Below are 115,343 nucleotides of genomic sequence, written 5' to 3' on the forward strand. Positions count from 1 at the left end.
CGTTTTTTAAACATCCACGCAACAACACCCATTTCGCCCATGTTTCCGCCGTTTTTTTGAAAGATACGGCGTAACTCGGGATGTGTCCGATTTCTATTATCAGTCAAAACTTCTACCATAATGGCTGAGCCAGCTGGACCGTAGCCTTCGTAAGTAATTTCTTCAAAGCTCATACCGGTCATTTCACCTGAGCCTTTTTTAATAGCGCGCTCTATATTATCTTTAGGCATGCTATTATCTTTTGCTTTATTGACTGCAGCGCGCAGAGCCGAATTAGAGTTGATATCGCTTCCGGCACGTGCAGAAACCATGATTTCACGGGCAAGTTTGGTAAAAAGTCTCGCTTTAGCAGCTGCACTTGAAGCCATTCTGCCAGCAATAGTATTGTGTCGACCCATAAAAATATCCTTATATATATAGAATTTAATCTTTGCACAAAACTTCTTCAAGAAATGTGCATTAAAATACATTAAGTGATTTACCATTAAGACTTAAGATTGAAAAGGGCTTAGTGATTTGCTAAATAAGAAATTAATTAAGCTAAAATTATTTTTTAAATAAAATGTTAATTAATGAAAGAATTTAAATTTTAACCTTCAATCAATAGGTAATAATCTAATTTAATATTAAAAAAAAGTATTTTTATTTAGCAGGTCTAAAAATTTGGGTGTTAACTAAATATCTGATAGTGTTACGTCTATAATTTTAGAGGTATTGGATTAACTAGTGTGAGGTGATTGAATGGAAATGAATGATGGAAAAGAAAATACAACAAAAAAAAGCAGCAACTCAAAAAAAGAAAAAGTTGCAGTAATTAGTACAGTACGTACTCCATTTGTAAAATCTTTTGGTGTTTTTGAGCAAGAAACTGCTTTATCATTAAGTTTAAGGGTTGCTAATGAAATTATTTCACGTACTGGTGTACAAGCCTCAGATATTGATGAATGTATATGGGGTGTTGTAATACCCCAAACAAAAAATGCAAATTTAGCAAGAGAAATAGTTTTATTTTCAGGATTACCAACTAGCATTTCTGGGTTTACTTTGAATAAAGCTTGTGATTCTTCATTACAAACAGCTGAAATTGCGGCTGATAGAATTTTATTAGGAAAAAACAAATTAGTTTTAGCTGGTGGGGTTGAAGTATTGTCAGATGTACCTATTCCTTTTTCAGATGATGCAAGAAGATTTTTGACAAAAATGTCAAGAGCGCGTTCATTAAAAGAAAGACTTTCTTTAATTAGTAACGTTAATCCAAAATGGTTTTTACCAAAAGCTCCAGCAATAGCTGAACCATTTACTGGCTTAACGATGGGCGAACACGCAGAAATAATGACTGTTAAAAATAATATAGCAAGAGTTAAACAAGATGAATTTGCTTTAAAAAGTCATTTAAATGCAGCTCAAGCCCAAGAATCTGGTTACTTTAAAGATGAAATTGTACCAGTTTGGAGTGGAAAAGATAAAAATATTTTTGTAGACAAAGATAATATGGTTAGAGCAGATACATCTCTCGAATCTATGGCAAAATTAAAACCAGCATTTGATAAAAAAAATGGAACTATTACAGCTGCTAACTCTAGTCCTTTAACCGATGGTGCGGCGGCTACTTTGCTAGCCAGTGAAAGTTATGTAAAAGAAAAAAAACTTCCAATTTTAGGATATATTGTAGATACTGTAACTGTAGCAGTTGATCCTCATGATCAATTACTAATTGGACCTGCATATGCTATCCCTAAAATTTTAAAAAGAAATAATTTAACTAAAGATGATATTGATATTTATGAAATTCATGAAGCTTTTGCAGGGCAAGTATTGAGTTGTCTAGAATGTATGAATAACGAAACATTTTGTCGTGAAAAATTAGATTCTCCTTTATTTGGAGAAATTCCTTCCGGAAAAATAAATATCCAAGGTGGTGCAATAGCTATTGGGCATCCTTTTGGTGCTACTGGTGCAAGATTAATAGGAAATGCTTTGCGTATTTTAAAAAGAAAAGGTGGAAAATATGCAATTGTTGCTGTTTGTGCAGCTGGCGGAATAGGAATGGCAATGTTACTTGAGTCTAAGTAACAAAAAAAAATAAATAAAAAGAAAAATAAATAAACAAGGGAGTTGTTTATATGGAATTAAAACTGCATTCAAAATCAAAAATATTTCATTTTTCTATTCGAGACGGTATTTGCATTATAGATATGAATGATGAAAGCAAAGCTGTAAATAGTTTTACAATAGCTATGTTAGAAGACATCGATGAAAATATGCCTAAAATTTTAGCTAATGATAAAATTGAAGGAATAGTAATTACATCCTCGAAAAAAAATTGTTTTGCAGCTGGTGCTGATATTTCTATTTTTAATACATTCACTAGTAAAGAGGCTGGCGAACGTGGAAGTAAAGAATTGCATAGAATTGTGAATTATTTTGCTTCTGCAAAAATACCTACCGTAGCAGCAATACATGGAACTTGTTTGGGTGGTGGATTAGAACTTTCACTCGCTTGTCACTTTAGAATTTGTTCTGCAGACAAATCAACCCAATTAGGTTTACCTGAAGTCCAACTTGGAATTCTTCCAGGAGGTGGTGGAACTCAAAGATTACCTAGACTTATTGGTATAGCTCCCGCACTCGATTTAATTTTAACGGGAAAAAAAATTGATGGAAAAAAAGCTTTAAAACTAGGATTGGTTGATGATGTTGTGCCTGTCAATCAGTTATTAGAGAAAGCTGTTTCTTTGTGTAAGCAAAATAAATTCAAAAAACGTTTGTTACCTTCGTCTTTAGGAATTGTTTCTTCTATGCAAGGAAATTTTGACTTACAAAAATTAGCTTTAGAAGGTAATCCTTTAGGTAGATTATTGATAAGTAAACAAAGTCGTGGAATGGTTTTAAAAAGCACAAAAGGAAGATACCCAGCTCCCCTAAAAGCATTAGAAAGCGTAATGCGTGGAGTAGAATTACCTTTAGAAAAAGGTTTAGAAATTGAAGCTAAACTTTTTGGTGAATTAGTTATTAGTGAAGAAAGCCGTTCTTTAGTTCATATTTTTAACATCATGACAGCTGCAAAGAAAAATCCATTTTCCAAATCCATTCAAGAAGCAGCCGCACAAAGATATATTCAGAATTTAGAAAATGGGAATTCTGCAGTTGGAGTGTTAGGTGCTGGGCTTATGGGAAGTGGAATAGCAACAGTTTTAGCTGAAAAAGAAGTAAGAAGTACTTTAATCGATAAAGATTCTTTTGGATTGCAACGTGGATTAAAAGCAGTAGCCAGTTACTTTGATGAGCGTTTCAAAAAGAAAAGATTAAAATGGTTTGAACGTGATTCAAGAATTTATCGAGTCAGTCCAGCCTTAGAATTTTCTCCTTTACGTTCATCAGGAATTGTTATCGAGGCTGTGTTTGAAGATTTAAAAATTAAACATGATGTATTAAAGAAATGCGAAGAAAATATTCCGCAAAGTGATTTTATATTTGCAACAAATACAAGTAGTTTACCAATTACAAAGATAGCAGAACATGCAAAAAATCCTGCAAATGTTGTTGGAATGCACTTCTTTTCACCTGTACCAAAAATGCCTTTAGTAGAAATTATTACGACTGATAAAACCAATCCAGAAGCGACATCGGCTGTGTTTGATTTAGCATCAATTATGGGGAAACAAATTATTGTTGTAAATGATGGCCCAGGATTTTACACAACTCGAATCCTTGCATTTCAAATTGCTGAAGCTTTGAATATCATGGTTGAGGGAGGAAAAACCGAAGATATTGATGAAGCAATGGAAAAGTTTGGAATGCCTGTTGGGCCAATTACTTTATTAGATGAAGTTGGTATTGATGTTGGTGAACATATTATCAAAGTCCTAATGGAACCTTTTTCTGATCGCTTAATTGTTCCAAAAGAAATAGAAAGTATTTCTAAAGAAGGAAGAAAAGGCAGAAAAAATAATCATGGGTTTTACAAATATGAAAATGGTAAAAAAGATGCACCTGATGAAAGTGTTTACAAAAGTTTTTCAACAGCAAGGAAAAATTTAGATCAAAAAGAAATTGCAGATCGTTGTTTATATGTTTTTATGAATGAAGCTGCGCGTTGTTTTGATGAGAAAATAATAAAATCTGAAGATGATGGTGATTTAGGAGCTATTTTTGGTTTAGGCTTTCCTCCTTTTTTAGGAGGTCCATTCCATTATGCAAAGGTTTTAGGGAAAGATACAGTGAAACAAAAATTAAAAGAACTAGCTGCAAAATATGGAAAAAGGTTTGAACCAGCAAAGTATTGGGAAAGATAAGTTAACTGCAAATATATGAAGAGAAATTAAGAAATTCAAGAAATAAATATTATTCATCTTGCAGAAATTCATATTTTTCTTTTAGCAGAAAAGTTGCTTCTTGTTCCTCTTCATCTGTTATTACATTTAAATCTAATTTTAATTTTCCATGATGAAATGTTCTTAAAAATGCAAAATTAGCGGAAACACCTTCAGTGGTGCGACATCGACTATCTCCTGAGTCATTTGTTATTCCAATTGAATTTAGAGCGGCTACTAATTTATCACTTAAGTTCCCCTCTGCTGCAATAAATGCTTTTTCCATTATTTCAGGGGCCTCGGTATTAGTCATGTAGTTTCCAGCAGTAGCAATACTAAAACGATCGTTAATATGGAAACGAATTCTTCCAGTTTTGAAATTTGTTACATTTTCGCCATGGTATATATCGCCAGTGACGTTAAAATATTTGTCTTTTTTTAATATAAGCATTTGCCTATCTTTATATCTATAGTCTTGATTAGGATGAGTGAGAAAATTTCGAATAATAGTAGCTGAATAAAAAGGTTCATCTTGGGCTAATATACCTTTTGCTGTTGCTAGCCAGATTGGTGTTAAATCATTGATATCAGATTGAATATTCATTATTCCAAAACCATTATTTTCAAAAACAACATAGTCTGCAAGATTTATTTTTAGTTTACTTGAATACATTTTAAATTCTTTGGAATAACAAGTTCCCAATGCTGAACCAGACTCATTTGTTTTAAGATCCAAAGCTATGATTGAAAAAGTAGCTAAGGAACTATTGTTAAAAAAAATAGTGTTTATAAAAAATAGGAAAAAGGTTTTAAAATAATTATTCATTTTTTGTTCTCTTATATATTTATTTTATTGAAAAATTTATATTTCAAAAATTATATTAAATAATAATTTAGAATAATATACACTTAAATATATTATTTGTTGCATGCAATTTCATAATTATATTCGAATTACTTGAATAATAACTGGTAAAAATAAGTTTGTCTATAAAAATTACAGATAAAATAAAAAAAATTCTAATGAACTAGATCGTAGTAGGAAAAAAGTAGATATTTATTAATTTTTAGATTGGAAAGTTAATTTTATTTATTGAATGAAGAATAATTGCTCTTCTATTTAAACAACTAAAATTTAAGAACAGCTATAAATTTTAGTTGTTTAAAATTGTAAATCAAATTAAAAAGGCATTTTATTTTATTCTAAAATTAGAAAGAAAAGATTTTAGTTATAAATTTTATTGATACCTGTATAAGGCAAATATTTTTGATAAATATCAACTTAAATAAATTACCAAATAATATTCTAAGATTTCCATAAATATTAAGAATAAAAAATAAAAATTTTTAAATTAAAATAAAAACTTAATTTCTTGACAACAAAATGAATTTTATTTTTTAATGAAGTTTGATATTCCTGAATTTTTGATGAGATAGGAAAATTTTGTAAAATGGGAAAAATATTTATAAGAATTTTTTATAAGGTTAAGATAAAAATATTTGAATATACTATTATTAAATATGTCCCAAATTTTTTTGGATTAATTTTTCTTTTATTATTACTATGGTTTTGGGGTACAAATAAAATTAATAGAAAAAAGATTGAAATTTTTGAACACGATTTGCTTAACCAAATTTCAAATACAACTAATTTAAATCAATATGTTTACAATAAATGGCACCGTTGTGAATTTTCCACATTTAGCAAACTAGAAAAATGTATGAAAATTAAAGTTCCATTGAACTGGGAAGATAAAAACTCAGAAAAAATTGGATTTTTTATTCGTAGATATGGAGAAGAGAATCCTAAAAAAATTATTTTAATATTGAGTGGGGGCCCTGGTGGAATAGGCAATTCTTATATTTCTTTGGCGAAAGAATTTTATGAATACGATAAAACAGCATTAGTTCTTATGCCAGACCATAGAGGTACAGGATACTCTGAAAATTTGCACTGCCCAATAGATAAACGAACTTTAAGTATTCAAGATATTGATAATAATAAATTCGCTTCGTGTTTTGATTACTTAAAGAGCAAATGGCAAGATAAATTAAAACATTTTAACTCCTCTCAAGCAGGACAAGATATTCATGAATTGATTAAATTGTATCCAAATATTCCTATTTATATTTATGCTTCAAGTTATGGAACAATTTGGGCACAGCGTGTGCTGAATAAAAAAACCTTGAATATCAAAAAGGTTTACTTAGAATCTCCTTTTATAGCAGGGAAAAATAATTTCTTGGAAAGAAATTTAGAAACTGCAGTATTTAGTTTTTATGATAATTGTAAGCAAGCGAAATATTGTAGTGATAAAATTCAATTAAATAATATCGAGAATTTAAAAGAGCTTTTTAGAGATATTGCTCATAAAAAAAGATGCAGCCATGAGTTTAATGAGAATACAAGAGAATTAATTGCTAAAAAATCTTTATGGCTTCTGCAGTATAACTATACTGCACCATTATTTCCGCTTCTTATATCTGGAATTAAGCACTGTGATGAACATATAATAAACAATATTTTTAAATATAAAAGCGAAATAAATGTTACTGAAATTGGAAATTTTAAATATTCAGTGTATTTACATTACAATGTTTTTTGTAATGAGATAATAGGATCATACAAGAATAATAATATAACTATAAATGAATTTGGTTTTATTGAAAATTACATTAATAAATGTCAGTACGTTCCTTTTTACAGTAATGAAAATTCAGAACAAAATTACAAGAACTTGAATGTGAAAACTTTGATTGTAACTGGTGAAGCAGATGTTTCTGCAACTAAAGAGTTTGCTTTAGAATTAAAAGAAAAATTTATGACTGAAAAAGTTAGATTTGTAGGAGTTAAAAATTTAGCACATATTCCTTTAGCTTTTAGAATAAATTATGAAGATTTTTTTGAACAGAAATATTTAGGTGCTGAAAAGTGTAGATTAAACATATTATTTGAATTTTTTAATGAAAAAAATGAATGGCCGAATCTACAATGTTTGACAGAAATATATCCACCAATTTATTCTTCAGATAATGCTTTAAAATATTATGAAAGCATTTTTAATAACAGTTAACTTCTATATAATGAAAGTTTATTTTAATAATAGTTAGCTTTGTAAAATTAAATTATAGAAAGCTAATTATTTCTTTAATTTAAATATTATAAAGCTCTTTACTTTTTTTTGAATAGTTCTGGCGGTTCTGCGTTAATAGGATCATCGGGCCATGAATGCTTGGGATATCTTCTTGAAAGTTCTTTTTTTACTGAATGATAACTTTTTTGCCAAAAGCTAGACAGATCTTGTGTAACTTGTACAGATTGCATGTTTGGGGCAAGCAAGTGAACCACTAAAGGGATTGATTGATTGCAAATTTTTGGTGTTTCTTTAGTACCAAAAAAATCTTGCAAACGAGAGGCAATCCATGGGGGTTTATCATTTTCATAATGTATTTTTACTTTCCGACCTTTTCCAATTTTAATATAATTTGGAAATAACTTTTCTAGAATTTTAATTTCTTCTAAGTCAAAAATTTCTTTTAAATAATCTTCTAATGATTTTTCTAGAATTTCAGAAAAACTTTTTTTATTTTGCGCTATAAAGCTTTGAATGTAAGAAAGTTCTAATTTTTTTATATCAATATTTTTTATCGAAATATTATTTTGAGTTGCAAGATTAAGTTTATTTTTAAAATTAGAATACTCAAAATCATCTGGAAATGGTTTTGGCCATTGAGCTGAAAGCTCTTTGTATAGAATTTCACTAAATTTTTCTGAATTTTCAGTTATGTATTTCTCTTCAAGCAAAAGTTTTCCGTATAATGTTTTTTTGTTTCCTTTTACTCGTTGAGCTTCTTTATCCCATGTGTATTCTTCAATATCTTTCGTAAATTCATCTGGAGCATAAACAAGTAATTCTGCTTCAATGCCATGGGCAATTCTTATTTGTGTTGAATTTGCTTGTGATAAAGCCGTTGCAGATTCTTCTGCATCAATGGCAATAAGAAATTCAGAATCTTGAACTACGCTATTTTTAGCAAGAACCGCACCGCCTCCAAGGCATAAGTTTAATTCTTTTAAACTACTAGTATTGTTTTTTTGCTGTTTTCTTACTTGGCATATTCTATCGGGATAAGCAGAAATTAGTATTAAACTAATTTTTTCATCTGTAATTTCTGCAAAACATTTTTCATACTGAATATGTAAAATATGACAAAGTTGATGAACTAAATTATTTATTTTTTGGATAGCAATTTTGTCAATATTATTTTTTAATTCGTTTTCTAAAAATTCGTGTTGAAGGCTTTTTTTCAATAAATTTAATTGAAAAGTAATGTCAGAATTATGAATTTCTTGTGAGTTAAAGTTTTTCTTGAATAGAAACCCTTCATTTATCATTGATACTATTAAAATACTTTGAGGTAAGCAATGATTCGTTTTTGCTGTGGATAATATTTTACCTAATCTTGGATGAAGTGGGAAAAAACAAATTTCTTTACCTAATAAAGTAATATTAAAATTTTTATCAATAGCTTCTATTTGCCTTAGCAATTGTAAATTTGCTTGATAAATATTATTAGCTGGTTTTTCAAACCAAGGTAAGTCAACTAAGCTTTCATTTAATTTTAACTTTTCTTGAATCACTTTCAATTCAAGGATCATTTGTGTAAGATCTGCTCTTTGAATTTCAGGTTTTTGATATGCTTGTCTAGTTTGATAATCATTTAATGTAAATAATCGTTTCGCTATGCCGGGAGCCGTTCTTCCTGCTCTACCTGTTCTTTGAATGATTGAAGACTGACTGATAGGTAACAGATCTAACGTTGGCATTCCGCTCCAACTGGCATGTCCTGCTACTTTAGCAAGTCCACAATCAATGACATTTGTTACACCTTGAAGGGTAATAGAAGTTTCTGCCACATTAGTAGCAAGAATTATTTTTAATTTGTCAGATTTTGCAAATAATTTTTGGATTTCATTTTTAGGAGAATCGGCCTTTAAACGAATAATTTCTAAATTTCTTTTTAATGCAAGTTCATCAAGCACTTCTGCACAGCGTTGAATTTCACTACTTCCAGGTAGAAAAACAAGAAAGTCTCCTGGATATTTATTTTTATTTAGCAGGTCTATAACTGCATTATAAACTAAAATATGTAGTGGTTTTTTTAGCTCATAATCTAAAGAATGCTCAATTTCTACGAAGTAATTTTTACCTTCAGAAACAAATAATTTTGCTTCATTGAGATAGTTATTTAATTTTTCAGTGTCTAAAGTAGCAGACATGACAATTAGTTTTAAATCTGGTCGAAAGTTTTTTTGAATAAAATTAACTAACATTAAAGCAATATCAGTATGCAGATGTCTCTCATGAAATTCATCAATAATAACACAGGAAATATTTGTTAAATATGGATCCGAAAGAATTTGACGGGTAAATATTCCTTCTGTGATATATTTTATTTTTGTTTCTTCACCAGAAATATTTTCAAAACGAATTTGATATCCAACGGTTTTACCTATTTTTTCATTTAATTCAGCAGCAACTCTTTCGGCGGATAATTTAGCGGCCATTCTTCTAGGTTCTAAAACTAATATTTTACCCGGAAGAACATCTAATAGAGCAGGAGGAACTCGAGTCGTTTTACCTGCTCCAGGTGTTGCCTGAATGATAATTTGATTATTGGTAGTAATCGCTTTGAGGATATCAGGAAGACAGGCATCGATAGGTAATTTTAAATTTTGCAAGATCATTCTTTAAAGCCTTAGGATTTTTCTTTTAGTCGAAAAAATAATGTTTCAGCATTTTGTTTAGTTAAATTTGCTAAATCTTGGGAAGATATATTTCTTAGATTTGCGATAAAATCACAGGTATATTTTAAATTCCCAGGTTCATTAATTTTTCCCCGCATGGGTACTGGTGCTAAATAGGGGCTATCAGTTTCAATTAAAATTTTGTTTTCTGGAACAATTTTAGCTACTTCTTGCAGACTTGTTGAATTTTTAAAAGTAACAATACCCGAAAATGATAAGTAAAATCCACAATCTAAAAATTCTTTTGCTTCAGTTAAAGTACCTGTAAAGCAATGAATGACACCTGTAAGTCCTTTACTCAAAAATTGCTTTATTCGATCTAATACCAATGAATGAGTTTCACGTACATGCACGACAACTGGTAATTTTAATTCCGTTGCCATTGCTAAAAAATATTCAAAACATTCTATTTGTTTTTCCATTGGTGATAGTGTGTAGTAAGCATCAAGTCCAATTTCGCCAATGCCTACCACCCGTTTGTTACTTTTAGCATGGGAGCGAACTATTTCTGCGTCAGGAATAGTAAATTTTGCTGCATCATGGGGTTGAATTCCAAGAGTTAAGTAAATCATTTCAGAAAAATGCAGTTGTTCTAATCCTAATTGAATAGTTTCAGGATCATAAGCAATATTTATTATTTTTTCTAAGCCATTGTCTTTAGCTTGCTGCAAAATTTGATTTAAATTATCTTTTAATTTATTGGAAACTAAGTGACAATGAGTATCTATTAACATTTAATAGTGTTCCTTTATTCAAAGGCTGATAAACCAGTAAGCTTTTCTCCTACAATCAGCAAATGAATGTCATTTGTGCCTTCATAAGTAGAAACAGACTCTAAATTACACATATGGCGCATGGAACGATATTCTCCACTAATACCATTTGCACCTAAAATATCCCTTGCTGTTCTTGCACATTCAAGAGCTATTTGCACATTATTTTGTTTTCCCATGCTAATTTGTGCCGGATGAAGAGTTTTTGTATGCTTTAAATGAGCTAGTTGCATGGCAAGCAAGTTTCCTTTGGCAATTTCTGTTGCCATAATAGCTAATTTCCGTTGAATTAATTGATACCCAGCTAAAGGTTTTTTAAACATAATTCTATCTTTTGTATATTGAATGACTTCTTGCAAACAATCTTCAGCGGCTCCTAGTACTCCAAATACAATGCCAAAGCGGGCTTGATTTAAACACATCAAAGCATTTTTTAAGCCAACAGTTTTTTCTAAGATATTTCTTTGTGGAATGCGACATTGATCAAAAAATAAAGAACCTGTAATTGAAGCTCTTAAACTTAATTTATGTTTTATTTCAGGGGTAGAAAATCCTTTTGTTTCTTTTTCTACTAGAAAACCACGAATTCCATCATCTGTTTGAGCCCAAACAACAGCGATGTCAGCAATCGGGGCGTTTGTTATCCAGGTTTTTGAACCATTGATTATCCAATCCTCGCCATCTTTTTTAGCATAAGTTTTCATTCCAGCTGGGTTTGATCCAAAATCTGGTTCAGTTAGTCCAAAACAACCTATGCGTTCTCCTTTGGCCATCCTGGGCAGAAATGTATTTTTTTGTTCTTCACTTCCAAAAGCATGAATGGCATACATAGCTAAACTACTTTGAACACTCGCAAAGCTTCGTAAGCCACTATCTCCTCTTTCTAATTCCTTCATTATCAAGCCATAAGAAACTTCATCTAATCCTGCACATCCGTAGCCTGATAAATTACATCCTAGAAGGCCTAATTTTCCTAGTTCTGCTATCAATTCTTTAGGAAAGTGGCCCTGTTCAAAATTATTAGTTACATTTGGAAGAAATTTGTCCTGAACAAATTTTCTTACTGTTTCCTTAATTAATTTTTGTGATTCATCAATATTAGCAAAAGCATTGAGAAAATCACTAGCATTTAACTCCATACTATTTCCTTTATTTATTTCTCAGGTTTTCATATGCTTCGTTCACTTCATCTTCATTAAAAAGTTTTATTGTTGTTTTACCTAAATTTTTTGCAAGAGAGAGTAGATAAGTAACACCACTTTCAACGCCTTCTGGAAAGATAGCATCTTGTTCAATGCAATGTGCTAATATTGCCCAAAGGGAATTGATTTCATTTCTAGGATAAGTTTTTTGATTTCTAATTTCATCTCTTAGACGAGAGCCATGATGTTTTAAAAACTGATCAACATATTTCGATGTTTTTACCATAACGGAACGAGAGATACGAAGTATCCTGTAACTTAAGGCAGTAAATAGAAGTTGAAGACTTTCATTTAAATCGGTTTCAGTTAAATTGGAAGAGTCGATATCAAATCTATGAATGGAACATGTTTCTATGAGATCAAAAATTTGGCCTATTACTCTAACCCAATTTAGCATCAACGATTGAGCTATAAACTTAGCCCCCACAGAACGGACATGGGGTTTGCCAACAACGGTCTTAACATACGTTGAAGAGCAGTGCAGTAAATGATTGGGGCATAAAATAGCCCAGGTTTGTAGTTTGGGATTAATGGCTTGGTTGGAGAAATACAAATTAAATTCAGCTTCAAAGTCAGAAGTTGATCTTAAACCTCTTACTAAATGTGTAATATTGTTTTCTTTTGCATAGTCAGCAATAAGACCTTCTTGCGAAGTTACAATTACTTTTTCCCCAACACGAAAAGGCGGATCTAAAGCCCACCAATCTAGAAAGGGGTCTATGGAATGAGCTATAACTCGGGCACGAACCTCTGGTTTCAGCAAACTTTGTTTTGCGGGGTTGACAGCTGAGACAACATGAACAGTTTCAAAAACTTCTAATGCTGTTTCTAAAACAAATTGATGTCCTTGTGTCCAAGGATCAAAAGAACCTGCATATACTGATGACTGCATAACTATTCCTTAATTTAATTAAAACGATCATTTGCTTACTTTCATATGCCAAAGATGTGGCGAGTTAATCAGCTACAGAAATTTAGCTTAGGGCTATAATGAGGGCAAGGAGCCTACATAAAATAATAAAATAAAGTTATGAGGAAAATATGAAAAATATTCTCTTTTTAGAAAATAGTCTCGCATTACAAAAAGCATTAAAATTAATTTTAGCAAACGAAAAAATTTACAATATTAATGTAGTTAGTAATCCAAAAAATTTTGATTTAATAGTAAGTAAAGAAAAATTTGATTTATTAATTGTCAATTCAAAGTTTTACAATTTATTAGAGAAAAAAAAGATAGAAAATCAGACAGTATTACTAATTTATGAAAATAAACAAGAAATTGAACATATCACAAAAAAAAATAAATATTTTTTCCTGCAAAAACCATTTGCGAGTAGTGAATGGAAGAAAGTAATAGATGATATTTTAGATATCCATGAAATTAAAGAAACAGAAGCTATTCATATAGATATAAAATCTACAGAAATTGAAAATTATATGAAAGAAATTATTGACAAATGGGTGAAAGAACAAGCACCTAAATACGCAAAAGACGTTATTAGAGAAGAACTTTTGAAATTAATTAGTTAAGAAACTTTATAGTATGAAGTTAAGTTTCCTAATTTCTTTTCTTTTTCTTTTAGAGAAAGTGGTATTTTCTCTATACTAAATGCAACCCAAAGTTTTAAATGAATAGTTGACTCTGTTTTCGTATATTCAACACCTATTATTTTTTCAAATTTTTTATCTAAATTATTTATGTTAACACTATTTGGTAAAATAACTTCTATTGATATAATATCATCCCAAACTATAGTTAAACTTGGATAAACTTTGGATTCTGAAGATATATACAATGCTTCATCAAGGAAATTAAAGATAGCTGTTGTTGTATGGGTTTCATTTTGCAACCAGGTATAGAGATGTACGGAATCTTTGGGAACTCTGACTACTTTTATAGGATGTATTTTTTCAAATTTTAAACGATACTTTAAAAATATTTTTCTTAAAATTGGCGCCATAATTTTTTCAGTTGTAGATTGAGATTTAGAAAATTCAAACCAAGAAAAACCAGCAAAAGAAGAAAATTTTTTATCTTTTTTAATCATTCTAATAGAAAACATATTTATTTCCCAGATAACATGGGGCTCATCAAAAGTCAGAGAATAAAAGCTTGCAAATTGACCAAACCATTCAAGTTTGGAAAAATCGTAGTCATTGTTATCTTTATTCAGTTTTCCTAAATATTTAAAATGAAACCGTGATTCTTTAAAATGTACAATTAAAATATAGACCAAGCCAATGAGAGCGGCTATAAACAGTAACACATCTCTAATTAATACGTCTTGATCCAATGACTGCATTTTAAAAAAGCCCCCGTATTCTTTGTGTTCGGATAAAATAGGGGGTTTTTGAACAAATTTTTCTAGTTTTTTATTAAAAAAGATTGATAAAACGATGAACTTCTTTCGATAAAATATCAATTTTATTTAAAGTTTTTTGATATGCTACCTTAGTATCAGTTTCTTTAGTACAAACGGATAGATAAAATTTGAGTTTTGGCTCAGTCCCACTAGGACGCATAGATATTTTACTTCCATCAGCAAGTAAAAATTGCAAAACATTAGATTTAGCAATTTGGTATTTGTTTTGTACTTCTGGAGTTAAGTAATCAATAATATTAACTACTTTTTCGCCACACCATTCCTGAATAGGCTTTTCTCGCATTGTTTGCATCATTTGGGCAATTTTACGAGAACCTTCTTCTCCGTATAAATCAACATTGATTAGATGTTCTTGCCAAGCACCATATTTTGCAAAAATTTCAAATAGATACTCACATGGAGATTTGTTTTGTGCAGTAAGGAAGGCAAGCATTTCAGCGGCTTGGCACATTGCACCAATGGCATCTTTATCCCTTACATTGTTGTTGGGCATATACCCAAAACTTTCTTCTGTACCAAACAGATATTCAAACCCATTTTTTTCTTTTTCCCATTTTTGTACTAAGCCAGCTATCCACTTAAACCCTGTAAGAGTATTGAAACATTCAACTCCATAAGTAGAACAAATATTTGCAACTAAATCTGAAGTAACAATAGTTTTTACTATTTTATGTTGAGGTTTTAAAGTTCCACTATTTTTTCTAGTCTTTAATATAAAATCTATAAGTAAACTAGCTGTTTGGTTTCCATTTAAAATTATAAAGTCATCTTTAGCTTGAGATTTCAGTAAACCTTTTGCCATAATTGGATCATAAACAGCTATACCAAGTCTATCTGAATCGGGATCTGTTGCAAATACATATTGTGATTTTCTTGCAGTTGCATAAGAAATTGCAAGGGATAATGCATCAGCTTCTTCAGGATTAGGTTTTTTTACAGTTGGAAAATTACCATTTGGCTCTGCTTGCTCAGGAACAACAAAGACATTTTTAAAACCAAAATTATTTAACGCACGTAATGTTGGAATTTTACCAGTACCATGTAAAGGAGTATAAACAATTTCAAAATCTTTGTTAGAATTATTTTTTAATATACTTAAATTATTTAAATCATCAAAATAATTATTTAATATTTCATCACTAATATAATGGATTAAACCTTGATCAACACCTTGATTAAAAGAAATGCATTTCGCTTCAGAATAATTTTTTAATGCAAAAACGTGGGAAAGAATTTCTTCATCTTGAGGTGGAATAATTTGTGAACCATAATCCCAATAAACTTTAATTCCATTATATTGCGGAGGATTGTGGCTCGCTGTAATACAAAAACCACTGATACAATTCAATTTTCTTATTGCAAAAGATAAACAAGGAGTTGTTTGTAGAGTTGGAAATAAAAAAGCTTTAATGCCATTAGCAGCTAAAACACTAGCCGCTTCTTTTGCAAACTCATTGGAAAAATGTCTTGAATCATGGGCAATAGCAACTCCTCTTGAACATCCTTCAGAACCAAATTTTTTAATATAATTTGCAACACCTTGTACGGCTCGACGAATGACATATTTATTTAAACGATTTGCCCCCATCCCTATGACACCACGCATACCTCCGGTGCCAAATTCAAGATCACGATAAAATCTGTCACGTAATTCTTCCGTCTTTTTATTCTTAATTAATGTAAGAATTTCTTGTTTATCTTCTTCAGTTATTGAGGAGTCTTTTAGCCAAGTAGAAATTTTATCAAAACAATCATTTAGCATTGAAAAATTTGATGATGATAATTCATTTAATGTTTCTTGCAACATATTTTGTTTCCTTAAGGTTTTGCTAATTCACGTTGTACTTGTTTTAAATTATTTTGCACTGCTGCCATATCAGAATATTCAGGATAATTTTTTATAATTCCTTTCAGAATTTGCTCGCTTTGTTGCAGTGTTTCTTTTCGAGCAGTCCCTGTTTGTTGAGTTGAGCGAACAAATAAAGCGCGAACTTTATAACGTAAATTCATAACAAGTGTATTTATTGCATCAGAGCGAATTCTTTTTAAATTATCATTTCTTTGATTTGGAGGAATTGAATCAATTAAAGCAATTGCTTGTTCAGGAGAGTCATTATTTAGCATTTGTGAAGCAGAAGCTGCTATTTGATCTTGATTAAAATTACCACTTGTTTCGTTACTATTACTATTGTTTTGCGATAATCCTGGTTCGCTAGGATTAATTTGTAAAATTTGTGCATTTAAAGATGAAATATCTTGTTGTTGAGCTAAAATAAGATCCCTTGCAAGCCGCTTTTCTGCTAATGCATTTTGTTTATCACCTAATGCAAAATAAAAATCAGATAACATATTGTGTAACCAAGGTTCATGAATAACAGGATAATGGAGAGCCAAACCTTGAAGAACGGTAACAGCCTTTTGAACTCTCAAAGGGTTGTCCATTCCTGCTCGGGCATCACAAGAATAAATTGCAGCTTGAGCAAGTGGAGGTAATGAATTTAAATTAATATTCTTAATTAAATTTTCTAATTTTTTTACTTTATTTAAAACTTCTACACAGTTTTGAGATAAAAACTGTTCTTCAATGTCACTAATAACTTCTAGATATTCCTTAAACTCAACGCTTTTTACAGAGTTATTTTTTCCAGTTTGATTTGGAATAACACTTGGGCTTGGATTTACTATAGGAGGATTAACGATGCTAACATTTTCTTTTTTCCCATTCATACTCGTACAACTTGCTAATAAAAAAACGAAATTTATGCCAACAACGCATTTTATGGTATGATATTTTTTCAAGTAATAGTCCTTTAAATTTTATTTAAAAAGAAAGTTGAGCTAAAATAACTCAAGTTTTATGGGGCATGTTACCAGTGATAGGAGATACCTAGCAAGTGTCTTCTTTCAACAAATTTATTTGTTGTACCTGTTGTTGTTGGTAGAGTATCGGTAACTAAATACGAGGAATACTCAATAGAGAAGAAGGCGATGTCCATAGAAGCCCCCCATGTAGGTCCTCCTTCCATAAAGCCTCCGCGCAATGCAAAACCCTGTTGTAGCAGCACACTTCCAAAAAAGAGTTCAGCTCCTGCATGTAAAATTTGATTTAAATTCAAACCATCAACACCATAATTATTTTCTGAAATTTGCAAAGGAATCGGATACGCATCAACTGAAAGTCTTAAATTTACTTTTGATTTTCCTATTTTACCTCTTGGAGTTAGAGATAATCCGGCTCTGAGTTCTGTGGGATCAATTTTTGAAGTATTTGGTGCTGAGGTGCTAGCTCCATCTCGAAGAGTCCCGCACATCGTTTCTGTTTGTTGAGTCATTGGATTTGTATAATTGTTTATACATCCAGTAGGAATATTTCTGATTGCGAAAGCAAAAGTAGGAAACCAATAGTCAGCAGCCGTTACGGAGAAACCAGCATCGGTTGCGAAAGCTGTAGTTTGATACCCCAAATTATTGCTTACATTTACGAGATCGTTGGTTGAATTATATTTTGTTGTATCTAAATTTTGAGTTTGATAATCAACCCTATAATTTGGGCGCAGTGAAATTCCATATCTAAAAAATCCTCTTGCCGATGCTCCTGCTATACCAATTGCTCCTGTGGCTGTTGTGGTAGAAACAAAGTATGCTTTCGTCGGTGAACTAGGATCGATAAATGCCATTTTATTTTCGCTTCTCAATGGTACTCCAAGCAATATTGTAAGAGAATTTTTTGCACCCACAATCATTTCATTAAAACTTTGGAGCAAAAGGTAGGATTGATTCCCGGAATTTGCTTTTGCTGAACGATATAAATCGAAACCCCAATTTGTCGGATCATTGCTTAAATTTGATAACATTTGTGGATTTCCACCAACTTGCAGATCGGGAAGTTTTAATTCATGGAGAAATCTTTTTGCTAAGGGATTTCTTGTTTCACTAATTCCAGATGGATTAGCAAAAATTGCTGTTTCATCATTTGAATTAGCAGTAAATGAAGATCCCATTCCTGCTGATCGTGAACCATTCCAATCGGTTGGAATGGACTCAGCATATATTTGTGAAATAAATATTCCTAGAAAGTATAAGAAAGAGAGTAATTTTATTATATAGCTGCTGCTAAACATAAAAAAAACCAACCTTTTAAAAAGTAATAATATTACTTCTCGGTAGTTTATTTTAGTAATAATGGGTATTAGTTGCCTATGATAGATTAAAGTGGAGTGATAGAAAATCCAATCTTTGTTTTTTTTGATAGCTCTTGTTCATCGATATTTTTAGTTTCAAAAATATCGCTTGCTTGAAAATTATCGTGAAAATTCTTTATTCCTTTTTTCAAATATTTTTCTTCAATAGTAAAAATAGATTCAATTTCTTCCTTTGTAATATTATCAAAGTAAAATGCTATATTATCAAATGGGATAAGTCTTTTACCAAAGTAAAAGTTTGGGAGTAAAATTCCATCTTTTTTGTATTGAAAAAAACCTCCTAAGTAATTCTCTAATATATTGTTACTAATTTGTTGATTGCTTTTCTTTTGAAACCAATTTAGATAAATATATTTTCCTTTGATAGCGCAAGGAAATATTTCTAATTGATTATCTGATAGTAATTGATGGATAGGATAATTTGATTGGACATTAATTATTTGCTCTTGCAAAGAATTCCATATAAATGAAGAACAATTATTTTCATCTGGCTTTATAACTACTGAATATTTTAAGTAATTATTTGCTAGATTAATTTTTTTAGATTTATAAGATAAATACTCGCTATCTTTTAGATTTTCTAAAACTATTGATTCTTTATTTTCTAAGACTATTGAGTTATTTTTTTCTAAAGGTATGCCCACATTTGCTAAAATGTTTAATACAATATCTTCTATGTTTATTTTGCTAAACTCTATATTTTTTTTGGGAACCAGGCCAGGTATTTTGAAAATTCCAGTTGCTTTTTGTATTTTTTTATTTTCACTACTTGGAATTAATGCGAAAATAATTGTTCTATTTTCTATTTTTCTTGCTTTTATAGTGTCTAAAATTTGTCCAATAGCTTTATCTATAAAAGTAATGTTAGCGACATTATTTACTTCAAAAGGGTTTAAAATTGATGAAAATCCTAGAGTCGCTATAGCTTTTCCTAGTTCCTTTATGCTCGGATGAAAAATATTAGATTCTGAGTCTAAAAGAATGTGTGAAAGAAAACGAGATTGTTGATTTTCTTTAGACCAATTTTGAAAGGCTTCAACAACTCTAGGAATGTATAAGTTCTTATCGTTAACTAATATATATTCACTAGCTCCCCAATCTGGAATATTTCCTAAATTTTTAGAAGTTTGTGCGAGATAATTAGAAATGATAGAAAAATCTTTGGAGTTTAATGGTGGAGAAATTCCTTTTGAACCAGTTTTAAAAATTGCATCCAATCCGGTGACAGGTAAGTTACGATCATCTATTTTTATATTTTTGTTAGCGAAGATCCAATCATTTTTTTCTAACCATTTTCCATAAAGCGATGAAAATTCGCCAGTATCACTTATTCCTTTATTATAAAAATAAGATTCAGGATAAGATATACCTACTATATTATAACCATATTTTCTTAGAAGATAATATGTATTTTTATTTTTATTTTCATTTATTTCTTCTTTTATAACAGGTAAATTTTCTGAATTTAATTGAGGAGTATTGGAATAAATAAATTTTCTAAAATTTTCAGTTACATTACTTGATATTTCTATAGACTTATTAAAAACTACAGATTGTTCCATTAGTTTAAAAATATTTGGAGCTGATTTTGAAAATAGTTTTTTATTCTGAATGATATTGTCACTTAGTTTTGGTAATTGAAGAAAGACTATATTATACCCAAATGCTGTAGTATATAAATCATTCGTGACAATTTGTTGATTTGCAACTTGATTTAGTGGATCTTGAACAGGTTGGTCGTTTTTCTTAAGATCTTTTTTAGGTGGAATAGGCGATTTTTGTGGAGTAACGAGTTCTTCAAATTTTGCTTCTTCGGGTTTTACCTCTTCTAACAGTTTTTCCTCTTCTAAATCGTCTTGATCAGAATTTTCTGCAGTATTTTCTTCAACTGTTTTTTGATTTGATATTAAGTAATCTTTATTAGCTGTCCAAAAATTACTAGTTGCAGAAATATGAATACTTGATCTGCCTGTGTGTTCAATATGGTTTACATTTGCATTTAATAAATAAAAACTTGATGAAATACTTACAACTTTTATTGTAGTTGCGGTAGAATCATTTATTGGTATAGAAAAATGGAGCTTTTTTTGGACGTCATCATCTGTAAATGATTTAGACCATACATATTGTCCTAAATTAATTCTTATACTTCCTGGTGACAATAGAAATAAATTAAAAGCAAAAACTCTTCTTCCTTTTACGAGTGGGATAGTAGCCTTTACCTCTTCTCCACCTTGGAGAATTATTCCTTCAGAAAGTTGTGCCCAGTGATTGTATGGAAAAATTACATTAGATGATTTACGGTAAAAATTAGGATTATTTATATTAGAAAAGATTTTTTTGCCAGGTAAGATGGGCCATAAAAAAGAGGCAATATCTGGAGAATTTACAAATCTTGGAATTGATACTTCTGCATTTGCATCTAAAAATAAATCATAAATGGGAATATTTAGTAACTCCATCCGCTGTAATTGCTTTTCCATTCTTCTTAATTGTTCTCCTTTGGCATATCTTTTTAAACGTCTTCTTTCAATAAGTTCTTGATCAAGTGACGACATTGGCCAAGGAGAAATAAATCTTGAATATTGCGCATGTTGAAAGTTATTAGTCACAGCAGGAATTGGATAAAAGTATATAATAATTAGAAAAATAAGCAGTGAAAAAGCTACAAATATTGATGATAGAATTATATAAATTGACCACTTTGAAAGTCTTGATGAACGCAATGGCATAATTAAACCTACTTAGTAAAGTATTGAATATAAGATTGAAAATTATCTTTAACTTCATTTCCATATACTTTAATAAATTGTTCCTTTTCTATATCCGTTACTAAAGCATAGTTTAAGTAAGGATCCATATTTATTTTAAATATATCGAATTGTTTTAAAAAGTCAGCAATATTTATTTCTGATTTAATTGATTTATAATTATTAATATCATCCTTCTCAGATTTTTTATTCTTTTTTTCTTGCTCTTTAAAAATTTGTTGATAAATATTTTTATATCCAGTTCTCAAAGCAATTTTATCTTTAGCAAGATAATTTTCCTTACTAATTGTAATATAAGTTGATTTTTTTGGTGTTTGACAAATAACTCCATGGCGCATTTCTTCTTTAATAGCTAAAGTAAATTCAGATTTGATTGTAGGATAAGGGTCATTCTTAGGGTTTATTGTATCTAGTAAAAATGAGTTAACTACTTTTGTACTATTTTTATTACTATTTAAATTAAAATTGATGAGTAAAGGATGGCAATTTGCAGTACTATAACTATTAAATAATTCTTTATGAAGTATTTCTGTATTCATTAATTGATCTTTAAAATCAAAGTTGGAAAAACCTAAGCTACTTTCTAAATTACTGTTTCCTTGTTTATAGGGTGCAACCACAATGTTTTCAATTCCTGAATCTTTGAGTCCTTTTATTGCAATAGATAAATTCAAATCAATTTCTTTTAATATCTTTTCAAATTCTTCTTTTGAAATATTTTCTGGCCAATCTATAGCATTAAAAAAGTTACTAACTTTTTTCCCTTCTAGCTCAGTTAGAAATAAAAGAAAATTTTCTTTTTTAGAAGTTAAATTTCCAATTTTCATTCCATAGGAAAATAGTAGATAGTTATCTGAATTAATTAAATTTTCCCAATGCCAAGTATTAAAAATTGATGAAATAAATCCTAAACGGAAAAATAAATAGATTTGAGGTTGAGATAAAGCGAATCTATTTAAAAAAATATTAAACCATGTATTATTGATATTGCTTCCTAAATTATCTTTTTGAAATATGCTATTGAAATTTAATAAATTTCTTCCATTAATTCCAATAAAATTTAATTCACTATTTGTTTGTACTGGATTTTTATCTTCATTATTTTGAATTGGAGCTGGTAAGTAAAGTCTTTCGTCAGAAAAATAGGTTGTATTTAAAATTGATGCAGCAATTGATTCTTTAGTAGGCAAATATAAAAGCCATTGGTTTTCTTTTTCGAGAATTTTTTTTGTTTCACTAAATAGATCTTTATAAAGTAATAAGTTTTGTGGAATTAGAAAAATAAATTTTGAATTTTTATTTAACTCTTTTGTAGAATTTCTCCAAGTTTTATAAAGGTTATTTCTTTTAATTTCAAATATATTACTGTAAATTTTATTTTGTATTTTATAAAGTTTAAAATTAGGGTCAATCCAATGCCGTATTTGTTGAGGTGCGGAACTAGTACTAATTAACAAAACTATTAAATTTGAGGATATACATAGTAAAATTGGGACATAAATGGATAGATAAATTAAAATTATAGGTTTTTGGCCTTTAAGACTTTTTTTATCAACTCTTATTTTCATCAGTATTTTTAACAAAATTGCTGGGATTGAGATTACAGCACCAAGAAATGCTGAAAAAATTAAAATTCCAGCAATAACCATTAAAGAGAATGTCAGAAGGTGCCATGAAGATAACAAAGTGAGTTTAGATTTTTCACCATAATTTGGGTTATATAATAGAACAAAGCAAGCTAATGAAAATAAAACCCAAAATATGCTAGAAAAAAGGACATATCTGGATAAAACTGTCATGAAAGAAGTCATTTTATCTGTTTTTCTTACCATAGGACTTCTCGAGCGAAACATCTTCATTACCTCAGTCTGTGATTTTATCACTCTTTTGCATTTTGCTTTTAAATTTAGAATAGCATAGGTCTGAAAAAAATCTTAGAAAACTGCCATTCCTAACAAATCATCGTTGCTCTTCATTATGGAATATGTAAGAGCTTGTGAGTAGTCTGTTTGGGTTGAGCCAGTAAATTTTCTAACCTATTGATATCAGGAATTTTCTAAAAATGAAAGAACGCTTTAGTGAATCGAATTCATGGTTAGTCCATGTGGCAAAGAATTTTTTCCCTGTTTGGGAGAATCTCTTCAAAAAACAGTTAAAAAGTTCTGTTGAAATTAAAAAAATAAGTAATGATTTTTATTTTTTAAATGCAACTGATAGTTTACAAGCAGAAACTCTTCTAAATAGTATATTTGTCAAATTTGCTATGCCAGTAGATTATATGTGGCCTACTAAACTTGAACAAAAAGGTATGATTGAAAAGTGTGCTCAAGGTATATTTGCTAAATTTAAAGAGCAAAGTTTTTTAAATGCAGTTGTCTTTTCTGTGGAAAGAAAAAATCAGACATTAGCCTCAAATATTAGAGGTAGACTATTGCAAGTCTTAGATTCTCTAAATCAAGTCGACAGAAAAAAAGTGGAAAGGGCTCAATGGACTAAAAACCCTACTTCACAGCATCCTGAACAAAAAAATTTAATTGTTGCAATTTCAGAAAAGTGTATCTGGGCTGGAATTTTATCACCCAAGTTATCAGGCTCTTTTTTTGCAGGAGGGCGCAGATTCGTTAGTGTTGGTAGTGAAGATACAGCAAGTAGAGCTGCTGCTAAATTTGTTGAAGCAGCTGAATTAATGCTTCTAAATGGCTTTAAAATACCTGAGAAAGGAAACTATTTAGAATTAGGAGCTGCTCCGGGTGGTATTACAAGTGAATTGATAAAACGCCAGAATCATGTTTGGGCTGTGGATAAAGCATTGTTGGATAAAAAATTATTGCAAAATCCTTTGGTACATTTCATCAACAAAGATGCACGGGATTATAAACCTGATCAGCATTTTTCTTGCATTGTCTGTGATATGAATGGTCCAGCTTTAATAGCAGCCGAAATTTGTGCTGGTTTTATTCAAGCCTTAGAAAATAAAGGATTTGTAGTATTTACCTATAAAATTCATAATATTTCAGATTTTACTCATGAATATGAAAAAATAGTGAATATTTTTAAGAAGAAAAATGCTAAGCTTTTATTCACTAGACAGCTTTATAACAATAAACAAGAAGTAACTTTATTTTTAACGAAAAGTAACTGAAATGTTCAAAAATTATCGCACAATTGGAATCAATGTCAGTTGTGAAATTATTATTGAAAAATCAAAATTTATTGGCACAATAAAGAAAGTAACGTCAGAAGAGGAAGCTGTCTCATTTATAAATGAGATAAAACGTAAGTATTGGGATGCCACTCATAATTGTTCTGCTTTTTTAATTAATAATAATGAAATGCGTTCTAGTGATGATGGAGAACCAGCTGGAACAGCTGGAAAACCAATTCTTGAATGTGTAAAGAAAAATAATTTACAAAATGTCTCAGTAGTTGTTACCAGATATTTTGGTGGAATAAAGTTAGGAGCTGGGGGATTAATTCGAGCTTATACTGCTGCTACCCAAGAAGTTATTAAGCATGCAGGAATAGAAGAAAATATTTTCCACCAATCTTTTCAGTTAATATTAGATTATGAATATTGGAATAAAATAGAATATTTTTTTAAAAGCCATAAAATTTTTTATGAAAAGCCTATTTATCTTGATAAAATATCTGTTACTTTTTATACAACAGAAGCTTCTGGTATTTTAGAAGAAATAATAAATAGAGGAAATGGTTCTATTATAATCAATGAATTACCTAGTAAATATCTTCCTATTCAACTAGAAAAGCCTCTTTAATGATTGCTTCTTCTGGATAAAATGGGACATGATACATACCTTCTCTTTGGCCTATTTTTATTCTTGCTATTTTTTGAATAATTTCCATTCCAGAGAGGACCTTCCCAAAAACGGTGTAACCTTCTTCTGTTGTTGAAGAATCTAAATACGAATTATTTGATAAATTTATGAAAAATTGTGAAGTTGCTGAATTTGCGTCACTTTGTTTTCTTGCCATTACAATAGTTCCAACTAAATTTTTAAATCCATTTCTAGAATTATTTTTAATTGGAGGAAATAGCGGAGTTTTTTCATTAAAATGAATGTCATAACCGCCTCCTTGAATTAAAAAACCATCAACAATTCTATGAAAAATTGTATTATTATAGTAACCCGCTTTGACATATTCCAGAAAATTATTTACAGTTTCGGGATCCTTATCTTTAAAAAGATCTAGTCTTATTTTTCCGAAGTTGGTGACCATCACAACTTCGGCATGCCCCTTGGGAACTGGTAGTTCAGCAAGTGCTGTTTTTTGTTGGCTAGACGCTTTTTGTTGCTTATTTGATTTTTTTTTCACTCTCGGTGTTTTCTCTTTTTTAACCACTTCTCCTTTACTCGGAGCCGCGATGATACTTGGCGCACAAATTGTAAAAGAAAGGAGTAAAAAGACATGTAACATTTTAATTATTTTTAGCATTCATGAGCCTCCTTAATCAGTCTCTTATTACAGGTAAAGCAAGTCAAGATGATAACCAGATAAAAACGTACTATGATTTAAATTAATATTTGATGAATATCCATAGGAGAAGCAATGCGAATTCAAGGAAATGTATTTGCTATAATAACTTGTGTAAATTTTCTAAGTATGAATAAATCTTTTGCTTTTTGGGATCAATCACATCAATTGATTGCTGGAATAGCAGAACAAAAAATATCAGAAAAAACAAAAACAGAAGTCAACCGACTGCTAAAAATAGCTATTATTACACCCGGTAGCGAAGAATTAGCAAGAAATTCTTCTACAATGGATACTGCAGCCTCATGGGCGGATAATATAAAAAGTTATAAAGATTCAGAAAGCTACTCTACTTGTCACTATACTGATGTTCCACTCACAAAAGAAATGATTGGAAGAGATATCAATGAAGATGAGGCGATGGCTAAATTAAAAGAGGCCGTAGCAAAAAATAATTATAATTCTGTTAATTGTTTAAAAAGCTCAATTAAAACATTAATAACAAATTCAGAAAGTGATATAAAAAAGGCTATTGCGCTTAGAATGGTTCTTCATATTGTCGGTGATATTGGTCAACCATTACATAGTGCAGAACTTGTATCTGGTAATTTTGTTGATGCCGGTGGAAATAATATTAAATTGGATAAACCAGTAAGTATTACAAATATTGATGGGACATCTTCAACAGCAAATAATATGCATAAACTTTGGGATTCATCGTTAAATGTTTACTTGCAGTTTGCTTACGATCCTGAGCGGACGAAAAAAGGAATTTACACTGCTGAGGAAATGAACGCTACAAAAAATGACTCAATTTCTATTACTAAAAATAAAGAATTTTATTTCTTAACACATTGTCTAGAAAATAGTTTAGCAGAAAATTCTATAGAAGGATGGGTTTTAGATTCATATAAAACTGCAATTAAGAATGTTTATACTGATATAAAATTACCAACTTCAGATTTTAGTTCGCAAGCATCAATTACTGTTTCTTTTAATCGGAACTGGAAATATTATCATGATGATAAAGTAAGTGCCATATCAAATCAAATTAAAAAATCAGGCATTCGTTTGTACAAAATATTAAATGAAATATTTGATTCGGGAAAACTAGAGAGTCAATATAAAACATTAGTAGATAATATTAGAAATGATGCATCAATCCAACCTTTTGGGAAAAAGTAACTAGTTAAGTTAACTTGCTCTTATTTCACTAAATACTTTTGCAACAATATATAATCATTAATAAAATTTAAAATTTTAAACAAACTACCAAAAAAAGTCGATAGGTAGTCATAGTATTGAACTCTCTTTCCGGAATTGGCATGTGGTTAATTTTCCTGCTCTTTGGAGGAACCATGGAAATTGAAGAAAGTGAAGTAAAGAAGGAATCCGAAGTAAAACAAGGAGATGACTTACCAGAACAAGTCAGTAATAATGTCATTCCATTTCGTAATAATAAAAGTAACGAAAACAAAGACAATAAAACCGAAACTGCTAGCTTAAAAACAGATGCTGAGCTTAAAAATAGTATATTAGAGGTAGCAAAAAGTTTGATTAATGACTACGAAAAATTTACTTTACTCGACTACTCGAATTTAAAAGTTGCGGTTGATGAATATGCTAAAATACTTGTAGAAAACAAAAAATATTTAGATTCTTATAGGGTAATTCATTCTAAAATTCATATTGACGAAGGAATTAAACTTCGTTTTTTAGCTGACATGGGGAAAGCTACTGAGCAAGATTGTTCGCTTCAGATATTAGACTTTATTGAAATAATTGAAACAATCCAATAAATTAAACCGGATTAAATTTAGCTAAATTTAATTTTAACGCTGCTGATTCTTCAATTTCATTTGCTTTTTTGATGTAGATAGCAGTGGTTGAAATTTCTTTATGGTTTAATAAATATTGAATTTCTCCAATCGGTGTTCCTTGGTTATGTAAAAGAGTAGCTAAAGTAGCACGGCAACTGTGAGGAGTTATTTTTTTCTCTATACCTGCAGATTGAATGGCTATATTTAACATTTTATAAATTGCAGGTTGGGTTAATTTTGTTTGAGATTTAACATTTTGGCTACGAACAAATAGAAAATCATTTTCATTGGAATTAAATCGACATATTTTCCTATAATTTTCAATAATAGCTGCAGTTTTAGGGTGAATAATGGGAGAATGTTGTTCATTTCCTTTTACTTTTAAGTGCAGCCGCGTAAAATCAGAGTTACTTTCAATATCCTTTATTTTTAATTGACAAAGTTCATCAACTCGCATTCCAACTGATAATAAAGTTGCAATTACTGAATAAGCTAATAAAGCGCTTTTAGAAGAACGAGATAATTGACTTTCTTGCACAGATTTTATGTAATTATTTTCTAAATAAGTTAACAATACTTTTACTTCAGAAAAATTTAATGCATTTGTTTTGCTTTCGAATGTTAATTTAGGTTTCTGAATAAAATCCATGGGATTTTTATCAACTATTTTTCTCTTAATGCAAAACATAAATACAGAGGAAATTACTATTAATTTTCTCCTAATAGTTTTTTGACTTAAATTTTTATTATTACTTAATTCATTATTCCATGAAATTAATATTTTTTCATCTATATTATCTATAGAAAAAATGCCTTTATTTTCTAAAAATAAATTAAATTCTTTTAAATCATTTAAATAGCTACGTCTTGTATTAATACTTGAAAAACTAAAGACAAAATGTAAAATTATATCTTTAAAATTTGTTGTAAGTTCTCTTTGGGACCATTCTGAAAGAATTTTTCCATCAAAGAAAGAATTTTTTTTTACTTCTTTTTTAGTAGAAGAAGAAATATTCAGATTGTTAGTAATGTTCTTCATAAACAGGTACTTTAGTGATGTAAAGAATATCTTCACTAAATATAGTATATAAATGTTCAGGTTTTTTTTCAAATAGTGCCAAAACTAACCCCCCGCCTCCGGCTCCAGTTAATTTTGCAGCTAATGCTCCATTAGATTGTAAAGTTTTTATCAATTCGCTAATTTTCTTAGTGGATACTCCAAGTTTTTCTAAAAATAATTGCGCACAATTTAGATTGCTTGCGATTTCTAGTAAGCGCCCTTCTTTTAAGAAAATTAAGGTTGTATCTGTTAATTTACTTAGATTATCTAAATATTTTTTTCCTTTTTCTGGATTTATTTTTAGAAAATCAGCTACTTTTTTTACCATGGAAGCAGTATCACTTCGTTCTTTTGTATCAACCAAGGCAAGCCAAAATTCTTTTGCATTTTTAATATATTTAAAACCATTTTCTTTACTAAACTCAATAAGACCGTCGCAAGCAACTGTTGTTACGTCAAGGCCGCTTGCTTTCCCTGAATGAAACAAACAATCAACTTCATTTGAAAATTGAATTTGTTCTGCATTAGAAATATTTTGTCTAAGTAATTTCTTTTTCCTAGCGATTTCCATAGATAATTTAACTAAACATGTACTAATAGCAGCGCTTCCTCCCATTCCTCCACCTAATGGAATTTCTGACTGAATAATTATTTTTTGTGGGGAAAAAAGTTTTAATTCCAAAGTTGGATGGCAAAGCTTTAATGCTTTCTCGAATGCCATTGTTAAAAGTTTTTGAATATTTTTATCTGTATTATAGACGTTACCTTTTATTCTTGTTTCCCAAGAATTGTCCCATGTATCAGTAAATTTATCTGGGCAAATTTGCATTGTTAGTCTGATATCAGGAAGGGCTAATGAAATTGCTCTATGTCCATAAACTACTGAGTGTTCGCCAATTAATATAGCTTTTCCCCCAGCATTAGCAGAAAGGTTTATATCGGTTAATATTTGTTTATTTTTATCTAAGTCATTGCTCATGCTAAAGTACCAGTAAAATTTAATTTGTTTTTTATTTCATAAAAATTGCTTTTTCCAAGCATTAAACCACCCGAATAATTATTTTTTAAAATTTGGATATGACCAGATTTTTTTATTTTCCAATTATTGATAAAATCTTCTATAAAAGTAGTTGCTGAAGGCATATATAGAATATGCAGATTAGGCCCTGCATCTAAAGTCCAAAAGGCTTCAATCTGTAACCTATTTCTATCTTCCATGAATGCTTTAATAATTTCAGATGTATCATGATTAAAGTAGCAAGCCTTGGGGGAAGAAGTTTGCATAACGGCGTGCATTAAAATGGCATCTTCTTCAGAAATCTCTTGTACTTTTTTAAAGTCATATTTTGCAATAGCTTGTTCTAATATATCTAATTTAGAATTTAACCCAGCAAGTCTTATATTTTGGAAAGGAGATGTATGAACAAATTTATGCCCTTCAGAACTACTTAACATTTTTTCTGAGGAGTCCAAAACGATTACTAAATGCTTTAAATTTGACCATTTACTATCGTATTTTATTGGAAATGTATCACTATAAATTTTTTTAATTTCTGATGCGCTATTTTCAACATTCCATTTTACAAAATAATCTTCAATAGAAAATACGCTTCTAGTAGCTGAACCACTGCCAATCCTTGCCCATTGTGCTAACCAGTATTGTAACTCTTCTTTAGAAAAATGTTTCTCAAGTTGTAAAAGATCGGCAATAGAGCCAATAAGCGCTGCATATCCGGCTGCACTTGAGGCTATACCACAAGCTGTTGGGAAGTTATTTTCACTTGTTATTTCTAAGGCAACTGAATGAGTGCATGGAAACAAAATAGTATTTACTATTTTTTCCATTTTAGTTGGTATTTTAGTACCAGTTTTTTCATTGTTTAAGAATAATTTGTGCTTGAATAATGAAGGATGATTTTCAGATTTTTCAACGATTCGACCTTGTACTGTAACTTTAGTAAACGCCCTAAATCCACCAAGTGTAAAACTAATGCTAGAATTAAGAGGCAATTGAAGTTCATTATCTTTTTTTCCCCAATATTTAACTAAAGCAATGTTACTAGGTGCGGAAGCAAAGCCTAAGTCCCCATTTTGAAGAAATATTTTTTTTGAATCAAATAATTTATAAATTATTTGATTTAATTCAATTAATTTTGGAGGAAGGTCAGTATAAATTAGTTCATTATTCATTTAAATCTCCAACCTTACTAAAGGCAAACACAATATCATTTTTTAAAATATTACAATTTTTTATTAAATTTTCTGGGGAGGATAATACCCATAAGCAGTCACCATGCCCCGCCCCCATTGTTTTAAACTTTATATTGAATGCTTTTAATTGTTGAGTTAAATTATTAAAAGATTCTATATTTAATGGAAGTATGTTTTGTTTATTAGCTATTAAGAAAGATTCTTCCATTAAGTAGTTCAAATTTTTTAAGGTTGGTTCTGCAATAAAATGTTCAGCTAATTTTGTATGGGAAGCGGCATAATCTTCCTTTTTACTATTCTGAGAAAAAATATGGATAGCTTTTTTAGTATCAGAATAAATGTTTGTTTTCAAGAAACAACCATATAATTTTATATCATCAATTAGATTGAATTTTGTTACGTTTGGAATTTCAGAATTTATTTGGTTTTGAAAAGTCCAAAATTCAGTTCTATCTTTTTTTTCTTCAATTAAATAATGTGCTAGTTGAATAGCAACATCATACCCGCTTCCTTTTCCTTGAATATTCTTAATAGACTGGCGGATATTTTTCCATAAAATGGGATTAGAAAAAATAGGAGTATCATTTAAAAAAATAGTATTAAATGCAGCTGAAATTCCTGCTATAATAGCAGATGATGAACCAAACCCAAGACTTGGAGAAAAGCTATTCAAAATAGAAATTTCAATATTTCTATTTTGAATAAATTGTTTCCAAGGTTGTAGTAATTGAATAAAAAACAAAGTTTTTTTATCAGCAATAGTAGAATTTTGCTCAAGTTCTTTGCAAGAAAATTGAACAAAATTACTTGAGAAAAAACTACTTTCAATTTTAATAGAAGATGTGTGTTCAATATTTGAAGATACTTTAATTTTGAATTGAAAATAATATTGGTCGAAAGTAACAGCTACTGCTTTCCCAAAATTCAACACTCCATATTCCCCAAAAAGCATGGCTTTTGCAGGGATCTTTATATTTACGATATGCATTAATAAAACTTCTTTAATTTTTGTGCCGTTGGTTTTCAACTACAGATATACTTGGAAGATGATCATATTGTCGCATCATTTCTAAATTCTTTTCATGAAGAGCCATATGACCTTTTTGAATACCTTCACAGCCTAAAGCACGTATTGCTGATAAATTTTGCGCTAAACCAACACTGGCAATTATTGCAGATAATTCCGATGCCGTAGGTGAACCAAGCAATTTTAAACACGCAGTTGCTGCAGGGTGAAGCTTTGTTACTCCGCCTACCGTACCAACAGCAATTGGGAGTTCAATTTCACCTTGTAAGCGACGGGCTGAGTTTATAAACCATTTTGTCAGTGGTTTATAAACCCCTGTTAGGGATGCATAAGCATGACAACCAGCTTCCACTGCTCTCCAGTCATTTCCTGTTGCGATGACAACAGGATCTATTCCATTCATAATTCCCTTATTATGAGTAGCTGCTCTAAAAGGATCTAAATCAGCAAATTCCCATACTGAGCAAATTCTTTTTGCAGCTTCTTCACCAGAATATCCATCACGTTCTAAAGCTGAAAATTCAATTTCACATTTTACTTTTGTAATCCTGTGTGTAGTTAAGTTAGTTAAAATTTTGGATCCAACTGAGCAGGGAATAAGTTCTGGTAATTTTCTTCCTATTTCTTCGGCAATACTATTTACTATATTTGCGCCCATTGCTTCTTTAGTATCAACATTTACATGTAAAACAAAATAACCGAGTTTATTTAAACTTCTTAACTCTACACTTTTTACCCCACCACCTCTTTCTATTAATCTAGGATGGCATTTTTGAGCTATTTCTATAAGTTTATCTTTTAGAAATTCATGAAAAAGGACTGAAATATTTAAACTCGGGGCAACAATGAATTGAATTTGACAAGTTGCAATAGTTTCAGTGGGTCTTGACGAAAATCCACCACAGGTTCTAGCTAGTTTTGCTCCAAAACTAGCTGCCGCTACAACGCTGGATTCTTCTACTGCCATAGGGATAAAAATTTCTTTTCCATCAATTAAAAAATTTGTTGCAATTCCTAAAGGTAACGTAAAACCACCGATACAGTTTTCAATAAATTTTTCTGCTTGGTCTATATTTAAAGCGCCTGAATTGTTTAAAATAGAAGCGTCTTCGTGGCTTAAAATATTTCTTGTCGTTAAGGCAAGAGAGCGTTGTTTTGCAGTCATTTGTGCAAAGTTAGGAATTCTACTAGAAGCAAGTGGATGTTGTTGTTTTGAAGCTTGATGAACTGAATTTTCTGCAGTATCAGCTACTTGAGAATTTTTTCGGGAAAGAACCTGCTGTTTGTCTTTTCTCATTTTAGTGCCCTTAGCATGAAGTTATTCCTGCGATTCTTGAACTCAATTCTTTTAAAGTTCTTGCTCCTGAACAAAACATAGTAATTGAAAGAGCTTTTTGAAAAAACTGCAGTTCTTTTTCTACTGACTCTAACGGGGTGCAGCCATTTTCATTTGAAATAGCGGCCTTGAATAATGGCAAACCTACCCCCGCCATCGTTGCTCCCAGAGCTACAGCTTTTGCAACTTGCAGACCATTGCGAATACCACCAGTTGCCACTAAGGGGATATTGTATCCAAGATCTTTTTTGAGTCTAGAACATGCCAATAATGACTCATCTGTTCTTAACCCCCAGTTGCGAAATAATTCGCCAAGGCGTTGTCCATCCTGTTGGGATCTTAGACCTTCGATATATCCCCAACTTGTTCCGCCTTTACCTCCCACATCTACGCTAGCGACTCCAGCTGAAACAAGTTTCTTGAAAGTTTCAGGAGCTATTCCAGATCCAACTTCTTTAATAATGAGGGGGACGGAAATTACTTTTACAATATTTTCAATTTTATTTAATAAATTAGAAAAGTTTCGTTCACCTTCTGGTTGGATACATTCTTGCAAAGCATTCAAATGCAAAGCAAATGCATTTAATTGTAGTTTATCTATAAGTCTTTGAATGTCTTCAATTTTAATGCCGTAATTGAGACTTACCGCCCCTAAGTTTCCGATTAAAAATAAGTTTGGAGCGACTTTCCGCACATCAAACAATTTCTGAAATTTTGAATCAGATAGCATCATTTTTTGTGAACCTAGTCCCATAGGAATGTTATATTTTTGAGCAGCCAAAGCTAAAGCTTCATTTATTTCTTGCCCCTTTGCAACTCCCCCAGTCATTCCAGTAATAAGCATTGGTAAAGAGAACGTTTTCCCAAGGAAATTTTGTGATGTACTAACTTCATTGAAATGAAATTCAGGCAAAGCTTCAGGTGTGAAGAAGTATTGAGAAAAGTTTTCTCCAATAGACTCAACATCTTTTGTTTGACAGATCGTAATATGATCATTTTTTCGGCTGATCATTAACTCTGGTGTATCTTCAATTGTAGTTAAAACATGAGAACTGTTAGGTTTTTCTTCTTTAGACAAAATTTAGGGCTCCTCAGCTAGTTTTAATTGAGGGTTATTCATTCACCTTTCAATGGCTTACCAATATGAATAGTTACAATCAAGAGAAACAAAAGAAAAAGCTTTAATCATCAATTTTATCTGACGATATACAACAATGACGGGGTTTGACTATTTATTTCGGGTATTTTAAAATTAACTAAGTCATCTCGTTAAGTTAATTGGAGGCAAAAATGAGCTCCAAATTGGATCAAAATGCTCTTTGGATGACAGGTTTAAATCCAACACAATTTTTTCATGAAATGGTTGTTGAAGCACAGGAAAGACAAGGGCTTAAATTAACAGAGAATGTTGAGTTTTATATAGTCAATTTGTTGTGTGCTTACGTCCGAAGTACGGAGACAGATGATACTGAGGATTGTTTAGTTTTAATATTAAAAAAAGCACTTGAGAGTCCTCATAATGAAAAAATAGCATTATATAAAAAACTTGCTGATACAGCGTTATATTTCTCAGGTTTTTTTCAAGAATATTTTAATAGGAAAAGTTTTAATATTAAATACTATGTAAATATGGGTGAATCTGCTTATAGTGAGTTGTCTAATTTATTAAAAGGAAAAACTACATATCAAGAAACAATGTCCAAAATTTATTATGAAATGAGTTGTAGCTTTAATATCGCAGTAGATATTTTACTTGATATTTCAGAACAAACAACACAATCGGGACATGAAAGATCTTTGTTAAGCATTTACGATGCTTGGTTAAATACAAATAGTGCAAAACTAGAAAAAGAATTATATTTAAGAGGAGTAACTCCTATAAAAGTTTCAACTCGCAAGGTTTAGTAAATGAAAATAAGGGATAAATCTAAACTTTTCGCAAGTTGCAATCACTTAGTAAGTATACTGTCAGGTTATTATAATTTTTACAACAAAGAACCTATTGATGATTATTTAATTTCTTCTCCTTCAAATGATTTGCTTGCAAATTGTGGTCAGACACTATTTGAAGAAAATGCGGAAAGTAATGAATTATTTATTGGAATTCAATTTGGTAATTACATCATTGATGAAATTGAAAACAATGAGTTTATATCCTTAAATTCTTTAGCTGTTATTTCAGAAGAAATAAGCCACTTTAAAATAATTATTGATACTGTAGTTTTAAATTCAAATATATCTAAACTTGAGATAGAAATGTTAGGTGAAATTGATCGTTTTATTTGTTTAATGCATTGGAATCAATTGAAAATACATCCAAAATTAACAAACAATTGGAAAAATTTACATGACATTTGTGATTTAGTTTTTCAAGGTGATAGATTTATTAATGAAGATAATATATATAGAGAAGCTGAAGGTCTTGCTTTTAAACATTTAAAATCTGCTTTTACTAATAATTGGGATTCTAGTTACTTTGATTTTTCAAAAATAGACACGCAAGCAAAAGATTATTTATCAAAACTTAGAGAAAAGTTACTTAAAATAAAATTTTAATTTTTCGTTAATGCATATTTCTAGAAATATCTTCCTCAAGATCTTGTGTTTCAGGATATTTATTTTGTCTATGCATTTCTTTTTTCCAAGCAAACCAAGCAAGGGATTCTTCTTCTAACCAATTAAACTTTTCTTTGTATTCCAACGGAATTAAAAATTCACAGAATTTTTTGGCTTCTTCGCAAGAAGCATTAGGATTTTCTTCAGTCCATAAACGAAATTGTTCTTTAAATACATTTTTATCAAACATTTTATTCACGCCTTTTTAAGCTGAATCTATTAGATTCCTGTTTAGTTTTCAGGAATCAAGAGATCTTTCGGACAAAAGTCAGTATACTTAACTTAAAAATTAGCATTCCCAAGTTCTTCTCAAAATTCTTGATATTTGTTAAACTAATAGCACATTGATAGGAGGAATGATGAATCGTATATCAATAGAATCAAAGTTTGTTACTAACGACTTTCTTTTTGAATTAAAAAGAGCAAAAGAGCTAAATATACCAGAAGAACTCTATCGCTATTTGCTTGAAGTTGAATACCCTTGGCAAGCTCTAGGAAAACCTCTGACTAAATTTATTGAAAATTGTATTCAAAAAATACCACCGGAACAAAGAATTAAGGGGACGGTGAGTGAACATGCTTTTTTAGAAAAAAAAGAATTAATTGTAGTAGCTGAAGGGGCTGTTGTTGAAGCTGGGGCGTTCATTTCAGGCCCGACTTATATAGGCCCTGAAGCTATAATTCGGCATGGAGCATATGTCCGAGGTTCTGTTTATATAGCTCAATCTGCTATTGTAGGGCATACAACCGAATGTAAAGGAAGTATTTTAATGCCACATGCAAAAGCAGCTCATTTTAATTATGTAGGTGATTCTTTGCTTGGGGTTGATACAAATTTAGGAGCAGGCACTAAATTAGCAAATTTAAAAATGAATCATAAAAATATTATTTTAGCATTAGATAATAAAAAAATAGACTCTGGTTTAAAAAAATTTGGAGCTGTTCTTGGAAATAGAGCTCAAACTGGGTGTAATTCGGTAACAAACCCAGGTACAATTATGCTTCCAGAAACCGTTCTATTACCAAATCATACGGCCTTAGGGGTAATAAGGCGTTAAGAAGACTATGTTTTACTAAATTTACTATTCAATATACCGATCTGAAGGTTGCGCTTTTTGCAAGGAGCAACCATGCGAATTCTTGGTCAAATAATTCCTGTGCTATTTTTGGTTATTGCTTGTGCCAAAACTGGAGGAGTTCCTGACTCAGGAATGAATATTTCTAGAGACGTAGTAGCTTCTAGTTTTCCAAAAGAAATTATTGAATTAAATAAAACAATAGATATTCGTTATGATTCTGTTGGAAAAGGATTTAATAGTATAACGGGAACAACAACAGAACGATGTTTTGAAAATGATGTTGTGCAGTATATTGAAGCTCCTGTGTCGATTATTTCATATGAAGAAAATTTATCTTCTAGCCAAATTCTAAATAAAATTGGTACGGGTATAAATTTAAATATTCCACTTGAAATTTCTGGAGTTCCATTAACTCTTACGCCAGAAATAAATTATGCTAGAGACTCATCAATAACAGATTTATCAAAAACTTCTCACTTAATAATTGAAATAAAAAAAGGATACAATCAAATATCATTAAAAGATAATTCAAATTCTTATATAATTAAAGATAATTATTATAAATATTTGAAACAAAACTCGGGTGATTTTTTTAATTTTTGTGGTGATGAAATTATTGTTAAACAATATTTAAAAGCTCAACTATTCATAACTGCAAAATATACTTTTTCAGATATTAAAGTTAAACAAGAATTTGAGAGTGTTATTGGTGCTAGTTTACCTAATCCTTTTCTTTTTTTTGCAAAAAAAGAAATTACAGAAGAGCCTTTGCCATCTGCTAATACAAATAATGGTTCGCAAATTGAAGTTAAACAAAGCAAATTATCTTCATTTATTTCTTTTGCAAAAAATATGTATAATAGCTTTGTTGGCAGTAAGGGTGGAGGACTCTCTCCTGAAATTAAAACAAAATTAAGTAAAATAAATCAAAAAACACTAGAAAACATAAGTTTAAGTATAAAAGCAATACAGTTGGGAGGAAATCCTAAAAAATTGCCTACAATTCTTGTATCTGCATGTAATCTATCAGATATAAAAACATGTGATTCGATTTTTAAAACTATCCAAAATTATGCTGCGAATAACTTTCCCGATCAGCTTTTAGAGGATCAAAATTTAAACCAAAAAAATCTTGGTAGTAAATTTTATCCAAGTGAATTTGAAAAAGTTTTATATAGTGCATTACCTGTTTTTACTAAAGATAATCTTAGTGTAGGACAAGAAATCGCAAAATATTCAGATAGTAGTGTAGAGTTTTCAAAATTTAAATCAATTTTAAAAAATGATATTAATGAAAGCTTTTCTGGTTACTTAGCAGCTCAAGAGATTAAATCAGCAAAAAGCTTTAATATACTAGCAAAAGATGAAATAAATTTAGTGCATACAACAGCAACTTTAGCAGAAAATAATTTATTTAATTTATTGCGCTTTGTAAATCAATGTTATTTTGATAAAATAAAATGTCAAAATGAATATTTAAATAATAAGAGTGCTTATTACCAAAATATCGAGAAAAGTTTTAATGATATAAGAGCTTGGAAACTCCTTGCTTTTACTTCAGCAAATTGGCAACCGGTAAGATATATATTAGGAGCTTTTAATTCAGATAGAATTACACAAGATTTCTTTGTTAATTCTAGCTTTCAAGGATATTCTTTATTTTTTTTCAAATATTTAGACAAAGACAGAAATAAAATAACAATAGATAAATTACCAAATGTAAACTTAGCTACATCATTCCGCTGCCATGCTTGGTTAAGCGATGCGTTAGGACAAGTTTGGTTGCATGAAGTGAATCCTAATATTGTATTTCCAATTACTGAGCATTTAACAAATATATGTGGCACAAAAGCTTCTTTTTCAGGATCGTTTAATAGCGATTTAGGAAAATTAAGTCAATTTTTTCTTGAAATATGGGCTCAATAAAATTTCTGTTATTTTCTGTCACTGAAAAATAAAATTAAATGGGAAGTAAAGCAAAAAAAAATAAGAGTTTAATCAAGACAATAATAATTTATCTTTTTTTAATTACTTTAATTTATTAATAAGGAAAAATAATATAAGAATTTATTTAATATTTATATATTGAAAAATTTCTTTTTTTAGATTACTAAAATTTATCAAGGAATCATAAAGAAAAGCATCAGACCCGTACTAACAAGGAGTGTTAATGTATGAAAAATGCAAGGATATGCATTACGTCGAGTATTTTTTTATTATTTGGCTGCGGAAAGGAGCAAAAATATTTTCAAGAAGAAAAACAAAATTTTCTAAGTTCACATCGATCTTCTATTAAAAATAAATTTAGTGATCTTATGAACGATCTAAACGATAAAATTGATGATAGAACTGACTCAATAGGTCGAGGCTACAATAGTATTACTGGATTAGTAGCTGAAAGATGTTTTGAAAATGATACCTACAACTTCATTTATGAGCCATCATCAAAAATTGCTTACGAGGAAAATCTTACTAGTGAGCAGTTACTTGGAAAATTAGGTATTGGAGTAAATGCTACTATTCCTATCCAAGCTTCAGGTGTACCAATAACTCTTTCTCCAGAAGTAAAATATTCTATGGAATCAGCGGTTAATAGTTTATCAAGATCATCTAGTATTACAATCGAAGTCATCAGAGGACATAATAAACTTTCTATTAAAGACTCTTCTTTTTTAAAATTGAGGAATGAGCACTATACAATTTTAAGAAATAGTAAAACAGATTTTTTTAACTCTTGTGGTGATGAGTTTATAATTAAGCAAAATATCAAAGCTCAATTAATTATAACTGCTAAATTTATATTTTCTGATACTAAAACAAAATCAGAATTTGAATCTGTTATGGGAGCTTCAATGCCAGTGCCATTTAATTTAGGTGGTAAAAACACGGAAGCAAGTACCTCAGCTTATGGAAATGAATTAAGGGAACCAGTGGTCGAAGCAATTAAAAAAACTAAAATTAGAAATAGAATAGCAGATCCTTTATTAAATGATTTTAACGATGTAAGTGAATTATATTCAGAATTATCAAATTCAAATAACTTAAAAAATAATAAAATTAATTTGACAATAGATGAGTTAAAAGATGTTTTATCTAGCGCTGACAATGGTTCTAATATGAAAGGAATGTCTCCTGAATTAAAAATAAAAGTGAATCAAATGTCTGATGAATTAAAGAAAAATATCAGTATTTCAATTAAAGCAATTCAGTTAGGTGGAGATCCTGAAAAACTTCCAGTACTATTGTCTGCAAATTGCAAATTGAGTGATCCAGGTGCATGTGATTCTTTATTTACTACCATTCAAAATTATGCAGCCAAAGATTTTCCTGAACAATTAAAAAGTAGTACTACTGATCCTAGTGATAAAAATAATAATAAAAAATATTACTTAGCAGACACTGAAAAATCTTTATATGGAAATGTAACTATTACAGATCCCTCTGGAAGTAACATAAGTAAAGAAATTTTAAAGCTCACTAGTCAAACATTAGAAATTTCAAAATTTAAATTGCAAATTAGAAAAGACTTAAGGCAAAATTTTCAAAACTATATTCGAGCACAAGATATTCAAAATAGTATAGCATATAAGCATTTAGCAACGGATGAAATTGCGGCGGTTATCGAGACGAAAGAAAATTCTGAAAATTATTTATATACTTTATTTCGTTTTATGAATTCATGCTTTTTAGATATAGCGCACTGTCAAAAAAACTATTCTAGTAATAATTCATTAATTGTAAATAAGCAAAATCCTATTTTTGATGACATCAAAACTTGGAGTTTAGTTGCCTTGAGTCAGGCAGAATGGAAAAAACCAAGATATTTTGGACCTTTCTTTCGATCCGATAGAATAAGTAGCGATTTTTTTGAAACTTTTCAATTACGAGGCTATTCCAATTTTATGATTAAGTATTTGGATATGCACAGGAATAAAATAACTCCCGACAAATTTCCAGTCTTAAATCTAAGTTCAACATTAAGATGCACAACTTGGTTTTTTGATTCCTTTGGTAAAATATGGTTTCAAAATTTATTACCGAATAAAACTTATCCTGTGACTGATTCTATGATCAGTCAATGTAGAGGAAAGAAATTATTTGCAAGTACAAGAAATTCAGATTTAGAAAAATTAGGTGTATTTAATTATGAAATTTGGGCTGAATAATTACTTTGACGTTTTTTGAATTGACATCAATTTTTAATTTTTTTATAAATGTTATTAGTTATTTATAAAAAAATAAGGTCTCAAATGCAAATCTCTTTTTTTGTTAAGCTTAGTTTATTTGTGAGTTTGAATTGCTATGCTGATGTCTTCAAGGAAATGCAATTTGTAACTGAAAATAATCCTCCTTATGTGGTCGTAAATGAAGATCATTCCTTAAGTGGTGAAATTGGTTCAAAAGTTGTCAATGCATTTCAAAAATTAAAATTAGATCCTAAAAAAATTGAAGTTCTTCAATGGACAAGGGCTCTTTTAACAGCCAGAACCAATAAAAATGTAATGCTATTTCCAGTTGCGAAAACGTTTGAACGTTTGGAATATTTAGATTTTGCTATAAAGGTTTATGAGCAAAAATTGTATTTTTATAAATTGAAAAAAAACACAAATATAAAACTGACAAAATTTGATGACGCAAAAAAATACTCAATATGTGTAGTAAGGGATACAAATACACATGAGAGTTTGAAATATGAAAAATTTACTAATTTTGAAGAAACAACACATTACTCGAATAATATTGAGAAATTTTTAAACAATCGCTGTCAATTGATCATTTTAAGTGATCGAACAGTGAAAGAAAAGATTAAAGAATTTAATGCATCACTTGATGACCTAGAACAATTAATTGAAGCTGATAAAATAGATGGGAATATGTATGTCACATTTAGTAAAGGCACAAATCCCAGTGTTATCAAAAAGTTTAAAAAAGCATTTAATACAAATTGAAATATCATTTTCTAATCTGAAAATTATTCAATAGAAACTTAAAGATAAAATTGTTTTTATTTATTTTTAATAAAAACAATTATTTATATAATACCTTATAAACTATAAGAAAATTTTGTTAAAATTATTTATAAAATTTATTGATTTTTATAAAAAAATATTTATTATTTGGTTATGGAGACAAACCTATAAAATAGTTTGGGGTTTTTATGAAAAATATTCATAAATTTTTTTCTGTATTATGCTTTATACCTATCGTATTTTCTGGGTGCGGAAAGCAAAAAAAAGTTGAAGATGAAAAATTAAAGAATATCAATCAAAGTTACTTTAGCCTAGATAAAAATCAGGCAGGTATGATGCAAGGTATTCATTATATGGGAGTTACACTAGCAGAAAATTGCTTTTTAAAGAAAGACATAATCTATCCAAGTAATATTGAAAAAATATTAGTAAGTTATATTGATGATTTACGAGATGATGAAATAAGGCAAAAATTAAATATTGGTACAGACATAAAATTACCAGGAGAATTAATAGATATTGCTGCAGGAATGAATTATTCAAAAAATGCAGCTGTAAATAAATTAAGTCGTTCTACTACTTATCATGCTTACGTTAGATTAGGTGAAAGCAAGATAGACACATCGCATGAAAATAATTTTACTTTAAAACCTAGCTACGATCATTTTTTTAATAATGAAGGAGATTTAATTAATCCTTATAATTTTATTAAAAAATGTGGGGATGAATTAGTCACTTCGCAAGTTTATTCTTCAAAGCTCATGATTACTATTAAACTTAATTTTGATTCGGTAAAAGCATTAAAGGAGTTTAATGCAAATATTGGCGGTGTATTAAATGCTTTTATTTTAGAAGGGGTAGAAGTTGGGCCAACAGTTAAACTTAATCAATTGAAAGAAAGTACCAGAAAACAAATTAAGTTAGAATTGCACGGAATTCAAATTGGTGGGCAACCTGAGGATATGATGAAAGTCATTTCAACTCATAATTCTTGTCGCCTTGATAACTTAAAAGAATGTAATTTAATTTTTCAAAGATTAAATAAATATATTTCAGAGGATTATAAACAACAACTTGATGAAGATGATATGTCAACATGGGCAATAGAAAGTTCAAAAACAACTTCCTATGATAAAATGAGTATTTTAAATAGTAAATCTAAATATTTAAAGTTTAATTGGACAAGTGATATCAAAGATTCAATTAATCTTAGTATTTTGAAATCCGATTTATCTACTAGAATAGCAAAAGAATTTGCTAATTATTCAATAGCTACTTCTATAATTAATAATAGCAATTTAGCAACTGATGAAAAAAATGAATTAGAAGAGATTATTAGAAAAACCAAGAAAAATATATCTGTTTTAAGAAATTACTCAGCTTTATGCTATTCAGATTTAAAAAGTTGCTTATTAAATAAAGAATCTGGTTTTCAAGAATATTTAGAAAGTTATGATGAATATTATCTTAAGCCAAATATTGGTAGATTAATTAGTAAAATACGTTCTGATAGCCTCCCTTCTGAGGGGCAAAAAAATAGATCTTCCAGTGACTTTATAAATTTAAAGGCTGTAATAGAAGATAGAAAATTTAATAGTGTTTATTTTAAAATTAAAACAATTGATAACATGTTAATTCGTGATAAATCTGTACGGTTTAATTTAATGTGTAATAAGCCATGGTACCGTGGTGATGATCCTATAATTGTAGCAAGCGCTTTTAATGACTATGAAGTTACTATTGATACTTTAGAGCTAAATTATAGTAGAATTTGTGGAAATGATGAAATGGTATATGTGGCAAGTCCAAAAAATATGAATCATTCTGATTTCATGGTTGAATTTTGGGGGAAAGAATAAATTTTTAAAGAAAAATATTTAAATTTATTCTTTCGATTTTTCTTCCATTCTAATTATAAATATTTTTTTCATAATAAAACACTATTTATTTAATAGTTATTTCTCAATAATAGTAACTTTATATGCTTACCAAAAATAATCCTAAAATTTATTAACTAAAGTTAGAATATTTTTCTTGCAATTTGTAGAATTAAATTTATTATCCTCAAAATACTTGTTGGTCAGTTAACAAAATGATTATTAGAGGTCTTTTATGCAAAAACGTTATACTATTTTGCCAATTTGTTCTTTTATTGCTATTTCATTTTATTCTTGTGGAAAAAAAGAAAATTTTTCAAGTGCCCCTAAAAATCAATTAGCGGTTACACAAAACCTTTCAAACAGCAGTATGCAAGAAAAAGATTTTTTAGATTATGAAAATGGAAAAGATGACGATGCTACAGTAGACGAGCAAAGTTTTATTCCTACAACAGGAGCAACTGCAAACTCAATATTGCAAGGTTTTAATAAAATGGGATATTCATTTACTGACACCTGTGTAGAAAGTGATGCTATCTTATTTCCTAAATCTATTGAAAAAACTGCAATTAGTTTGTCAGATAATATGAAAGAAGAAGATTTCAGAACAGCTTTAAATGTAGGTGTTTCAGCTACTGTACCAGTAAAAGGAATAGAATTATCACCAGAAATAAAATATTCCCGTGAAGCAGCAAGCTCTAGACTCAGCCGCACTACCACATATTCTGTTTATGTTAGATTAGGAGAAGCAAAAGTTTCTAACACGAAGGAAAGTAAATTAACTTTGAAACCTTTTGCATATAGTTACTTTAACAATGACAGTAAATTAAACGATCCCTTCAATTTTATTAAAAAATGTGGAGATGAAGTAGTAGTTTCACAAAAATTGTCAGCTAAACTTCTTATAACTTTAAAATTAAATTTTGATTCACAGAAAACTTTAAACACTGTTGAAGGAAAATTAGGGTTAGCACAAAATATTCTATCGGTAGCGGGAAAGATAGGTATTAATACAAATGTTAAATATTTAGATGATGAAACTAAAAAAGGCATGCATCTAAATTTATATGCTGTTCAGCTAGGTGGAAATCCTGTTAATTTAACTGAAATTTTGAGTATGAAGACATCTTGTGAGATTTCCAAAATTGAAGAGTGTCAAAATACAATTAATCAATTGAATAAATATATTTCTGAAGATTTTAGTAAACAACTTAGTCCAAATAATCCAGACTCTTGGGTAGTAGAGTCTTCTCAAACAATGCCTTATGATGAATTAAATATATTAGACCCAAGTGGTAAATTCTTTAATTTTAATTGGATAGAAAATTATAATGATTCTTTAAATTACTCAAAGTTAAAAAATATTATTCATCAAGCTATTTCAAGAGAAGTAAATAATTACTCAATTGCGAATTCTATATTAGAATCCACAAATTTAGCAATTGATGAGAGAAATAATTTGAAAGAAATTTTAGATAAGTCTGAAATAAATATTGATTCTTTAAGAAATTTCTCAAAAGAATGTCATAAAAATTTAATTGAATGTTTAAGTAACTATAAAGAAAAAATAAGTCATATACTACTTGATTATGATGAAAGTTTTTTAAAGCCAAACATAGGTTCTTTAATAGCTAAAACAAAATCAGGAAGATATCCTTTGCCTGGACAACAAAAAAGATCTTCTGTAGACTTTCTTGACTTTAAAAGTATTGTTGATAGCGGAAAGTATTCTAGCGTTTATTTTCGCTTAAAAACATTAGATAATAAGTTAGTTTTAAATCAAAATATTAGATTCGATTTAATGTGTAATAAACCTTGGTATCGTGGCTTTGATCCAGTTATTTTTGCTGGCGTATATGCTGGTTATGAAATTCTTACAAATACGATACAAGCTAATCATTCTTCCTTATGTTCAGGTATTGAATTAGGTTACGTAGCAAGCCCCAGAAATGTTCCTTATTCTGATTTTATTGTTGAAGTTTGGGGACGAGATTAAAACTTTTTCAATAATTAGAAGTGAAAGGTTAATATAAAATGAATTTAGAATTATACTCTAAAAAATTGGATAGTGACGGTGTTGTAGTTATTCCTAATGTTTTTTCTTCAAATCTTCTTAAATTATTTGAAAGTGCTGCTTTAGAAAGATTTGCTGATGTAAAAAATATCGTTCAAAATTCAAATCCACAAATACGTGAATATATTACAGCATTTGATAAAATATATTACAACAAAAAAAAATATTACAATGACCTAAATAATGAAAAAATTATCGAACTTGCCAAAGGTAGATATGATTATTCATTAAATACTTCTGAGGGAATATTTGCAACAGAAGAATTTTTAAATCCAGAACCTATTCATAGTTTAATGGAAATGAAATTAAAAACACAGTACAGCCAACATGCAGGAGTCGTGCCGGCAATCCCTAATTCTGATAATGGCCCATGGCACAGAGATATTTATCCTTTTTTTGACAAGGGAGAAGGAAGCGAAGATAATTATGATGACTCTATTGAAGTAAAATTAATGCCGCCATTTTATTATACTTTGCTTATACCATTAGAAAATATAAATGTGCAAAATGGTTCGACTGAATTTATTTTATCTTCACATAAAAAATCTTTTAATGAATGTGTTGATTTACCAAAATTTCAGACGGAAGTACAAGCGGGATCTGTCTTGTTGTTTGATGGAAGAATATTTCATCGCGGAAGAGAAAATAAATCAATAGATCCTCGCATGGTGATTTATAAAGTGTATCACAAAAACTGGTATAATGATTACTAAGAAAAACTAAAAAATAAAAAAATTAAATACGGAAGTCTGGAGATATATGCCTCAGTCATTTAAGATTATGATTGTTGTTACATTAGCTTTGTTTACTGATGGCCTATTTTATGGGCTGTTAATTCCCTTGCTCCCTTTTTCACCCGCACAGCTTTCTGCTGATTGGATGTATGAAATATTAAGTGCAAGCTATGCTTTAGGCGTTATCATGTTTACATTTTTAATTGGTTTTTTGTCTGATAGATTTGGCAGACGGGTACCAATGTTATTAAGCGTGATAATTCAATTTGTTGCGTTAGGTATTTTTGCATTCTCGCATCATTTTGTTTACTTAGTGATTGCCAAATTTGCCCAAGGAATTGCAGCTTCTACTACTTGGACTTCCGGTTTGGCATTTATAACTGATCATTTTTCAATGAAAAGAGCACAAATGCTTGGTTATGCATTACTCGGTAACACAATTGGTTTACTTATTGGTCCTTTGTTAGGCGGTTTTTTCTTTGAAAAGTTTAATTATCAATTTCCTTTTTTAATTTTAGCTGGGTTTATGGTTTGTGATTTGTTCTGTAGATTTCATTGGATTAAAAATACTCAGATAAAAGAAACAATTCCAATAAAAGAAATTATTTCGCTCTCAAAGGACAAAACCATATTACTTTCATCAGCCGTGATTGGCATGGTCGCATGGTGCTGGTGTGTTTTAGAACCCCTATATCCTATTTTTTTGAAAAACACTGCTTCTGCAAATCCCACTCAAATTGGAGCTTTATTTTCAATTAGCTGTTTAATTTATGGAATAAGTTGTCCTTTCATTGGTGCAATTACAGATAAGTTTCATCCCATAAAAGTAATGTTTGTTGGACTATTTCTTTTAGCGCTATCTATACCTATTCTGTGTCTTTCAAAAAATTTGTTAAATGCAGGTATTGCTTTATCATTTGCAAATATAGCGTATGGATTTGCGTTGAATCCTACTCTTTCTGAGCTTAGTTCTGTTGCAGATAGAAGAAATACGGGGGCGTATGCTGTTACCTATGCGATTTATAACATAGCATACTCTTTTGGAATGTTTGGGAGCAATTTAACGAACGGATTGTTAGCGCATTATTTTTCAATTCCTACAACATTTTTCTTTGTTGGAGGATTCATCATCTTTTGTCTGTTGATGTATTTAATTTGGTTAAATAAACCAAAAATATTAGAATTTTATGTGCGTCGGGGGGCTTCTAGCAATTAGGTAAAAATAAAACAGGGGATGATATTGGAACCATCCCCTGTTTTTATTTTGGAAAACTTACAATTAGCGCAATACAGCCAATAGGTCAGCTTTAAGGATGTTTTTAGCTACAAAACGACCCTTGTAGAAACCGCAAGACTCACATACTGAGTGAGGAAGTCTTGGTGCTGAACAGTTAGAACATTTAGAAAAGTTGATAGCTGTTAGAGAGTCGTGAGCACGGCGTGAGTTACGGCGAGCGCGGGAAACTTTCATCTTTGGAGTTGGCATACGAGGGTATCCTTTTATAGTAATTTCAGAAGGTTATCCCCTTTGAAATACAGTACAAAAATTTTCAAGAATAAACGGGTGTGATATTCCTGAGAAAATTTCTCCACATCACACATCACGCAAATAAAACGTCCCATCTTCATAATGGACTCAATTAGCTATGTCAATAGCTATCCTGTCTGCTTCAAATTCTCTTGCTCATTTTGTTTTGATTTTTCTTCTTCTTGGGAGTTTTGTTGTTCCTTTGCGGGGGCTGATTCTGGGTGTTTATCCTTTAATATCATTCTCTTAGCCGAGGCTTTCAATGCTCCAGCTAAAGTTGATTCAATAATATCACTATCCTTTGGTATGGAGCGACGGATCATGTTGGCAAGAAGAAAGAGCTCTTCTTCAGATAGTTTTGAGTTTTGAATGTTATTTTGAAAATTATGCAAAAACTCTAGAACATAGTTTATTGCAACCCCTTGTTCAGGATATGCTTCTGAATTAACGTATGTTCTTTCTTTTAGTTCGTCATATCTTCCCTGGTTTTCACTCATTCGGGTTAAATTTTGCGAAATAAGTTCCGTAGAACTTGTTTGGTCTTTCCGAATAGAAGCATGTCCTTTTACAGTATTTTCAATGTCTTTTAAATCATCAATAATGACAATAATATCAGTTCTTGCTTTTAATGCTAAGCGATATGCTGTCCAGTGAAAGCCTGATAAAATCGCAGTTTGGGATAAAAAATGTAATCTTTCTGTATCTTGTGTATTTGCCTTTTCAATTTTATTTCCAGTAAGTATTGCTCTGTCTTCTCCCCAATATTTTAAGGAATTTTGTTTGGTAAAGGTCATAAATTTTTTTAATGTTTTTATTTGATTTAAAAATCTATTTGCTTTGCTTTGAGGTGCTGAGGCAAATACTTTTTTCTTTAAAGTCGATAATTCATACATTTTGTTGGCAAATAATTCAGGGACAAATTCGATATGCGTTGATGGATCAACAAACCATTGTCTTATGCCAACTTCTTTAGCTTCTTGGGTAATAATGGCTGCAGCATGTGCATGACCTTTTTCGAATAAAAGATGAGTTAAAAGAAGTAATTGATCTGTTTTTTCATCGAGAATGTTTCCAATAAATAATTCATCACCAGGCGTTCTTTTTAATTTATAATGAGATTGTTGAACTGAAAATATAACATTCCCTATATACCATTCTGTTAGGTTGTAATCTTGAAATTTTTTTAAATACTTTTGTGGATTATTTTTATGATTCTTAATTGTATCAAAACTCATCGATTCAAATTCTATTAAGATCTGTAATTTTCTTGTGCATTGGCGTAAAGAAAAGGGAAGATCGTTTGACATTGATGAATTAATTTTATCTATATTTTTTTTACCTTCTAGTAAATTGCCGTCATAAAAAATAGAAGACCAAGCTTTTAATAGATAAGCTTCAAAAATATTTAAATCATTTCCTAATCTTCCGGACAGCTCAAGAATAGTTTCTATGATTAATGCTCTCAAGCGACTGGGAATATTTCTTTCAGCACAAATGAGTAAAGAAAATAATAAATGGACAATACTTTCGCCATCATTGCTTTCAATAGTAAAATTCAATACTCTAACTATTTGTGGGATCAATATATTGTTATCTATCCACCCTATGCACGATCTAAAAAAACGCGACATTACTGCGCTGCGCACAGGACGCATTTTTGGGAAAAGTTTTGTTTTATCTTGTTTAGCGTTTTCTTGAAACTCTATTGGATTCGTTATGCTTTCCATCAAAATCTTTAAATTATTCGAATCTACTTTACTTAAAAATTCAGTTTGTTCTTGTAATTTTTTTTGTATTTTATATATTTCGCTCTCAATAATTCCGATATAAGAACTTTTTGTTTCAAATAATGATTTTTCTATTATGCCAGCAGCTTCTGATAAGTGAATTAGTTTATAAAATTCATCAGTTCTTTTTTCTCTTTTTTTAATTTGTGATGGGAAAAAACTTTTTATAGTTAAAATAGCTTTTCTTTTTAAATTAACAGTATTCCAACTCACTGCTTGATAATATTTTTCAGCTTGCTCGTATTTTCCTAAAGAAAGGGAAAGATCGGCAATATGTTCTCTTATTTTAGGAATTAGAACAGGAGCTTCATCGGGAGATTCTTTTTCAATATTTTCACTTAACATTTGTAATTTAGAAATAATAAATTCAGTAGAAGTGTAATCACATAAGTCTTCTGTCGCTATTAATAGAGCTGAGTATGCACTATAAGCACATTTTTTAAGATCCGATCTCGACAAATATTCTGATATTTGAATAATTTCAGATAATGTGGTTTTTTCGTTTAATTTATTGCATAAATGTTCTGATAATAAATAGTATATTTTTGATTTAATATCTTTATTTAGTAATAAGGATAAGCTTAACCAAATAAATTGGTGCTCCCAATAGTAACTTATTAAGTGCCCTGTTAAAATATCTCTATTTTCAGAAACAAGACCTACTTTAATAGCAACATTTAGAGTTTCGTATGCTAAATGAAGAGGATCTTTTTTTCTTTTTTCTAATTTTTCTTCTGAATCTTCATCTACTTCAGTAGGTTTAGCTTGATCACTAATTACTTCTTTTGATTCTTCTTGAATCAAATCATTTATTTCAGAATTTACTGTATTTATATCTTCTTTTCCTTCATGATATTTTTCTGAAAAAATTTCTTTTAAATTTATTACTTTACTACTAAGAAGTTCTATAATGTCAGTATCAATTTTTAAGTCAGCCATGGCCCATGTTGCCAGAAAACGTGCTTGTTGACTTGTTAAATGATTGAGTTTTGAAACCCAATAAGTCCTTGTTCTATCATCTTTTAAATTCGAAAAAATAACATCTTGACTTTTTAGTAATTGGATAGTTTTTTTAATTTCTTCATCAAAAATATCTTCTTCTGATCTAATACCTAAAATCCATCTGTTATTTATTGAATTTTTTTTGATTATATTTAGGAGAACTGGTAGTGATGAAAAGTCAGAACGATTAATGTCATCTATTATAATAAAAGATATTTCTGATGAAGAAATTATCCTTTCAAAAATTTTCTCTATGTTACTATACAACCATTCATGAGTAATTTGAATGAGCGAATTTGTTGTTGATTTTTTCAAAACATTTTTATTTTCTGCATACTTTTTTAAGGAAGGTAAAATATAAAATAAAATTTCAACTTGATTACCCAAATTAAAGAATATTGATTTCATTTCTTGGAGAAATTTAGGATTTAAAAATATCGCATAATTAAGTAAACTTTCACATAAATCATTTAAGGTTGAAAAAGGTATTTTTAACGAGCTAAATTTTACTGGATAGAAAAAAGTATGTTTATTTATAATATTTAATCCAACACATAAATTTCGCATTAAAAGGTGTTTGTTAGCACCGATTGTTTTTGCATCGATCCATAATCTATTTTTGTCTTTATTGCTTTTTTGTAAAATGAAATCACTAACTTGTTCAGGAATATCAAAGTTTTTATTTAGTAACAATTGATTGTGTTTATCAGAATGAGAAAAAGAATAATTGGAAAAAATATTATTAATATTTTGTACATCAATATTATCTGTAAGCTTATTTGATAGCATAATAAGCTCAAATGCTATTTCTCTTGCATTCGATATTCTTTTTTCCGGTAGAGGTTCTAAGGCTTTTAAGAGGATAGTTCTTAATCTTTTTAAGGTTTCAAAGATAGGATGGCGAGTTGTCCATTTATACCAATCATTTCCTAAAATAAATGTATTAGATTCTGGAATTAAAAATGCTGACCAAATTTGTTCTAACACGCTTAAACCCGAATCTTTTATCAATCCTAAGTCCCAAGCCATAATTGCAGCAAGACTAAAAATGTCCGAACTTTCACGATATGATCCTTCTATTAATCCTCTTGCTTCAGGTGCTAACCAGTAATTTTTTTCAACTATTTTTTGAAAAATTGAAATTCTTTCTTCGTTGTTTTGTTGTTCATAAGAACTAGGCAAAAAGTGGGCATATCCGCCATCTAGAAAAATAATATGGGGAATTTCTTCTTTTCTTTCAAAAAATTCTGATTCGTACGTTACTTTAATGTCAACAGTAGCTCTATCCCGAATAAGAATATTTTGCGGTTTTAAATTTCCATGAATAATACCTTTTGCATGATAAAAGGACAAATATTCAAAAATACGTACCCAAAATCTAATTCTATTTCTCAAACGAATAAAATCGTTAACCTTTAAAGGAGAATCTTTTTTGTTCGCATCGGATAAGGTGGTTCCTTCCACCCAGCGAGAGAAAACTTCAAATTCATTAGTTTTTAAAAAGATTTCAAGATTTTCACCATATTCAAACGGAAGGGCTTTTTGTAAAAGATCAAAGCTTTCTTGCAGTTTTAATTTACAAAAGCGAGACTTGTTTAGTCCCTCTACTTTAATTGTCTTTCTTCTTAGCTCATCAGCTCTTTGCATGCGTGTAATGATAGGGCTGCTTTTAATTTTAAGACTAGCAACCTTGTCAACACTCGCATCTTCTCTTTGAGATATTTGTGCTATGAGCCTTTCATTATCCATATCGCCCCGATTCTACAACTTCTAACAACCCCGTTAGTTATCGGTGTAAACTTTTTGTTCCGTAGGATTGTTACGAATAATTAAAAAATATTATAATTGTGAAAACAGCTCACTTTTCTTTCTAATGCCTGAGTTTTTCACAGGGAGGTTGGTTCATGGCAGAGTCAGTTCAAATTATAGATCACGAGGATTGCGCTTCATGGATCGAGCTAAGCAAATCAGCAATTATAAAAAATATCAATACTTACAGGTCTCAGATAGACTCTCACATTGTGTTGGGTGGTGTTATCAAAGGGAATGCTTATGGGCATGGATTTCAAGAAATACTTGAATGTATGCACAGTTACGTGGACATTTTATTTGTCATTTCTCCTTCGGATGCTTTTAAAATTCGGAAGTATGAAAAAGAGAATGAGTTAATCCAAAAAAGAGTGATAGTTTTAGGTGCTATATCTCCAGCTGAAGCAGTGTTGTGTGCAAGGAAAGTGATTGAAGTTGCTATAACGGGTCCATTTTGGGAAAATTTTATTCCTGAACTAAGACAGTGCGAAAAAGAAAAAGGAAATAGTTATAGACCTTTAAAAGCCCATTTGCATGTAGATACTGGTCTTTCTCGAGAAGGGTTTATGTTAGAAGAAATTCAAACAAAATTAAATTTTTTAAAGGAAAACAATGATTTAATTTATGTGCAAGGTGTGATGTCCCATTTTGCTAACACGGAAGATGTAACTGAACAATCTTATGCATTTGAACAGCTCACAAAATTAGATAAAGCATATGATTTAATCACCGCCGAACTTAACATAGGTTATAAGCTAGAAAAACATATTGCCCAAAGCGCCTCAACGCTCATAATACCAGATTCCCATTATGATATAGCTAGGATTGGCATTTCTCTGTATGGATTATGGCCTTCAAACGAAACAAAGTTATCAGCTAAAGTAGTAAAAAGTGAACTGCCGAGTTTAAAACCAGTTTTAACTTGGAAATGTCGAAGCCAAAGTATTAAAAAAATCTCCGCTGGGACTTACATAGGCTATGGATGCTCTTGTAGGGCAGATAGGGATTTAAGAGTAGCTTTATTTCCTGTGGGATATTTTGATGGATACCCAAGACTTTTATCCAATAAAGGATATGCTCTTGTAAACGGAATTCGTTGTAAAATACTTGGAAGAGTGATGATGAATCATATAATTGTTGACGTAACGGAAGCAACAAGAGAAAACACTTCTGAAGTTGTTGCGACACTCTTAGGGAAAGATGGCAATGAGTCTGTTTCTGCTGAACAAATTGCAGACTGGGCACAAACCATTAACTATGAAGTAGTGACGCGAATTGCCCCCCACTTAAAAAGAATGGTTGTAGATTAGTGAAAAAAGAATTTTTTAACTATGAGTTGCCTGAAGATCTCATTGCTCAAGTTCCATTATCACAAAGAAGTGCGAGTAAACTTCTTGTTTGTAGTTCCAATGAAAAATCTATTCTTGATTATAATTTTGAAGAATTACCAAAGATATTGAATAATTTATTTTCCTTATCAGAGAAACAAAAAAAACTTTTGCTAATTGCAAATAATTCCAAGGTATATCCCGCACGCGTGCGGATTCAACGCATTTCTGGTGGTCGAGGAGAAGTTTTCTTTTTAGAAAGAGGTATAAAAGATGTTTATTCTTGTTTACTTAGACCAAAAAGCAAATTAAAAGTTGGAGAAATTCTATATTCCGATGATGATAGAAAAATTCCTCTTTTTAAAGTAATAAATCTTGAAAATCCTTCTGTTTCTTTAGTGCAAAACGAATTGCTTGATACTATTTTAGATAAATTTGGTGAAATGCCATTACCTCCTTATATTCAAAGAGATCCTAATAAAGTCAAAAATTATAATTCGATGGATAAAGAGCGTTATCAAACGGTTTATGCTAATTCAAATGAACAAGGAAGCAGTGCAGCACCTACAGCAGGACTGCATTTTACAGAAGAAATAATTAAGCAATGTAAAGAACAAAATATAACATTTTCTTCCGCTACTTTGCATGTTGGTCTTGGTACTTTTTTACCTGTTCAAAGTGAAAATATTGAAGAACATGATATGCATGAAGAAATATATATGCTTTCACAAGAACTTGTAAAAAAAATTATTGAACATTTAGAAAATAAATGGCCAATTGTATTTGTCGGAACTACTTCTTTACGTGCGGTGGAAAGCTTCTTTCGCCATGTATTTCAAAATTTAAATTATGAAGAGTTTAATAAAAATCTTGTAAATAAAAATTTAACACAAGTATTAATGCCATATGCAGATAGATGGTTTCAAACAAAATTATTTATTTATCCAAAAAATAAATTTGCGACTGTTAAACCATTTATTGGAAATGGAATTATAACTAATTTTCATCAACCATGTAGCACTTTAGCAATGTTAATAGCCGCATTAATGGGGTATGATTTTTGGCAAAAATTTTATGCACATGCTATAGAAAAACGCTATCGTTTTTTAAGTTATGGAGATTCCAGTCTTCTTATATTTGGAGAAAGAAATTAAAAATGTTTTCAGAAAGAAATCTTATAGAATTTAATTTGCTTCAATCTTTGCCATTACCTGAAAATTATAAATGCGGGGATTTTGATACCAATGATTTAAAAGCTCAAGATCTTTACACAGAGTTTGAACAAGTTCAGCAAAAAGGAATTGCGCAAGCTTCTGACTTATCACTATTAGATAAGGTAGGCCCAAGAATAACAAAGCTAAAATTTGGAGCGGTAGAACTAGAAACCCCAATTTTTATGCCTGTTGGGACTGTAGGAAGTGTAAAATCTCTTTCTCCTGAAGATGTGTACTCTATTGGTTATAGACTTATTCTTGGTAATACTTATCATTTAAATCTTCGTCCTGGTATGGAATTGATGCATGAGTTTGGCGGTCTGCACGAGTTTATGCGTTGGCCAGGTGCAATTTTAACGGATAGTGGCGGCTTTCAAGTAATGAGTTTAGCTAAAATTCGTAAGTTAACAGAAGAAGGAGCTACTTTTGCAAATCATATCAACGGCGCTAAAATAACTTTAACACCTGAAAATGTGGTAAAAATTCAAGAAGATATTGATTCTGATATTCAAATGGTTCTTGATGAATGCACTCCTTACCCTGCTACACATGCTGAAGCTCTTTCCAGTATGGAAAGATCAATGCGGTGGGCAAAAAGAGCAAGAGCTGCTCGGAATAAGTTGAATAGAGCGCAATTTGGAATTGTGCAGGGCGGCATGTATGGTGATTTAAGGGTACAAAGTATTAAACAATTGGTTGAAAATGATTTTGAAGGATATGCTATTGGTGGTTTGTCAGTAGGAGAATCTAAACGTGAAATGCGTAGGTTATTATCCGCTACTATACCTTGGATGCCACATTTCAAGCCGCGTTATCTGATGGGAGTAGGAGCTCCTGATGATTTAATAGACGCAATTCTTCTTGGAATAGATATGTTCGATTGCGTAATGCCTACTCGCAATGCAAGAAATGGCAGCGTTTTTGTGCGATCGACTGCATCTGCAAATGGAAAAATGCAAATCAAGAATTCTATCCACAAAAGTTCAAAACTCCCATTGGATACAGAATGTAATTGTTACACTTGTAAAAATTATTCCCGCGCCTATCTACGTCATCTTTTTGTTGCAGAAGAATTACTAGTCTTTAGATTGTTGTCGATACATAACTTGCAATTTTTATATGATCTAACTTTTGAAATGCGTGAGTCGATAAGAGCAGGAACAATATTTTCTTCCCTATCTTCTATTAGAAGGAAATATGCCCCTGGGAGTGTCTAGCCCATGAAGAGCCAAAATAAGAATTCTTTTGTTTTTGATAATTCAGACAAAGCTATTCCTGTTATTATTGGCGCTCAAGAAACACAAAGCTTTTTAAATGATGTGATAAAAAATTCAAAAGAAAAAAATCAACATTCAAATCAAATAAAAAAATGGTGGTTTTGGCTAGGCTTTTTAGGCGGTGTTTTTATTGCAAGTTTAGGTATTTTTTTTACATTCACAACAGTTTTTTTTATCCAAAATTCAATTCTAGATAAACCCCATTTTATTTATGAAAAAGTTATTTGCGAAAAGCACTAAACACATATAATATTATCTGTGTTTTGCAAACTCTTTTATTTGAGGTTAGTTATGTTTTCAAAATCTAAGACATTAAAAACAAGTTTAATTATAATTTCTTCTATCAGTACAATTTTTTTATCATCTTGTAAATCTTCTTCTAAGTACGTAAAACAGGAAGTAATAGCAAATTCTGATAAAACTTTAGAGACTCCTGATTGGGTTTTGAATAGTTCTGTAATACGTGAAGAAGGTTCTAATATTATTTTTATTCACAAGGTAACATTAAGTGGGGCATCAAGACCTGACGCTTGTGTTTCAATGGCTCGTACTCAAGCCGTTGCAGAAATGTTGAAATATATTAAAAACTCTGTTACTGCTTCTGGACAAGTTGAAGATTTAAATGCTTCTACAGATCCATCTCTTTCATCTCTAACAGCATTTTTATCCCAAGGGAATATCTCAGGAGCTAAAGTAACTACTACTTATTGGGAAAAAACGATGGAAGCAGATGAGTCAGGGGTAAGACCTACTCAAAAGCTCATGTGTGCTGTTCAAGTCGCGATTGAAAAAACAGTTTTAGATAAACAAATGCGTGATGCTATTAATGGCGCACCTGGTGGAAATCCTGAAATTCGCAGAAAATTACTTGATGCACAAAAACAATTCATTGATAGCGTAGGGAATAAGGATGCTGGTGCTTCTGAAAAATCAGAAGATTAATGACAAATAAAGTATCCTTCCTAACAATTATTCTCATCTGTTATAATAAAGGTGAAAAATGAAAGCTCTTAGTTTATTTATTAGTTTGTCTTCTATTTCTTTATTAAGTAATATATATGCACAAACAGATCCTTGTTCAACTCTTGCAGATCTACAATCCAAAACACAAAAAGAATTATATGTTGGTTATGGAACAGGATCTTCTCAGAAAGAAGCAGATCAAAATGCACAAGTAGATTTGGCAAGAAATATAAGACAAAAAGTAACAGCAACGGCTACTGTTGAAGAAACAAATGAGAATGCTTCTCTAAATGCAACATCAAAATCTGTGGTTTCTGAAGTAATTATTGGAGCTAAAACATTAAAAAGATGTAATAATAAAGATACTTTTTCAGCTGTTGTTACTCTAGAAAAAGCTTTTTTTATGAATTCTTTACAAGAAAAGCTAGCTTCTATAGATAAGAAAGCTAAAAGTTTAGCTCAATCTTTAGAAAATGCGAAAGATGATGAATCGCTTGCTAAAAATGTTGATACTGCTAAAAAATTTCTAGCAGACTATCAAAATACTTATGAAGATGATTTAAATCTTTGTAAAATTAATAGTGGGTGCGATAAAATTTCGAAAGATGAAGATGTTTTTAGTAAACTTTCGGAACTAGTTGCCAAAGAAGGTGATAAAGATCAATATGTATTTATCTCAAATAAAGATAAAGTATCTCTAGCTTTAAGAGATGATCTTATCTCTTTATTAGAAGAGGATAAAGACGAAAAAATTAAAATAATGGATGGAGCTGTTTCCGAAGGAACTGAATCTAAAAGAAGAATTCTTTCAAGTTGCAAAGCAAAAGTTGGCTCTAAAATACCAAAAACGGAAGATCGAGTAGTAGAAACTCGCTGCGTTATTGAAGCATATATTGGTAAGCAGAAGAAGTTTAGAAAAGTATATTCTTGCAAATCAACTATGGATTCCGAAATATCAATTGAAGATGCTGTTACTTCCTGCTCTGGTAGATTAACTTTAGAGTAACAAATTCAATGTATTAAATGAATTGACTATAGAATATAAATTATTCTATAGTCTTTTTTTTGGATGCTCTCATGAAAAAATTAAATACTGCAATCGTAGGTTTTGGTTTATCTGGCTCCACCTTTCATGCTCCTATAATAACGAATAGCAATTGTTTTAATTTGTGCTATGTAAACTCTTCTCAATTGGAAAAGGTGCAAAAATTTTATCCAAATGTCTCTGTCATTGCTGATTATGATCAACTCTGCAAAATAAAAGAATTAGATTTAATTATTATTACGGCACCTAATAAAGAACATTTTTCATTGGCAAAAAAAGCATTACTTGCAGGAAAAAATGTTGTTGTAGATAAACCATTTGTAGTTTCATCTGCACAAGGGGAAGAGTTAATTAATATCTCTAAAAAACAAAATTTATTATTAAGTGTTTTTCAGAATAGACGTTGGGATAATGGATTTTTAACTCTGCAAAATTGTATTGCGGAGAAGAAACTGCAAAACATTTCATTATATGAAAGTTATTATGATAGATTTAGACCTATAGTAAATAAACAAAAATGGAAAGAACAAGATCAAGAAGGTTCTGGAATTTTATATGATTTAGGCTCGCATTTATTAGATCAAGCTGTATTTACATTAGGAATGCCAAAAGAAATTTTTGCTAATCTTCAATTGCAAAGAACGAATGCTTCAACATTAGATTATTTTCATCTTATTTTAAAATATGAAAAAACAACTGCAATTCTCGGTGCATCAAATTTAGGTTTTCAACCTCGACCGGTATTTTCTATTTTAGGTGACAACGGATTTTTTCAAAAAAATGGTCAAGATCCGCAAGAAAATGCCTTAAACTTATTAGCTAAAGGTGAAAAAATAAATTTTGCGGATTGGGGTGTAGATAATAATATAGAAAATAAAAGCAAATATATTCAATTCATTGAAGGGCGGCAATTGGAAACTGATATACCAACTTTAGCAGGAAATTATTTTCAATTTTATCAGCAAATTTATTCAGCTATGGTTGAACAACAAGTAAACCCTGTTGATCCCAACGATGCTGTAAATGTCATTAAATTAATTGAATTAGCATATATTAGTAATGAACAAAAAAAATGGATAAAAGTTAACTTCAACGACTAAATTTTGATTTATACAATAAAATACTTAAAGAATTTAATGTAACAATTAATGTTGCACCTGTATCAGCAAGAATTGCCATCCATAATTGAGTACTACCAAAAATAGTCAAAGTGAAAAAAATTACTTTCAGACCAACTGCAATAAGTATATTTTGTTTAATAGTCAGCATTACTTTTTTAGAAAGGGATATAGCATCAATTATACTTGTTAATTTATTACCCGTTATTATAACTTGGGAAGAATCTATTGCAATATTACTCCCGTTTCCCATAGCAATTGCTATATTAGCAGCAGCCAAAGCTGGCGCGTCATTTATACCATCACCAACCATAGCAATAAAAGCTTTTTCAGAGTTTGATTTAATAAAATTTAACTTCTCACTAGGTAGTAGTTCTGCTTTTACTGCAATGTCTAGTTGATCAGCAATTAATCTTGCTGTAGCTGCATTATCTCCTGTCAGTATAGTAGAATTAATATTTAATTTTTTTAAATTTTTTATTGCTTCTTTTGCCTCAAATTTTACTTTATCTTTTAAGGCAATTAATCCTTCTAGTTTAAAATTCACAATTATACAAATTACAGTATTTCCATTGTTTTGTAATTCAATAATTTCATTTTCAAAATACAGAGAAATGGGCGTTAGTTTTTTTGCATATTGAGGAGAACAAATTAACACTGGGAGTTCATTTATTTCTCCTTGGACTCCTATTCCAGGAATTGTTTTAGAATTTTTTACTACTAAGAAAGAAATATCTAAATTTTTAGCATACTCTATGATACCTTTAGCTAAAGGATGATTTGTTTTTGCTTCTATACTTGCTGCAATTTGTAATATTTGTGTATCAGGTTTATCAAAAGTAACAATTTTAGTAACATCCAATTTTCCATAGGTTAAAGTTCCAGTTTTATCAAATGCTATTTGTTTTATTTTTCCAATTGTCTCTAAAGAAACAGCATTTTTTATTAATATCCCTAATTTTGCTGCTATTAATATACCTGTAGATATAGCTGAAGGTGTAGAAATAACTAAAGCACAAGGACATCCTATGAGTAAAATAGCTAATCCCCGATATATCCATACAAGCCAACTTTCTTGGAAAAAAAGTGGAGGAATACAAGCTACTAAAATACCAAAAAACAAAACTGCAGGAGTATAAAATTTACTAAATTGTTCAATACTGCGCATTGTTTTTGTTTTTGACGCTTGAGCTTCAGAAATAAGCTTTACTAATTTACTAACCGTATTATTTTGTGCAGTTGTATTTGCTTGAATTACTAAGTAACCATCAATATTAATAGAACCTGCAGAGACCAAAACAGTTTTGCTTTTGAATATAGGTGTTGCTTCTCCTGTAATTAATGACTCATCTACAAAGGATTCTCCTGATATTACCTTTCCATCGACTGGAAATCTATCTCCGGGTTTTATTTCTAAAATGTCATCTACTTTAACTTCGGATAAATTAATAATTTCCTGTTCTTTATTTGCTAATATGCGTGTTACTTTATCTGGCAAAATTGTCAAAAGAGTTTTCAACTCTTGATTGCTTTTAGCCAAAGTGGCGGATTCTAGTTTTTCGCCTATTAAGTAAAGGATTAGCACCGCAGCAGCTTCTTCACTTGCGCCAATTATAATGGCTCCTAAACTGGAGATGCTCATCAGTGTCTCCACGCTAAACATCTGCCCGGATTTTCCTAAGTAAAATGCTTTTTTTACAATGGGGAAGAATGGAATTAAAGTTAGAATTGTGAATAGGAAATGCCAATTTTTGTTAGTAAAAAATTGCAGAGAAAGTAGAATAATATAGATAAAACTTAATATACCTATTGTTTTCCAGTTATGGTTTGAAAAGAATGTTACAATTTTTGAAAAATTAGATATTTTTATCTCTGTTTTATTTTGCTCTGAGATTTTTTTTTCTTGCGGGAAACTTTTAAATTTTTTGTTTTTTCTAAATTGTTTTTTTAATTCTGATGTAGATAGAGTATTAATCTCATTCTTAATTTCGAACAATGTATACCCAATTTTTTTTGTTGAGAGAAAAAACTGTTCTTTGATAAAAAGATCAACATCAAATTTCAACAATAAAGTAGAATTTATAAAATTTACTTTTGCATCTTTTACTCCCTTTATTTTTTGGCAGAATATTTCAATTTTTTGTGCGCAACTTGGGCAATCCATCCCGGTTATGGAAAATTTTAATTCTTTCATATTTTCTTGTGACATAAGAACCTCTGGGTGAGCATTGAATTGACCTTCTGTTGAAGATCTGTTAAGAAATTATAGGATAGGGGGGTATATTATGTCAATACGGTCTGCAAATGAAAAATCACATATTATTTCAAATAAAATGCGTTTAATTGCGAGGGTAAAAAAAATGCAAGGGCAATTAAAAAGTGTAGAACAAGCATTAGATAGTGACGAGGATTGTAAAAAAATATTGCACACTCTTGCTTCGGTGCGAGGGGCGCTCACTGGTCTTATGTGTGAAGTAATTGAGAGTCATATTCTTGAACACATGTCTGAAGAAAATAGAGAATTATCTAAACATGAATTACAATTAGCAAACGAGTTATCTGTTTCTTTAAAGACCTTTCTTTAAAGACTAAGTATAAAATTTTTTTATCAAATCATTTTTACTTAAGGAGATTTTTATGATTCAAAACGCTTTTTGCAATGAAGAAAAACGTATACAAGAATTGTATAGTTATCAAATATTAGATTCAGATGCTGACTTTAATTTGGATGAAATTACCCAGCTTGCAGCAAGTATTTGTGAAGTTCCGATAGCATTAATCTCCTTAGTGGATAAAGATAGACAATGGTTTAAATCAAAAACAGGATTGGAAGCAACTCAAACGGCAAGAGATATTTCATTTTGTACCCATGCAATTGAACAGCATGAATTATTTTTGGTGGAAGATTCTCATAAAGATGAGCGATTTAAGAATAACCCTTTAGTGCTTGGTCAGCCCAATGTGCGATTTTATGCTGGGCAACCGTTAAAAACACCAAATGGTAACAATATTGGTACATTGTGCGTAATAGATCATCAAACAAAACAATTAACAAATAAACAAAAAGAAATGCTCCTTGTATTGTCTAAACAAGTAATCAATTATTTTGAATTGTACAAAGCAAAAAAAGAATTAGAAACTGTTAGGTTAGATTTCATACGCAAAGAAAGACAAAATTCGATAGCCAACTTGTCTTCTGGTATTGCGCATGAAATCAATAATCCATTAGCCATTATTCTGGGAAAAATATCTGGTATAACATCTAAAATGGAAGCCTCTGAAAATAAAATATTAGAGTCCCTCAATTTAAAACGAGATATGGAAGTTATTACTAATGCAAGTAATAGAATTTCTAAAATAATTAAATCTTTAAGAGATTTCTCTCATTGTGACGACAATGAAGCTGTAACTGAAGTTTCGGTAAAAGAAATTTTTCAATCTATTTTTTTTATGTTTGAACGGAAATTTTCTAAAGATAGTATTGAAGTTAGTTTAAATATTCCTGATAATTTGTTGATAAAATGTAAACTTATTAATTTATCGCATGCTTTTTATAACTTAATATTAAATTCTTATGAATCTATTTTAACTCATTCTGAGCGCTGGATTAATATTTCTGCAGTTAAAAATTTGGATAGTTCTATCGTAATTCAATTTGTGGACTCAGGGAATGGAATTCCTAAAAATTTACAGGCTAGATTAATGGAACCCTTTGTCTCATCAAAAGAATTTATGAATTTACCAAAAGGTTTAGGGCTTTGTATCGCAAAAGGAATTATTCAAGCAAATAATGGTTTCTTAAAATATCTCGAAAATGCACGTAATACTACATTTGAAGTACAATTGAATATGAGTTGCTGATCTATACTACAATTTTTTCTTTAATTTCATAATGTTATAAAGCCGTAGTGTTTTTTTCAAAATAAGGAATTATTTTTATGAAATAGTTCTTTGAAAATATGGGTAAATTAAAATTTTTTCAGGTAATTAAGGTTATAAAATGTGTATAAGTATTTGAATTAATAATAATAAATATAATTTTTTTTATTAACTTTGAATTACATTTATTTTTCTTGATATTTTTATAAAATACATTAAAATATCCTTATTTCATACCGACTATTATTATGAAAAATGCGAGATATGATGAAAGGTTTATATAGTATATGAATTTAATTAAAAAAACAGCTATTTCTATAATTGTTTTAACAATATTAAATAGTTGTGGAGAAGGCGCTTCCTCTTCAAAAAACTCTCAAGGTTCTGCAGACGATAGAGCGCTTAAGAATGCTGAATGCAATAATATAAATTCTAAAAAAGTAGCTTTATTTGAACAGTTATCAAAACTTGAAAATGCAAATAATTCGTTAGTAGATTTGTATTATACAAAAATAGGTAATACTTCAGCCTATTATGGCTTAAATAGTACTGACGAAAATAATTTAAAAGGAATTATGTTGGTTGAAAATTCTAATGTAAATTCTTTTAGATATACTGCTACAAATGTATTAGAAACTATTACAAATTACTGTAGCAAAGATTATATGCAATATTCAGATGTTAAAAAATGGAAAGATTTTATGAATAACCAGTTTAGTGAAACTATTCAAGTTTTAAAAAATAATTACAATAAAATATCTTCTGACATCAGTAATGTACGTCTTAAAAATGATCTTATCCCGTTGTATCAAAATGGAATTCTAAATAATTGTGAGGGATTGGATAAGTTTTTATAATGGTTGTGAAATTTAAAAACAATCTTTAAATTCTTTCGTCATTAATTGTTTAATAAAATTTTCCTGCTTGAGTTTTTTAATATTTAATTCAATTTCAGGAATTTTTTTTATGTATTTACTTTTTTTTGTAAAAGCAAGGTAGTTTGGGGTAGAGTCTAAAATTTTCTCTGCTATAGCTAAGTTGTTTTCCTTATTTTCAAAATGAATTAAAGCAAACTCTGCAATTAATTTATCTGCAAGAAAATAGTCAACTTTATTACTTAAAACAGAACTAAGACAAAATTTAACATCTGTTTCATCTTCTCGAATTATTTTCTTTTCTTTCACTAAAGTATCAATTTTATTTCCAAGGCTAAAACCTTTCCCAGAGCAAATTTTTTTTCCAGCAAGTTTTGAAATGTCATCAATTAAATTTAATTCTGGTGTGTTTTTTCCAATTGCAACAATATTTTCTGTAAATAGGGTTTCTTTGGGGAAAATTAAAAAATCATTGCGTTCGGTTGTTTTAATTGTAGGAAATATGCCATCAATTTCATTTTTTTTTGCTTTTTCTAGTCCCACAGACCAGTTACCAATGATGATTTCTTCTTTAATATCAACTAATTTTAGAACTTCACGGACAAAGTGAATTGAAATACCTTTTGTTGCCTGTTCATGTGTGCAGCTAAAAGGGGGGTAGTCAAGAGTATAAAATGCAGCGAAAGAATTTTTCGTTAATAGAGATAGAAACAAAAAGATAAAAATTTTAATTTTTAACATTTAACCCTCAATTTTAACCACCAACTAATTTTTTTACGGCTTCGATTAAGACTTCAGGCTTAAAAGGTTTTGTGATCCAACCGCTGGCTCCTGCTTTTTTTGCTTCAGCTATCATTTCGGCTGCACCTTCAGTGGTTAGCATTAATATTGGTGGATGGGGCAAATCACTACTTGTATTTATTTGTGTTACCATTTCAAGTCCACCCATATTTGGCATGTTGATATCGCTGATAATTGCTTTAACGTCTTTATTATTTTTCAATTTTGCAATTCCATCTACCCCATCTTCTGCTTCAATGACTTCAAAGCCCCCTTTTGTTAAGGTAAAATTCACTTGTTGGCGAATTGTTTTAGCATCATCAACAATTAAAATTTTGTGAGCCATTTGGTTCTCCGTAGAATAAAATAATTGGCAGTATGCTTTATTATACAATCAACCGTGTTGACTGCAATAGACAAAAAATAAACACTTTTTATTTCTATATCATTTATCGACTATGTTATTTTTAATGGATTAAAAGATATTGCTAAAATTACTAATTCTAAGGGGATAATAATGGAAGAGTTAAAAGGTAATCAAAATACAAATATTCCAGGTCTAAATTTATCAACTTTGACTGGTTTAAATTTAGATGAATATAAAGGAATGGCTGATAACTCTCCAATAAACATTATGTTTTGTGATTTAAATTTTATCATTACATATGTTAATCAAACTAGTAAAGATACACTGCAAAAAATTGAAAAATTTCTCCCAATCAGAGTTAATGCAATAGTGGGATCGAGTATCGATATTTTTCATAAAGTACCAGCGCATCAAAGAAGAATTTTAGCAAATGATAAAAATTTACCCCATCGTGCAATTATTGCTGTTGGGCCAGAAAAATTGGATCTTTTAGTTTCAGCAATATATGACTCAAACCAAAAATATATTGGTGTTATGGTAACTTGGGACATTGTAACCCAAAAATTGCAAGTAGAAAGTAACTTAGCTAGAATTAATTCTATGATGGAAAATATTCCAATCAATGTGATGTTTTCTGACATGGATTTTAATATTACTTATGTAAACACAACAAGTTTAAAAACTTTAGAAAAATTGGAAAAATATTTGCCCATTCGGTTAAATGAATTAGTGGGATCGAGTATTGATGTATTCCATAAAAATCCAGCGCATCAAAGAAGATTACTTGCAAATGATAAAAATCTTCCGCATAGAGCTATTATTTCAGTAGGTCCAGAAAAATTAAGTTTATTGGCATCAGCAGTGTATGATGGAGATAAAAAATATATTGGTATCATGGTAACTTGGGAAATTATTACCGATAGAGTTGTTTTGACTGAAAATATTGGTGAAGCGTCCAGACAACTTGCAGCAGCGTCAGAAGAATTAAATGCCACTTCAAAACAAATGAGCACCAATGCCGAAAAAACGACTTCTGTAGCAAACTCAACAGCGGCTTCTTCTGAAGAAGTCTCCCAAGGTGTGCGCTCTGTGGCAACAAATACTGAAGAAATGAGTGCAGCTATAAAAGAAATTGCGCGCAATGCTGCTGAAGCTTCTGCAAGTAGCTCACTCGCTCTTAAGCAAGCACAAAATACAAATTCAATTATTGTGAAGTTAGGTGAAAGTAGCAAAGAAATTGGTAATGTAATAAAAGTTATTAGTTCTATTGCACAACAAACTAATTTGTTGGCATTAAACGCCACAATTGAAGCGGCGCGAGCAGGAGATGCTGGTAGAGGCTTTGCGGTGGTTGCAAATGAAGTGAAAGAACTTGCAAAACAAACTGCGAAAGCAACTGAAGACATTACAAATAAAATAACAGGAATTCAAAGTGATTCAAAAAGTTCTATCGATGCTGTAACTTTAATAAGCCAATCAATTGAAAAATTAAATAGTATTGCAACAGCAATTGCAGCTTCTGTAGAAGAACAAGCTGCTACAACAAATGAAGTGGCTAGAATTGTCCAACAATCTGCAGAGGGAGTTGCCAATATTACTCAAAATATAAAAGTTGTTTCTGAAGCAGCAGTCCAAACTTCTAATGGCTCTTCGCAGGTATTAATTTCCGCTAAATCTTTAAGTGAATTGGCAAGTAAACTAGATGTGTTAGTAAAAAATATTAAGGTTTAACTCTTTGGTTGGATGGCTACGGCAATTAATTCTTCTGGAGTCATCCTTGAAATTTCTATTAATTCTTCTTTTAGATACTTCTCAACTTCTAATTTTATTTGCTTTAATACGATAGCTTTTACTGCATTTTGAATATTTAATTTAAATTCATCAGTAAGGCAGCTAGTTTCATGTTTTCCATCAGAAATAATTTGCTCCTGAGAGCTATGCGCTACAATCGAATGTTGAAGATCATTTTGCATATTGCTATTTACTCCTTGTTTTAAAGTATTGACAATTAAATTAAATACACAACCCCATTCCTGACTTAAATCAGAGCTCCATGATCGCCCTAAAAATTGACCTAGCGTTTTTAAAAAAGTTTGTGCAGCCCAATCATAGTGAGGATCCGAGATTGGCAACTTTTGCAATTGCTCGCTTAATTCTTGGAGAAATTGCGATAAATTTTTTTTATTTTCTAAATTATCAATTATTGTAATTAAAGAATTTATTAAAACCTTCTTTTGTTTTTCTAGGTCATATTTGATTAATATTTGTTTTGTTTGTGGGAAATCTAAAAACAAATTGTCATAAAATCTTAAAACTATTTGGTCTAAAATAGGTTTAATAAGTTCAAAACAATCTTTAATTAAATCGGTTTTTATTTGCATAGTTAATTCCTAGTAAAGTAGTTGTTTCTTACTTTATAGAAAAATAGGAAAAATAAAATAGGAAATTATTTTTAAATGTCACGTTTGAGATGTTAATTATTTCCTATTTATTTATCGTTAATTAGGAAATAAATGCATTATATATTATTTCAATAAATTTCAATAATATATAAATATTGTGGTTAATAAATTTAATAAGAGAAAAATATGTCTAACAATAAGGAAAATTTAAAAATACTATGGATTGATGATGAAAATGATTTATTGGAAATAGGCAAAGAAATTATTATAAAAGCGGGTTATATACCTATTTTTACTAGTGATGTAAATGAAGGATTAGAATTATTTAAAAATAATATTGAAGATCTAGTTCTGGTACTTTGTGACTATATGATGCCTGGTTTGAATGGGTTTGAATTAAGAAAAAAAACTTTAGAATTTGATGATAAAATTCCATTTGGAATAATTTCAGCATATGTTTCTAAACAAATGGCGCTTGAGGCTTTAAATTTAAAAATTTGTGGTTTTTATGAAAAGCCATTTCAATTTGAAAAAATGTTAGAAATTGTAAAAAAAAATTCAAAGGATCGCAGTCAAAATATTCTTGAAAATAGAGCGATAGAAGCTACTTTTTTTGAAGAAGCAATTTCAATTATTGATGAAGTAGAAGAAAAACTCATTCTTTTAGAGGATGATAGAAATAATGGTGAGTTAATAAATTCAATTGCTAGGGAATTGCATACTTTGAAAGGTTCAAGTGGATGTTTAACTTCAAATATAATAACCAAATATGTTCATAAATATGAGGATATATTTCAGAATGTAAAAAAGAATAACTTGCTAATTAGTGACGGTATTTTAAATACTTTATTTATTGGTTTTGATAGAATTAAAGAACTTGTAGGCGCAATCCAAAAAAGAAATTTGCATACCTTTTCTTTAGAAAAAATATTAAATGATTTAAATTATAATGAGAAAGAAAATGAAAAAAGTGATACAAAAGAAGAAAAAAGAAATAATATTGGCATAAAAGTTAAAGAAAATATTTCGGTTCCTGTTGTGCTGCTAGATGAATTAGCAAGCTATTCCGGGGAAATTACAGTAATAAGAAATATGGTCTTAAAAATTATTCATGGATTAGAAGTAAAGTATGTTGAAAATAAAGAAATTCATGTTTTAAGTGAATTGTTTGAAGAAATGACAAAAATTAATAGTGTCATTCAAAATAAAATTAGTGAAATATGTAAAGTTCCAATTGGCAGTATTTTTAAACCTTTGCAGAGAATTATAAAAGATATTTCAAAAGAATTAAATAAGAATATTCAATTAATGATTGAAGGTGATACCATAAGAGTTGCTAATTCAATTGCAGAAGTGTGTAGTAATTGTATCATTCATTTAGTAAGAAATAGTGCAGATCATGGGATTGAAACACCAGAAGAAAGAGGTAAATTAAATAAGCAAGCAAAAGGTACAATTCAGATAAAATGTGAAGAAGATAATAATGACTTTATTTTAAATATTCAAGATGATGGTCGAGGTATTGATCAAGAAAGAGTAAAATTAAAAGCTTTAGAAAAAGCAATCTATACCCAAGAACAAATAAATAAAATGACCGAAAAAGAAATTCTTGAAATTATTTTTGCCCCTGGATTTAGTACTGCAAGTAAGGTTACGGATATTTCTGGACGTGGCGTTGGAATGGATATGGTTAAATCTTCAGTGGAAGCAATAAATGGAAAATTGACGATAGAGTCTAATTTAAATAGGGGCACAAAATTTTCACTTAAATTACCAAAGCCAAAATCTGTAACAATTTTAAATTCCTTAATTATTGAAATAAGTGAAAGAACTTTTGCCGTACCAGAGGAAAGCATTGAAATTATTTTACGCATAAAAAATGAAGAATTTATTGATAGTATATTCACAGTTTTTAATCAAAAAGTATTAAAAAGACAAAATGTTATTTATCCCTTAGTTGAACTTGATAAAATATTAAACTTGAAACCAGTGAATAAAGGAAATACTGAATACATTGAAATATTGGTTATTAGAAATGAGGGGTATTCTTTTGCAATTATAATTGATAATATAATTGATTCAGAAGAAATAGTATTAAAAAAAATACCTAATTGCTTTAACTTTGGGGGGATTTTTGCTGGTGCAACATTCATGGGTGATGGCTCTGTAGGACTTGTTTTAGACGCAAAAAAAATAGCGGAATTTACAGGAATAAAAAAAATTACCCAAAATTTTTCCAAAGAATCAAATTTAGATATAAATAAAAGTAAACAAAACTCAAATATGTTAGTAACAAAATTAGAAGAAAAATCGATGTTTGCTTTTCCGTTGGAATATATTTTTAGAATTGAAGAAATTCCAAAAAAAAACATTCAAAAATCTGGCGCACTAGATGTGATTCAATATCGTGAACAAGTAATGCCAGTTTACAATATGGCTAATATTTTGAATTTAACAAAAAATTTAAAACATAGCGAAGAAAATATGAATGTCGTAGTTGTAAAAAATAATGAACAATTCGTTGGTTTTACAGTTGAAGAGGTCCTAGATATTGTTGAAAGACATGAAGAAATCGATGCGCATATTATAGATAGAATAGGAATTTTAGGAAATGTGCAAATTAATGGAAAAACGGTTTCAATTATAGATGTGCCAAATGTTCTCTATAAAATAAGTATTTCTGCTAGTTTAGGGCTTACATAAGAAAGGTATTTATGGCTGGTAAACACGATGCAGCATTTCAAGAGTATATCGAAGAATGTCAGGAAATGCTTGAAAGAATTTCCTCAAGTCTAAATGAAATTCAAAAAAATGGTCTGCAGGAAGAACTTCTAGCTTCAATCTATCGTGATATTCATACCATTAAAGGTTCAGCGCAGTTATTTGGATTTTTGCGAATTGGCCAATTTGCCCACGCGCTCGAGACTTGTCTCGACCCTGTCAGGAAAGAAAAGTTACCTTTTTCAAAGGAGCTTATTGATTGTATTTTTACTGGTATTGATTTTATGCAAATTGCTTTACTCAGCATTAAAAGCATAAAAAAAGAGCCAGAACAAAGTAAAGAGTTAGATAAACTTCTCATCCAATTTTTTAATTCGATTGAAATGAATTTCATAAAAACACAACCCCTTATAAAGGAAGTCCTTCTTATAGCCGATAAGCCACAGACTTTAGGTAATAATATTAATCTTACAGAAAGAGTTGGACAAGTGAGCAGCAATAAAGGTGAAAATACTGGATTTGGATTTTTTGGAGATGATCTTCCTAAAGTAGATAGCGGAAATGTTAATTTAAAAAAATCTTCAGGAAGCGATTTACAAATTGCAAAAAAAGAAGAACAAATTCAAAAAAATTCACAAAATACAATTACCAGTAATGAAAATAAGGAAATAAAAAAGGTTGTTGTAGAAGATAATGTAAATGAAACAATCAGAGTACAAGTAGTTTTATTAAATAGTTTAATGAATTTAGTAGGTGAATTAGTATTAATTCGGAATCAATTGTTGCAACATGCGAAAGAAAATGATGAAAATCAGGAATTTTTGAAAATGAGTCAAAGGTTAAATATTTTAACCGCTGAGCTGCAAACAGAAGTTATGAAAACTCGCATGCAACCCATCGGAAATATTTTGACTGTATATTCAAGAGTAGTACGAGATTTATCAAGAGAACTCGATAAAAAAATAGAACTGCAATTGCATGGCGTTGAAACAGAATTAGACAAAACTGTTATCGAAGCAGTTAAAGATCCACTAATGCATATTGTTCGCAATGCAATAGATCATGGAATAGAAACAATTGAAGAAAGAAAAAAACTTGGGAAGAAAGAAACAGCTTTAATTCAAATTAAAGCTTACAATGAAAATGGGCTTGTTATTATTGAAGTTATTGATGATGGTAAAGGTCTTGATATTAAACGTATTGGAGAAAAAGCAGTAGAAAAAGGGTTTGCTACTATTGAGCAACTCGCAAAAATGACTGAAAAAGAAATTCAAATGTTCATTTTTTACCCCGGATTTTCAACAGCAGCAACCGTTTCTAATATCTCAGGTAGAGGTGTCGGAATGGATGTTGTAAAAACGAATATTGAAAAAATAGGGGGAATTGTAGATTTATTTAGTACACAAGGTCAAGGAACAACAGTCGTTATAAAAATTCCATTAAGTTTGGCCATTCTTCCTGCATTAATTGTGAAAGCAAATGAACAAAAATTTGCTATTCCGCAAACAAAATTAGTAGAGCTAATCATGATTGATGGGACAGAACAAAATTCAGAAAAAATTGAATCACTGCAAGGTAACATGGTATTTCGTTTAAGAGGAAAACTTATACCAATTATCTCTCTTTCTGAAGTTTTGTTTAGTAAAAAAGTTGATCTCTCCATAATCGAAAAAAGTATTGCAAATGTAGTGATATTAAATGCGGATAATTTTTTATTTGGATTAATAGTTGATGATATTGATGATTCAGCAGATATTGTTGTAAAACCTTTAACCCAATTCTTAAAAGAATTGAAAGTTTTTTCCGGGGCTTCAATAATGGGTGATGGTACGGTAGCACTTACTCTCGATGTCTTAGGAATTGCTGCAAGAGCTCATATCTCTCTTGAAAACTCAGAAGAAAAAAAGGCAACATTAATTAAAAGCAAAATCTCAAATTACTATCACCATGACTCAAGCGAATATTTATTAATTGATGTTGGTGCCCCAGGGCACTATGCTGTTCCTTTAACACTTGTGAATAGAATTGAAGAATTTGAACAAACAGCATTTGAGTTTTCTGGTGAACAAAAAGTAATTCGCTACAGGGAATCATTATTGCCAATTTTTTCCTTGCCACAATTTTTGAACTTACAGTTTGAAATGCCAAATAAAATTGAGACGACAAGAATTCCTATTATAGTTGTAAAGAAAGGTCAAAATTTTTATGGAATTGAAGTAAATGCAGTGCATGACATTATAGAAGTTACTAGTAAAATAAATCAATCAATAAAAGATAGATTAGGAATATTAGGAACGATAACTACTGATAATAATATTATAGTTGTTGCAGATATTTTAAATATGATTGAAATATTAAAAGAAAAAATTCAAGTAGGTCATGTGAAAAAGCCCGATGAAATAAATGATGAAGTGCAAGAAAAAGATTTAAAATCACAACGAATTAATTGTAGAATTTTATATGCTGAAGATAGTTCTTTTTTTAGAAACTATGTAAAAACAGTTTTAGAAGATGCTGGGTTTATTGTTGACACAGCATTTGATGGTGCAAACGCATTAGAAATATTGGAAAAGGCTCCAAAAAATCATTATTGTTTTGTCCTTTCTGATATAGAAATGCCACAAATGGATGGATTGGAATTAGCCAGAAGAGTGAAAGGTAACAATTCACTTTCGCATTTACCGATGATGGCGATTACAACAAAATTTGGTAGCAAAGATATTGAAGAAGGAAAAAAAGCTGGATTTTTAAATTACATGGAAAAGTTAAATGCTGAAAAAATGGTAAAAGAAATAGATAAAATAGTTTTAAAAACTGTTCCAGCAAGTGGAGAGTAAAATGTCAAGTAATTTAGAGCTCAGCAATTCTGAGCAAAAAAATTCAATGGTACATTCTGAAACAAAGCAGTTCTCTTCATTTTATTTAGACAACAAATTGTATGGTATTGAAGTAAATAGAGTTCAGGAAGTCGTGCGTTCCATGTTAATGACTACAATTCCATTAGCACCTGATTATGTGCGGGGTTTAATAAATTTACGAGGACAAGTTGCAACTGCTATAGGATTAAGACACTTATTTGGTTTTTTAGATTCTGTACCAAATGAATTTATCAATATTGTTTGCAAATTAGATGGAATGTTAATTTCTTTTCAAGTTGATGAAATAGGTGATGTTATTGAGGTATCGGAAAAAGATTTCGAACAAACTCCTCAAACAGTACCAGAAAATATTCGTGAATATATGTTAGGAGTTTATAAAATATCAAATACATTACTAAGTGCGATTAATGTCGATAGCATTATTAAGTTTTTAAATAAAAAAAATTAGTTATATTTTATTAGGTGTATTTTATGCGTGTATTAGTAGTAGATGATTCTGTGGTGTTTCGCTCACAAATAAAATCTGCGTTAGAAGAAAACAGTGAAATAGTTGTTGTTGCTGTCGCTGCAAATGGGAAAATTGCATTAGAAAAAATTGAACAAAATGTAGTAGATGTCGTCATACTCGATTTAGAAATGCCTGTCATGGATGGCATGCAAACCTTAGAAGAAATGCGCAAACGAAATTTACAACAAAAAGTGATCATCTTTGCAGCACCCACCGGCGAAGGAATTGATCTGGCTTTTCGCGCATTAAAGGCAGGAGCATCTGACTTTATTGCTAAACCAGCCTCGACAACGGGTTCCTTAGAAGAAGCATTAGATGGAATTAAAAAAGAATTAATTCCAAAAGTTCTTCAATTTAAAGGAAAATTAGCAGGACAACTCAATCAAGAGAAAAAAATATCATCCCCAACATACGATTCGCAAAAACCAATTCCAAAAATAAATTTAAGTAACTTGTTTTTAAAAAAACCTAAAATAATTGGTATTGGTTCTTCCACTGGTGGACCAAATGCCTTGGAAATTGTTCTTTCTCCCTTAAAAGGGAATAAATTAAATGCACCTATTTTAATAGCCCAACATATGCCACCTAAGTTTACAGAAGCGTTAGCTGAAAGAATTCAATTTATATCAGGTCATCCTTGTTTTGAGGGAAAACAAGGAGAACTTATTTCACCTGGTCGTATTTACATTGCACCCGGCGATTACCATATGACGGTTGAAAAAAGGATTGATGGAAATAATTACATTCGTTTAGATCAAGGGCCAAAAAGAAATTCTGTGCGTCCTGCTGTGGATAATTTATTTGAATCCTTATCAGCAATTTATGGAAACGGTTGTACGGTTTTTGTTCTTACGGGAATGGGTGAAGATGGGATGGTTGGTGCACAGGCTGTAAAATCTATTGCAGGTACTGTTATCATTCAAGACCAAGCTTCATCCACTGTTTGGGGAATGCCAGGGGCGGTTTATGCATCAGGACATTTTGATATAATGAGTAGTGTTGAAGAGTGCGGACAATTTTTATTAAAAATGGTTGAGTAAAGGAGCAATCGGTGCTTTTTAGTCAATATTTATTAGATAAACAACTTCTTTCTCCTGAGCAGGTTTTAGCAATTATGCTTGAACAAATAACTTCAGTTCCTTCTGTTCCTGAAATTGTTGATGAACAAGGTTTACTTCCCAAAAAAGATCTTCTGCAAATTTTATTTCGGCAACAAATTCATAATAAAGACTTTCTAACTTCTTCTTATGAATTGGGTTTAATGAAGCAAGATATATTAGAAAAAATAATGGCAAAAGTTGCTGTAAAACAAAAAACATTTACCGAAATTGCATTGGAAAAAGGTTACATTACAAGTGAAATTCTTTCAAAGGAAGCCGTAAATTATTCTGAACTATTAACTAATAAAAAAATTAATAGCCAAAATTCAGAAAATAATCCAGTTATAAGTGAAAATATTAATAATAGTTTAAAACCCCTACATGGGGTAAATAAATCAATGTTAGCTGAATATTTAAATTGCTTTGAGCAATCTGTTCAGCCTAGTTTGAAAACATTAGTTGAAAAATATAGAAATAATGAAGTAGCAGATGATAAAAATTATGCAGAAATAAAAAAGGTTCAGGCTGAATTTGTCACAGCAAAAGCCGCAGCAAATTTTATTAATGCAAAAATATCAGAAAATATATCTTCTGATTGTGGGAAATTTCTTGAAAATGTAATGAGCAAAAAAATAAAAATTGATAAAGAAAATCTTTTAAATTTCCTAAATATCGCACTTGAAATTTTAACAAACTTATATATTTCTTTAAAAAAGGAAGGTAAAGAACAAGATAGTGAAAATTCACTTCAAGATAAAATTAAATTACTCTACTCAATTATAGGTCAAAACCTATGAAGGGAACCTTGCTTTGAACATGGAAAATTATAAAGATCATCTATTAAATTACTTTTCGACGGTCATAGAAAATGAAACTGGAATTATTTATGACAATTCAAATAAATATTTGTTACTTTCAAGAGTTCAATCGCTAATAAAACAATTAAATTTTAATAGTATAGATTCCCTTTGGAATGATATTCAAGCTAATGGTCTAAATAGACAATTGAAAGACTTATTACTTGACATGGCAACAAATAATGAAACCTCATTTTTTCGAGATCCAAAACTTTTTGATTTCTTGAAAAATATTTATGTTCCAAAAATAATGGCAAATAGTAACAAGATTAAAATTTGGTGTGCAGCTACAAGTACTGGTCAAGAACCTTATTCAATTGCCATGACAATGAATGAATTAAAAGATCAAGGAATTTATAAATCATATGAAATATATGGCACTGATATTAGTGATAGAGTCTTAAAACAAGCAAAAAGTGGAGTTTATTCATTACTAGAAGTTCAAAGAGGACTGCCAAACAATTATTTAGCAAAATATTTTGATGAAATACATATAGATGGTTCATCAACACCATCATATAAAATAAAACCAGAAATGTCTGCCTTTATGACTTTTAAGCAACTTAATTTGCTCCAAAGTTGGCCAATGACAGAACCTTTTGATATTATTTTTTGTCGAAATGTTTTAATTTATCAAAGTCTTGAAAATAAAAAAAGTGTAATTTCAAGATTTTCACGTTTACTTAATCCAAACGGTTATTTGATATTAGGTGGAGCTGAAAGTATTTTACAACTTTCCGAAGATTATGAAATTGAATCTTATGAAAATACTACGGTTCATAGGTTAAAAAACAAGCAGTAGGAAGGATGAATGGAAAAGTTATCTTTTGAAATAGAACTAATAAATACTTTTATTTCAGAAACAAAAGAAATGTTAGACGAAACTGAAGCTATTTTTATGCAACTGGAGAAAAATCCGCAAGAATTTTCTAATATGGATAAATTACTTCGTTTTTTGCATACGATTAAAGGTTCTGCTGGTGTTGTTGGAATTGAAGGAATTGTAAAATTTACACATGTATTTGAAACCCTTTTAATTGAAGTTAAAAATAAAAAAATTGAATTGTCCCAACCCATTTTAGATGTCCTGTTAATTGGAAATGATCATTTAAAGCAAGCTGTGAATGGAATTGATGAAGACATTAATTTTGAGTTAAATTTTCTACATGAGCCTTTGGTTAAAATTGAAAATATACTTAATAGTAAAAATTTAAAATTAGAAGAAAATATAAATTCTTTGCCAGAAGAAAATAAAAAAATAAAAGGTAACGTGTTAGTTATAGATGATGAAAATGAAATTGCAGAATTTATAAAGCAAGTGTTAGAAAAAGAAAATTACAATGTTGTAACGAAAGAAAACGGGATTGAAGCTTTGGAATATTTAAAACAAAATGAAATAGATGTAATTTTTACAGATTTAAAAATGCCAAAAATGGATGGTTTTGTCTTTACTGAACGTTTAAGAGAAATTAATCTTTATATTCCGGTTATACTTGTTTCTGGTAATTTAGATCTTGATTATGCAAAAAACTTTCTTCGGTTAGGTGTGACAGATTTTATCGAAAAACCATTTAACTTTCTTGATATTCTTTTGGTCCTTGAAAAGGCAATGAAAACTAGAAATATGTGGAAAGAATTGTTGAAAATTTCTAAAGCTTGTTTTAAGACCTTTGTTTATGTCCAAAAACTAGATACACTATTAAATTCTACTGAAAATAATAATCAATATATAACTGATAGACAAATTTTACAACAGTGTCTTGATGAAATAAAAAGTGCTACGACAAAATTACTTAATTTTGAAAAAGATAAATAATAAACAGAAAATATAAAACTTCAGAAATATTTGCAATTCTTCTGTTTAAAATATTTATTTAGTTATGAAGTAACATAATTAGACCATAATGAAATATTTAAAAAATGTGTAAGTCCTGAAATTACAGTAGGATTCAAAGATAATTTTTGGTTTTCACGGGGAGTAAACATTCCTGCTTTATATAAAGATTCAAAAGCTCTCTGAGAAAATACTTTTGAAAAAATTGGGGGCTGATTAGCAACTGTTCTTAAATAAGCAGCGGAGTGGGTTGTTATCGCTTTTTGAATTAATTCGTCGCGAGAAAAAACTCCTTTGCTTTTTACAAGTTCTATAGCTGTGGACAAAATTATGCCATAAAGTTCGCATTCTGGTTGAATTGTTTTGGCTAAAAATTCTATGATTTCTATATTTTTAGGGTTTTCTTTTTGTACGCTAAACTCGGTAAAAGTTGAATTAGGTACCAAAAATTCAAGTTGTGTGAATATTGTTAAACATGTTTTGGTAATTATTTCACTGGATGTTGATTGATCCCAAAATAATTCATCTTGCCATATTTTTCTAAATGAATTGACTATAAATTCAAAATATTCAAAAGAAAAATTTTGTTTATTTTCTTGTGTAATAGCTTGTGAAATAAGACCAAAAGGAGTTAAAATATGGAATATAGTTCCTCTATACCACCATAAATTCATTTCTTTATCTTCATTTTTAAGAAAATATATATTATTTTCAGTTTCAAATTCTTTGAATATAAGTTTCCAACGTTCTCCCATAGAAAATAGTTGTTCACTAAAGTTATGAATAGAAGCTAAATTTGTGTGAGATTGTGTTATTTCAACTTCTGCATGAGTTGGATTAAATTGATTTAAATAAAATTTAATAAATTCAAAGATATTTTCTGCTTCAATACTGGTAGATATTTTCCAATTTAAGTTTTTTCCTAATTCATTTATTAAATAATTAATTAATACACTTTGGAATTGTAAGTCTTCAAAAGCTATTTTTTGATTTGTATTAGCTAATAAACAAGAGGCTAATATAGCAGTTCCAGAAGCTGTAGCGGCTGAATTGATTTTTTGATTTACATGAAGTGCTATATTTTTTATTAGTCCTTGTATTTGTGGATCTCTAGTATCAATATTATCAGGGATATTTTTTAAATCGCTAGGTAATATTTCATTTTGGAACGAAATATTTGGCATTTCTTTTCTGAGATTATTAAAATAATCTGTCCATACAGTACCAATTCTTATAGGTTCTCCAAAGGAAACATCAACACTACCATAATTACTAAATACTTTTCTTATTCCATTTAAAAATTGAAATGCATTTTCTTTTTGTTTTTTTGCACCTTTTAATTCTTTAGCATAAGAATCGTCTTCCATTACTTTATCGTAACCAAAGTAAACAGGAACAATATATGTATTTTCAGCTTTCCGTTGAATTATACTTTGAATACAAATATTCAGCATTCCCATTTTAGGAACTAAAAGTTTTCCTATTCTGCTTCTGCCACCTTCTTGGAAAAATTCAACAGGAAAACTATTTTGCAGTAAAAAATTTACATATTCAGAAAAAGTATGCGCATATATTTTATTTCCAGAAAAACTTCTTCGAATAAAAAAAGCTCCTCCTCTGCGAAGGATTGAACCTACAGGCCAAAAATTTAAATTAATTCCAGCAGCAATGTGTGGAACAACAAACCCTTTTTTAAATAAGACATACGAAAGCAGTAAATAATCAAAGTGACTTCGGTGGCACGGCATCCATAATATTTGCCCATCTTTCGCAATTCTTTCTATCGATTCAAAATTTCGAACACGAACTCCTTCAAATATTTTATTCCAAACAAAATCAAACATTTTTTCTAAAGCACGAATTGTAACATAATTATAATTTGCACCAATTTCATAAATATATTTGACTATTTGTTGTTCCGTTTTAATTGGATTATCTGAATTAGCAATAAATTTTTTAGTTGAAGATGTTGATAATATCCATTGGCAAATTTTATCATTGTCATATAAAGTAGGTCCAAATGCAGCGGTTCTTTCTTTAGCAAATTCTATATTAAATAATCTTCTCATTTTCCGAGCGAGATCTACTTCATTATCAAATGTAGAACTGTTTTCAACTTCATTGTTTGTTAATGCTTCTAAATTTGGAGTATGAAAATACTTACCAAATGAAATATTTACTTCACCTCTATGCAAAAGTAACATAAATATTTTTTGGAGAAAATTTCCCGTACCATCATCTGGAAAAAGAGAACGTAAAATAAAGCCTTTTTCATTTCTTTCAGGAGCTCTACTCCAAAAAATACTCACTGGAACAAAAATAAATTTATCATTTTTTGCGCGCGGGTCGTTTTTAAGAAGCTTAATAAAATCAGAGAGAAAATGATCTTTGTGATAATTTGAAAAAAGAATAGAACCTGATTTTATAGCTAGTAGAGCGCAATGGCGAAAACGCTTTGGCTTTGCTTCTGTAATTATTTTTTTTTGTCCAAAGTTTTTTAATGCTTTATTCAATATTAGCGTATCAAGGACAGACATTCTAGGTAAAACATAGACAATTGATTTTCCGTTATGGATATCAAAAAAAGTTTCTTTAGTAACTGATTTTGGATAAATTTTTATTCTTATAAATAATGCTAATGGTGAATAAAGCCAAAGCCAATTGCGAAAATGAATACCGAATACTTTATACATAATTTTACTCCACAAATTTAGCTAAATGCTCTGGAGATCAGATCTTCAAGAGATTGCTTATTTGTAGAATTGTTATCTAAAATAACATTATCGATCAAGCGCACTTTTGAGCCATTACTTTCAATAAATTGAGCGATAGCAAGAACAGTTTCTTCTTGAATATTGGTATCAATTTTAATTGTGAGATCAGAAACTTTTCGAAACTCCAAATATTGAGGTTCTAACCCAAATTTACTTAATTCTTGTTGCGATGCCTTCGTTAGCTTTGCAATATTATTTTCGCCTTGTAAAAAAAGCTTTGCTGCGGCCGCTAAAGATTTCGGTACTGCAGATGCTATTTGTCTAGCTTCTTCTGAAAGGTAACGATTTCTGCTACTTAAAGCAAGGCCATCCTGTTCTCTAATTGTAGGAACCATAATAATACTTGTGCTGTGAACAAGATCTTGAACCATTTTTTTTATTACTTGGACTTGTTGGAAATCTTTTTGCCCTAAATACATTTTATCTGCTTGCGCAAGGTTCATGAGGAGCATGACAACAGTTGTTACCCCGTTAAAGTGCCCTGGTCTGTAAGCTCCACACAGAACTTCTGTAATACCTGTTACTGATACTTGTGTTGCAAAAAGGGGAGGGTACATCTCTTCTACAGTAGGAGAAAAAACAGCTTGAGCTCCCATACTTTCTATCAGATCTACATCATTTTGAAATGTTCTAGGATATTTAGCAAAATCTTCAGTTGGACCAAATTGTTTTGGATTCACAAAAATGGAGACTACAGTACAATTATTTTCGCTTGTTGATTGCTTGATCAATTGTGCATGTCCCGCATGCAGCGCACCCATAGTGGGCACAAATCCAATTGAGTTTCTATTCCTTTTTTGTTCTTTGATGTAATTCAAAAACTCGTGGCGACGGGTAAAAACTTGGGGCACAGGAATTAACCTCCGAGGTATGCCCGTTGAACATCTTTATCATGGAGCAGTAAACTGGCTTCGCCTTGTTTAATAATTGTTCCGAGTTCTAAAACATAGGCACGGTGCGATATTTTTAACGCCAATCGTGCATTTTGCTCTGCTAACAATATTGTCATACCCTCACGATTGAGTTCAACGATAATTTTAAAAATTTGTTGAACCACTAATGGAGCGATCCCAAGACTAGGTTCGTCCAATAACAGCAATTTGGGTTTTGCCATGAGGGCACGGGCAATGGCAAGCATTTGTTGCTCTCCACCTGATAACAAGATGGCTTTTTGATTTATTCTTTCTCCAAGTCTTGGAAACCAGTTTATCATGCGTTCAATATTTGTTTGAATTTCTTCTTTACTATATGAAAAAGCAAAGCAACCCATTAATAGGTTTTCTTTTACTGACATATCTGGAAAAACCATTCTTCCTTCAGGAGATTGACTAATTCCTAAAGTAACAATTTCGTGCGTGGGTAAAGTTTGAATAAAATTATCTATAAATTTTATTTTACCTGCTTTTGCTTTTATTAAACCAGAAATAGTTCTTAAAAAAGTGGTTTTCCCAGCACCATTACTACCAACTAAGGAAACAATTTCTCCAGGAAACACATCTATCTGAATGTTTTTTAAGGCTTGAATAGCACCATATTCAACCGAAAGATTTTCAACATGAAGCATATTAAGTTTCCTTTTCCATTTTAACTATAAAGTCATCTTCGACATCTGAACCTAAATAAGCTTCAATTACTTCATGATTCGTTTGAATTTCTTTGGGTAATCCTTCAGCAATCACACTACCATAATTTAAAACAGTAATGTGTTCACACAAATTCATTACAAATTTCATGTCATGCTCAATTAATAATATTGATATATTTTGTTTAGAAATTTTTTTAACAAGTTCTTGTAAAGCCAGCTTTTCTGTAGGATTCATTCCTGCAGCAGGCTCATCAAGTAATAATAATTTAGGATTGGTCATTAAAGCCCGTGCAATTTCTAGTTTTCTTTGTAGCCCATAGGGTAAAGATGTTGCAGGGAAATCTTTAAATTTTTCTAATCCACAAAAGTGCAAAAGTTCTTCCATTTTCTTTTGCAATTCTCTTTCTTTTCTTCTAGTTTTTGGCAGAAAGAATAATGAAGAGAAAAAATCACCTTCTCTTTCAATTGCGGCACCGGAAAGAATATTTTCACTTACAGTCATATTCGAAAATAATCGAATATTTTGGAATGTTCTAGCAACGTGATAGTGTGCAATAAAATGGGTTGGCAATCCAACTAATTCTTTATTATCTATTAAAACAGAACCAGAAAAAGGTTTATAAACACCTGTTATAATATTAAATACAGTAGTTTTCCCAGCACCATTAGGACCAATAACTCCGGATATTCCACCTTTTCGAACATTGATATGGAAATTATTTAAAGCAACAAGGCCACCAAATTTTACTGTTACGTTTGTTATTGAGAGTATATTAGACATGAGAAGACCTCATTTTTTTTAAGTTTTCTATCAAAGATGCTACTCCTTTTGGATTAAGTAACATAATCATGATAACTAAAACTGAAAAAACTAAAGTCCTATTTGAAAATATAGAATCAAAAATAGTTACAAATGAATTGCTCAAAATACCTTTGTCTACTAAAGATAATAAAAATGGATTTACAAGCTGAGGTATGAAACGAAGTAACTCAGGAATTAAAACTATAATTAGTGCGCCAAAAATACTTCCAAAAACACTATACATACCACCAATAACAACAGCTAAAACCAAGACAACACTATTATAAAATCCAGCTTCATCAGGACTGATAAACTGAAGCGTATGTGCATAAAAAACACCAGCTAAACCAGCAAGAGAAGAGCCAATTAAGAAAGAAACAAGTTTTGTTTTATAAATATTTATTCCTATACTTCTAGCCGAAATTTCATCATCTCTTGTGGCTCTAACTGCAAAACCTAAATTGGTTTTATAAAATTTGATAATAAATAATGCAACTATAAACATGCTAATAAATATTAATAATCCAGAGCCTAATTTAGGAATATCTTTAAAACCTCTTGTGCCACCAACAAAATCTAGGTTTTTAAAAATAGTGGCAACAATTTCTCCAACACCAAGTGTGGCCATAGCTAAGTAATCACCCCTTAATTTTAAACAAGGAATGGCAACGATAAGTCCACTGCAAGCAGCACTGATCATTCCAACTAAGCAAGCTAAAAATAGCATTAAACTGTGATTTTCAATCCCTAATTTTGGCGCTAAGAAAACTGTGAAAATTGCAGAAGTATAACCTCCTACAGTATAAAATGCAGCATGGCCTAAAGACAATAAACCTGTTCCACCAAGAATAATTTGCAAACTCATTGCTTGAATAGCAAGTATACAAAACATAATAAATGGAAGTTGAATATAATTTAAAATATCATTCATAGTTTTATACTTTTACTAGTTGTGCTCTACCAAGTATTCCTTGCGGTCTAACAAGCAGAACAATAATTAATAAGACAAAAGCAAATCCATCTTTGTAAGTAGACAGTTCATAACTTACAAGCATACTTTCAGAAATACCTAAAAATAGTCCACCAAGAACAGCTCCTTTTAAATCACCAATTCCTCCTAAAACAGCTGCTGCAAAAGCTTTTAGGCCAGCATTAACTCCCATCAGAGGAAAGATTTGATTTGTAGCCATACCTTGGATTGTTCCAGCAATAACAGCAAGCATTGCACCAATGAAAAAAGTTAAACTAACAGTTCTGTCAAAAGGAACACCACAAATTTTAGAAGCATCGGTATGCATCGCAAGAGCCCTAATCCCTTTGCCTGCTTTGGTTTTATTTAAAAAAAGTTCAAGAGAAATGACCAATAAAATTGTTAACAAGAAAATACCAATATCTCTAATTCTGACAAATAGATCTCCAAATGTTAAAATGTTTCCAGGGATATTTACTGGATAACTTAATGAATTAGGAGAAAACAAAACTTGTACAATATTTTGGAGAAAAAGACTCATTGCAACTGCGGTAATCAAAGGAGCTAGTCGATTGTGTTTCCTTAGTGGCTTATATGCTACCCGCTCAATTACAATTGCAATTAATCCTACAGCTAGAATTGCAAAAAGAAGAGCTGCCCAAATTGGTGTCCCTATAGTAAGCAGAAGCATAACAAAATAAGCACCAAGCATGAATAATTCACCATGTGCAAAATTAACAAATTGTAAAATTCCAAAGACCATCGAGTAGCCTATTGCAATAAGAGCATACAGACTTCCTATTGCAACTCCATCAATAACAGCTTGAACAAAGTCTATCATAATCATGTTACCTTAAATTAGAGTCTTTTCACTTCTTGTCTGGGCCAATACTTGTTACATACTTGTATCCATTTGGTACATATTCAAGTATTACGGCTGGCTTTATAGGATTATGATTCTTATCCATAGTAATATTTCCAGTTATACCATGAAAATCCTTTATCTTCGAGAGAGCTTCTGTTATTTTTTCTGAATCATATTTATCAATGCCTTTTAGTGCATGAACTATTATATTAAAAGTATCATATCCTAAAGCTGCATGTGCGCTAGGTTTTGCCTGATAACGTTTTGAATAATTTTCTATAAAAGACTTTACTTTTGGTTCGTCACTATCTGTTGAGTAATGGGTTGAAGTATAACCCCCAATTTCAGCTCCCTTTGCTATCATGCGCAATTCTGGAGTAAACCAGCCATCACCACCTAACATTTTTGTTTTAATGCCGAGTTCTTTTGCTTCACGTAAAATAACACCAACTTGTTGATGAAAACCTGGTATAAAAACGACGTCTGGTTTTAGCTTCCGTACATCACCAAGTTGAGCTGTAAAACTTGTATCTTTTTGAGAATATTTTAGTACTTTTGTAATTTGTCCACCCGATTTAGTAAAAGTTGTTTTAAAACTATCGCTTAAACCTTTTGAATAATCAGAATCGGAATCTTCAAGAATAATTGCTGATTTTGCGTTTAAATTTTTGACGGCAAAATTTGCCATCACAACACCTTGAAAGCTATCTATAAAACAAGTCCTAAAAACGTATTTTTTTCCAAAAGTAACTGCATCATTTGTTGCGGCAGGTGAAATAATAGGTATTTTTGCTTTTTCAGCAATTGAAGCGGCTGCAATAGCATTTGAACTAATAACTTCAGCAATAACGACTGATACTTTATCAGAAGTTATTAATTTATTAATCCCTTTTGCAGCTTCAAGTGGAGTACTTTGAGTATCTTCTACAATCAATTTAATTTTTAAATTTGGATCATTATAATTTTTAATGGCTAAATCAATTCCATTTTTTGCTTCTTTCCCATAAAAAGCTTGGCTTCCCGTTAAAGGAAGAAGTACTCCTATTTTTATTTCAGTTGCATTTGAAAAATTTATAATAGCTAAAGAAACAAAACTGGAAACTATAATTGACTTGAAATTACCAAAGTAGCTTTTTTTAAGCATACTCGTCCTCCATTAAAAATTACTGTTATACTGACGAAGATTCTTTTATCAGTTTTTTTATTAATTAAAAGTAACTAATTTATTTTATTAGTTATGGTTATTAACTAAAAAATTTTTTATTTTTATAATGCAAATTAATTATTTTTCCATAGGATTGATGTTAGTAATATATTTGTTACCCTTTTCTGTAAATTCCATAATTACTGCAGCTTTTACTGCATTATGATTTTTATCCATAGAAAGATTTCCTGTGATACCTGGAAAATCTTTTAAATTTGCTAAATAATTATTAATTTCTTCAGGTGTTCCATTTTTTGTACTATTGATAGCAGAAAAAATAATTTGTGCAGTATCGTATCCTAAAACGGAAAAACCACTTGGTTCTACGTTAAACTTTTTCTTATAATTAGTAATAAATGATTTTAATCTTGGCGCAGGAATTTCAGAAGAATAATGGGTAGAAAAAAAACCTCCTTTTTCAGAACCATTTGCAATTTTTCGAAGATCAGTTGTATCCCATCCATCTCCACCTAAAAATTTAGCATCAATTTTTAATTCTTTAGCTTCTTTAAGGATGACTCCCACTTGTTGATGAAAGCCAGGAATATAGACAACTTCTGGTTTTAATTTTCTTACATCTCCTAATTGTGGAGTATAAGAAGTATCTTTTTGGGAATATTTTACAACTTTTAACACTTTTCCACCATCGTCACTAAATTTTTTGGTGAAAGTATTGCTGAGACCAATACTATAGTCAGAGTCAATATCTTGAATAATTACTGCTGTTTTTTTATTTAAATTTTTAGTTGCAAAATTAGCCATGACGAGCCCTTGAAAGCTATCGGTAAAGCAAGTTCTATAAATATATTTTTTATTTACTGTAATGCTGTCATTCGTAGCTGTCGGTGTCACGATAGGAATTTTTGCTTTTTCAGCTATGGAACCTGCTGCTATAGTATTAGAACTAACCAAATCTCCAATGATTGCTGAAACTTTATCAGATGTAATTAATTTGTTAGCACTTTTCGCTGCCTCAGTGGGAGAACTTTGATTATCTTCATATATGACTTTAACTTTAGAATTAGGGTTTTTCTCCATATATTCTGAAACAGCTAAATCAATTCCATTTTTTGTTTCTTTTGCGTAATAAGCTTGACTCCCTGTCATAGGAATGATGACACCTATTTTGCTTTCTGCAGCATAAGCGTAACAGCTAAAAAAAATTGCACAACTTACTACAGAAGAATTAATTTTTAAAGAATTCATACTGGCCACCCAACCTATAAAATTTTTAAAACTCTATATGATGCTTATTTAGAAATGAAAAATTAACTAAGCTCCATAAAATAGAACTGATTGATACCATTTTTTTTTAAAAATTGCAAATTAAATCAAAAAACATAAATTAACAAATAATTAACTTGAGATTAAAAAATAAAAAATATTATTTGTATGAGAGAATTAAGGATTTACAGTGGAAATATATTTATATCCGTTGGGTATAAATTCTAGAACAACTGCAGGTTTTGTGGGGTTATGGTTTTTATCCATCGTGATCATTCCTGTCACACCTTCAAACTTCTGGATTGAAGCAAGCCCTTCCGTAATTTTTTCAGAATCAATTGAATTTTTATTTTTAACTGCATTTCTTACCATGTAAATAGAATCATAAGCTAAAGCAGCAAACGAGCTAGGCTCCTCTTTAAATTTTGCTTTATAAGCTTTCACAAAAGCTTGAAGTTTCTTATTATCTCCAGTTGCAATGTAGTGATTAGAAATAAAACTCCCATTTTCTGCACCTTTTGCTATTTGTCTCAATTCAGGAGTATCCCAACCATCTCCACCAAGAATTTTTGCAGTTATTTGGAGATCCTTAGATTCTCTTAAAATAACACCAACTTGCTGATGAAAGCCGGGAATAAACAAAATGTCAGGTTTAATTTTTCTAACTTCTGTTAACTGTGCACTATAAGAAGTGTCCTTTTGAGAATAACGTAATATTTTTGTAACTTTGCCGCCATTTTTTGTGAAATTTTCAACAAAACTTTTACTCAATCCCTTGCTGTAATCCGAATCCGAATCTTCCATGACAATGGCGGTTTTTGCCTTTAAAGTAGATGTAGCAAAAGTTGCCATTACAGTTCCTTGGAAGCTATCTATAAAACAAGCTCGAAAAACATATTTTTTTTGAAAGGTAACACTATCATTTGTTGCTGCAGGCGAAATAATAGGAACTTTGGATTTTTCAGCTATAGAAGCAGCTGCTATTGTATTTGAACTGGTGACATCACCTATGGCAACCGCTATTTTATCTGAAGTCACAAGTTTATTTATCGCTTTTGCGGCTTCTGCAGGAGTACTTTGCGAGTCTTCTATAATAAGTTTGATCTTTGGTTCTGTATTTCCCATTTCTGCTAACGCTAGTTCCATTCCTTTCTTTGCATCTTGTCCATATGATCCTAGAGTTCCAGTCATAGAAAGAACAGCGCCGACTTTTACTTCTAAGGCAAAAGTTGCAGAAAAAAAGGCAAGACCGTTTAAAAGAAAAAAAGTCTTAAAATATAGTTTTGTGTTAGAGCTATTGAGAAGCATGAAGTTATCCTCAAACGATGACAAGGTGAAGAAATAAAACGGGTTTAACAGACAGATTATTAGAAGATTATCTCAAATTGCAAAAAAAATTCAAGATGAATTTTAGAATAGCTTGTTTCTAAATTTGATATTTTATAGATTTCTTTATTAGAAGTTAAAATTGCTTCTAAATTTAAGAACTGATTGAGGAATAATAGAGTAATGAAAATTGCAATTGGACAATTGATAGTAAAAGCAGCAAACTGTGCAGAGAATTTTCATAAAATGCAAGATCAGATAATAAAAGCGGTTGAAAATCAGGCGCAATTGATTATTTTTCCTGAAATGGCTTTACCTGGATATTTTATTGGAGATACTTGGGAGCAGCTATCATTTCTTCATGAGTGCGAATTTTACCATAAAAAAATTCTTAATTTATCAAAGGATATAGATATTATTTTTGGATCCGTTGGAATAGATTGGAGAAAAAAAAACGAAGATGGTCGAGTTCGGAAATATAACTCTATTTACTGCGCTTCAAATGGAAAATTTAAGATAAATTCTAAAACAAAATATCCTTTTTGGATAAAATCACTTTTACCTAATTATAGAGAATTTGATGATTCGCGATATTTTTATGATCTCAGAAAACTAGCTAATGATAAAAATCTGTTAATTCAAGACTTATATGAACCACTCAAGCTAAAACAGAATGGTAAAATAATAAACATTGGAATTTCTATTTGTGAAGATGCATGGTCAGATGATTATCACAATAAACCTATTTTAACCTTTAATAAGAAATATAAGCATGATTTTTTTCTAAACTTAAGTGCTTCACCATTTACTTTAGCAAAAAAAGAAAAACGCGAAAAATTATTTTGCAAAATTGCTAAATCATGTTCCACTCCTTTGTTCTATGTTAATTGTGTAGGCGCGCAAAATTTAGGAAAAACAATTTATGGGTTTGATGGTTCGTCTACATTTTACTCAAAAAAAGGTGAAATAATTGAAATCGGTAATTTTTTCGCTGAATCTCTCCGTTTTTTTCAATATGATTTAAAGAAAAAAATCATTGAAAGTAAAAAAATAAATCAGAAAGAAAAATTGAAGATTGAAAAAGCCGAAGAATTACAAATTTCTTTGGAATATATTATTAAAAATTGTTTAAATGAGTGGAATATTAAAAAGGTAGTTATTGGTTTAAGTGGAGGCATTGATTCTGCTTTAAGTGCTGTTCTGTTTACTCGTGTGTTGGGTAACGAAAATGTATATTTAGTAAATATGCCATCTAAGTTTAATTCTAATCTCACAAAAAATGCGGCAAAAAAACTTGCAGATAATCTTCAATGTCCATTTACTTTTATTCCTATAGATGAGTCTATTAATTATACGAAAGAACAATTAAGTAAAGTTGTATTTTCTCAATCAGGAGAGACTATTATAGTTAATTCTTTTGTTTTTGAAAATATACAAGCTAGAGATCGGGGTGGAAGAATATTAGCAGCAGTTGCTGCAGCTCTAGGTGGAGTATTTGTTTGCAATGCTAATAAATCTGAAATGACTGTAGGATATTCTACTCTTTACGGAGACCAAGCAGGATTTCTAGCTCCTATTGCAGATTTATGGAAACAAGATGTTTATTTACTTGCCCACCACTATAATAATCAGGTTTTTAAAAAACAAGTTATTCCCCTAGAAACACTGCAAGTTGTGCCTAGTGCAGAGCTTAGTGAAAAGCAAAATGTTATGGAAAATAAAGGAGATCCGTTGTGTTACCCATATCATGATTTCCTTTTTGCATCTTGGGTTGAACATTGGAATAGAAAAACTCCTGAAGATTGTTTAAAAGCATATTTAAAAAATAATCTTGCTCAGTTTTTAGGTTGTGAAAAAAAATTAATAGATACTTTATTTCCTGATGTTCAAATCTTTATAAAAGACTTAGAACGTTGGTGGAGTTTGTATCGTGGTATGGCTGCTTTTAAAAGAGTCCAAGCTCCGCCAGTGGTCGCACTAACTCGGAGAGCTTTTGGAAATGATCATAGAGAGCATATTAGTCGTGTTACTTTTTCAGCAGAATATGAAAAAACAAAGTCTAAAGTATTGAAAAACTGAGTAAAAAAAAATATTGCATTATTTCTTCAAGTGATCAAAAATAATTATGTAACATTATAAAAAAATATTTTTTAGGCAACTTTATTAATTTTATAAACTGATTTATTCTCAAGTATGTTAATTTAATAGATTTTTAATCTAATTTTGTAGTAATAAATAGAATAATCTTCTATTTATTACTTGATAGATTTAGTGGTTAAAATAAAATTATAGTAATTTAAAGTAATTATCTAAAAAAATATTTTCTCTAAAATTTTCTTTTTTTTAACTTTCCAAAATAACTAGATCAACATAAAAGGATGTAGTAAAAAAAAAACTTTTGAAGAAGGAGTCTTCAAATTTTAAGGAGCACAAACTTTATGGATGAAGTTAAGCTAAATAAGGACGATGAAAAATATATACGGACCTTATCACAATATTTAGAAAAATTTCACTTAACAACAGGTTATCAAAATAAAGAAGTTGCCGAACTTCTAAATATGGATAAAAGTTATTATAATAAAATTCGACTAAAGAAATTTTCTCCAATATCTAATAGCATTTCTATTTTAAAAAAATTTGCTTCATTAAATGATAATGATTTAATTTCTTTTATCTCTGAAATTGAAGAATTAAATATTGATAAAAACTTTTTTTCTTTAGATGGAAATGACTGGGAATTTATTTTAAAAAAAGTTTTTATACAGTGTGGACCATTAATTCGAAAAATTTTAATTGAGGATCGTCTTAAACCAGCAATAGAAGATAATGAAAATAGTATAGAAAAAATAATTAAATGTTTTATAATTTTAGCATTAGTTCTGGATATTTCAAAAAATGAGAAATGGTTAAATTCAATAATGGAATTTGTATTAAATATTCACCAAAATTTGGAGGAAGAACATATAAACGATATTAATGAATTATTAAATAAAATGAAAAAAATGCAATAATTTAACTTCTTGGAAAAACTTTTTTAAGAAGTTCATTATTTTCTTGCAGCATTCTGCTTCCTCTGGTGACTGTTGCAATTCCTACTCCCAGTTTTTCAGAAATTTCTCTTTGCGCTATTCCTTTAGAAATCATATCAACAATTTGAAGTCTTTGAGAAATGGCGTCTATTTCTGCAGGGGTAAGAAAAACTTTTAAAAATTGTTCTGCGTCTTCCATAGAAATACCTTTATCTTTGATCTCTAAAATAAAATCTAAAATTTCTTTTGTTGATTTTTGAAATTTAGATTGGGTCATATTCTTATCCTTTAAAAATAAAATAAAACGGTAGAACTGTTAGGCTTTATTAAAATCCTACTTCCTTTTGTTGAATTACTCAAGCCATGTGAAGGTCTTTCAAGTATAATATTTCCACTATATTTAGCTCCTTTTATAGATATTGAAGCATTATCTTCATCTGAAAAAATTGAAAATGTTAACTTATTGGCACAAATTACTTCAAAGTTAACAGATGAAATAATAACACCTTCGTGAAAATAACAAATCCCCCCAGGAACATGGTTTTTAATAAATCTTTTTGCTTCAAATATATTTGCTATTTCATGGTCTTTTCTTCCGCCTAAGCCAAAAAATATTTCGATAAATATTGGAATATTTTTTGACTTTTTCTTTATTAATTCTAATAAAAATGAAAAGTCATTATAGTCTTTATTTTTCTGCAAAGAGATTTCTTCAACAATCAGCTCTCTCTCCTGTTTCATATTGTTACGTACTGAGTTTTTGTCAAGAAATTTTTTGGATTTTTCTGTCAAACTATCGTAGTCACCAGCCCAAATAATTTTGTTACAAGATATTTTATTCCGCAGAAAATGATTCAATCCACCATCAGCAATATAAATTTCATTCACATTTAAGTTAGTTAAGGATGAGGAATTTTGTTTATTTGCAAAGACTTTAACATTTGTATGGGAATTTGAACCATTTAAAAAAATTATAAATTTCTCAATTTTATGCTTCTGGTTCATGATCTGTTGTTTGGTTTCTTATTAAGTGAGGTAATTGGGAATCCTTTTTATCGATCAACCAAATATGTTTCATTTTTGCTTCAAGTTCTTCTGATTTAAAAAGAATATCTCTAGCTTTAGAAAACCCAAATGTTAAACCAATTATAAAGGAAATAAAAGCAAAAACAATACCAACTGCAAATACTCCGGCTATTACACTTTGAATTGAAGTGTTTGTTATAATTTCTGAAAATCGTCCTTTTTGAGCTTCTTCTAATATTTTACTTTTAAATAAAGCGATAATTAATGCAATAGTAGCAAAGAAAACTATTGGAATTAAAAATGAAAGTAAAGGGTAAAAAAAACGGACAAGATTGGCGATGGAGCGAGCTTGAATGATTCTTCGAGCATGTTCAGGAAAATTTCGTTTTAAGTACGATTCAAAATCTGAATCAAATATTTTTTTTGCAAATGGCATATCAGGAAAAACCCTATTTATTAAGAGATTTATTTTTTAAATTTTGTTCTTCAGAATCTTTTATTTTTTGCATAACTCCGTCTGAAATTTCTCTCCATTCTTTCATGAGTTCATACCAGCCTCTGGGAAAGAAAAAGCGAAGTTTAGCTAAGCGTAAAAAGCCTGGGAAAAAATTAATGCTTTCTTGGACTATCAAACTTAACGCAAGAAATGTTGGAGTTAAGATAAGGAAAGCAACCCATAATACGATTTTATTGATTTGAGGTAAATAGCCACCTGCAAAGTAAGTAAAAATAGAAGACATGAGAAATGCCCAAAGAGGAAAAAACCACATTCCATGCGCAATTTTCATTGTAGCCCGAACGTCTCGGTCTGATGTACTTTTTTTAGCAAGTCGTTCGCATATTTTGGCAGGAAGAACCCAAACTAATGTACCAAGTGTTTCTATTGGAAAAGAAACAAAAAGATAAAACCATCCATGACGAATCATTACCCAAAAGAAATTTCTCTTTTTATAATTGTTGTCTCCCCAAACAAGTTGTGCAGGTGAAACATTTACAGCTTGCATCATTCTGCGCATGGTTTGAATTTTTGCCATGATAATTTGGTCAGAATCAAAATTAGGACGGTTTTGTTCAACAAAAATTCTAAACTCTCTTGCAGAAGATGGGCTTCTTCCATATGCAAGTTCAAATAAAAAGCGCCAATTTCTTTTTTCATCCCAGCTGAAAAAACTAGCAAAACCCGACTCTAAGGATTCTCGCACCCCATCCATGATATCTTTCACAGAAAAATCACTAGAAGTGATTACGACGGGTTCACAAAAATGCAAATATAACTCACTACGAAACTCATCTTTTTCTGAATAATCTATAACTGCTGGTTGAACTACAACGGTAAAGTTTTCATCTTTGCATCTACTCATCGCTTGTAAAGCCATCCGGGCTAAACCTGTTTTTAACTGGAAAATAAAAGGTTCATCGTGACTGACCCCTTCAGGGAAAATAAGAATACTATCTCCCTCTAGTAAAGCATCTCCAACCTTTTGAAAGGCTTCATTATTTGCTTTTGCGCGCCAGTCGGCTTCAAAATTTCCTTGTTCCAACATTTCTTTTTGGGCTTGAATATCTTTTTTGATGTCTTGCAAACGAGTTACTGGAATAGCTCTCGTCAATTTCAAGAATTGGCGCATTACGGGAATGTCCCAAAGCGTATGTTTTGCAAGCGGTCTAATTTGTACAGGTGCAAGTCCTAACATAACAGCCGGATCAACTATTCCGCTAGAATGGTTTGAAGCCCATATTGAACTTCCACCTGTATAAGGTGTTCCTGATATACAAATTCTTTTGAAAAAAATTCTGCAAAGTATAAAAGCTAGAAATCGAATCATTATAAGATTTGCCTCTAGTGTTTTGCTGTGATCTAAAATTGAGTATATTGCCATACTGGACATTATTAAATGTCAAATTCACCCATTGGAGACAGAATGTCAATACAATCAAATTCAAATAATGCTAAAGGTAAGAAAACTATTCAAATAAATAGTCCTCTAAAAGTTGTATCGAACGTTAGAGGTGATGAGATTAAAAATATTATTATTTGTTTACATGGTTTTGGCGATAATGCTGCAAATTTTGCTTCTTTAGCAAATGAAATAAATATTCAAAATGTTCTTTGGCTTTTTCCACAAGGGCCAAAAAACTATCCTATGGGCTTTGATGGAGCACAATGGTTCCCACTTTTTAGTGATCCTACTGAAGAACGAAGAAATTCAGAAGAATTAGTTTTACAACTTCTCAATGAAGCCATTGAAGTTTGCAAGCTTGATTATTCAAAAGTTTTTCTTTTGGGATTTTCACAAGGAGCTGCTTTAGCAATTTATAGTGGTTTAAAATTAAAAGAAAAACTCGCTGGAATTTTGGCATTAAGTGGTTTTATTTTTCAAGCACATACGATTAAAAATGCTTATGCAGGAAAAGTAATAGATACACCTATGCTTGTTCTGCATGGAAATCAAGATCAAGTTATTTTTCCTGCAACATATTATGATATGTTGGATTCATTAAAAGATTTAGGTGTGAAACGGTTAAGAAATAAAATTTACAGTAATATGGGGCATACAATTTCTAGCGAAGAAATTAAAGATATAACCAAATTTATTGAGGAAAATCGTTGAATAAAACAAATATTGATATTGAAAAAACCATAGAGTTAGAAAAAGCAAGAATACAACTAGAAAATCGTGATATAGTTGGTATGAAAGCTTATCTAGTAAGTTTAGAACTACCTGAAGACAATCCTGTTGAAATTCAGGAAAGCTTACAAGAATTAGGAGCTTTAGTAAGAACGCTTGGTGACGAATGTCTCGGCGTTTCAGTTCAAAAGAAAAATAAACCTGTTCCAGCAACTTATATAGGCTTAGGAAAAGCAGAAGAAATTAAAAAATCTTGTCAATTGTTACAAATTGATTATGTTACCTTTGATCAAGAGCTTTCCCCAACACAAGTTAGAAATTTAGAAAATTTAATAAACAAACCAGTCTTAGATAGAACAAGTATTATTCTCCAGATTTTTAAAAAAAATGCGCGTTCAAAAGAATCAAGAACTCAAGTCGAAATAGCTCACTTAGAGTATATGGCTCCTCGGTTATCAAATGCTTGGATTGCATGGGAAAGACAAAGAGGAGGAGGTGGTGTTGGTGGAAGAGTAAAAGGTTCCGGTGAAACACAACTTGAAATTGATAGAAGACGCATGAAAGACAAAATCGCTTCTCTCAAAAAAGATTTGGAAAAAATCCAAAAAGAAAGAGAAACGCAAAGAAAAAATAGATTAGATGAATGGAATGTAGTTTTAGTTGGATATACTAATGCTGGAAAAACCACATTAATGAATGCTTTAACTGAGAGTCATTTGTCTGCTAAAGATTCTTTATTTGAAACTCTTGATTCAAGTGTAAGAAAAATTCGCGGCACAAATAACATGAATATTCTGATAACCGATACAGTTGGTTTTATCAGAAATTTACCTCATGGATTAGTAGCAAGTTTTCGTAGTACTTTAGAAGAAGCTTGTAAAGCTGATCTTATTTTGCATATTGTAGATATTTCCAATAAATCTTATAAAGAGCATATTAAAGTAACTGACGAAGTACTACGTCAGGTAGGAGCATCTGACGTTCCAAAAATAATAATTTTTAATAAAATTGATGCTATTAAAGGTGAGCCACAATTGGCTAGAATACTAATGCGTAGTTATCCAAAAAGTATATGCATATCTAGCCAAAAAGAAGAAGATATAAAAAAATTTAGAGAAACTATTGTACAGTTTCTTGCACTAAATATGGTAGAAAAAGTTTTTAATGTGCATTATGAAGATTCTAAAATGTTGTCATTAATTTATTCTCATACTCGAGTATTAGAAGCAAAATGGACTCAAGATGAAGGAATATTTAAAGTAAGAATGTCAAAGAGTATTTATCAAAGATATTTTGTGATTAATAAAGCTGAGGAAAATTTGGAATGGTAGAGAAAAAAGAGGATAATAAAATACCTGATAATATAAAAAATAAAATAATGGAATTAAAGATTATCGAAACTCAATTGGGGCATTTACCGCCTGAAAATTGGAATGTAGGTGATTTATACGCAAAATATGATAATAATAATTATCAACAAAGTTTAACGCAATTAGAAAAACAAACAGAGTTATTATTTTTGGAAATATGTGAATCTTTAGACAAATTAAATTATTCATATCCTTCTATAGCAAAAGAAATTAATGCAATTATTAATTATGTTGGTGGTCCGAAATATTGTAATGAAGAAGAAGTAAAACAAGTTCTTGGAAAGTAAAAATGCAAAAAAAAATTCCGGATTATTTTGTTGAAAATCAAAATATAAAAGAAAAAACCTATTATAAAATGGGTGGTATAGCTCGTTACTTTTCAACTCCTTCAAATTTATTTGAAATTCAGCAAACTATTTTGTGGTGCCATTCTCAGCAGTTACCTTGTTCGATTTTAGGTTCTGGTAGTAATTCTGTTTATTCAGATGAAAATTTTTCAGGAGTTATTCTTTCTCTTGAAAATTTAAATCATTGGTTTTGGGAAACTGATGAATATTTATTTGTTGAAGCAGGTGTTACAAATACTGAAATTGCAGAAATATGTATGGTTGCAAATAGAGCTGGTGCTTCGTGGATGTTTAGAATGCCAGGGCAAGTTGGTGCATCTGTTAGAATGAATGCTCGTTGTTACGGGGGCGAGATATCTCAAATTGTCAAAAATGTATTAACTATAGATCATTATGGATATATAAAAACTTATACTTCAGAAGAAATATTTCAGGGATATAAATTAACAACACTTATGCACAAACCAGAAATTGTCGTTGGAGTGAGATTATTTTTTCCAAATAAATTAGCTGCTGAAAAACTGTTAAAACATATGCTTATTTGTGAAGAAGATAGGCACAAGAAAAAACATTTCTTTTTACCTAGTTGTGGCTCCACATTTAAAAATAATTATTCAGTAGGCAAGCCAAGTGGACAAATATTTGATGAATTAGGGTTAAAAGGTTTAAAAGTAGGTGCTGCGGAAGTTAGTCAATTTCATGCAAATTTTGTTTGGAATATGGGTTCTGCAAAAACTAAAGACATGCTTAACTTAACAGCTATTATGCGAAGTAAAGCGAAAAAAGAGTTAAATGCAGAATTGGAGTTAGAAGTACAACCCGTAGGTTTATTTCCCAAAGAAATGTATCAAAAATGTGGGATGGAAAATTTAGGTCCAAGTTATGAAAATGAACATGGAAAAAAATGGGTAGGTCTTTTTTATTATCCAAATTCTTTTGTTACTAAGCTCTTCTATTCTAATAATGAATTTCCAAAAATTCTTTATGAGGGCCCCTTTTTCGAGTATTTTCAAACTCCATTTAATGGTCGTCCTGATGTATTTGTAAGTCTATGTCAATTAATAAGTCTTGAAGATGCAAAGAAAAATCCTGCGAAACCTTTTCTTCAATGGAAAACTTTTACAACAGACAATCCAAATAAAATATTTTCTATTCCAGTTGCTGAAAAGTATGGAAAAAAGAACCAAAAATTTATAGATGAGCTTTGGAATTTTAGTGTAAGTGAAATATTTTTTGCGCATCCTGATAAACCAAAAACTTGTTATCTAGAATTTGAAGTAACTCCAAATGGTGAATGGATTGCTTTTGAATTTGATGGAGTTAGGCAAAGATCAACTCAAAATTTGCAACCAAATCTTAAATTATGGGACTCTTTAACAATTAATAATATGAGTATTCATTTCCATAATGATAAAGATTTAAGATACGTATTTGGCATGAATTTTACTTTTAATAATTTAAAAAATGTTATTAGTGAGCAGCAAAATTTTATTTCTTTCCAATGTGCTTTAAGCCTGGGTTATGGCAAATATTACTTATCACCAGCTTGGAAACATGTAGAGTATTCTCAATTAAAAAATAAGAAAAGAAAAAAAGATGAAATTTTAAAAGCCGATTTTCATCAACCAAGTAATTTTTGGAAACTTAAGTTATTTTAATTATTTATTGAAAAATTAAAATTCAAAATTTTCAACAATTTCTTTAAATTTATATATTTCATCCCATGTGTTGTAAATATGGGGTGAAAATCTAATTCCATAATTAGGTTTGCTATCTACAAAGACTTTTTCCTGCTTTAAATAATTTAAAAACTGTTCATCATTTTTAGTAGAAAAAACGAAAGTACCTCCTCTTTCATCATGCTGAAGCGGAGAAAGTACTTTGATTTTTGGTTTTTCTTGCATATAGCTATGAAGATAAGAAATATATTCCTGATTTTTTTTATAAATATTTTCAAATCCAATATTATTTAACAATTTAATACTTTCAATTGCAAGCATTAAAGGTAAAATACATGGAGTACCATCCATAAATTGACTTGAATTTGAACTTTTTTTTAATTCATCAATATTTTCAGCAAAAATATTTTCCATCCCAAACCAACCAAATGCATTTGAATTAATTTTACCAAATACACTGCTGTTTGCCCAGATAAATCCAGTTCCAGTTCCACCACAAAGCCACTTTAAACATGATCCAATGGCAAAATCGAAATTAGAATTTTCTAAATTAATTGGAATTACCCCAATTGATTGGGCGAGATCTAATATGGATATAACATTAAATTTTCTACACTTATTAGCAATATCGACGATAGGCTGTTTGAATGAGTTACCATAAGTTACATGAGAAACTAAAAGAAATAGTGTTTTATCATCAATTTCATTTAACCATTGTTCGGTTTGAATTCTTCCATTTTTACTTTTAATCAATATAAATTCATAAAAATCTTTTGGGAGAAAATTAAAAATAAATTGCATTGATGGAAATTCTAAGTCACTTAAGATAATTTTTTTCCGCTTATTATTTTTTGGTATTGCATGAATAATTTTTAAGAGTGCTGAAGAATTGTTTATTTGATAACAAAAATTTTTTGATTTACTAAAAGTTATTTCTGCTAAAATTTTATGGAAATTTTCGAGATAAGGGAGCCATTCTTCCCAAGAATTTCCACCTTTATTTTTCCATGAATGGAAATAAAGCTCTTTAGCAATTTCTTGATTTTTGTTTAAACAGCCCATTGAGTGATTAAGGAAGTAAAGACCGTTTGGTTTTAGAAACTGATTGATTAATAAAGACATTGGAAAACCTAATTTTTAAATAACTTTTTGTGAACTTAAACTATCTCGAACCACTCCATACTGATGCCCCCATTCTGAAGTCATTTTTGAACGAATTTCCCATAACTCTGGAAAAAGGGAGCGTGCAATTCTATTAGTGAGATTTGTAACAACATTACCTTTCATTGAATGCGCTTGTAGCCCAATACTTCTACCAATTAATTTCATATGGGAATAAAGAAATTTGTTGTAAAGATCATCCAATTCAAGGAAACATTCACAAATTAAATAAACATCATTATGGACATATTCTGTATGATATATTTTCTCAAAGTCTAAAATATCATGAATGCCAAAAAGTTCCTTAAATGAAAGCCAAAGAGTTGTAGAAATTTTTAAAAATGATTTAAATCCTGGCGAATCTTGGCCACTCCCGTTACCTAATTTTAATCTAATATCTTGATATTCTCTTGGAGACATAGAATGAAGAATTTCAATTGTTTTTAAAAGGCACTCTTGTGCTTTATGTGCACGTTTAAAATTGCTAATAATTCTTTGATAATTTTTTTCTAATAAATATTTATTGATTTCAAGGAGAGAAAAATTTAAGGATTTAAAAAATAGTTCTTCTGCTTGATGTACTAGTTGAAAATGAATTTCATCTGCATTACAAAGCTCATTATAATTTGTTTGTAGAGAAAGTAAGTCTTTTGTTTTTAAATATATTTCGTAGTCACTTTTTCCATTTCCATTCATTAATTCTGATAATTCATCAATCGTTAGTCTATTACTTAACATAACAAATCCTTTAATTTTAAAATTGAATAATATTTAGATATTGAAATATTTAACTAAACAAACTTAGAACTACAAGATGTAAGATATCAGTTTTTTGACAAAAGAAAAGTTTTATTTTTATTTTTTTGTTTTATTATCATTGAATTAAAGTTACCAAAATAATTGGCAACATAATAATGCTACTCTTATTTATATAATTATTCTTTATGAATTCGCCAATATTCAGCAAGAATGACACTTGATGCGCATGCGATATTTAGACTTTCTACATTACCTGAACTTGGAATTTGGATAATTTTATCACCATTATTTAAGAGGGGTTCTGTTATACCAGAATTTTCTGATCCAAAAACAAATACCAATTTTTTAGGAAGTTTCTCTTTAAATATATTCGTACCTTTATGACTAGAAGTTAACATAATTTTATATTCAGATGCTTTAAATTTCTCCAAAGCTTTATTAAAATTATCTGTAGTAATTATTTTGATAAACTCAGCACCACCTTCTGATGTACGATAAGCTGCACCCGATAATGCTGCATCTGCATGTGATACTAGTATAGCATTTGCTCCAAAATTTGCACAAACACGCATAACTGCTCCTAAGTTATGTGGATTTTGGACATTTTCGAGTGCAACAATACAATTTGTATTTTTAACTAGATTTTCATTTTTAAGAAATTCTTCATAGCTTAAAGAAGGAGTACGGCGAATTAAAAAACAAACTCCTTCATGATGATTTGATTCAGAAACCTTCAGCATTTCTTCTTCGGTTAAAATACGATAAGCTAATTTTTTCTCAGCACAATATTTTAAAACTTTATTCATTTCTTTTAGCATATTTTCGGTAATATAAACACGAATAAGGTCCTGAGGGCGTTTGCTAAATAACATTTTACAAGAATGGAGACCACATATCTTCATTTCTAAATTTTTTCTTGGTTTTGGGATTCTTCTGTGCTCACCATGTTGTTTTATTTTTTCTTGTTCTTTTTCTCTTTTTTTCAAGTGAATCTCCATTATTTTATACTCAATTTAATAGTTATTTCTAATAATCTATTAAGGTTATTAAATTGTGCTTGATTCTTAGAAGGCATGAATCAATTCCAACTGTCCTAAAGGGTATATTTCTTCTTTTAGGTATTTGTAAAGGCATTTTTAAATTATAGAAAGTACAAAAATAATAGCATATTAGTTGAGAAATTGAAAAAATAGTTGTAATATATTTTTTGTGTACAAAAAACAATATTTCTTTTCTAATAATTTAAAATTTCTTTTTAATTACTATATTTATTTCGCAAGTATTTAAATATTAATGAGGATTTATATGAAAACTCGAGTTGCTATTATTGGGGCTGGTCCATCAGGGTGTGCTCAAATGCGAGCTTTTGCAGCTATAGAGCAAAAGAGCATTCCTATTCCTGAAATTGTTTGTTTTGAAAAGCAAGATAATTGGGGAGGCCTTTGGAATTACACTTGGGAAACTGGTGTGGATAGATTTGGGGAACCTGTGCACGGCAGTATGTATCGTTATCTCTGGTCTAATGGGCCTAAAGAATGTCTAGAATTTGCAGATTACTCTTTTGAAGAACACTTTGGTAAACAAATTCCTTCTTACCCACCAAGAGAGGTTCTGTTTGATTATATTCAAGGACGTGTAGAAAAAGCAGGGGTTAAAAAATGGATAAAATTTCAATGTCCCGTAAAAAGCGTCGTATTTCATAACGAAACAAATAAATTTCATTTAAAATACCGGAATTTAAAAAAAGATAATGAGTATATTGAAGAATTTGATTATGTAGTTGTAGCTTCAGGACATTATTCCTTTCCAAATTATCCAACTTTTCCTGGCATGAATAAGTTCAACGGAAGAATATTGCATGCGCATGATTTTCGCGATGCCTTAGAATTTAAAGATAAAGATATTTTAATAGTAGGTAGTAGTTATTCAGCAGAAGATATAGGATCTCAATGTTACAAATACGGAGCAAAAAGTATTACTTCTTGTTACAGAACAAAGCCTATGGGCTTTAACTTTCCAAATAATTGGGAAGAAAAACCTATGCTAGATAAAGTAGAATTAAATATTGCATATTTTAAAGATGGAACAACAAAAAAAATAGATGCTATTATTTTATGTACAGGTTATAAGCACCATTTTCCCTTTATGGCAGAAAATTTACAGTTAAAAACTAAAAATAGATTATGGCCAAATCATTTGTATAAAGGAATATTTTGGTTTGAAAATCCAAAATTAATATATTTAGGTATGCAAGATCAGTATTACACTTTTAATATGTTTGATGCCCAAGCATGGTTAGCTCGTAACTTTATTCTAGGGAAGTTTTCGTTACCTTCATTGCAAGAACAACAAATAGAAAATAATATTTGGATAGATAGAGAAGAAAAATTAGAAACTGCTCATGACGGTGTATTATTTCAAGGAGATTATGTAAAGGAATTAATATCTTTAACTGATTACCCAAAATTAGATATAGATAAGGTAAATGCTAATTTTTTTCTTTGGAAAAAACATAAACATGAAAATATCATAACTTTTCGAGATCAAATCTATTGTTCAGCTCTAACTGGTAATTTTTCTACTTATCATCATACGAGTTGGTTAGAGACGAAAGATGATTCTTTAGAATCATTTCTCTCAATTGAGAAGGGGAAAGTTTAGTTCGATACCTCTCTAAAGATATGAAAATTAAAAATTTGAAAGAAATCATGTTAGTATCTTTGCGAAAAAGAAACTAGATTTCTAATTTTTGTATTATCTATCAATTAAGTATAAATAGTGCTCTATAAAATGGCATACCTTTGAAGTTATTTATTTTTAAGAATAAGTCATTTGTTCTCCCTCGAGTTATCCACTTTCAATGTGGATAACTTCTAAAAAATGCCTCATTTTTGATACATTTCTATTTTCCAGAGCTGAAGATAAATTGACAATTCATAAAAGTCGGGAGAAGGATGAAAGGGTAAGGGAGGAATAAAGATGAGCTTAAGGGATCAACTTTTAAAAGCAGGATTGGTTTCCAAAAAACAAGCACAAAAAGCAGAAGCCTCAAACCGCAAACAAGAACATGATTCAAAGAAAAATAAACAACTTGCGGATGCTATTGATGCCGAAAAAAAAGCAGAACTCGATAAAATTGAAGAAGAAAAAAATAAACAGAAAGAAATTGATAAAGAATTAAACAAACAACGCGATTTGCTGATTCAGCAAAGAGAGTTAATATACAGGGCTAGACAAATTTTAAATAGCAATTGTCTTAATTCTCCAAATGCTACAGAACCTTATTATTTCGCAGAAAAAAATAAAGTCCGTAAGGTTCTAGTGACCTCTTGGCAGAGAGAAATGCTGGCGCGTGGGAAATTAGGAATTGGGCGACCAATGGATGAAGTTGATGAGTTTTATATAGTGCCACTTTCTGCGGCAAAAATTATTAAAGAAATTTCTCCACTAAGATTAATTACATTACATTCGGAACTTGATGATTCTGAAGAAATTGAATTATAGTTGAGAATTTTGAAAGCTTCCGTTCCTTTCATTTATGGAGAAAAATAATGCAAGATAACAAATCTAGTAACATTAAAATAATTGGTTTTTTTATAGGGGGTATTATTTTAGGAGCATTAGCTACTACAGGTGTGATGCTTGCCCAAAAAGCCAAAAAAGCAGTTGATATATCTGCAAATCTAGGAAAACCATTTGTCGTTGTAGATGGTAAAACTTGGGATACAGGTATGCTACCTGGTGATTCAGGAATGGATTACTTTACTCTGCAAAACAATATCTATAATGCAGAAAAAAACTTTGCTTCTCAAATTGCACTTAGAATAGCTTTGGCAAATGATGCAGGAAAACCTGTTTCTTCTACAGAACTTCCTAAATTAGAAGAATTATTGAATATTCCGCCAGTTTCTGAGCAAGATGCGAAGCAATATTATGAAAAAATAATTGCCCAAATGGGTGCCGGGGTTTTTGGGGGGCAATCTTTCGAGAAAATAAAAGCGCAGCTTCAGATGCAAATGTCTCAACAAAAAGCTTCAGAAATTGTTCTGCGCAAAATACAAGAACTAGAAGTGGGCGGGAGAATCAAAGTATTATTAAATCCACCGACATCTCCTTCGGTCAAATTAAATTTAGAAGGTTATCCTTCCAGGGGAAATAAAAACGCCAGTTTAGTATTTGTTGAAGTGGCTGATTATCTTTGTGCACATTGCCGTGAAACAGAGCCTATCATAGAAAAAATTTCCAAAGAATTTGCTGATAAAGTTAAATTTGTCCATATTTCTTACCCTCTTGCAGCACAAGGTTTGAGTGGTGCTTTAACCAAAGGTGCGTTTTGTGCTACTAAACAAGGTGAAAAATCTTTCTGGGATTATCATACTAACGCTTTTCAAGTGCCTTTTTCAAAAGCAAATCCAACTGGTAATGATCCAACAAAACAATTTCTCGATGAAGCTATCAATGTGGCAAAACAATCCAATCTTGATCTAAAAGCATTTACGGAATGTCTAAATTCTAATGAACCAAATGAATATATCCAAAAAGTTCAAAATGAATTTAATAGTTCAACTGGCTTTAAAGGAACACCAACTTTTTATTTAAATGGAAAAATTCTAGAAGCTAATCCACAACAATTAGAAGCTAGTATCAAAGCTGCAATAAAATAATTTATTGAAAGAAAATGCGAAGACTAAACTTTTGGTAATCATTTTCTTTTGGTTGCTTTTAGTATAATATTTTTTTAAGTGTAAATTTTTATCTTATTCCATGTTAAATTTCTTTTTAGACTGTCGAGTAAGATGCCAATAAATTTTTAAGGTTTCAATTTTCATTGGAGGAAAAAATGAAAGCCCCAACAAAGGTACTACTGGTCTCTTTTCTGGTAACGTTACTCGTAGTGTTTATAGTTGTTTATAGGTATGATTTAATTAAAATGAATAAATCAACAGACAAACCAAGTGAAACGGCTGCAAACTCAACAACTAGTATGCTTGAAACCGAATCGGCTATTGCCGCACCAGCAAAAGGAAGCGGAGCAAGTGCTGAACAACTTGCAAATGGGAAAAAATTCTATGAATCTGCGACTTGTGCTCTTTGCCATGGAGCAACTGGAAAAGCAGATACTCCTTCAGGACAGGCGATGAAAGCAACTAATTTAGCTGAAGGTAAATTTAAAAATAATAAAGCTAATCTTCCTCCAGTAAAATATATTATGGAAGTTATAGAAAAAGGTGTACCAGGAACTGGAATGGCAAGCTTTAAAGCGCAGGTTCCAAATGAAAAAGACAGAAAAGATTTGGCTGAATACGTAAATTCTTTATCTGCTAAAAAGTAACAGAAATTATTCTATTTTTTTTGTTCTTTCCGGAACATATGCTATTGATTTGCAACTCTCAATTAATTTTATTGCATAGTCTAAACAATCTGGAGTAAAATACTTAAATTCAATACCAGCACAATAGTTTTCTCCATCTTGAACATTTCCGTTCCAAAGTACTTCACCATTTCCAGTCACTTTAGTTCCATCTGGAAATTGAATTTCAAACTCAACAAATTCCGCAGCTTCAAGTAACTTTGTTCCTGTATACATTAAAGCTCCGCCCCTGCCTAAAATAAATTCATTAGCATTATTGGCAGACACTTGGAGGCGTGTTGATGTTGGTTGTACTGGTTTTTTTAAATATTTTGTTTTTAAGTCAGTGCAAAGCCATTCTAAATTTTCAATTAAGCTAGGTAAATCAAATGGTTTTGAAACTAGACCTTCAGCTCCATGGGCATGAATTTCTTCTCTGGTAAAATCAGAAAAAGCAGTTATAAATAAAAATTTTGGTTTTAGTAAATTTAATTTTTTTGTTTCATCTAATAAATCAATACCATTGCCACCTGGCATTCTAATATCACTAATAATAAGATCTATTTTTTCATTTTTAACAATTTTTATTCCTTCTTTTCCATTCCCAGCTTCTAATGTTTTTGCTTCTAGTGTTTGAAGTTCAGAGACAAGCATTTCTCTTAGATCAGGCTCATCGTCCACTACAAGGATAAGATGTTCCTTTAAGCAGCTCATAATTTACTCCAAAAAAATAGTATTTTATATATGTTACATTCTATTCTATGAGATGACAGATTTATTTGTGTTAGGATTTCGACATGGTATTATTCTAGTTATTATTTGTACCGAAAAGACAACGTGATTGCTTTATAATATTCTTTGTAGAGAATGCTATCGAGGGAAAAAAATGCCTAAAGCACCTCAACAAAATAATCTAACTTTTGATGAATTAATTTCAGATGAAGCTGGGTTTAATAGTTTATCAAAAATTCTTTTAGATAGAACTGGGATTTTTATGGATCCTAGCGAAAAAAACTTTTCATTAATGTCAAATAGACTCCATAAAGTTCTAAAAAAATATAATTGTTCATCATATAAAGAATTAATTAATCTGATAGAAATTGGAAGTAATGAAGTAACTAATGAGTTTTTGGAAGTTCTAACCACAAATACGACCCATTTTTTTAGGGAAAAGGAACATTTTCAATTTTTAAAACAAAATCTTCCGAAAATTGAAGAAAATTTATTGAAAGAAAAACGGAAGGAAATAAAAGTTTGGTGTGCTGCATCAAGCAGTGGAGAAGAACCATATACAATTTTAATGATACTTAATGAATATTTTAGTAAAACAAAGAACATTAGTATAAAAATTCAAGCTTCAGATTTAAACACGCAAGTTTTAGAAAAAGCAAAATTAGGAATTTATAAAAAAGAAATTAGTGAGCATGTATCCGCAGATCTTATATTAAAATATTTTGAAGAATCAAACAATATTCCAAGTGATTGTTATCAGATTAAAGAAAACTATAGAAATATGATTGAATTTTTTAAATTTAATTTAAAAAGCGAAGTTTATAAGTTTCCTTATAAATTTGATTTAATATTTTGTCGAAATGTTTTGATATATTTTCCTCAAAAAGTTGTAGAAGATACGGTAGAAAAATTATCATCATGTCTAACAAAAGATGGTTATCTTTTTATCGGTCATTCAGAAGCTATGATAGGAAATAAACATAAATTAAAATCAGTAATTCCTGCAATATATAAAAGGAACAACAACTAAAATATTATTCTTTTGTTGTTATTCCTAAATAATTCGCAACTCTTGAGTATATTTTGTTCCAAATAAATTTTTCGATGACAATTTCTCCAGATAAAATTCCTTTAGCATCTAAGAATAAAATTGATTCTTTGCTTTTTATCGTTGAATATTTCGATTTCCAAGGTACATCTAGAACTTGAAAACCCACTTTTGTATAAAGTGGAATTAAAGGTTCTGGAGAACTTGTTACAATATGAGTATGACCTGACTCTATTACTATCCTAACAACTTGTCTTATCATATTGATAAAAACATCACTTTCTCTATATTCTTTGTCCCAAGCAAAGCGAGATATTTCTACAAATTTTTTTGTTAATAACCAATCAGGAATATTCTCACAGAATTCGTATAATTCAGTTTTTTCTTGATTTTGATTATTAAAAATAATTCTCAAACAAGCAATAGGTTTTTTTCCAACTTTACAAATTAATTGCCTAGAATATTCATCAAATTTATCTTTAAAAGGATGATCACTTTCAGTATTTTCGTTTTCTACTACGCTATCTGAAATAATTTTTGGTATTTCTTCAAATAGTCCAATTTTTCTTAATTCATATATTTTTTCTAAATCAAATTTATCCATTGCATAGTAATGTGATAAACTATTTTCAATAATATCTACTGGTAAATTATTTTCTCGTAATTCTTTGGGTGTGACTTCAACTCCGCAAAATAAAATATATTCAACAAATACTTGGAGGAATTTTGTATTTTTATTTTCAAAAATTACATGCACATAGTATTTGTCTTTTTCATTCGGCTTTGTGGAGTTAATTACTTGGGCAATTTTTGTATTGACAATAAATTCATCTAACGCCGGAATGCTTACTTTTAATTGTAAATCTAAGTTTGGTAACAGGGTTTTATTTCTTGCAGAAGTAATTAAAATCATTCCATTTGAGTGCAAGCTTTTTACTTTAAAGATTATTTTTTCTTGAAAAAAAAATGCGTCACCACACCAACAGTGAGGAGTAAAAATATCTGGTATTTCGTAATATTTTATATTTGCAACTTCAGGGTTCAAAATATATTCATTTATAATTTCAATTCCATAGCGTAAATATTTAATATCATCAATTACTTTTGAGATGACATATATAACACGGCCCTTACATGTAAAGGTCTTTTTTTCTCTGGTATTATAATATAATTTAATTGTGTCACCTTTTTTTGGGTAACTAGCAAGTTTTTGATCGGCAATGTATATATTACAGCCCCAAGGAGAAATATCCGTTATTTCTCCTTGTATTGAACGAACTTCATCCAAATCTTTAATATAAACTTTTATTCCTTCTCCCAAATAAACACATCTTCGAGCGTCTCTTCGGTTTTCAACTTCTTCACTCATAGAAACTTCCAATATAAGCATTAAGCTAAGCTATAGATGTTTCGGAAAAAGCCGGGAGTATAAAATGAAAAAGTAACTGGGAGGTGTCAAATCAATGATAGAGGGAGAAAAAAAGAAATGCGACAGGTATACCTAAAATTAAAGAATCGATGCGATCAAGAAAGCCGCCATGACCTGGTAATAAATTACCACTGTCCTTAAACCCTCCAGCCCTTTTAAATGCGCTTTCTAAAAGATCTCCTATTTGTCCTGCAATACCCATACAAATACCCATTAAAATGGCATACCAAGCAGGAAAGGGAAGTTGAAAGAAGTAATTCAACAGAAATGCGGTCAATCCACTAAAAATAAGACCACCAATTGAACCTTCTACACTTTTTTTCGGAGAAACTTTTGGAATGAGTTTATGCTTGCCAAAACGAGTTCCAATAAAGTACGCACCAGTATCACCCATTAAAATAGTTGCTAAACAGAAATATAATTGAGCACTTCGATAAGGTCCGTCAAAATCTATTAAACTTAGTTTAGTTAAACAAGCTGCTGGGAGTGCTAAGTAGATAAACCCAGCAATAACATTCAGAAGTTTGTTAGAAGCAGTATGAATATCCGTCGCTCTACGGTAGATGAGTGCAGCAGAAACGAAAAAACACAGAAAAGTCCAACTAATAGGTAAAATAAGTATTTTTTCAGGATTATTTTTAAATATAATGCTTGAGATTGAAAATGTTAAAATTAAAAAAGCGTAGGAAAAACCAATAGCAAAGTGTTTTGGTTTTAGCTTTGGACGTTTTTGCTCTAATGTGATAGAAGAGCCATCCATGATATTCCATCTCAAGGCAGCAAATTCTGTACCTGAGAGAAAAATGGCGATAAAAGTGATCAAAACAAATAGTGGATAAAAAAGGTGAAGTGGCGAAAAACTTAAAATATATATAATTATTCCTGAAAAAATAGCCGCGGTTATTAAACGAGTTTTAAGCATATATTAAAAACCAATCTTTAAAATAAATAGTAACTATTCCGGTCACACCGGTTTGCAATCTGCAATATGCCATAGTAATCAAAGTCTATCAAATAGACATTCCTGCGGCTATAAAAGACGCAAAGTTTGGAGTCTAATATATGAATGTTTTGCAGTTCAAGAAAAAAAGTAAAGATATAAACAATCAATCTGTTTATAATGTTCAAGAAATTAATAAAATCCCAAATTCAGTAGCAGCTATTGGAATTGATTTAGGCACTACCAATTCAGTAGTATCTGTTTATTCAATGGGGGATTCTCATCCTGTAACTTTAAAATATGGTGATAGTTTTCTAGTTCCATCAATGGTTTACTATGACATTAAAAATGATAAAGTAATAATAGGTTCTGAAGCAAAAGCAAAATTAGAGCTTGAACCTATTGAAGTGATCAAAAGTACAAAAAGGACAATGGGGAAAAACCTAACCCATTTTTATTCGAATGAAAAAATATTTTCTGCTGAAGAAATAGCCTCACTAGTATTAAATTATTTAGTTTCTCACCCTGTTTTGCAGGAGCAAAAAGAAAAGAATGGAGGTATTTGGGCTGTTATTACAGTACCAGCACATTTTGATGATGCCGCTAGACTTTCTACTATTGCTGCTGCTGAAAAAGTGGGAATTAAGGTATTGCGCATTGTAAATGAACCAACTGCTGCAGCTCTTGCATATAGTATGATGCCCGAGGATAAAGTCGTAGAGAAAGAAAGCCTAGCTGTTTTTGATTTGGGTGGCGGTACTTTCGACGTTAGTATAGTTGATAGGGATGGTTTTATTTTTAACGTCTTAAGTAGTGATGGAGACATACATCTTGGTGGTGATGATGTTGACGAAGCTATTGCGAATTTTCTTTTGACGAAAGTCCATCCCCAATTGCTAGCTCGCAGATCTTCAAAAGATTCTGAAATGTTTAGAAATTTGCTTGTGATAGCTGAAAATGCTAAGAAAACCTTTATGACTGAAGGATTAGTTGATATTTCCCATTCTGACTTAGATGGAAAAGGTTCAAGCATTTCAATGCAAATGACAAGAGAAGATTTTGATACTCTCGTTATTCCTATTATTCAAAGGACTTTACATTTAACTGAAAGTGCAATGCACGCTGCAAAAAGAAATCCAAAATATATTTCAAGAATTTTATTAGTCGGAGGCAGTACCCGTTTAGCTTTAGTTAGAAAAATGCTTTCTGATTACTTTGCTTGTATTGTCGATGCACGTTTAGAACCTGATTTAGCTGTCAGTTGGGGAGCTGCATTACAGGCTGCTATCATATTAGGAATTCAACCAGATACTATACTTGTAGATGTATGCAGTCATACACTAGGAATAGGAGTGGTAGAAAATACAGAATCTATCAATGAGAACTTTAAGCTTGTGGCTAAAAAATTTGGGATTCCTTACCCAATATCTGAACAAGAACTGCATAGAAAACTTGGGGCTAGAATAGAAGAGTTTAATAAAGAGCTCCAAAATTTGCTCCATGTTGCACCTATTTTACATAGAAATAGCGCTCTTCCTGCTAGAAGATCTGAATTCTTTAATACTATTTATAATAATCAACATGCTGTCCATGTAGTTGTAGTGCAAGGTGATGGAGATACTGTTGGAGAAAATAGATTAATAGGTTCATTTCTGTTTGAATTGGAACAACCATGTCCCAAAGGAACACGCTGCGAAATTCAGCTTACTTATGATGTGAATGGAATGGTACAAGTTTTTGCTAGACAATTAGGCACTAAAAATGAAGCGAAAGCTCAATTTGACAGTAGAACTGGTGAAGTAAAAGGTTGGACATCAATAACAGAAGAAGAAACAAATCCTTTTGTTGAACCTATAAATGAAAATTTGGATCAAATGCAAATTGAAGATTCAGGTTCAAATCCATCGGTGTTTTCCGAAAAAAATAGAAATATTCTTTCATTTCCTTTTGGTGGAAACAAAAATGTGGTTGTTTCTCCAGATTCAACGACTGTAGTTAACGCTTTGATGCTTAGAACAAAAAGATATCTTTCACAAATAGATTCATCATCTCTCGAATTTATGAAATTAAGACAATTATTAAATAATTATACAGAACTCCTAATAAAGTCACAGGAAGGTGAAGATAATGATGAAGAGCTTGAAAATATTGAAATAGATCTTCTTTCTTTTTTAGAGGGAAAATAAATTAATGATAAAAAATTTATTAAAAAATATTGTTACTGAAATTGAAAAAAATTTTCCTCAATTTGAAGAATATTTGCTATCACCTTCACATATAAAAGAATTTAAAAAGTTTTTATCAAATTATAGGGGAATGAATGATCAAAAGTTCGAAAGAACTTATGAACTGCAAAGAATGTCAGAAAAAACTGCTGAAAATTTGGTAAATTTTTTTACAAATATTTTTTCAACTCAAGGTCTTGCCGAAGAAAACGAGAAAGATATCTTTTTTATTTTAAATGAAGTTGAAAAAATAGTTAATTTATCTTTATTTTATTGGTTTGGTTTGAACGATAGAAACTATCAATTTAGAGCTGTAGTTCACTTTTATGATATTGATGGGCTTGGTTCTGTCTTTTTAACAAAAAATAATACTAATTTTGCTGTTTCATTAAGTGAAGATGGAATTAGATTTGGATTAGATAGTAGTAATCATGAACCGAAATGTTTGCCTGTTTCGAAAGTTTGTGAATTAAATTCTTTTAATATTAGAACGGATGAAAGAAAATTATTTGCAAGAATTAGAACTATACAACGAGAAATTTGTTTACTTGTAGATGAATGGGAACACTTGAATTCAATATTGGCTGTAGAATATGGACAAATTTACTATAATCTTCAGCAAAACCAAAATAAAAAAAATGTCGAAGCTTTTGAAACTATAACCCAAAAAATGAATTCACGCAGAGATTCTCTTGCTTTTTGGTGTTTGGAATCATTTTGTGATTTTCAAGAATGGATTAGTGATATATTAGTAGAAAATAGGGTAGAAAATCTTTTAAGTGACGATATTTTATCTGAATTAGATGCAACTGTAGGTGTTTTGCTTTCTGGATTTCAGAAGATATTTTTACCAGCTTCAGTGAGCAGGCATAAATATACTGAAGAAATATTAGACTTATTACTTAAGTTTTCTAATTCCAGATTAAAATTAAATAGTGATGACTTTTCATCATTTGTATTAAAACAATGTACATTATGTGCGCAAGGAAAAAATATTGATCCTGAATTGCTTTCATTTGTTAGTAAAAAACCTTTTGAATGGAAATTTTCGTTTGATCCTTCCTCTGCAATTAAAGCTTTTTCTTGGAAATATTCTAAAGATATTCATATTATAATCACTTTGGTATATGGGATATGTTTATTTAAAAAAATTTCTCCTAATTTAATTGACTATAATTTCTTATCAGATGTAGCTACAACATTTCAAATGCCAGAAACTTTTCCAGAAGATCAAAATCAGAGAGAAATATTTACAGATAATGCATTTCTTACTGAGGAAAATTATTATAATCTTGTAGCTACTATGAATAAATTTTTAGATAATAATATCAAAAAAAATAAAAATAACGATGAATTAGTTGCTTATATAAGAAATTTAATAAATCAAAAAAGGCAGACAATTTAATGAAAGAAGAAGAATTAGAAAAATACGATGAAAATCTTTTTGTTCCTAGAAGAAGGGCTGCAAGTGAAATCAAACTATTGCGCTTAGAGTTAATTCCGAAAGGAAAAACTCCTTGTGAAGAAATTGGAAGTGAGTGGTCTTCTGCTCAACCCGCTGAAAATCTTTCTCCATCAAAGGCTGCTGCATGTCTTGGAGTTGAAATTTGGGCTCCGCAATCAATTGTAAAAAAAAGGTATAAGACTTTACAGTTACGTTATCCTCCAGATCAATTTGTGGAAAAACATAGTGATTGGAGACCTTCTGCTGAACTTCTGGGGAATCCTAGGAGTCGTTTAAATTGGTTTTGGCAAAGCGGCTTTGTTCCTTTACCAGAAAGTATGAATGAATTTAAAAGTGGTTCTATTTGGGATAAGGAGAATGCCGAGCCTATGCTTCATTCGCATTTAGCATTAAAACGGGTGCTTTCAGATTACTTGAAATAAAAATTTAATTCAGAATTTTAAAGTTTAGTTTAGTTCCGTTTGATCCATAGCCATAGCTTCAAAAAAAGTATAAGTCATATAAAAATCACCATTATCTCCTGCACCTTCGCTCCAAGAGTTTCTTATTTTTAGTAATTGTTGTGAATCATCATAACCTATTACTATAACTTCATGTCCAGCTTTTGGATCTGAAGGGCAATAGTTTAACTCGTTTTCTGGTTGTTTACAAGCCCATAAACCACCTGATGTTGAAGCATAATTGATGTTTAAATCAAAACCATTTACTGAAATTTTATTTTCGGGATAATTTGCTAGAGCAAATCCAAGTAAAACTCTGTTACCTCTATCAATTGCTTCTTTTAAAGAAATTAAATCTGCTTTTGCAAGATAATTATAATTTATATTATTAGAATAATTCTTTTTACTTATTTGAGTATAGTTTTTAGGAGAAATAACGAAATCTGGTGATGAATAATATACTCCATTGCAATTATTTTTTTCGACTATACCATAAGCTTTTAATGGATCTAAAACCTGACCTGGATTTTTTGCACCGTTCCATAAATTATTTCCTAAATATTTATTTAAAGATAAAATGCATTGTTGATCAATAAAGTCTGGATTTGTGCTCTGTATCTCTGGAAAAAGTTCAGATAATCTTGCATTTAAAGCGGCAGTTGAAGAAAAAGTTACACAAGTTCCATAATTACCTTGATCTAGTACTGGAACAAAACTCATCCCAAGATCTCTTGCTGTGCTACTTTCACTAAAGGTTGATATTCCTTCTGAATAATTTTTTTCTTCAAAGTAACCAAAATAGTCGTCCATTACTTTTTTATTTTTAAGTTTCATTGCTTGTGTTGTTGTAATTTTCATTAATTTTATCTTTTTTTCTAATCTATTTTTGTCTAACGTTTTGCTTTTCACACTTATTGTTGTTTCCTGATTTCCCTCTA

96 protein-coding genes (2 of these 96 running past the window's edge) are annotated in these 115,343 nt (G+C 30.2%); 50 read left to right on the top strand and 46 right to left on the bottom strand.

The window, feature by feature from the left end; genetic code table 11:
• Positions 1-398, bottom strand: the 5' portion of a protein-coding gene (locus tag QEJ31_RS11140; RefSeq protein ID WP_280590154.1) for a YebC/PmpR family DNA-binding transcriptional regulator. 316 nt of this gene lie to the left of the window's left edge; only the first 398 of its 714 coding nucleotides appear in the window; it begins with the start codon at positions 396-398; its stop codon lies off the left edge, out of view.
• A 343-nt stretch (positions 399-741) separates the two neighbouring features.
• Between QEJ31_RS11140 and QEJ31_RS11145 the strand changes: the two genes are divergently transcribed.
• Both QEJ31_RS11145 and QEJ31_RS11150 read left to right on the top strand, forming a co-directional pair.
• Complete coding sequence (locus tag QEJ31_RS11145; protein WP_280590155.1) at positions 742-2,073, top strand: thiolase family protein; 1,332 nt, start codon at positions 742-744, stop codon at positions 2,071-2,073.
• 50 nt (positions 2,074-2,123) lie between these two features.
• On the top strand, positions 2,124-4,295 hold the full coding sequence (locus QEJ31_RS11150; protein WP_280590157.1) for a 3-hydroxyacyl-CoA dehydrogenase NAD-binding domain-containing protein: 2,172 nt from the start codon (positions 2,124-2,126) through the stop codon (positions 4,293-4,295).
• 49 nt (positions 4,296-4,344) lie between these two features.
• On the opposite strand, the gene QEJ31_RS11155 is transcribed toward QEJ31_RS11150, so the two are convergent.
• Positions 4,345-5,139 carry a DUF1028 domain-containing protein gene (locus tag QEJ31_RS11155; protein ID WP_280590158.1) on the bottom strand — a complete coding sequence of 265 codons (795 nt, stop codon included), beginning with the start codon at positions 5,137-5,139 and terminating at the stop codon, positions 4,345-4,347.
• A 625-nt stretch (positions 5,140-5,764) separates the two neighbouring features.
• On the opposite strand from QEJ31_RS11155, the gene QEJ31_RS11160 reads away from it, so the two are divergent.
• Positions 5,765-7,387 carry an alpha/beta fold hydrolase gene (locus tag QEJ31_RS11160; RefSeq protein ID WP_280590160.1) on the top strand — a complete coding sequence of 541 codons (1,623 nt, stop codon included), beginning with the start codon at positions 5,765-5,767 and terminating at the stop codon, positions 7,385-7,387.
• A 98-nt stretch (positions 7,388-7,485) separates the two neighbouring features.
• Here QEJ31_RS11160 and hrpB read toward each other — a convergent pair whose 3' ends face one another.
• Genes hrpB through coaD form a run of 4 tightly spaced genes read right to left on the bottom strand, consistent with a single transcriptional unit; the run spans position 7,486 to position 12,989 of the window.
• Positions 7,486-10,062, bottom strand: coding sequence for an ATP-dependent helicase HrpB (hrpB, locus tag QEJ31_RS11165; RefSeq protein ID WP_280590162.1), 2,577 nt, complete (start codon positions 10,060-10,062; stop codon positions 7,486-7,488).
• An 11-nt stretch (positions 10,063-10,073) separates the two neighbouring features.
• On the bottom strand, positions 10,074-10,856 hold the full coding sequence (locus QEJ31_RS11170) for a TatD family hydrolase (RefSeq protein ID WP_280590164.1): 783 nt from the start codon (positions 10,854-10,856) through the stop codon (positions 10,074-10,076).
• Between the two features lie 14 nt (positions 10,857-10,870).
• Positions 10,871-12,034 carry an acyl-CoA dehydrogenase family protein gene (locus QEJ31_RS11175; protein WP_280590166.1) on the bottom strand — a complete coding sequence of 388 codons (1,164 nt, stop codon included), beginning with the start codon at positions 12,032-12,034 and terminating at the stop codon, positions 10,871-10,873.
• 10 nt (positions 12,035-12,044) lie between these two features.
• Positions 12,045-12,989 carry a pantetheine-phosphate adenylyltransferase gene (coaD, locus tag QEJ31_RS11180; protein ID WP_280590167.1) on the bottom strand — a complete coding sequence of 315 codons (945 nt, stop codon included), beginning with the start codon at positions 12,987-12,989 and terminating at the stop codon, positions 12,045-12,047.
• A gap of 149 nt (positions 12,990-13,138) precedes the next feature.
• On the opposite strand from coaD, the gene QEJ31_RS11185 reads away from it, so the two are divergent.
• Positions 13,139-13,627: a hypothetical protein gene (locus QEJ31_RS11185; RefSeq protein WP_280590169.1), complete on the top strand. Its 489-nt coding sequence runs from the start codon at positions 13,139-13,141 to the stop codon at positions 13,625-13,627.
• Here QEJ31_RS11185 and QEJ31_RS11190 read toward each other — a convergent pair.
• The 6 genes from QEJ31_RS11190 to QEJ31_RS11215 form a co-directional block, all read right to left on the bottom strand.
• Entirely contained in the window at positions 13,624-14,400 is a 777-nt protein-coding gene (locus QEJ31_RS11190; protein WP_280590170.1) for a hypothetical protein, read from the bottom strand. The genes QEJ31_RS11185 and QEJ31_RS11190 overlap by 4 nt on opposite strands.
• Positions 14,401-14,473: 73 nt before the next feature.
• Positions 14,474-16,288, bottom strand: a complete 1,815-nt coding sequence (locus tag QEJ31_RS11195; protein ID WP_280590171.1) for a phospho-sugar mutase — start codon at positions 16,286-16,288, stop codon at positions 14,474-14,476.
• Between the two features lie 11 nt (positions 16,289-16,299).
• Entirely contained in the window at positions 16,300-17,280 is a 981-nt protein-coding gene (locus QEJ31_RS11200) for a hypothetical protein (RefSeq protein ID WP_280590173.1), read from the bottom strand.
• A 68-nt stretch (positions 17,281-17,348) separates the two neighbouring features.
• Complete coding sequence (locus tag QEJ31_RS11205) at positions 17,349-18,602, bottom strand: hypothetical protein (protein WP_280590175.1); 1,254 nt, start codon at positions 18,600-18,602, stop codon at positions 17,349-17,351.
• Positions 18,603-18,688: 86 nt separating this feature from the next.
• Entirely contained in the window at positions 18,689-21,415 is a 2,727-nt protein-coding gene (locus QEJ31_RS11210; protein WP_280590177.1) for a hypothetical protein, read from the bottom strand.
• An 8-nt stretch (positions 21,416-21,423) separates the two neighbouring features.
• A complete protein-coding gene (locus tag QEJ31_RS11215) occupies positions 21,424-23,307 on the bottom strand; it encodes a hypothetical protein (protein WP_280590179.1) in 1,884 nt (627 codons plus the stop codon).
• 209 nt (positions 23,308-23,516) lie between these two features.
• Here QEJ31_RS11215 and QEJ31_RS11220 point away from each other — a divergent pair, with 209 nt between their 5' ends.
• A complete protein-coding gene (locus QEJ31_RS11220; RefSeq protein WP_280590180.1) occupies positions 23,517-24,596 on the top strand; it encodes an SAM-dependent methyltransferase in 1,080 nt (359 codons plus the stop codon).
• Position 24,597: 1 nt separating this feature from the next.
• A complete protein-coding gene (locus QEJ31_RS11225) occupies positions 24,598-25,230 on the top strand; it encodes a YigZ family protein (RefSeq protein ID WP_280590181.1) in 633 nt (210 codons plus the stop codon).
• Here QEJ31_RS11225 and QEJ31_RS11230 read toward each other — a convergent pair.
• On the bottom strand, positions 25,205-25,909 hold the full coding sequence (locus QEJ31_RS11230; RefSeq protein WP_280590183.1) for a peptidylprolyl isomerase: 705 nt from the start codon (positions 25,907-25,909) through the stop codon (positions 25,205-25,207). The genes QEJ31_RS11225 and QEJ31_RS11230 overlap by 26 nt on opposite strands.
• Before the next feature lie 114 nt (positions 25,910-26,023).
• Between QEJ31_RS11230 and QEJ31_RS11235 the strand changes: the two genes are divergently transcribed.
• On the top strand, positions 26,024-27,133 hold the full coding sequence (locus tag QEJ31_RS11235) for a S1/P1 nuclease (RefSeq protein ID WP_280590185.1): 1,110 nt from the start codon (positions 26,024-26,026) through the stop codon (positions 27,131-27,133).
• A gap of 173 nt (positions 27,134-27,306) precedes the next feature.
• Positions 27,307-27,747, top strand: coding sequence for a hypothetical protein (locus tag QEJ31_RS11240; RefSeq protein WP_280590186.1), 441 nt, complete (start codon positions 27,307-27,309; stop codon positions 27,745-27,747).
• 1 nt (position 27,748) lies between these two features.
• Here QEJ31_RS11240 and QEJ31_RS11245 read toward each other — a convergent pair whose 3' ends face one another.
• The 6 genes from QEJ31_RS11245 to fni all read right to left on the bottom strand — a co-directional run bounded on the left by QEJ31_RS11245 (position 27,749) and on the right by fni (position 34,480).
• Positions 27,749-28,807, bottom strand: coding sequence for a tyrosine-type recombinase/integrase (locus QEJ31_RS11245; protein ID WP_280590187.1), 1,059 nt, complete (start codon positions 28,805-28,807; stop codon positions 27,749-27,751).
• Positions 28,791-29,807 carry a mevalonate kinase gene (mvk, locus tag QEJ31_RS11250; protein WP_280590188.1) on the bottom strand — a complete coding sequence of 339 codons (1,017 nt, stop codon included), beginning with the start codon at positions 29,805-29,807 and terminating at the stop codon, positions 28,791-28,793. Before mvk ends, QEJ31_RS11245 begins: the two co-directional genes overlap by 17 nt.
• Positions 29,804-31,018 carry a diphosphomevalonate decarboxylase gene (mvaD, locus tag QEJ31_RS11255; RefSeq protein ID WP_280590189.1) on the bottom strand — a complete coding sequence of 405 codons (1,215 nt, stop codon included), beginning with the start codon at positions 31,016-31,018 and terminating at the stop codon, positions 29,804-29,806. Before mvaD ends, mvk begins: the two co-directional genes overlap by 4 nt.
• Positions 31,011-31,970 carry a hypothetical protein gene (locus tag QEJ31_RS11260; protein WP_280590190.1) on the bottom strand — a complete coding sequence of 320 codons (960 nt, stop codon included), beginning with the start codon at positions 31,968-31,970 and terminating at the stop codon, positions 31,011-31,013. The genes mvaD and QEJ31_RS11260 overlap by 8 nt, the downstream gene beginning before the upstream one ends.
• 70 nt (positions 31,971-32,040) lie before the next feature.
• Positions 32,041-33,363 (bottom strand): hydroxymethylglutaryl-CoA reductase, degradative, encoded by a 1,323-nt coding sequence (locus QEJ31_RS11265; RefSeq protein WP_280590192.1) that lies wholly within the window; start codon positions 33,361-33,363, stop codon positions 32,041-32,043.
• Between the two features lie 10 nt (positions 33,364-33,373).
• Positions 33,374-34,480 (bottom strand): type 2 isopentenyl-diphosphate Delta-isomerase, encoded by a 1,107-nt coding sequence (gene fni / locus QEJ31_RS11270; protein ID WP_280590194.1) that lies wholly within the window; start codon positions 34,478-34,480, stop codon positions 33,374-33,376.
• A 212-nt stretch (positions 34,481-34,692) separates the two neighbouring features.
• On the opposite strand from fni, the gene QEJ31_RS11275 reads away from it, so the two are divergent.
• The gene (locus QEJ31_RS11275; protein WP_280590195.1) at positions 34,693-35,307 is read left to right on the top strand and encodes a hypothetical protein; all 615 of its coding nucleotides are present in this window, start codon (positions 34,693-34,695) and stop codon (positions 35,305-35,307) included.
• Positions 35,308-35,310: 3 nt separating this feature from the next.
• Positions 35,311-35,958 carry a hypothetical protein gene (locus tag QEJ31_RS11280; protein ID WP_280590197.1) on the top strand — a complete coding sequence of 216 codons (648 nt, stop codon included), beginning with the start codon at positions 35,311-35,313 and terminating at the stop codon, positions 35,956-35,958.
• A gap of 7 nt (positions 35,959-35,965) precedes the next feature.
• Here the strand turns inward: QEJ31_RS11280 and QEJ31_RS11285 are convergent, their stop codons facing one another.
• Positions 35,966-36,208, bottom strand: a complete 243-nt coding sequence (locus QEJ31_RS11285) for a hypothetical protein (RefSeq protein ID WP_280590199.1) — start codon at positions 36,206-36,208, stop codon at positions 35,966-35,968.
• Between the two features lie 169 nt (positions 36,209-36,377).
• Between QEJ31_RS11285 and QEJ31_RS11290 the strand changes: the two genes are divergently transcribed.
• The 8 genes from QEJ31_RS11290 to QEJ31_RS11325 all read left to right on the top strand — a co-directional run bounded on the left by QEJ31_RS11290 (position 36,378) and on the right by QEJ31_RS11325 (position 47,968).
• Entirely contained in the window at positions 36,378-37,076 is a 699-nt protein-coding gene (locus QEJ31_RS11290) for a hypothetical protein (RefSeq protein WP_280590200.1), read from the top strand.
• 72 nt (positions 37,077-37,148) lie between these two features.
• Positions 37,149-39,023 carry a hypothetical protein gene (locus tag QEJ31_RS11295; RefSeq protein ID WP_280590202.1) on the top strand — a complete coding sequence of 625 codons (1,875 nt, stop codon included), beginning with the start codon at positions 37,149-37,151 and terminating at the stop codon, positions 39,021-39,023.
• 248 nt (positions 39,024-39,271) lie between these two features.
• Complete coding sequence (locus QEJ31_RS11300; RefSeq protein ID WP_280590204.1) at positions 39,272-41,263, top strand: hypothetical protein; 1,992 nt, start codon at positions 39,272-39,274, stop codon at positions 41,261-41,263.
• An 84-nt stretch (positions 41,264-41,347) separates the two neighbouring features.
• The gene (locus QEJ31_RS11305) at positions 41,348-42,046 is read left to right on the top strand and encodes a transporter substrate-binding domain-containing protein (RefSeq protein WP_280590206.1); all 699 of its coding nucleotides are present in this window, start codon (positions 41,348-41,350) and stop codon (positions 42,044-42,046) included.
• A gap of 209 nt (positions 42,047-42,255) precedes the next feature.
• Complete coding sequence (locus tag QEJ31_RS11310; protein ID WP_280590208.1) at positions 42,256-43,926, top strand: hypothetical protein; 1,671 nt, start codon at positions 42,256-42,258, stop codon at positions 43,924-43,926.
• A 253-nt stretch (positions 43,927-44,179) separates the two neighbouring features.
• The gene (locus QEJ31_RS11315; RefSeq protein ID WP_280590210.1) at positions 44,180-45,940 is read left to right on the top strand and encodes a hypothetical protein; all 1,761 of its coding nucleotides are present in this window, start codon (positions 44,180-44,182) and stop codon (positions 45,938-45,940) included.
• Between the two features lie 38 nt (positions 45,941-45,978).
• Positions 45,979-46,731 (top strand): phytanoyl-CoA dioxygenase family protein, encoded by a 753-nt coding sequence (locus QEJ31_RS11320; protein ID WP_280590212.1) that lies wholly within the window; start codon positions 45,979-45,981, stop codon positions 46,729-46,731.
• Between the two features lie 46 nt (positions 46,732-46,777).
• Positions 46,778-47,968, top strand: coding sequence for an MFS transporter (locus QEJ31_RS11325; RefSeq protein WP_280590213.1), 1,191 nt, complete (start codon positions 46,778-46,780; stop codon positions 47,966-47,968).
• A 63-nt stretch (positions 47,969-48,031) separates the two neighbouring features.
• On the opposite strand, the gene rpmF is transcribed toward QEJ31_RS11325, so the two are convergent.
• Together rpmF and QEJ31_RS11330 are read right to left on the bottom strand one after the other, a co-directional pair.
• Positions 48,032-48,238, bottom strand: coding sequence for a 50S ribosomal protein L32 (rpmF, locus tag QEJ31_RS15750; protein WP_348524540.1), 207 nt, complete (start codon positions 48,236-48,238; stop codon positions 48,032-48,034).
• A 170-nt stretch (positions 48,239-48,408) separates the two neighbouring features.
• Entirely contained in the window at positions 48,409-52,818 is a 4,410-nt protein-coding gene (locus QEJ31_RS11330) for a hypothetical protein (RefSeq protein WP_280590215.1), read from the bottom strand.
• A gap of 155 nt (positions 52,819-52,973) precedes the next feature.
• On the opposite strand from QEJ31_RS11330, the gene alr reads away from it, so the two are divergent.
• From alr to QEJ31_RS11365, 7 genes are all read left to right on the top strand, one after another.
• Positions 52,974-54,188: an alanine racemase gene (gene alr, locus QEJ31_RS11335; RefSeq protein ID WP_280590216.1), complete on the top strand. Its 1,215-nt coding sequence runs from the start codon at positions 52,974-52,976 to the stop codon at positions 54,186-54,188.
• Positions 54,188-55,360 (top strand): tRNA preQ1(34) S-adenosylmethionine ribosyltransferase-isomerase QueA, encoded by a 1,173-nt coding sequence (gene queA, locus QEJ31_RS11340; RefSeq protein WP_280590218.1) that lies wholly within the window; start codon positions 54,188-54,190, stop codon positions 55,358-55,360. The genes alr and queA overlap by 1 nt, the downstream gene beginning before the upstream one ends.
• A gap of 2 nt (positions 55,361-55,362) precedes the next feature.
• Positions 55,363-56,637 carry a tRNA guanosine(34) transglycosylase Tgt gene (gene tgt, locus QEJ31_RS11345; protein WP_280590219.1) on the top strand — a complete coding sequence of 425 codons (1,275 nt, stop codon included), beginning with the start codon at positions 55,363-55,365 and terminating at the stop codon, positions 56,635-56,637.
• Positions 56,638-56,640: 3 nt separating this feature from the next.
• Positions 56,641-56,937, top strand: a complete 297-nt coding sequence (locus tag QEJ31_RS11350; protein ID WP_280590221.1) for a hypothetical protein — start codon at positions 56,641-56,643, stop codon at positions 56,935-56,937.
• A gap of 51 nt (positions 56,938-56,988) precedes the next feature.
• On the top strand, positions 56,989-57,639 hold the full coding sequence (locus QEJ31_RS11355; RefSeq protein ID WP_280590222.1) for a hypothetical protein: 651 nt from the start codon (positions 56,989-56,991) through the stop codon (positions 57,637-57,639).
• Between the two features lie 58 nt (positions 57,640-57,697).
• Complete coding sequence (locus QEJ31_RS11360; protein WP_280590224.1) at positions 57,698-58,666, top strand: hypothetical protein; 969 nt, start codon at positions 57,698-57,700, stop codon at positions 58,664-58,666.
• A 71-nt stretch (positions 58,667-58,737) separates the two neighbouring features.
• Positions 58,738-59,805, top strand: a complete 1,068-nt coding sequence (locus tag QEJ31_RS11365) for a Gfo/Idh/MocA family oxidoreductase (RefSeq protein ID WP_280590226.1) — start codon at positions 58,738-58,740, stop codon at positions 59,803-59,805.
• Here the strand turns inward: QEJ31_RS11365 and QEJ31_RS11370 are convergent.
• On the bottom strand, positions 59,795-62,032 hold the full coding sequence (locus QEJ31_RS11370) for a cation-translocating P-type ATPase (RefSeq protein WP_280590228.1): 2,238 nt from the start codon (positions 62,030-62,032) through the stop codon (positions 59,795-59,797). The two genes, QEJ31_RS11365 and QEJ31_RS11370, sit on opposite strands and share 11 nt — an antisense overlap.
• Positions 62,033-62,108: 76 nt before the next feature.
• Here QEJ31_RS11370 and QEJ31_RS11375 point away from each other — a divergent pair, with 76 nt between their 5' ends.
• The 3 genes from QEJ31_RS11375 (at position 62,109) to QEJ31_RS11385 (ending at position 64,559) form a co-directional block, all read left to right on the top strand.
• On the top strand, positions 62,109-62,408 hold the full coding sequence (locus tag QEJ31_RS11375; RefSeq protein ID WP_280590229.1) for a metal/formaldehyde-sensitive transcriptional repressor: 300 nt from the start codon (positions 62,109-62,111) through the stop codon (positions 62,406-62,408).
• Positions 62,409-62,460: 52 nt separating this feature from the next.
• Entirely contained in the window at positions 62,461-63,684 is a 1,224-nt protein-coding gene (locus tag QEJ31_RS11380) for a GAF domain-containing sensor histidine kinase (RefSeq protein WP_280590230.1), read from the top strand.
• 305 nt (positions 63,685-63,989) lie between these two features.
• Positions 63,990-64,559, top strand: coding sequence for a hypothetical protein (locus QEJ31_RS11385; protein WP_280590231.1), 570 nt, complete (start codon positions 63,990-63,992; stop codon positions 64,557-64,559).
• Positions 64,560-64,571: 12 nt separating this feature from the next.
• On the opposite strand, the gene QEJ31_RS11390 is transcribed toward QEJ31_RS11385, so the two are convergent.
• On the bottom strand, positions 64,572-65,318 hold the full coding sequence (locus QEJ31_RS11390; RefSeq protein WP_280590233.1) for a transporter substrate-binding domain-containing protein: 747 nt from the start codon (positions 65,316-65,318) through the stop codon (positions 64,572-64,574).
• A gap of 13 nt (positions 65,319-65,331) precedes the next feature.
• Positions 65,332-65,703, bottom strand: coding sequence for a response regulator (locus QEJ31_RS11395; RefSeq protein WP_280590235.1), 372 nt, complete (start codon positions 65,701-65,703; stop codon positions 65,332-65,334).
• 171 nt (positions 65,704-65,874) lie between these two features.
• Between QEJ31_RS11395 and QEJ31_RS11400 the strand changes: the two genes are divergently transcribed.
• Entirely contained in the window at positions 65,875-67,455 is a 1,581-nt protein-coding gene (locus QEJ31_RS11400; RefSeq protein ID WP_280590237.1) for a PAS domain-containing methyl-accepting chemotaxis protein, read from the top strand.
• On the opposite strand, the gene QEJ31_RS11405 is transcribed toward QEJ31_RS11400, so the two are convergent.
• Complete coding sequence (locus tag QEJ31_RS11405; protein WP_280590239.1) at positions 67,452-68,105, bottom strand: globin domain-containing protein; 654 nt, start codon at positions 68,103-68,105, stop codon at positions 67,452-67,454. The genes QEJ31_RS11400 and QEJ31_RS11405 overlap by 4 nt on opposite strands.
• Before the next feature lie 207 nt (positions 68,106-68,312).
• Between QEJ31_RS11405 and QEJ31_RS11410 the strand changes: the two genes are divergently transcribed.
• Genes QEJ31_RS11410 through QEJ31_RS11440 form a run of 7 tightly spaced genes read left to right on the top strand, consistent with a single transcriptional unit; the run spans position 68,313 to position 78,007 of the window.
• Entirely contained in the window at positions 68,313-70,829 is a 2,517-nt protein-coding gene (locus tag QEJ31_RS11410) for a chemotaxis protein CheW (protein WP_280590241.1), read from the top strand.
• Between the two features lie 11 nt (positions 70,830-70,840).
• Positions 70,841-73,684, top strand: a complete 2,844-nt coding sequence (locus QEJ31_RS11415; RefSeq protein ID WP_280590242.1) for a chemotaxis protein CheW — start codon at positions 70,841-70,843, stop codon at positions 73,682-73,684.
• A gap of 1 nt (position 73,685) precedes the next feature.
• Entirely contained in the window at positions 73,686-74,174 is a 489-nt protein-coding gene (locus QEJ31_RS11420; protein ID WP_280590244.1) for a chemotaxis protein CheW, read from the top strand.
• 23 nt (positions 74,175-74,197) lie between these two features.
• Complete coding sequence (gene cheB, locus QEJ31_RS11425; RefSeq protein ID WP_280590246.1) at positions 74,198-75,274, top strand: chemotaxis-specific protein-glutamate methyltransferase CheB; 1,077 nt, start codon at positions 74,198-74,200, stop codon at positions 75,272-75,274.
• An 11-nt stretch (positions 75,275-75,285) separates the two neighbouring features.
• On the top strand, positions 75,286-76,131 hold the full coding sequence (locus tag QEJ31_RS11430; protein WP_280590248.1) for a hypothetical protein: 846 nt from the start codon (positions 75,286-75,288) through the stop codon (positions 76,129-76,131).
• Positions 76,132-76,150: 19 nt separating this feature from the next.
• Complete coding sequence (locus tag QEJ31_RS11435) at positions 76,151-76,993, top strand: protein-glutamate O-methyltransferase CheR (protein ID WP_280590250.1); 843 nt, start codon at positions 76,151-76,153, stop codon at positions 76,991-76,993.
• 9 nt (positions 76,994-77,002) lie between these two features.
• The gene (locus QEJ31_RS11440) at positions 77,003-78,007 is read left to right on the top strand and encodes a response regulator (RefSeq protein ID WP_280590252.1); all 1,005 of its coding nucleotides are present in this window, start codon (positions 77,003-77,005) and stop codon (positions 78,005-78,007) included.
• A gap of 62 nt (positions 78,008-78,069) precedes the next feature.
• Here QEJ31_RS11440 and QEJ31_RS11445 read toward each other — a convergent pair whose 3' ends face one another.
• From QEJ31_RS11445 to QEJ31_RS11485, 9 genes are all read right to left on the bottom strand, one after another.
• Complete coding sequence (locus QEJ31_RS11445; protein ID WP_280590253.1) at positions 78,070-80,718, bottom strand: 1-acyl-sn-glycerol-3-phosphate acyltransferase; 2,649 nt, start codon at positions 80,716-80,718, stop codon at positions 78,070-78,072.
• A gap of 17 nt (positions 80,719-80,735) precedes the next feature.
• Positions 80,736-81,650 carry a pantoate--beta-alanine ligase gene (gene panC / locus QEJ31_RS11450; protein ID WP_280590254.1) on the bottom strand — a complete coding sequence of 305 codons (915 nt, stop codon included), beginning with the start codon at positions 81,648-81,650 and terminating at the stop codon, positions 80,736-80,738.
• A 5-nt stretch (positions 81,651-81,655) separates the two neighbouring features.
• Positions 81,656-82,363 (bottom strand): ABC transporter ATP-binding protein, encoded by a 708-nt coding sequence (locus QEJ31_RS11455; protein ID WP_280590255.1) that lies wholly within the window; start codon positions 82,361-82,363, stop codon positions 81,656-81,658.
• A 1-nt stretch (position 82,364) separates the two neighbouring features.
• On the bottom strand, positions 82,365-83,165 hold the full coding sequence (locus tag QEJ31_RS11460) for an ABC transporter ATP-binding protein (protein ID WP_280590257.1): 801 nt from the start codon (positions 83,163-83,165) through the stop codon (positions 82,365-82,367).
• Positions 83,158-84,117, bottom strand: a complete 960-nt coding sequence (locus QEJ31_RS11465) for a branched-chain amino acid ABC transporter permease (protein ID WP_280590258.1) — start codon at positions 84,115-84,117, stop codon at positions 83,158-83,160. Before QEJ31_RS11465 ends, QEJ31_RS11460 begins: the two co-directional genes overlap by 8 nt.
• 4 nt (positions 84,118-84,121) lie before the next feature.
• Positions 84,122-84,997, bottom strand: a complete 876-nt coding sequence (locus QEJ31_RS11470) for a branched-chain amino acid ABC transporter permease (protein WP_280590260.1) — start codon at positions 84,995-84,997, stop codon at positions 84,122-84,124.
• A 28-nt stretch (positions 84,998-85,025) separates the two neighbouring features.
• A complete protein-coding gene (locus tag QEJ31_RS11475) occupies positions 85,026-86,165 on the bottom strand; it encodes an ABC transporter substrate-binding protein (RefSeq protein WP_280590262.1) in 1,140 nt (379 codons plus the stop codon).
• Between the two features lie 138 nt (positions 86,166-86,303).
• Positions 86,304-87,431, bottom strand: a complete 1,128-nt coding sequence (locus QEJ31_RS11480; RefSeq protein ID WP_280590263.1) for an ABC transporter substrate-binding protein — start codon at positions 87,429-87,431, stop codon at positions 86,304-86,306.
• A gap of 195 nt (positions 87,432-87,626) precedes the next feature.
• Entirely contained in the window at positions 87,627-88,757 is a 1,131-nt protein-coding gene (locus tag QEJ31_RS11485; protein WP_280590265.1) for an ABC transporter substrate-binding protein, read from the bottom strand.
• A gap of 201 nt (positions 88,758-88,958) precedes the next feature.
• Between QEJ31_RS11485 and nadE the strand changes: the two genes are divergently transcribed.
• A complete protein-coding gene (gene nadE, locus QEJ31_RS11490; protein ID WP_280590266.1) occupies positions 88,959-90,854 on the top strand; it encodes an NAD(+) synthase in 1,896 nt (631 codons plus the stop codon).
• Positions 90,855-91,213: 359 nt separating this feature from the next.
• Positions 91,214-91,786 carry a hypothetical protein gene (locus QEJ31_RS11495; protein ID WP_280590268.1) on the top strand — a complete coding sequence of 191 codons (573 nt, stop codon included), beginning with the start codon at positions 91,214-91,216 and terminating at the stop codon, positions 91,784-91,786.
• A gap of 1 nt (position 91,787) precedes the next feature.
• On the opposite strand, the gene QEJ31_RS11500 is transcribed toward QEJ31_RS11495, so the two are convergent.
• Genes QEJ31_RS11500 through QEJ31_RS11515 form a run of 4 tightly spaced genes read right to left on the bottom strand, consistent with a single transcriptional unit; the run spans position 91,788 to position 94,656 of the window.
• On the bottom strand, positions 91,788-92,081 hold the full coding sequence (locus QEJ31_RS11500) for a Trp family transcriptional regulator (RefSeq protein WP_280590270.1): 294 nt from the start codon (positions 92,079-92,081) through the stop codon (positions 91,788-91,790).
• 11 nt (positions 92,082-92,092) lie between these two features.
• Positions 92,093-92,809 (bottom strand): hypothetical protein, encoded by a 717-nt coding sequence (locus QEJ31_RS11505; RefSeq protein WP_280590272.1) that lies wholly within the window; start codon positions 92,807-92,809, stop codon positions 92,093-92,095.
• Positions 92,793-93,266, bottom strand: coding sequence for a hypothetical protein (locus QEJ31_RS11510; protein WP_280590274.1), 474 nt, complete (start codon positions 93,264-93,266; stop codon positions 92,793-92,795). Before QEJ31_RS11510 ends, QEJ31_RS11505 begins: the two co-directional genes overlap by 17 nt.
• 13 nt (positions 93,267-93,279) lie before the next feature.
• Complete coding sequence (locus QEJ31_RS11515) at positions 93,280-94,656, bottom strand: 1-acyl-sn-glycerol-3-phosphate acyltransferase (RefSeq protein WP_280590276.1); 1,377 nt, start codon at positions 94,654-94,656, stop codon at positions 93,280-93,282.
• Positions 94,657-94,752: 96 nt separating this feature from the next.
• On the opposite strand from QEJ31_RS11515, the gene QEJ31_RS11520 reads away from it, so the two are divergent.
• The 4 genes from QEJ31_RS11520 to murB are packed head-to-tail and all read left to right on the top strand — an operon-like array spanning position 94,753 to position 98,835.
• A complete protein-coding gene (locus tag QEJ31_RS11520) occupies positions 94,753-95,442 on the top strand; it encodes a prolyl oligopeptidase family serine peptidase (RefSeq protein WP_280590278.1) in 690 nt (229 codons plus the stop codon).
• Positions 95,439-96,791 (top strand): GTPase HflX, encoded by a 1,353-nt coding sequence (hflX, locus tag QEJ31_RS11525; RefSeq protein WP_280590280.1) that lies wholly within the window; start codon positions 95,439-95,441, stop codon positions 96,789-96,791. The genes QEJ31_RS11520 and hflX overlap by 4 nt, the downstream gene beginning before the upstream one ends.
• Complete coding sequence (locus QEJ31_RS11530; protein WP_280590282.1) at positions 96,785-97,117, top strand: hypothetical protein; 333 nt, start codon at positions 96,785-96,787, stop codon at positions 97,115-97,117. The genes hflX and QEJ31_RS11530 overlap by 7 nt, the downstream gene beginning before the upstream one ends.
• Before the next feature lie 2 nt (positions 97,118-97,119).
• Positions 97,120-98,835 (top strand): UDP-N-acetylmuramate dehydrogenase, encoded by a 1,716-nt coding sequence (murB, locus tag QEJ31_RS11535; RefSeq protein WP_280590284.1) that lies wholly within the window; start codon positions 97,120-97,122, stop codon positions 98,833-98,835.
• A 15-nt stretch (positions 98,836-98,850) separates the two neighbouring features.
• On the opposite strand, the gene QEJ31_RS11540 is transcribed toward murB, so the two are convergent.
• The 3 genes from QEJ31_RS11540 to QEJ31_RS11550 all read right to left on the bottom strand — a co-directional run bounded on the left by QEJ31_RS11540 (position 98,851) and on the right by QEJ31_RS11550 (position 101,762).
• A complete protein-coding gene (locus QEJ31_RS11540) occupies positions 98,851-99,978 on the bottom strand; it encodes an aminotransferase class V-fold PLP-dependent enzyme (RefSeq protein WP_280590286.1) in 1,128 nt (375 codons plus the stop codon).
• Between the two features lie 15 nt (positions 99,979-99,993).
• Complete coding sequence (locus QEJ31_RS11545; RefSeq protein ID WP_280590288.1) at positions 99,994-100,755, bottom strand: tryptophan 2,3-dioxygenase family protein; 762 nt, start codon at positions 100,753-100,755, stop codon at positions 99,994-99,996.
• A 197-nt stretch (positions 100,756-100,952) separates the two neighbouring features.
• Positions 100,953-101,762 carry a TrmH family RNA methyltransferase gene (locus tag QEJ31_RS11550; protein ID WP_280590290.1) on the bottom strand — a complete coding sequence of 270 codons (810 nt, stop codon included), beginning with the start codon at positions 101,760-101,762 and terminating at the stop codon, positions 100,953-100,955.
• 319 nt (positions 101,763-102,081) lie between these two features.
• Between QEJ31_RS11550 and QEJ31_RS11555 the strand changes: the two genes are divergently transcribed.
• The 4 genes from QEJ31_RS11555 (at position 102,082) to QEJ31_RS11570 (ending at position 106,108) form a co-directional block, all read left to right on the top strand.
• A complete protein-coding gene (locus QEJ31_RS11555) occupies positions 102,082-103,437 on the top strand; it encodes an NAD(P)/FAD-dependent oxidoreductase (RefSeq protein WP_280590292.1) in 1,356 nt (451 codons plus the stop codon).
• A gap of 318 nt (positions 103,438-103,755) precedes the next feature.
• Positions 103,756-104,280 carry a DUF2058 family protein gene (locus QEJ31_RS11560; RefSeq protein ID WP_280590294.1) on the top strand — a complete coding sequence of 175 codons (525 nt, stop codon included), beginning with the start codon at positions 103,756-103,758 and terminating at the stop codon, positions 104,278-104,280.
• 47 nt (positions 104,281-104,327) lie between these two features.
• The gene (locus QEJ31_RS11565; protein WP_280590295.1) at positions 104,328-105,440 is read left to right on the top strand and encodes a thioredoxin domain-containing protein; all 1,113 of its coding nucleotides are present in this window, start codon (positions 104,328-104,330) and stop codon (positions 105,438-105,440) included.
• A 176-nt stretch (positions 105,441-105,616) separates the two neighbouring features.
• On the top strand, positions 105,617-106,108 hold the full coding sequence (locus QEJ31_RS11570; RefSeq protein ID WP_280590297.1) for a cytochrome c: 492 nt from the start codon (positions 105,617-105,619) through the stop codon (positions 106,106-106,108).
• Between the two features lie 6 nt (positions 106,109-106,114).
• Here QEJ31_RS11570 and QEJ31_RS11575 read toward each other — a convergent pair whose 3' ends face one another.
• Entirely contained in the window at positions 106,115-106,840 is a 726-nt protein-coding gene (locus QEJ31_RS11575) for a response regulator (protein WP_280590298.1), read from the bottom strand.
• 172 nt (positions 106,841-107,012) lie between these two features.
• On the opposite strand from QEJ31_RS11575, the gene QEJ31_RS11580 reads away from it, so the two are divergent.
• A complete protein-coding gene (locus tag QEJ31_RS11580; protein WP_280590300.1) occupies positions 107,013-107,888 on the top strand; it encodes a protein-glutamate O-methyltransferase CheR in 876 nt (291 codons plus the stop codon).
• A gap of 4 nt (positions 107,889-107,892) precedes the next feature.
• On the opposite strand, the gene QEJ31_RS11585 is transcribed toward QEJ31_RS11580, so the two are convergent.
• Both QEJ31_RS11585 and QEJ31_RS11590 read right to left on the bottom strand, forming a co-directional pair.
• A complete protein-coding gene (locus tag QEJ31_RS11585) occupies positions 107,893-109,275 on the bottom strand; it encodes a GNAT family N-acyltransferase (protein WP_280590301.1) in 1,383 nt (460 codons plus the stop codon).
• 91 nt (positions 109,276-109,366) lie between these two features.
• Positions 109,367-110,257 carry a phosphatidate cytidylyltransferase gene (locus QEJ31_RS11590; protein ID WP_280590302.1) on the bottom strand — a complete coding sequence of 297 codons (891 nt, stop codon included), beginning with the start codon at positions 110,255-110,257 and terminating at the stop codon, positions 109,367-109,369.
• 140 nt (positions 110,258-110,397) lie between these two features.
• On the opposite strand from QEJ31_RS11590, the gene QEJ31_RS11595 reads away from it, so the two are divergent.
• From QEJ31_RS11595 to QEJ31_RS11605, 3 genes are read left to right on the top strand one after another with little or no spacing between them, the layout of a single operon-like run.
• A complete protein-coding gene (locus QEJ31_RS11595; protein WP_280590303.1) occupies positions 110,398-112,461 on the top strand; it encodes an Hsp70 family protein in 2,064 nt (687 codons plus the stop codon).
• A gap of 4 nt (positions 112,462-112,465) precedes the next feature.
• Positions 112,466-113,905, top strand: coding sequence for a hypothetical protein (locus QEJ31_RS11600; protein WP_280590304.1), 1,440 nt, complete (start codon positions 112,466-112,468; stop codon positions 113,903-113,905).
• Positions 113,905-114,387, top strand: coding sequence for a hypothetical protein (locus tag QEJ31_RS11605; RefSeq protein WP_280590305.1), 483 nt, complete (start codon positions 113,905-113,907; stop codon positions 114,385-114,387). The genes QEJ31_RS11600 and QEJ31_RS11605 overlap by 1 nt, the downstream gene beginning before the upstream one ends.
• 24 nt (positions 114,388-114,411) lie before the next feature.
• On the opposite strand, the gene QEJ31_RS11610 is transcribed toward QEJ31_RS11605, so the two are convergent.
• Positions 114,412-115,343, bottom strand: the 3' portion of a protein-coding gene (locus tag QEJ31_RS11610) for a C1 family peptidase (RefSeq protein ID WP_280590307.1). 91 nt of this gene lie beyond the right edge of the window; 932 of the gene's 1,023 nt are visible here — the last part of the coding sequence; its start codon lies beyond the right edge, outside the window; the stop codon is at positions 114,412-114,414.

This window comes from Pigmentibacter sp. JX0631 (assembly GCF_029873255.1).
GTDB lineage: Bacteria > Bdellovibrionota_B > Oligoflexia > Silvanigrellales > Silvanigrellaceae > Silvanigrella.

Excerpts from the sequence above, each read along its gene's own strand:
- QEJ31_RS11145 (WP_280590155.1), top strand. The coding sequence starts at position 742 with ATGGAAATGAATGATGGAAAAGAAAATACAACAAAAAAAAGCAGCAAC.
- QEJ31_RS11150 (WP_280590157.1), top strand. The coding sequence starts at position 2,124 with ATGGAATTAAAACTGCATTCAAAATCAAAAATATTTCATTTTTCTATT.
- QEJ31_RS11155 (WP_280590158.1), bottom strand. The coding sequence starts at position 5,139 with ATGAATAATTATTTTAAAACCTTTTTCCTATTTTTTATAAACACTATT.
- QEJ31_RS11160 (WP_280590160.1), top strand. The coding sequence starts at position 5,765 with ATGGGAAAAATATTTATAAGAATTTTTTATAAGGTTAAGATAAAAATA.
- hrpB (WP_280590162.1), bottom strand. The coding sequence starts at position 10,062 with ATGATCTTGCAAAATTTAAAATTACCTATCGATGCCTGTCTTCCTGAT.
- QEJ31_RS11170 (WP_280590164.1), bottom strand. The coding sequence starts at position 10,856 with ATGTTAATAGATACTCATTGTCACTTAGTTTCCAATAAATTAAAAGAT.
- QEJ31_RS11175 (WP_280590166.1), bottom strand. The coding sequence starts at position 12,034 with ATGGAGTTAAATGCTAGTGATTTTCTCAATGCTTTTGCTAATATTGAT.
- coaD (WP_280590167.1), bottom strand. The coding sequence starts at position 12,989 with ATGCAGTCATCAGTATATGCAGGTTCTTTTGATCCTTGGACACAAGGA.
- QEJ31_RS11185 (WP_280590169.1), top strand. The coding sequence starts at position 13,139 with ATGAAAAATATTCTCTTTTTAGAAAATAGTCTCGCATTACAAAAAGCA.
- QEJ31_RS11190 (WP_280590170.1), bottom strand. The coding sequence starts at position 14,400 with ATGCAGTCATTGGATCAAGACGTATTAATTAGAGATGTGTTACTGTTT.
- QEJ31_RS11195 (WP_280590171.1), bottom strand. The coding sequence starts at position 16,288 with ATGTTGCAAGAAACATTAAATGAATTATCATCATCAAATTTTTCAATG.
- QEJ31_RS11205 (WP_280590175.1), bottom strand. The coding sequence starts at position 18,602 with ATGTTTAGCAGCAGCTATATAATAAAATTACTCTCTTTCTTATACTTT.
- QEJ31_RS11210 (WP_280590177.1), bottom strand. The coding sequence starts at position 21,415 with ATGCCATTGCGTTCATCAAGACTTTCAAAGTGGTCAATTTATATAATT.
- QEJ31_RS11215 (WP_280590179.1), bottom strand. The coding sequence starts at position 23,307 with ATGTTTCGCTCGAGAAGTCCTATGGTAAGAAAAACAGATAAAATGACT.
- QEJ31_RS11220 (WP_280590180.1), top strand. The coding sequence starts at position 23,517 with ATGAAAGAACGCTTTAGTGAATCGAATTCATGGTTAGTCCATGTGGCA.
- QEJ31_RS11225 (WP_280590181.1), top strand. The coding sequence starts at position 24,598 with ATGTTCAAAAATTATCGCACAATTGGAATCAATGTCAGTTGTGAAATT.
- QEJ31_RS11230 (WP_280590183.1), bottom strand. The coding sequence starts at position 25,909 with ATGCTAAAAATAATTAAAATGTTACATGTCTTTTTACTCCTTTCTTTT.
- QEJ31_RS11235 (WP_280590185.1), top strand. The coding sequence starts at position 26,024 with ATGCGAATTCAAGGAAATGTATTTGCTATAATAACTTGTGTAAATTTT.
- QEJ31_RS11240 (WP_280590186.1), top strand. The coding sequence starts at position 27,307 with ATGGAAATTGAAGAAAGTGAAGTAAAGAAGGAATCCGAAGTAAAACAA.
- QEJ31_RS11245 (WP_280590187.1), bottom strand. The coding sequence starts at position 28,807 with ATGAAGAACATTACTAACAATCTGAATATTTCTTCTTCTACTAAAAAA.
- mvk (WP_280590188.1), bottom strand. The coding sequence starts at position 29,807 with ATGAGCAATGACTTAGATAAAAATAAACAAATATTAACCGATATAAAC.
- mvaD (WP_280590189.1), bottom strand. The coding sequence starts at position 31,018 with ATGAATAATGAACTAATTTATACTGACCTTCCTCCAAAATTAATTGAA.
- QEJ31_RS11265 (WP_280590192.1), bottom strand. The coding sequence starts at position 33,363 with ATGAGAAAAGACAAACAGCAGGTTCTTTCCCGAAAAAATTCTCAAGTA.
- QEJ31_RS11275 (WP_280590195.1), top strand. The coding sequence starts at position 34,693 with ATGAGCTCCAAATTGGATCAAAATGCTCTTTGGATGACAGGTTTAAAT.
- QEJ31_RS11280 (WP_280590197.1), top strand. The coding sequence starts at position 35,311 with ATGAAAATAAGGGATAAATCTAAACTTTTCGCAAGTTGCAATCACTTA.
- QEJ31_RS11285 (WP_280590199.1), bottom strand. The coding sequence starts at position 36,208 with ATGTTTGATAAAAATGTATTTAAAGAACAATTTCGTTTATGGACTGAA.
- QEJ31_RS11290 (WP_280590200.1), top strand. The coding sequence starts at position 36,378 with ATGAATCGTATATCAATAGAATCAAAGTTTGTTACTAACGACTTTCTT.
- QEJ31_RS11295 (WP_280590202.1), top strand. The coding sequence starts at position 37,149 with ATGCGAATTCTTGGTCAAATAATTCCTGTGCTATTTTTGGTTATTGCT.
- QEJ31_RS11300 (WP_280590204.1), top strand. The coding sequence starts at position 39,272 with ATGAAAAATGCAAGGATATGCATTACGTCGAGTATTTTTTTATTATTT.
- QEJ31_RS11305 (WP_280590206.1), top strand. The coding sequence starts at position 41,348 with ATGCAAATCTCTTTTTTTGTTAAGCTTAGTTTATTTGTGAGTTTGAAT.
- QEJ31_RS11310 (WP_280590208.1), top strand. The coding sequence starts at position 42,256 with ATGAAAAATATTCATAAATTTTTTTCTGTATTATGCTTTATACCTATC.
- QEJ31_RS11315 (WP_280590210.1), top strand. The coding sequence starts at position 44,180 with ATGCAAAAACGTTATACTATTTTGCCAATTTGTTCTTTTATTGCTATT.
- QEJ31_RS11320 (WP_280590212.1), top strand. The coding sequence starts at position 45,979 with ATGAATTTAGAATTATACTCTAAAAAATTGGATAGTGACGGTGTTGTA.
- QEJ31_RS11325 (WP_280590213.1), top strand. The coding sequence starts at position 46,778 with ATGCCTCAGTCATTTAAGATTATGATTGTTGTTACATTAGCTTTGTTT.
- rpmF (WP_348524540.1), bottom strand. The coding sequence starts at position 48,238 with ATGCCAACTCCAAAGATGAAAGTTTCCCGCGCTCGCCGTAACTCACGC.
- QEJ31_RS11330 (WP_280590215.1), bottom strand. The coding sequence starts at position 52,818 with ATGGATAATGAAAGGCTCATAGCACAAATATCTCAAAGAGAAGATGCG.
- alr (WP_280590216.1), top strand. The coding sequence starts at position 52,974 with ATGGCAGAGTCAGTTCAAATTATAGATCACGAGGATTGCGCTTCATGG.
- tgt (WP_280590219.1), top strand. The coding sequence starts at position 55,363 with ATGTTTTCAGAAAGAAATCTTATAGAATTTAATTTGCTTCAATCTTTG.
- QEJ31_RS11350 (WP_280590221.1), top strand. The coding sequence starts at position 56,641 with ATGAAGAGCCAAAATAAGAATTCTTTTGTTTTTGATAATTCAGACAAA.
- QEJ31_RS11355 (WP_280590222.1), top strand. The coding sequence starts at position 56,989 with ATGTTTTCAAAATCTAAGACATTAAAAACAAGTTTAATTATAATTTCT.
- QEJ31_RS11360 (WP_280590224.1), top strand. The coding sequence starts at position 57,698 with ATGAAAGCTCTTAGTTTATTTATTAGTTTGTCTTCTATTTCTTTATTA.
- QEJ31_RS11365 (WP_280590226.1), top strand. The coding sequence starts at position 58,738 with ATGAAAAAATTAAATACTGCAATCGTAGGTTTTGGTTTATCTGGCTCC.
- QEJ31_RS11370 (WP_280590228.1), bottom strand. The coding sequence starts at position 62,032 with ATGTCACAAGAAAATATGAAAGAATTAAAATTTTCCATAACCGGGATG.
- QEJ31_RS11375 (WP_280590229.1), top strand. The coding sequence starts at position 62,109 with ATGTCAATACGGTCTGCAAATGAAAAATCACATATTATTTCAAATAAA.
- QEJ31_RS11380 (WP_280590230.1), top strand. The coding sequence starts at position 62,461 with ATGATTCAAAACGCTTTTTGCAATGAAGAAAAACGTATACAAGAATTG.
- QEJ31_RS11385 (WP_280590231.1), top strand. The coding sequence starts at position 63,990 with ATGAATTTAATTAAAAAAACAGCTATTTCTATAATTGTTTTAACAATA.
- QEJ31_RS11390 (WP_280590233.1), bottom strand. The coding sequence starts at position 65,318 with ATGTTAAAAATTAAAATTTTTATCTTTTTGTTTCTATCTCTATTAACG.
- QEJ31_RS11395 (WP_280590235.1), bottom strand. The coding sequence starts at position 65,703 with ATGGCTCACAAAATTTTAATTGTTGATGATGCTAAAACAATTCGCCAA.
- QEJ31_RS11400 (WP_280590237.1), top strand. The coding sequence starts at position 65,875 with ATGGAAGAGTTAAAAGGTAATCAAAATACAAATATTCCAGGTCTAAAT.
- QEJ31_RS11405 (WP_280590239.1), bottom strand. The coding sequence starts at position 68,105 with ATGCAAATAAAAACCGATTTAATTAAAGATTGTTTTGAACTTATTAAA.
- QEJ31_RS11410 (WP_280590241.1), top strand. The coding sequence starts at position 68,313 with ATGTCTAACAATAAGGAAAATTTAAAAATACTATGGATTGATGATGAA.
- QEJ31_RS11415 (WP_280590242.1), top strand. The coding sequence starts at position 70,841 with ATGGCTGGTAAACACGATGCAGCATTTCAAGAGTATATCGAAGAATGT.
- QEJ31_RS11420 (WP_280590244.1), top strand. The coding sequence starts at position 73,686 with ATGTCAAGTAATTTAGAGCTCAGCAATTCTGAGCAAAAAAATTCAATG.
- cheB (WP_280590246.1), top strand. The coding sequence starts at position 74,198 with ATGCGTGTATTAGTAGTAGATGATTCTGTGGTGTTTCGCTCACAAATA.
- QEJ31_RS11435 (WP_280590250.1), top strand. The coding sequence starts at position 76,151 with ATGGAAAATTATAAAGATCATCTATTAAATTACTTTTCGACGGTCATA.
- QEJ31_RS11440 (WP_280590252.1), top strand. The coding sequence starts at position 77,003 with ATGGAAAAGTTATCTTTTGAAATAGAACTAATAAATACTTTTATTTCA.
- QEJ31_RS11445 (WP_280590253.1), bottom strand. The coding sequence starts at position 80,718 with ATGTATAAAGTATTCGGTATTCATTTTCGCAATTGGCTTTGGCTTTAT.
- QEJ31_RS11455 (WP_280590255.1), bottom strand. The coding sequence starts at position 82,363 with ATGCTTCATGTTGAAAATCTTTCGGTTGAATATGGTGCTATTCAAGCC.
- QEJ31_RS11460 (WP_280590257.1), bottom strand. The coding sequence starts at position 83,165 with ATGTCTAATATACTCTCAATAACAAACGTAACAGTAAAATTTGGTGGC.
- QEJ31_RS11465 (WP_280590258.1), bottom strand. The coding sequence starts at position 84,117 with ATGAATGATATTTTAAATTATATTCAACTTCCATTTATTATGTTTTGT.
- QEJ31_RS11470 (WP_280590260.1), bottom strand. The coding sequence starts at position 84,997 with ATGATAGACTTTGTTCAAGCTGTTATTGATGGAGTTGCAATAGGAAGT.
- QEJ31_RS11475 (WP_280590262.1), bottom strand. The coding sequence starts at position 86,165 with ATGCTTAAAAAAAGCTACTTTGGTAATTTCAAGTCAATTATAGTTTCC.
- QEJ31_RS11480 (WP_280590263.1), bottom strand. The coding sequence starts at position 87,431 with ATGAATTCTTTAAAAATTAATTCTTCTGTAGTAAGTTGTGCAATTTTT.
- QEJ31_RS11485 (WP_280590265.1), bottom strand. The coding sequence starts at position 88,757 with ATGCTTCTCAATAGCTCTAACACAAAACTATATTTTAAGACTTTTTTT.
- nadE (WP_280590266.1), top strand. The coding sequence starts at position 88,959 with ATGAAAATTGCAATTGGACAATTGATAGTAAAAGCAGCAAACTGTGCA.
- QEJ31_RS11495 (WP_280590268.1), top strand. The coding sequence starts at position 91,214 with ATGGATGAAGTTAAGCTAAATAAGGACGATGAAAAATATATACGGACC.
- QEJ31_RS11500 (WP_280590270.1), bottom strand. The coding sequence starts at position 92,081 with ATGACCCAATCTAAATTTCAAAAATCAACAAAAGAAATTTTAGATTTT.
- QEJ31_RS11505 (WP_280590272.1), bottom strand. The coding sequence starts at position 92,809 with ATGAACCAGAAGCATAAAATTGAGAAATTTATAATTTTTTTAAATGGT.
- QEJ31_RS11510 (WP_280590274.1), bottom strand. The coding sequence starts at position 93,266 with ATGCCATTTGCAAAAAAAATATTTGATTCAGATTTTGAATCGTACTTA.
- QEJ31_RS11515 (WP_280590276.1), bottom strand. The coding sequence starts at position 94,656 with ATGATTCGATTTCTAGCTTTTATACTTTGCAGAATTTTTTTCAAAAGA.
- QEJ31_RS11520 (WP_280590278.1), top strand. The coding sequence starts at position 94,753 with ATGTCAATACAATCAAATTCAAATAATGCTAAAGGTAAGAAAACTATT.
- QEJ31_RS11530 (WP_280590282.1), top strand. The coding sequence starts at position 96,785 with ATGGTAGAGAAAAAAGAGGATAATAAAATACCTGATAATATAAAAAAT.
- murB (WP_280590284.1), top strand. The coding sequence starts at position 97,120 with ATGCAAAAAAAAATTCCGGATTATTTTGTTGAAAATCAAAATATAAAA.
- QEJ31_RS11540 (WP_280590286.1), bottom strand. The coding sequence starts at position 99,978 with ATGTCTTTATTAATCAATCAGTTTCTAAAACCAAACGGTCTTTACTTC.
- QEJ31_RS11545 (WP_280590288.1), bottom strand. The coding sequence starts at position 100,755 with ATGTTAAGTAATAGACTAACGATTGATGAATTATCAGAATTAATGAAT.
- QEJ31_RS11555 (WP_280590292.1), top strand. The coding sequence starts at position 102,082 with ATGAAAACTCGAGTTGCTATTATTGGGGCTGGTCCATCAGGGTGTGCT.
- QEJ31_RS11560 (WP_280590294.1), top strand. The coding sequence starts at position 103,756 with ATGAGCTTAAGGGATCAACTTTTAAAAGCAGGATTGGTTTCCAAAAAA.
- QEJ31_RS11565 (WP_280590295.1), top strand. The coding sequence starts at position 104,328 with ATGCAAGATAACAAATCTAGTAACATTAAAATAATTGGTTTTTTTATA.
- QEJ31_RS11570 (WP_280590297.1), top strand. The coding sequence starts at position 105,617 with ATGAAAGCCCCAACAAAGGTACTACTGGTCTCTTTTCTGGTAACGTTA.
- QEJ31_RS11575 (WP_280590298.1), bottom strand. The coding sequence starts at position 106,840 with ATGAGCTGCTTAAAGGAACATCTTATCCTTGTAGTGGACGATGAGCCT.
- QEJ31_RS11580 (WP_280590300.1), top strand. The coding sequence starts at position 107,013 with ATGCCTAAAGCACCTCAACAAAATAATCTAACTTTTGATGAATTAATT.
- QEJ31_RS11585 (WP_280590301.1), bottom strand. The coding sequence starts at position 109,275 with ATGAGTGAAGAAGTTGAAAACCGAAGAGACGCTCGAAGATGTGTTTAT.
- QEJ31_RS11590 (WP_280590302.1), bottom strand. The coding sequence starts at position 110,257 with ATGCTTAAAACTCGTTTAATAACCGCGGCTATTTTTTCAGGAATAATT.
- QEJ31_RS11595 (WP_280590303.1), top strand. The coding sequence starts at position 110,398 with ATGAATGTTTTGCAGTTCAAGAAAAAAAGTAAAGATATAAACAATCAA.
- QEJ31_RS11600 (WP_280590304.1), top strand. The coding sequence starts at position 112,466 with ATGATAAAAAATTTATTAAAAAATATTGTTACTGAAATTGAAAAAAAT.
- QEJ31_RS11605 (WP_280590305.1), top strand. The coding sequence starts at position 113,905 with ATGAAAGAAGAAGAATTAGAAAAATACGATGAAAATCTTTTTGTTCCT.